General features: G+C 72.6%; 80 protein-coding genes (1 of these 80 running past the window's edge). 51 read left to right on the forward strand and 29 right to left on the reverse strand.

Translation table 11 applies throughout. From position 1 onward, the window contains the following. Positions 1-39: 39 nt before the first annotated feature. Positions 40-1,377 carry a jacalin-like lectin gene (locus ACFWPQ_RS19770; RefSeq protein ID WP_384035957.1) on the reverse strand — a complete coding sequence of 446 codons (1,338 nt, stop codon included), beginning with the start codon at positions 1,375-1,377 and terminating at the stop codon, positions 40-42. 495 nt (positions 1,378-1,872) lie between these two features. Between ACFWPQ_RS19770 and ACFWPQ_RS19775 the strand changes: the two genes are divergently transcribed. Continuing rightward, positions 1,873-2,553, forward strand: coding sequence for a lamin tail domain-containing protein (locus tag ACFWPQ_RS19775; RefSeq protein WP_384035960.1), 681 nt, complete (start codon positions 1,873-1,875; stop codon positions 2,551-2,553). A 363-nt stretch (positions 2,554-2,916) separates the two neighbouring features. Here the strand turns inward: ACFWPQ_RS19775 and ACFWPQ_RS19780 are convergent, their stop codons facing one another. After that, entirely contained in the window at positions 2,917-3,717 is an 801-nt protein-coding gene (locus ACFWPQ_RS19780) for a DUF6597 domain-containing transcriptional factor (protein ID WP_384035963.1), read from the reverse strand. 100 nt (positions 3,718-3,817) lie between these two features. Here ACFWPQ_RS19780 and ACFWPQ_RS19785 point away from each other — a divergent pair, with 100 nt between their 5' ends. After that, a complete protein-coding gene (locus tag ACFWPQ_RS19785; protein ID WP_384035966.1) occupies positions 3,818-4,384 on the forward strand; it encodes a TIGR03086 family metal-binding protein in 567 nt (188 codons plus the stop codon). A gap of 48 nt (positions 4,385-4,432) precedes the next feature. On the opposite strand, the gene ACFWPQ_RS19790 is transcribed toward ACFWPQ_RS19785, so the two are convergent. After that, a complete protein-coding gene (locus tag ACFWPQ_RS19790) occupies positions 4,433-5,389 on the reverse strand; it encodes a ScbA/BarX family gamma-butyrolactone biosynthesis protein (protein ID WP_384035968.1) in 957 nt (318 codons plus the stop codon). Between the two features lie 397 nt (positions 5,390-5,786). Between ACFWPQ_RS19790 and ACFWPQ_RS19795 the strand changes: the two genes are divergently transcribed. The 5 genes from ACFWPQ_RS19795 to ACFWPQ_RS19815 all read left to right on the forward strand — a co-directional run bounded on the left by ACFWPQ_RS19795 (position 5,787) and on the right by ACFWPQ_RS19815 (position 9,362). After that, a complete protein-coding gene (locus ACFWPQ_RS19795) occupies positions 5,787-6,518 on the forward strand; it encodes an HAD family phosphatase (RefSeq protein ID WP_384035971.1) in 732 nt (243 codons plus the stop codon). Then, positions 6,515-6,712, forward strand: coding sequence for a hypothetical protein (locus tag ACFWPQ_RS19800; protein ID WP_384035974.1), 198 nt, complete (start codon positions 6,515-6,517; stop codon positions 6,710-6,712). Before ACFWPQ_RS19795 ends, ACFWPQ_RS19800 begins: the two co-directional genes overlap by 4 nt. A gap of 174 nt (positions 6,713-6,886) precedes the next feature. Continuing rightward, entirely contained in the window at positions 6,887-7,552 is a 666-nt protein-coding gene (locus tag ACFWPQ_RS19805; protein ID WP_384035977.1) for a ScbR family autoregulator-binding transcription factor, read from the forward strand. A 215-nt stretch (positions 7,553-7,767) separates the two neighbouring features. Next, positions 7,768-8,448 (forward strand): ScbR family autoregulator-binding transcription factor, encoded by a 681-nt coding sequence (locus tag ACFWPQ_RS19810; RefSeq protein WP_384035980.1) that lies wholly within the window; start codon positions 7,768-7,770, stop codon positions 8,446-8,448. An 83-nt stretch (positions 8,449-8,531) separates the two neighbouring features. Next, complete coding sequence (locus ACFWPQ_RS19815) at positions 8,532-9,362, forward strand: BTAD domain-containing putative transcriptional regulator (RefSeq protein WP_384035983.1); 831 nt, start codon at positions 8,532-8,534, stop codon at positions 9,360-9,362. A gap of 27 nt (positions 9,363-9,389) precedes the next feature. Here ACFWPQ_RS19815 and ACFWPQ_RS19820 read toward each other — a convergent pair whose 3' ends face one another. Then, positions 9,390-10,667, reverse strand: coding sequence for an FAD-dependent oxidoreductase (locus tag ACFWPQ_RS19820; RefSeq protein ID WP_384035987.1), 1,278 nt, complete (start codon positions 10,665-10,667; stop codon positions 9,390-9,392). A 459-nt stretch (positions 10,668-11,126) separates the two neighbouring features. Here ACFWPQ_RS19820 and ACFWPQ_RS19825 point away from each other — a divergent pair, with 459 nt between their 5' ends. Both ACFWPQ_RS19825 and ACFWPQ_RS19830 read left to right on the forward strand, forming a co-directional pair. Next, the gene (locus tag ACFWPQ_RS19825) at positions 11,127-12,107 is read left to right on the forward strand and encodes a DMT family transporter (RefSeq protein ID WP_384035990.1); all 981 of its coding nucleotides are present in this window, start codon (positions 11,127-11,129) and stop codon (positions 12,105-12,107) included. Positions 12,108-12,392: 285 nt separating this feature from the next. Continuing rightward, the gene (locus ACFWPQ_RS19830; protein WP_384035993.1) at positions 12,393-13,223 is read left to right on the forward strand and encodes a BTAD domain-containing putative transcriptional regulator; all 831 of its coding nucleotides are present in this window, start codon (positions 12,393-12,395) and stop codon (positions 13,221-13,223) included. Between the two features lie 31 nt (positions 13,224-13,254). Here the strand turns inward: ACFWPQ_RS19830 and ACFWPQ_RS19835 are convergent, their stop codons facing one another. Next, a complete protein-coding gene (locus ACFWPQ_RS19835) occupies positions 13,255-15,168 on the reverse strand; it encodes a glycoside hydrolase family 5 protein (RefSeq protein ID WP_384035996.1) in 1,914 nt (637 codons plus the stop codon). 56 nt (positions 15,169-15,224) lie between these two features. Continuing rightward, positions 15,225-15,929: an alpha/beta fold hydrolase gene (locus ACFWPQ_RS19840; protein WP_384035998.1), complete on the reverse strand. Its 705-nt coding sequence runs from the start codon at positions 15,927-15,929 to the stop codon at positions 15,225-15,227. Positions 15,930-16,087: 158 nt separating this feature from the next. On the opposite strand from ACFWPQ_RS19840, the gene ACFWPQ_RS19845 reads away from it, so the two are divergent. Continuing rightward, positions 16,088-16,777 (forward strand): DUF6215 domain-containing protein, encoded by a 690-nt coding sequence (locus ACFWPQ_RS19845; protein ID WP_384036001.1) that lies wholly within the window; start codon positions 16,088-16,090, stop codon positions 16,775-16,777. A gap of 89 nt (positions 16,778-16,866) precedes the next feature. On the opposite strand, the gene ACFWPQ_RS19850 is transcribed toward ACFWPQ_RS19845, so the two are convergent. After that, a complete protein-coding gene (locus tag ACFWPQ_RS19850) occupies positions 16,867-17,478 on the reverse strand; it encodes a hypothetical protein (RefSeq protein ID WP_384036004.1) in 612 nt (203 codons plus the stop codon). A gap of 516 nt (positions 17,479-17,994) precedes the next feature. Between ACFWPQ_RS19850 and ACFWPQ_RS19855 the strand changes: the two genes are divergently transcribed. Beyond that, the gene (locus ACFWPQ_RS19855) at positions 17,995-18,579 is read left to right on the forward strand and encodes a TetR/AcrR family transcriptional regulator (protein WP_384036006.1); all 585 of its coding nucleotides are present in this window, start codon (positions 17,995-17,997) and stop codon (positions 18,577-18,579) included. A 71-nt stretch (positions 18,580-18,650) separates the two neighbouring features. Beyond that, the gene (locus ACFWPQ_RS19860) at positions 18,651-19,115 is read left to right on the forward strand and encodes a PaaI family thioesterase (protein ID WP_384036009.1); all 465 of its coding nucleotides are present in this window, start codon (positions 18,651-18,653) and stop codon (positions 19,113-19,115) included. Between the two features lie 423 nt (positions 19,116-19,538). On the opposite strand, the gene ACFWPQ_RS19865 is transcribed toward ACFWPQ_RS19860, so the two are convergent. The 4 genes from ACFWPQ_RS19865 to ACFWPQ_RS19880 all read right to left on the reverse strand — a co-directional run bounded on the left by ACFWPQ_RS19865 (position 19,539) and on the right by ACFWPQ_RS19880 (position 27,569). Next, positions 19,539-21,569, reverse strand: coding sequence for an NAD(+) synthase (locus tag ACFWPQ_RS19865; RefSeq protein ID WP_384036363.1), 2,031 nt, complete (start codon positions 21,567-21,569; stop codon positions 19,539-19,541). Positions 21,570-21,786: 217 nt separating this feature from the next. After that, the gene (locus tag ACFWPQ_RS19870) at positions 21,787-22,623 is read right to left on the reverse strand and encodes a PaaX family transcriptional regulator C-terminal domain-containing protein (RefSeq protein WP_384036012.1); all 837 of its coding nucleotides are present in this window, start codon (positions 22,621-22,623) and stop codon (positions 21,787-21,789) included. A gap of 211 nt (positions 22,624-22,834) precedes the next feature. Next, positions 22,835-23,827, reverse strand: a complete 993-nt coding sequence (locus tag ACFWPQ_RS19875; protein WP_384036015.1) for a phospholipase D-like domain-containing protein — start codon at positions 23,825-23,827, stop codon at positions 22,835-22,837. 574 nt (positions 23,828-24,401) lie between these two features. Next, entirely contained in the window at positions 24,402-27,569 is a 3,168-nt protein-coding gene (locus ACFWPQ_RS19880) for a hypothetical protein (protein ID WP_384036018.1), read from the reverse strand. Between the two features lie 566 nt (positions 27,570-28,135). Here ACFWPQ_RS19880 and ACFWPQ_RS19885 point away from each other — a divergent pair. The 4 genes from ACFWPQ_RS19885 to ACFWPQ_RS19900 all read left to right on the forward strand — a co-directional run bounded on the left by ACFWPQ_RS19885 (position 28,136) and on the right by ACFWPQ_RS19900 (position 32,359). Continuing rightward, entirely contained in the window at positions 28,136-28,693 is a 558-nt protein-coding gene (locus ACFWPQ_RS19885) for a hypothetical protein (RefSeq protein WP_384036021.1), read from the forward strand. Positions 28,694-28,702: 9 nt separating this feature from the next. After that, positions 28,703-29,086: a hypothetical protein gene (locus ACFWPQ_RS19890; protein WP_384036024.1), complete on the forward strand. Its 384-nt coding sequence runs from the start codon at positions 28,703-28,705 to the stop codon at positions 29,084-29,086. Positions 29,087-29,373: 287 nt separating this feature from the next. After that, positions 29,374-31,758, forward strand: a complete 2,385-nt coding sequence (locus ACFWPQ_RS19895; RefSeq protein WP_384036027.1) for an ATP-binding cassette domain-containing protein — start codon at positions 29,374-29,376, stop codon at positions 31,756-31,758. A 94-nt stretch (positions 31,759-31,852) separates the two neighbouring features. Then, a complete protein-coding gene (locus ACFWPQ_RS19900) occupies positions 31,853-32,359 on the forward strand; it encodes a MarR family winged helix-turn-helix transcriptional regulator (RefSeq protein WP_384036030.1) in 507 nt (168 codons plus the stop codon). A 105-nt stretch (positions 32,360-32,464) separates the two neighbouring features. On the opposite strand, the gene ACFWPQ_RS19905 is transcribed toward ACFWPQ_RS19900, so the two are convergent. The 7 genes from ACFWPQ_RS19905 to ACFWPQ_RS19935 form a co-directional block, all read right to left on the reverse strand. Further along, positions 32,465-32,896, reverse strand: a complete 432-nt coding sequence (locus ACFWPQ_RS19905; protein WP_384036367.1) for a universal stress protein — start codon at positions 32,894-32,896, stop codon at positions 32,465-32,467. Positions 32,897-33,122: 226 nt separating this feature from the next. Next, positions 33,123-33,977, reverse strand: coding sequence for a DMT family transporter (locus ACFWPQ_RS19910; RefSeq protein WP_384036033.1), 855 nt, complete (start codon positions 33,975-33,977; stop codon positions 33,123-33,125). 31 nt (positions 33,978-34,008) lie between these two features. Continuing rightward, positions 34,009-34,968 (reverse strand): NADP-dependent oxidoreductase, encoded by a 960-nt coding sequence (locus ACFWPQ_RS19915; protein WP_384036369.1) that lies wholly within the window; start codon positions 34,966-34,968, stop codon positions 34,009-34,011. A 157-nt stretch (positions 34,969-35,125) separates the two neighbouring features. Further along, positions 35,126-36,079, reverse strand: coding sequence for a PfkB family carbohydrate kinase (locus ACFWPQ_RS19920; protein ID WP_384036036.1), 954 nt, complete (start codon positions 36,077-36,079; stop codon positions 35,126-35,128). Next, positions 36,076-37,554 carry a purine-cytosine permease family protein gene (locus ACFWPQ_RS19925; RefSeq protein ID WP_384036039.1) on the reverse strand — a complete coding sequence of 493 codons (1,479 nt, stop codon included), beginning with the start codon at positions 37,552-37,554 and terminating at the stop codon, positions 36,076-36,078. The genes ACFWPQ_RS19920 and ACFWPQ_RS19925 overlap by 4 nt, the downstream gene beginning before the upstream one ends. Positions 37,555-37,754: 200 nt before the next feature. After that, positions 37,755-38,747, reverse strand: coding sequence for an ADP-ribosylglycohydrolase family protein (locus ACFWPQ_RS19930; RefSeq protein ID WP_384036042.1), 993 nt, complete (start codon positions 38,745-38,747; stop codon positions 37,755-37,757). Next, positions 38,744-39,463, reverse strand: a complete 720-nt coding sequence (locus tag ACFWPQ_RS19935; protein WP_384036045.1) for a GntR family transcriptional regulator — start codon at positions 39,461-39,463, stop codon at positions 38,744-38,746. The genes ACFWPQ_RS19930 and ACFWPQ_RS19935 overlap by 4 nt, the downstream gene beginning before the upstream one ends. Before the next feature lie 180 nt (positions 39,464-39,643). Between ACFWPQ_RS19935 and ACFWPQ_RS19940 the strand changes: the two genes are divergently transcribed. The 3 genes from ACFWPQ_RS19940 to ACFWPQ_RS19950 all read left to right on the forward strand — a co-directional run bounded on the left by ACFWPQ_RS19940 (position 39,644) and on the right by ACFWPQ_RS19950 (position 41,815). Further along, on the forward strand, positions 39,644-39,850 hold the full coding sequence (locus tag ACFWPQ_RS19940) for a DUF2180 family protein (RefSeq protein ID WP_384036048.1): 207 nt from the start codon (positions 39,644-39,646) through the stop codon (positions 39,848-39,850). Between the two features lie 73 nt (positions 39,851-39,923). Next, complete coding sequence (locus tag ACFWPQ_RS19945; protein WP_384036051.1) at positions 39,924-40,367, forward strand: Fur family transcriptional regulator; 444 nt, start codon at positions 39,924-39,926, stop codon at positions 40,365-40,367. Positions 40,368-40,579: 212 nt separating this feature from the next. Next, positions 40,580-41,815 carry an MFS transporter gene (locus ACFWPQ_RS19950; protein ID WP_384036054.1) on the forward strand — a complete coding sequence of 412 codons (1,236 nt, stop codon included), beginning with the start codon at positions 40,580-40,582 and terminating at the stop codon, positions 41,813-41,815. Between the two features lie 68 nt (positions 41,816-41,883). Here ACFWPQ_RS19950 and ACFWPQ_RS19955 read toward each other — a convergent pair whose 3' ends face one another. Further along, a complete protein-coding gene (locus tag ACFWPQ_RS19955; protein ID WP_384036371.1) occupies positions 41,884-43,239 on the reverse strand; it encodes an RICIN domain-containing protein in 1,356 nt (451 codons plus the stop codon). A gap of 388 nt (positions 43,240-43,627) precedes the next feature. Between ACFWPQ_RS19955 and ACFWPQ_RS19960 the strand changes: the two genes are divergently transcribed. Continuing rightward, complete coding sequence (locus tag ACFWPQ_RS19960) at positions 43,628-43,891, forward strand: DUF2630 family protein (RefSeq protein ID WP_384036057.1); 264 nt, start codon at positions 43,628-43,630, stop codon at positions 43,889-43,891. Between the two features lie 95 nt (positions 43,892-43,986). After that, on the forward strand, positions 43,987-44,931 hold the full coding sequence (locus ACFWPQ_RS19965; protein WP_384036059.1) for an amidohydrolase family protein: 945 nt from the start codon (positions 43,987-43,989) through the stop codon (positions 44,929-44,931). 55 nt (positions 44,932-44,986) lie between these two features. Here the strand turns inward: ACFWPQ_RS19965 and ACFWPQ_RS19970 are convergent, their stop codons facing one another. From ACFWPQ_RS19970 to ACFWPQ_RS19980, 3 genes are read right to left on the reverse strand one after another with little or no spacing between them, the layout of a single operon-like run. Further along, positions 44,987-45,511, reverse strand: coding sequence for a hypothetical protein (locus ACFWPQ_RS19970; RefSeq protein WP_384036062.1), 525 nt, complete (start codon positions 45,509-45,511; stop codon positions 44,987-44,989). Between the two features lie 45 nt (positions 45,512-45,556). Continuing rightward, on the reverse strand, positions 45,557-46,222 hold the full coding sequence (locus ACFWPQ_RS19975) for a nitroreductase (protein ID WP_384036065.1): 666 nt from the start codon (positions 46,220-46,222) through the stop codon (positions 45,557-45,559). Between the two features lie 42 nt (positions 46,223-46,264). Continuing rightward, the gene (locus ACFWPQ_RS19980) at positions 46,265-46,894 is read right to left on the reverse strand and encodes a TetR/AcrR family transcriptional regulator (RefSeq protein WP_384036068.1); all 630 of its coding nucleotides are present in this window, start codon (positions 46,892-46,894) and stop codon (positions 46,265-46,267) included. An 82-nt stretch (positions 46,895-46,976) separates the two neighbouring features. Between ACFWPQ_RS19980 and ACFWPQ_RS19985 the strand changes: the two genes are divergently transcribed. The 3 genes from ACFWPQ_RS19985 (at position 46,977) to ACFWPQ_RS19995 (ending at position 49,611) form a co-directional block, all read left to right on the forward strand. After that, positions 46,977-47,774 (forward strand): sugar phosphate isomerase/epimerase family protein, encoded by a 798-nt coding sequence (locus ACFWPQ_RS19985; protein WP_384036071.1) that lies wholly within the window; start codon positions 46,977-46,979, stop codon positions 47,772-47,774. Continuing rightward, the gene (locus ACFWPQ_RS19990; RefSeq protein WP_384036074.1) at positions 47,774-48,892 is read left to right on the forward strand and encodes a Gfo/Idh/MocA family protein; all 1,119 of its coding nucleotides are present in this window, start codon (positions 47,774-47,776) and stop codon (positions 48,890-48,892) included. Before ACFWPQ_RS19985 ends, ACFWPQ_RS19990 begins: the two co-directional genes overlap by 1 nt. Before the next feature lie 191 nt (positions 48,893-49,083). Continuing rightward, entirely contained in the window at positions 49,084-49,611 is a 528-nt protein-coding gene (locus ACFWPQ_RS19995; protein WP_384036076.1) for a hypothetical protein, read from the forward strand. Positions 49,612-49,663: 52 nt separating this feature from the next. Here ACFWPQ_RS19995 and ACFWPQ_RS20000 read toward each other — a convergent pair whose 3' ends face one another. Both ACFWPQ_RS20000 and ACFWPQ_RS20005 read right to left on the reverse strand, forming a co-directional pair. After that, the gene (locus tag ACFWPQ_RS20000; RefSeq protein ID WP_384036079.1) at positions 49,664-51,040 is read right to left on the reverse strand and encodes a glutamate decarboxylase; all 1,377 of its coding nucleotides are present in this window, start codon (positions 51,038-51,040) and stop codon (positions 49,664-49,666) included. A 231-nt stretch (positions 51,041-51,271) separates the two neighbouring features. After that, on the reverse strand, positions 51,272-52,060 hold the full coding sequence (locus ACFWPQ_RS20005) for a DUF5995 family protein (protein ID WP_384036082.1): 789 nt from the start codon (positions 52,058-52,060) through the stop codon (positions 51,272-51,274). A 223-nt stretch (positions 52,061-52,283) separates the two neighbouring features. On the opposite strand from ACFWPQ_RS20005, the gene ACFWPQ_RS20010 reads away from it, so the two are divergent. From ACFWPQ_RS20010 to ACFWPQ_RS20030, 5 genes are all read left to right on the forward strand, one after another. Continuing rightward, positions 52,284-53,522 carry a 4-hydroxybenzoate 3-monooxygenase gene (locus tag ACFWPQ_RS20010; RefSeq protein WP_384036084.1) on the forward strand — a complete coding sequence of 413 codons (1,239 nt, stop codon included), beginning with the start codon at positions 52,284-52,286 and terminating at the stop codon, positions 53,520-53,522. Positions 53,523-53,754: 232 nt separating this feature from the next. Continuing rightward, positions 53,755-54,348, forward strand: coding sequence for a hypothetical protein (locus ACFWPQ_RS20015; RefSeq protein ID WP_384036087.1), 594 nt, complete (start codon positions 53,755-53,757; stop codon positions 54,346-54,348). A 98-nt stretch (positions 54,349-54,446) separates the two neighbouring features. After that, complete coding sequence (locus ACFWPQ_RS20020) at positions 54,447-54,911, forward strand: DUF1153 domain-containing protein (protein WP_384036090.1); 465 nt, start codon at positions 54,447-54,449, stop codon at positions 54,909-54,911. A gap of 163 nt (positions 54,912-55,074) precedes the next feature. Then, complete coding sequence (locus ACFWPQ_RS20025; protein ID WP_384036093.1) at positions 55,075-55,638, forward strand: hypothetical protein; 564 nt, start codon at positions 55,075-55,077, stop codon at positions 55,636-55,638. Between the two features lie 278 nt (positions 55,639-55,916). Continuing rightward, positions 55,917-59,006, forward strand: coding sequence for a BTAD domain-containing putative transcriptional regulator (locus ACFWPQ_RS20030; RefSeq protein WP_384036097.1), 3,090 nt, complete (start codon positions 55,917-55,919; stop codon positions 59,004-59,006). Positions 59,007-59,129: 123 nt separating this feature from the next. On the opposite strand, the gene ACFWPQ_RS20035 is transcribed toward ACFWPQ_RS20030, so the two are convergent. Beyond that, positions 59,130-59,318 (reverse strand): hypothetical protein, encoded by a 189-nt coding sequence (locus tag ACFWPQ_RS20035; RefSeq protein WP_384036100.1) that lies wholly within the window; start codon positions 59,316-59,318, stop codon positions 59,130-59,132. A 264-nt stretch (positions 59,319-59,582) separates the two neighbouring features. On the opposite strand from ACFWPQ_RS20035, the gene ACFWPQ_RS20040 reads away from it, so the two are divergent. The 18 genes from ACFWPQ_RS20040 to ACFWPQ_RS20125 all read left to right on the forward strand — a co-directional run bounded on the left by ACFWPQ_RS20040 (position 59,583) and on the right by ACFWPQ_RS20125 (position 92,248). Continuing rightward, positions 59,583-60,878: a helix-turn-helix domain-containing protein gene (locus ACFWPQ_RS20040; protein ID WP_384036103.1), complete on the forward strand. Its 1,296-nt coding sequence runs from the start codon at positions 59,583-59,585 to the stop codon at positions 60,876-60,878. 86 nt (positions 60,879-60,964) lie between these two features. Further along, entirely contained in the window at positions 60,965-61,408 is a 444-nt protein-coding gene (locus tag ACFWPQ_RS20045; RefSeq protein WP_384036106.1) for a cobalamin B12-binding domain-containing protein, read from the forward strand. Next, positions 61,405-62,745, forward strand: coding sequence for a methylaspartate mutase (locus ACFWPQ_RS20050; protein ID WP_384036109.1), 1,341 nt, complete (start codon positions 61,405-61,407; stop codon positions 62,743-62,745). Before ACFWPQ_RS20045 ends, ACFWPQ_RS20050 begins: the two co-directional genes overlap by 4 nt. Then, the gene (locus tag ACFWPQ_RS20055) at positions 62,742-63,743 is read left to right on the forward strand and encodes an asparagine synthetase A (protein ID WP_384036112.1); all 1,002 of its coding nucleotides are present in this window, start codon (positions 62,742-62,744) and stop codon (positions 63,741-63,743) included. The genes ACFWPQ_RS20050 and ACFWPQ_RS20055 overlap by 4 nt, the downstream gene beginning before the upstream one ends. After that, positions 63,740-65,017: a glutamate synthase-related protein gene (locus tag ACFWPQ_RS20060; protein WP_384036115.1), complete on the forward strand. Its 1,278-nt coding sequence runs from the start codon at positions 63,740-63,742 to the stop codon at positions 65,015-65,017. The genes ACFWPQ_RS20055 and ACFWPQ_RS20060 overlap by 4 nt, the downstream gene beginning before the upstream one ends. 118 nt (positions 65,018-65,135) lie before the next feature. Beyond that, positions 65,136-69,857, forward strand: a complete 4,722-nt coding sequence (locus tag ACFWPQ_RS20065; protein ID WP_384036118.1) for an amino acid adenylation domain-containing protein — start codon at positions 65,136-65,138, stop codon at positions 69,855-69,857. Positions 69,858-69,946: 89 nt separating this feature from the next. Next, the gene (locus ACFWPQ_RS20070) at positions 69,947-74,464 is read left to right on the forward strand and encodes an amino acid adenylation domain-containing protein (RefSeq protein ID WP_384036121.1); all 4,518 of its coding nucleotides are present in this window, start codon (positions 69,947-69,949) and stop codon (positions 74,462-74,464) included. A gap of 38 nt (positions 74,465-74,502) precedes the next feature. Beyond that, positions 74,503-76,323, forward strand: coding sequence for a non-ribosomal peptide synthetase (locus ACFWPQ_RS20075; protein WP_384036125.1), 1,821 nt, complete (start codon positions 74,503-74,505; stop codon positions 76,321-76,323). A 38-nt stretch (positions 76,324-76,361) separates the two neighbouring features. Continuing rightward, a complete protein-coding gene (locus ACFWPQ_RS20080; protein ID WP_384036128.1) occupies positions 76,362-77,114 on the forward strand; it encodes a thioesterase II family protein in 753 nt (250 codons plus the stop codon). Further along, positions 77,084-78,325: a cytochrome P450 gene (locus ACFWPQ_RS20085; protein ID WP_384036131.1), complete on the forward strand. Its 1,242-nt coding sequence runs from the start codon at positions 77,084-77,086 to the stop codon at positions 78,323-78,325. The genes ACFWPQ_RS20080 and ACFWPQ_RS20085 overlap by 31 nt, the downstream gene beginning before the upstream one ends. A 134-nt stretch (positions 78,326-78,459) precedes the next feature. Beyond that, the gene (locus ACFWPQ_RS20090; protein ID WP_361300713.1) at positions 78,460-78,669 is read left to right on the forward strand and encodes an MbtH family protein; all 210 of its coding nucleotides are present in this window, start codon (positions 78,460-78,462) and stop codon (positions 78,667-78,669) included. An 11-nt stretch (positions 78,670-78,680) separates the two neighbouring features. Beyond that, on the forward strand, positions 78,681-79,712 hold the full coding sequence (locus tag ACFWPQ_RS20095; RefSeq protein ID WP_384036135.1) for a TauD/TfdA family dioxygenase: 1,032 nt from the start codon (positions 78,681-78,683) through the stop codon (positions 79,710-79,712). A 35-nt stretch (positions 79,713-79,747) separates the two neighbouring features. After that, the gene (locus ACFWPQ_RS20100) at positions 79,748-86,854 is read left to right on the forward strand and encodes an amino acid adenylation domain-containing protein (protein WP_384036138.1); all 7,107 of its coding nucleotides are present in this window, start codon (positions 79,748-79,750) and stop codon (positions 86,852-86,854) included. After that, the gene (locus tag ACFWPQ_RS20105; protein ID WP_384036141.1) at positions 86,851-88,140 is read left to right on the forward strand and encodes an MFS transporter; all 1,290 of its coding nucleotides are present in this window, start codon (positions 86,851-86,853) and stop codon (positions 88,138-88,140) included. The genes ACFWPQ_RS20100 and ACFWPQ_RS20105 overlap by 4 nt, the downstream gene beginning before the upstream one ends. 6 nt (positions 88,141-88,146) lie before the next feature. Next, positions 88,147-88,989: a dimethylargininase gene (gene ddaH / locus ACFWPQ_RS20110; RefSeq protein WP_384036143.1), complete on the forward strand. Its 843-nt coding sequence runs from the start codon at positions 88,147-88,149 to the stop codon at positions 88,987-88,989. Between the two features lie 126 nt (positions 88,990-89,115). After that, entirely contained in the window at positions 89,116-90,039 is a 924-nt protein-coding gene (locus tag ACFWPQ_RS20115; protein WP_384036146.1) for a hypothetical protein, read from the forward strand. A gap of 151 nt (positions 90,040-90,190) precedes the next feature. Continuing rightward, positions 90,191-90,919 (forward strand): FadR/GntR family transcriptional regulator, encoded by a 729-nt coding sequence (locus ACFWPQ_RS20120; RefSeq protein ID WP_384036149.1) that lies wholly within the window; start codon positions 90,191-90,193, stop codon positions 90,917-90,919. Between the two features lie 72 nt (positions 90,920-90,991). Further along, positions 90,992-92,248, forward strand: a complete 1,257-nt coding sequence (locus ACFWPQ_RS20125) for a DUF3103 family protein (RefSeq protein ID WP_384036152.1) — start codon at positions 90,992-90,994, stop codon at positions 92,246-92,248. A 115-nt stretch (positions 92,249-92,363) separates the two neighbouring features. Here the strand turns inward: ACFWPQ_RS20125 and ACFWPQ_RS20130 are convergent, their stop codons facing one another. Next, positions 92,364-93,851 carry an FGGY-family carbohydrate kinase gene (locus ACFWPQ_RS20130; protein ID WP_384036155.1) on the reverse strand — a complete coding sequence of 496 codons (1,488 nt, stop codon included), beginning with the start codon at positions 93,849-93,851 and terminating at the stop codon, positions 92,364-92,366. A 268-nt stretch (positions 93,852-94,119) separates the two neighbouring features. Between ACFWPQ_RS20130 and ACFWPQ_RS20135 the strand changes: the two genes are divergently transcribed. Beyond that, positions 94,120-96,906: a lectin gene (locus ACFWPQ_RS20135; RefSeq protein ID WP_384036158.1), complete on the forward strand. Its 2,787-nt coding sequence runs from the start codon at positions 94,120-94,122 to the stop codon at positions 96,904-96,906. Between the two features lie 97 nt (positions 96,907-97,003). On the opposite strand, the gene ACFWPQ_RS20140 is transcribed toward ACFWPQ_RS20135, so the two are convergent. Both ACFWPQ_RS20140 and ACFWPQ_RS20145 read right to left on the reverse strand, forming a co-directional pair. Continuing rightward, positions 97,004-98,131, reverse strand: a complete 1,128-nt coding sequence (locus ACFWPQ_RS20140; RefSeq protein ID WP_384036373.1) for a glycoside hydrolase family 19 protein — start codon at positions 98,129-98,131, stop codon at positions 97,004-97,006. A gap of 146 nt (positions 98,132-98,277) precedes the next feature. Continuing rightward, on the reverse strand, positions 98,278-99,096 hold the full coding sequence (locus tag ACFWPQ_RS20145; protein ID WP_384036161.1) for a ricin-type beta-trefoil lectin domain protein: 819 nt from the start codon (positions 99,094-99,096) through the stop codon (positions 98,278-98,280). A gap of 522 nt (positions 99,097-99,618) precedes the next feature. Here ACFWPQ_RS20145 and ACFWPQ_RS20150 point away from each other — a divergent pair. Continuing rightward, on the forward strand, positions 99,619-99,906 hold the full coding sequence (locus tag ACFWPQ_RS20150) for a hypothetical protein (RefSeq protein ID WP_384036164.1): 288 nt from the start codon (positions 99,619-99,621) through the stop codon (positions 99,904-99,906). Here ACFWPQ_RS20150 and ACFWPQ_RS20155 read toward each other — a convergent pair. After that, on the reverse strand, positions 99,872-100,579 hold the full coding sequence (locus ACFWPQ_RS20155; RefSeq protein WP_384036167.1) for a 4'-phosphopantetheinyl transferase: 708 nt from the start codon (positions 100,577-100,579) through the stop codon (positions 99,872-99,874). The two genes, ACFWPQ_RS20150 and ACFWPQ_RS20155, sit on opposite strands and share 35 nt — an antisense overlap. A gap of 366 nt (positions 100,580-100,945) precedes the next feature. Here ACFWPQ_RS20155 and ACFWPQ_RS20160 point away from each other — a divergent pair, with 366 nt between their 5' ends. Continuing rightward, complete coding sequence (locus ACFWPQ_RS20160) at positions 100,946-106,909, forward strand: beta-ketoacyl synthase N-terminal-like domain-containing protein (RefSeq protein WP_384036170.1); 5,964 nt, start codon at positions 100,946-100,948, stop codon at positions 106,907-106,909. Between the two features lie 24 nt (positions 106,910-106,933). After that, a protein-coding gene (locus ACFWPQ_RS20165; protein ID WP_384036173.1) for an SDR family NAD(P)-dependent oxidoreductase crosses the window boundary here: on the forward strand, positions 106,934-115,343 show its 5' portion. It continues 5,054 nt past the right edge of the window; the window shows 8,410 of its 13,464 coding nt (coding positions 1-8,410); the start codon lies at positions 106,934-106,936; its stop codon lies beyond the right edge, outside the window.

Consider the following 115,343-nt stretch of genomic DNA (forward strand, 5'->3'; position numbering starts at 1 on the left):
GGGGGGCGTTCGTGACGCCCGCCGGCCGGCCGGACGCGGTCAGCGCTTGGTGTAGATGAAGCCGACCTTGTCGAGCTCGTCACCGGAGCGGCCGTGGAAGCCGGCGATCTGCCAGCCCGACGGGGCGGTGCGGGTCACGCAGTCCGAGGTCGTCGTACCACCGGCGAGGGTGCGGCCCAGGTTGGTGGTGAACTTCGCGTAGAAGATGCGGGTCGTGTTGTTGTACTTGCTCTCGCACAGGTACGCCGTCGTCACGTACTCACTGCTGCCCAGCGTCAGCGAGGACGCCGTGCCGCCGGTGCCGCCGTGGGTGAGCGTCGTGCCGTCGGCGAGGGTGATGCCGACCTGGTCGACCCGGGATCCGGTGCGCAGCGAGATGGTGGTGGCGCGGGCGCCGGCGGCCACCTTGTCGATGTCCTGGTAGTAGTCGCCGTGCGGACCGCCGAACTGGTCGCTCAGCTGGAAGTTGGCGTTCTGCGACCAGGAGAAGCCGACCGTGATCGGGTCGTGGTCGGAGAGCATCAGCCCGTCGGACGTCAGGAACTTGGCGTGCTCGTTGTTGTACGAGGTCGCGCTCAGGTTCACCAGCTTGCTGCTGCGGTACAGGACCTTGTCCACGACCTCGCAGGTGTTGGGCACGGTCGCCCCGGACTGGTCGCAGACCAGCGCGTCGCTGCCCTTGGCCGGCGCGCTGCCGCCGCGGATCAGCTGCACCCAGGCGTCGGTGAGCCCGTTGTTCGAGGCGAACTCGGCGATGGTGTCGGCGGTGCGGGTGTAGCGGGTGTTGGTGTCACCCATCACCACCACCGCGTTGCCGGCCGAGTGGGTGCTGATGAACGAGGTCAGCTGGCTGAGGTTGTCGGCCCGGGAGGCCTCGTCGCCGTCGTTCGTGCCCGCGTTGGTGTGCAGGTTGTAGAAGTCGACGTAGACGCCCTCGGCGAGCCGCTCGCGCATGAAGGTGAAGCCCTTCGGCGTGAGGCAGTCGCCGGAGTCGATCTGGCAGGAGTTCCAGCCGACGCGCTCGAAGTCGTCCCCGTCCCACGCGTAGTTGGAGACGGTGTTGAGCCCGCTGCCGATGCCCGCGCCGCCGCTGGTCGCGGTGCGGTAGGGGTGGGTGTCGGTGGCGTACAGGTACGCGTGGTAGTTGAAGTCCTCCTGGACGTTGACGATGTCGTACGGCGCGATGCGCGTGCCGATCTCCGTGGTGCTGGTGTCGCGCGGGGTGGGGGCGCTCGACAGGCCTTCCGGAAGCCCGGCGACGTTGTACGTGAGCACGCTGAACGTGCCCGAGCCGGCCGCCGCGGCCGGGGTGGCCGTCGCCGTGAGCCCGCCGAGAGCGGCGACGGCGGCCGCCAGACAGGCAACGAGTCTGCGCATGGGGGTGTCTCCTACGGGGAGGTGTGCGCTGAGAGTTGTGGGCATGCCAATGAGGCACGGCAAAACGTAGCGGCAAACGCTTTCTTCGGACCCCCTCTTGTTACTAACCAGTTTGGAAATTCCACGTGACGGCCAGAAGATCGACTTCCGCCCGTGGGGCCGATCGGGCGCTGACTGTTACTCACTTTCGGGTGACCGGGGCGCTGTTCGCCCGGTGGTCCGGTGGCGGCCGAGGCCGCTGTCTGCGGGGCAGAAGGGGCTGAAGAGCCATCAAATCCACTCATTCAACTCATAAATGGACGCTACATGCGAGAGTCATAGGAAAGCGAAGGATCCGTAATAGGCGCCGTGTGCGTCCCGAGCGCCGCACGGCCGGGTTGCAAGGTGTGGATGCGCGGCCGCCCGGCCGCCATCCAGCCCCACACACCCCTCGCGGCCTGCGGCTTCGCGCCGCACGCGGCGGGGGTGTGCGCGAACCCCGTGAAGGGGGACCACGTGTCCGTTTCCGTTTCCGCGACCGCCCGCCGTCTGGGCTCCGCCGCCGCCGTGGCGGCCGCCCTGGTGGGCGTCACGGCCCTGCCGGCCGCGGCGGCCGCTCCGCACCCCGCCCTGGCGCACCGCGACGCGGTCGTCATCAGTGCCGTACAGCACGACGTGCAGGGCAGGGCGGTCTACTCCGGCCGCGCCCTGAACCGGGAGTGGGTGGACGTCACCAACACAGCCCGCCGGGACGTGAACCTCGGCGGCTGGACGCTGTCGGACGCCGACGGTCACAGCTACACCTTCCGCCACTACCGGCTGGAGGGCGGCGCCACGGTCCGCGTCCACACCGGGGAAGGCCGGGACACCAGGGCGGACCTGTACCAGGACCGCCGCTCCTCCGTGTGGAACCACGACGCCGACACCGCGACCCTGCGCAACGAGAACGGGCGCTACGTCGACTCCGCCTCCTGGAGCCTGCACCACCGCCGTGACATGGACGACCGGCGCGACTTCGGTCACCGTGACGGGGGCGACCGGCGCGACTTCGGTCACCGTGACGGGGGTGACCGGCGCGATTTCGGTCACCGTGACGGGGGTGACCGGCGCGACTTCGGTCACCGTGACGGGGGTGACCGGCGCGACTTCGGTCACCGTGACGGGGGCGACCGGCACACCTTCGACCGCCGCCACTGATAGTGGGACCTCCGCCGCCAGGCCCCTTCGGGGGCCCGGCGGCGGCCCCGCCGGCCCTGGTCCAGAGGGTTGAGGCACAACATCCGAGTTCAGATCGTGCGCTCAGGACCGGCCGGCCTCGGGAGGTCGTTGACCAGAGCTGAGCGTACGGCGGAATCCTCGCGGGTCGATGTCGTCGATCTTCGGAAGGCCGCCACACCGACATGTTCGGCCGCTGCTCGTCTCAACTCCCCGATCTGCCCGGGGACTCCGGGGGCTGCGCGACCCGTACGCCGACGATGACGAAACCTGACGCAGTCATGGCGGCAGGCACGGCCCGGGATCTCTTGCGTTGCTGCTGAGGCCGGCCACGTCGGGCAGGACTCACGGTTGGCCCGAGGCATAGCGAACCGGTGACGTACCGACCGTGGACGTGAAGTCGCGGGTGAAGTGGGCCTGATCGGCGTAGCCGAGGTCCGCGGCGAGCGCCGCCCAGTCGATGTCCGTGCCCTGGTCGGCGCGCTCGGCGGCCTCGTGCAGCCGGGCTCGGCGCAGAACCCACTTCGGGGCGGCGCCGACATACTCGGCGAACAGGCGTTGCAGTCGACGCACAGTGATGCCGAACTCCTCGGCCACTTGGTCGACCCTGCGCAGATCGGGCGAGCCGGTGATGCGCTCGACCATTGCAGCGACCTGCTCGGCCACCGGATCGGGCTCCGGCACGCGGGTGAGCAGAAAGGAGTTCACGCGGGAGGCGATGGCAGCGGGATCCCCGACGCTGCGGAGCACCTCGTCATTGAGCAGGTCCGTCCCGGAGCCGAAGACCTCGGCGGCCGGGACGGACCGGTCGGCGAGGTCGGCCACCGGGCGGTCGGTGAACGGGCGGAACCCTCCAGGGCGGAACTTGACTCCGAGCACGTGTCCGGTCCCTTCCAGCCTGCGTACGAAGAGTGACCGGCTGACCCCGTAGACGAGAGCGGAGGGCGCCTCGAAGGCGAGGTGGACGTTGGGGTGGGCGAGCACCTTCTGTTCGTAGGCCGGCAGGCCGTCACGGTGCCAGCGCACCAGCCAGTAGAACTCGACGAAGCGCGCCAGTTGCGGGTCGGGACCGTGCCGGGTCAGGGTGATCGCGGCTGCGGCCTGGCCGGGATGGAGCACCCCACGTCCGAGGTCTGGTGAGGTCATACCCGCCAGGCTAACTGTCGCGTTTGTTCAAGACACGGTTCGCCGATGGGGCAAGGATCGGCACATGAACGGTCACCCGATCCACCCACTTCACCCCCTCATGGCTCATGCCGCAGCGGAGGCCGCGCGCATTGCCCGCGGTGTCCGAACGGAGCAGCTGAGCGGGCCGACGCCCTGCGCCGATTTCGACACCAGGACCCTGGTCAACCACTGGGTGCTCTACACCTCCCACGGCCTCGAACGCCGGGCACGCCGGGAGTCTCTGCCGGAAGAGCTGGTGACACGCGACTTCACCACCGACCCCGGCTGGGCCGGTGCCTACGCGGACCGGCTCGACCGTGCGGTGGCGGCCTGGTCGGATCCGGCCGTCTGGGAGGGGGAGGTGGATCTGGGCGGGATGACCATGCCGGCAGCGTCGATCGCCCAGATGGTGATCAAGGAGATGGCGCTCCACGGCTGGGACGTCGCCAAGGCCACCGGTCAGCAGGTCGTGGTCGAGGACGATCTGGCCCGTCTGGTTCTCGGAGTGGTCGAGGAGCACGCCGAGACGTATCGCCGGTACGGTGGCTTCGCCACTCCGGTGCCGGTGCCTGCCACCGCCTCGTTCCTGGATCGCGCCCTTGCGGCCTCCGGCCGCAACCCGGGCTGGGACCGGTCCACGGGCTGATCCCCTCCTCCGGCGAATGCTCGGCGCACGATCGGACACGGGGTGTTCTCAGACCCCGGCCACCGGTCCGCTCACCGCGGACGTGAAGACGACCTCGCCGTCCTGCACGCCGACGACGTCGACGGTCGCCGTGCCGTCGCCCCTGGTCGTCACCCCCGTGATGTCGATCCAGCAGGGGCTGTCGAGTTCGACGTACCGGTTGAACGACGTGGACGTGCTCGCCGGGATCAGCACACGGGGCGCCAGCCGGGCGCAGGCGGCCTGGCGGGCGCCCTCCATCAGGACCATGCCGGGCAGGTGATCACCGCCGTGGTCGAACAGGATCGGGTGGTCCAGGTCCGGGGTGAGCAGCCAGCGGTCCGGCGCGCCCGTGGCCGTCAGCACCACGTCGGCGGGGGAGGTGCGGCCCACGGCCGCCGGTGGCATCGGGACGGGCGCGACGACGGGGCCGGCCGAAGCCGCCTGCCGCTCCGGCCGGTTGGCGCGCAGCCGGGCGTAGACGGGCGGTGTGACGATGGAGTAGCGCCCCTCCCCGTGGGCCACGGGCAGGCCGTCCCGGCGCAGGACGAACCCGATGCCCATCCGGCGCGCGGAAGCCCGGCCGCGCGGTGCGGAGTCCGGGCAGGTCACGTCGAGTTCGAAGTCGGTGGGCCGGGAGGCGATCCGCAGCCGCTCCAGATCGGTGTGGCAGCTGAGCGACCACAGCACGAAGTGATGGCCGAGCGGGACACCGTGTTCCGCGTGCGTCACGAACATACCGGCCTGACGAAACGTCTCTGCGGCCTGGAGCGGGTCATGGCTCGAACCGTCGGGGCTGTTGAAGAACGTGTGGGCGCGGGGCCACTGTCCGGTGAGGGAGAACCGCAGTCCGTCGTCCTGGGCGGTACAGCCGGTGAGGAACACCTCGGCGAGGGATGCGCGGTGCACGTACTCCTTGGGGACCGTGGTGGTCAGCCGGGGCAGTGCGGGCAGACCGATTCCGATCTCGCCTGCGGACAGACTCATCGGCAACCCCCCGTCGGATAGCTCTTCGTTGGCTTGAAGCTCTGTTCGACGCCTATAAGATACGGACCTACCGGTTTTCTCGGGCCGGCCACCAGGTAAAGGATTCACCAAGCGTGGTTCGACTCGATCCATGCATGACTCCGCTCAGTGGTGGTTTGGCCAAGTATTTTTGCGCTCAACCACGCTGAAGGCACGGCGAAAAACGGACTAAGTGGCAGATGTCGACGGCTTGTTGTCGATGGGGCCGGAGTCCGGGCCGCCCGCGCGAAAACCTGTCCGACGGTCTCTTTTGGCCAAGTCCCCCCGGCGTCGGCCCTCCTGACGTGGTGCCCGAACCGCACCCCGCCTCGACAGCCCCTGCATGATTGTCGAACGGCCTGCGAGAGGGAGACCCCCGATGGAACCACTGCGCACCCTGCGCCTCGCCGCCGTCAACATCGACGGCGTCCTGCTCAACGACAGCTTCAGCCCCGTTCTGCACCGTCTCGTCCTCAAGTACGGCGGCGCGTACACCCGGGAGCTCGAGCAGCGGCTCTTCTCGCAGTCCCGGCTCGCGGCCGCGAAGGTGCTGCTGGAGGAGACCGGCGCCGGGGTGAGCGAGCAGGAGGCCGTCGCCGACTACTTCGCCGAGCGCGAGCGCTACCTGCGCGACCACCCCGTCCACATCCTCGACGGCGCCGAGGAACTCCTGCACCGGCTGCGCGCCCTGGGCCTGGACGTCATCTGCTACGGCGGCCTCGACGAGGACCACTTCCGCCGTCATCTCGGCGCCTGGGAGCACCTGTTCACGGCGCCGCACTACATCTGCACCAACGACTTCCGCCCGGGCATCCGGGAGATCGCCCAGGACCGCTTCGGCCTCGAACACCACCAGGTCCTCTTCATCGACGACGTCGCCCGTTTCGCCGGCCATGCCAAGGAACTGGACGTGCCCTTCGTGGGCCACCCCAGCACCTTCGCACACGGCTTCCAGCGCGAGCTGATGCGCGAACTCGGCGTCCGGCACCTGGTCGGCGGCCTCACCGAGATCGACGAGGAGCGCCTGCGCACCCTCGACCGGGAGGCCGGGCTCGGCACCGTCTGGCAGGACGCCGACTCTCTCTCCGGCGTGCGTGAGACGACCGGATGACCGCCGGGGACGGTGCCGTACTGGCGGGCCGGGGCGCTCCCGTCACCGGCGTGAGCGGCCGCATCGCGGTCGCCGCGGCCCGCGCCGCCGGTCCGGAGGAGGGCACGGAGGCGGCCGCCCGGCTGTGCGGTGGCAGGGCGGGCCTCGTCGCGGCTGCCACACTTACCGTGGACGGCGGTCGCACCGCCTGGTGAACTGCCCGGCAGGTACCGCACCGAGGCTCCGGCTCCGGCGCGGGACCTGCGCGAAACCGGCGTGGGATCAGGGCGGGGCCGTCCGGGAATCGATATTGTGCGGCCGAAATACCGACCCCCGATTGGGGTAAGGTACGTCACGTCCGGTTTTGTTTTGACCGAGGAGGGGTCCCCATGGTGCGTCAGGAGCGTGCGATTCGGACCCGTCGCGCTGTTGTCGAGGCCGCCGCCGCGGTCTTCGCGGAGCGCGGATACACGGCGGCGACCATCTCCGAGATCCTCGAGCGGGCCGGAGTCACCAAGGGCGCCCTCTACTTCCACTTCGACTCCAAGGAAGCCCTCGCGCGGGGTGTGATCAACGCCCAGATCAGCGACGACTACTGGGTTCCGCGCGAGCTGAAGCTCCAGGAGTGGGTGGACATCGGCATGACGCTGGCCTACCGGATCCCCAAGGAGGTCATCCTCCTCGCCGGCATACGGCTGTCCGCCGACATCCAGGGGCGTTCCCTGTTCGGCAGTGCCTGGCCCGCCTGGACCCAGCTGGTGACGGACAAGCTCGTGGAGGCGAAGGAGCGCGGCGAGGTGCTGCCGCACGTCACACCGCGCGAGACCGCCGAGTGCTTCCTCGGGGCCTGGATCGGGACCCAGTTCATGTCCGAGGTCGTCTCCGACTGGACCGACCTCAACGACCGCATCTCCGTCCTCTACAACCACGTACTCCCGGCCATAGCCACTCCCGCGGCCCTGATCCGGCTGGACACCGCGCCCGACCGGGGCGCCCGGGTCGTCGAGGAAGTCGAGCGCAACCGGCAGGAACCGCCCGTACCCACCGAGGCCTGACCAGCCTCGAACCAAACCGCCTTCCTGGTTTGTTAGCCCGTGGAGTCACGCCTCGGGCGGGGTGCGAGGGCCGCCGGAACAGTCCGGCCGGACCCCGAGCACCGGCAAGCCTCCCAGCCATGCTGTTCGCCAAGGCTTTCGTATCGGAACGTTGCAGGCCCAAGGGGAATCTGACCACCCAATTCCGGGTTCGCCCGGATCAACAGGGGGACGCGATGGTGAAGCAGCTCCGGGCGGCCCGAACCCGCCAGGCCCTCGTCGTTGCCGCCGCGGAGATCTTCGCCGCCGACGGGTACGCGCTGTCCTCGCTGCCGGCGATCAGCCGGCGGGCGGGAGTGAGCACCGGAGCGCTGCACTTCCACTTCCCCAACAAGGACGCCCTCGCGATCGAGGTGGAGAGCGCGGCCCGGCGGTCCGTCGAGCAACTGGTCGCCGACCGGCGGCCGTCGGCCGCCTCCGCACTGCACCTGCTGGTCACGGTCACCCGCGAGGTCCTGGGTGCGGTCGCCGCCGACGTCGTCGTCCGCGCCGGTTTCAAGCTGAGCGTCGATCCCTCCCGCAAGAACGCCATGGGCTTCGGCTGCTGGTGGCGTGCCTGGGTGTGCGAGGAACTGCTGCGCGCGCAGCGTTCGGGGGAGCTGGCCGAAGGGGTGTCACCGGACCGGGTGGCCGCGGTGATAGTCGCCGCGACGGTCGGCTTCGAGGTGCTCGGCGCGGAGGACCGCGACCGGATCTCACCCCGGCACGTCGAGCAGTTCTGGTCCCTCGTGCTGCCCCAACTCGCAGCCCGGGGCGACCAGTTCGCAGGCGTCGCGCATCCCGACACCTGCTCCGACGCCTGCTCCGACCCCTGGTCGCGGGCCAAGAGCGCGCCGACCGGCCGGAGTTCGGTTTGACAAACCGCCCGTGCCGTTTTTGACTCGGGGGCCCAAGGAATCGCCCCGCACCACCCACGGTGGCGGACGAGCAGAGGTACGGCATGGACATCGGCATACTCGGCGCTCTCGACGTGCGTGAGAACGGCGTCCCCATCATCCCGACCGCACCCAAGCCGCGTCAGGTACTCGCCGTGCTCGCACTGCACGCCGACCGGGCGGTGACCGTCGGGACGCTGACCGAGGAACTCTGGGGGCGACAGCCACCGCGCAGCGCACGCCCCACCCTGCAGACGTACATCATGCACCTGCGCGACCTCATCGCCTCGGCACTGGCGGAGACCGGCGACGGAGCGGGCGCGCGCACCGCCAAACAGGTCCTGCGTACCGTGCCCGGCGGCTATCTCCTCGACAGCGGTGAAGGCGCCAGCGACGTCCGGGAGTTCGAGCGGATCGCCGGCAGCGGATACCGGACGAGGGAGGCCGGGGACCAGCGCGAGGCCGCCCGGCTGCTGCGCGCAGCGCTAGACCTGTGGCGGGGCCCGGCCCTGGCCGACATCTCCGCGGGGGAGTACCTGCACGCCCGGATCCGGGGACTGGAGGAGAGCCGGCTGTGTGCGCTGGACCAGCGCATCGAGGCCGACCTGCGGCTCGGCCGGCACCGCGAGCTGATCCCCGAACTCACCGTGCTGGCCGCCCGCCACCCCACCCACGAGAGCCTGTGCGCCCAGCTCATGCTCGCCCTGCACCGCTCGGGCCGCCGGAGCGACGCCCTCGACGCCTACCAGCGACTGCGCACCACCCTGGTGCGCGACCAGGGACTGGAGCCCTCCGCCGCACTGGGCAGAATCCGGCAGTCCGTGCTGACGGCCCCGGCCGACGACACCCCGGCCCCCGGTCCCGGTACGGCGGACCCGCTCGCCCGGATCGGCTGACGGGCCCGCCCGAACCGGCTGCCGGACTTACCGGACGGCCGCCGCGGCGTGCCGGGCGATGCGGACGGCGGCGAACTCCGTGCCCGCCACGAACCGCATCATCGGCCCGAACATCGGCGCCGCGAGCGAACCCGTGAAGTACAGGCCCGGCACCGACGACTCGAACGTCCCCCGCAACGCGGGCGCCCGCGACCCCGGCACGCACGCCACGGCGTCCCGCACCGCGGGAGACAGGAACGGCAGGGCGTCCAGATCCAGCCGGTAACCGGTGGCCGCCAGCACATGGTCGACGGCCAGGGACTCGCGCTCGCCCCCGGGACCGGCGACGTCCAGGCGCACCTCCGACCCGTGGACCGCGGCCCCCGTGACCCGGCGCTCGGTGCGCACCGGTACGACACCCGCCACCCGGTCCCGCAGCCACCAGCCGCCCGAGGGCCCGAGCGCCCGCCGGAACAGCAGCAGCCGGGCCGACGCCGGCAGCCACCGCACACCGCCGGGCGACGCGCACACCGCGGCCAGGATCCAGCCCGTGCCGAGCGGCGAGGCCGGCTTGGCCACCCGCTGCGTCCAGGGCCGGGCCAGGTCGGGCGTCATCCCCCACAGCACCGTCCGCTCGCGCACCAGGACCTGAGTCTCGGCGCCCGCCTCGTGCAGCAGCGCGGCACTCTCCAGCGCGGACTGGCCACCGCCGACGACGGCCACCCGCCGTCCCGCGTACACGGACAGATCCGTGTGGTGGCTGGTGTGCGACACGCGGGCCCGCGGGCCCGGCCCCTCAGGAGCGAGCTGCCGCAACTCGTCCGGGACATGGGCGAGACCGTTCAGTCCGGTCGCCACCACGACGGCCGAGGCCGCCATCTCCTTCCCGTCGTCCAGCCGGACGACGAAGCCGGGGCCGTCCGCCGGCGGCTCGACCGCCGTCACCCGGGCCGGCTCGACCTCACCGACGTACCGCTTCTGGAACCACTGCCCGTACCGCACGAAGACATCGCACGGGATCGGTGTCAGCTCGGTCAGCTCCGGCTCGCTCTGCGCGCGCCGGAAGTCCGCCAGCCGGCCACCGGGCTCCGGCGCCGACAGGTCGGTCGCGTCCGGCGTCGACTTGAGGTACATCCCGGTGGCCATGGCGTGCCGCCAGCTGCCCATCACATCACCGAAGACGCGGACCGGTGCCCCCGCCGCCCGCAGATGGGCGGCCACCGACAGTCCGTACGGCCCGGCACCGATCACGACGACGGGTGGCCGCCCGTGTCCGGCGAACGTCTGCTCCTGGGCAGGGCGCTGCCCCGGAAGCGACTGCGTCATGCAATCCTCCGCTTGTCTGCTCGCCGCCTTCCCCAAAGCGGCGCGACACTGCGGGATGGCACGTCCGGGCGTGAAACGGACGTGCTCGTCCCCCCTCCGCGGGTGAGTCTCTCCCACGGGCGGGTGTCCGGAAACGATATCGACGCACGTTGGCCAAAACTTGGTCGAACCATACGACAAGTGACGTCGAGCATGTCATTGACGTGCGGAGGACGGCTGCCGATGATCACGGAACCGTCAGTACCGGTCGGCGCCCGCGGTCGGCCCGTCCCGGTAGGATCGCCCCGTGAACACCTACTGGCACGTCGTTCTGCCGCCGCTCTGCGCCTGACCGGGCGCACCCGCTGACGGCTCGAACCCACGCTCCCGGCCCTGCCTCCGAGGCGGCCCGGGGCTCACGTCGTGCGCCCGCATCGAAACCAGTCCGCAGACGGTATTCGACGACGGAAGTTCACGACTGTGCCGAACGACACCTCATCCCATTCCTCCCGCGCGCTCGGCGGCGCCGCCTCCGCGCGCCCGCGTCCCCGCCATTCCGGCCCGTTCGCCGGGCCGCTCCCGATCCTCACGGCCGCCGTGCTGTGGGGCACCACCGGGACCGCGAGCTCCCTCGCCCCCGCCGGAGTGCCGGCCGCGGCCGTCGGCGCCGCCGGCCTGGTCCTCGGCGGTCTGCTGCTGTTCCTGACCGCACCAGGCAGCCGGTCCCTGTCAAGGGCCTGCACCGGCGGCGAGCGCCGGCTGCTCGCCCTCGGCACCCTCGCGGTGGCCGGGTACCCGCTCGCCTTCTATCCCGCCGTCGCCCGCACGGGCGTGGCCGTGGCCACCGTGATCGCGCTCGGCGGCGCCCCCGTCTTCGCCGGCCTCCTCGCCTGGTGCACCCGCCGCTCCCGCCCCTCGGCCCGCTGGGCCACCGCGACCGCGGCGGCCGTCCTCGGCTGCACGGTGCTCGTCCTCGGGCCGGGGCTCGCCGGTGACGGCGCCCCCGTGGACGTCCTCGGCGTCCTGTCGGCCGGGCTCGCGGGGCTGTCGTACGCCGTGTACGCCCTGGTCGGCGGGGAACTGATCGCCCGCGGGCATGCCTCCGGCGCCGTGATGGGCGTGATGTTCGGGGGAGCGGCGCTGCTCGTGCTGCCGGTGGTGCTGTGGGGTGCGGGTGGCGGGCTGCTGACGGTGCGGGGCGCGCTGGTCGTCCTGTACCTCGGGGCGGTCACCACCTTCCTCTGCTACCGCCTGTTCGGGCACGGCCTGCGCCACACCGCCCCCCAGACCGCGACGACCCTGACCTTGGCCGAGCCTGCCGTGGCCGCGGTCCTGGGAGTCGCGGTCCTGGGCGAGCGCCTGCCGGGCGTCTCCTGGTGCGGACTGGCGGTGCTTGCGCTGGGCATCGTGTTCCTCGCCGTACCCGTCGGCAGCCGTGGGCGAGGAGCACGCCCCGAGTGACCGCGAAGTAACCGACCGGATGGTCTCTTTGTAACGACCTCCGAGGGCGGGATCCAGCCTGATTCCGTGGCCGAGTCGAGTGGCCCGATCGGATCGAGACCGCACCCGCGGTCATCGGAACAGTGCGGTTACGCTGGCGCTACGGTGATCGGGAAGGGTGGGGTGGAGTGCTGCCGGCGTTCTCCGGCGGCTCGTCAGAAATGGTCCAGGCGCTGCTCTGTTGACAGACTGTCCATGCTGTTTTCTACTGGCGGAGTGTCAGATGAGAGGACCAGGGAGACGCGTGTGGACATCGGGCTGCTGGGCGCACTGAACGTGCGGGAGAACGGGGCCTCCATCGCCCCGACCGCGCCGAAGCCCCGCCAGGTGCTGGCCCTGCTGGCCCTGCGCGCCGACCAGGTGGTGCCCGTCCCGACCCTGATCGAGGAACTCTGGGCGGGCACTCCACCACGCAGTGCCCGCACCACCCTGCAGACCTATGTGCTCCAGCTCAGGGAGCTCATCGCGGCGGCACTGCGCCGGGGCGCGGATCCCGGCGGCGCACCCGCCCGCTCCGCCAAGGACGTGCTGGAGACCCTGCCGGGCGGCTATCTGCTCGCCGCCGGAGGCGGCGGCAGCGACATCCGGGAGTTCGACCGGCTGCGCGAACAGGGCGTTCGCGCCATGGACGACGGGAACCTCGCGGGCGCCTCCGGCACCCTGCGCCGGGCGCTCGACCTGTGGAGCGGCCCGCCCTTCGCCGACGTGCCCACCGGGGTCCACCTGGGCACCGAGGCGCGGCGGCTGGAGGAGAGCCGGCTGTACGCGCTGGACCAGCGCATCGAGGCCGACCTCAGGCTCGGCAGGCACCGCGAACTGCTCGCCGAACTCACCGTCCTGACCAGCCGCCACCCCTCCCACGAGAACCTGCACGCGCAGTTCATGCTCGCCCTCTACCGCTCGGGCCGGCGCGGCGAGGCCCTCCTCGTCTACCAGCGGCTGCGCACCCTCCTCGTCAGGGACCTGGGGCTGGAGCCGTCGGCACGCCTGCGCCGCCTCCAGCAGTCCATCCTCACGGCCACCGCCGAGGACCCCGGCCCACCGCCGCACCACGACGAACTGGCCCGCGTGCCCTGAACCTCCGCCGGGGAACGGGGTTCCCCGGCGGCTAGGCCGCCAACGGGACACACAGCACGGCGGCGGGACCCTGCGCGCTGCCCGCCCTGGTGGTGAAGGCGACTCCGGCGACGTACTCACCGGCGGCGCACTGGCCCTTGTAGGCGCCGTAGGCGAAGTCGTCGCCCGCCCCGTCGGCGGGCCGGTTGTCGGACCGGTCGAACCAGACCGTCCGGCCGCTCGTGCCCAGCGCGGCGCGCGCGGGTGCGCACAGCACCGCCGACACCCGCTCCCCGCGACGGCTGTAGCCGATGGCGAACTGGCCCGCCGGGCACTGGTACTTGGTGTACCCGGAGGCCCAGTCGCCGCCCGCCGGCACGTACCGCTCGTCGGTGACCACCGTCTGCGCGCTGCCCGTGGCGCGCAGGTCGCCGGCGGTCGCGTCGGTGCACAGCCCGCGACCGCCGGAGTGTGCGAGGCCGATCAGCCGCAGCCCGTCCGGGCAGACCGCCTTGTAGGCGCCCGAGTCCCAGTCGCCGCCCGCCCGCACGCGCAGGGACTCGACCTGGTCGCCGTGGTCCGTGGCCAGCATCCGCCAGGTCGTCCCCGGCTCGACGTACCCCGTGCGGCCGGCGGAGTTCATGAGGTGGTCCCAGGCCGTGGCCCGCCAGTCGCCGCCGTCGAGGATGCCGGACCGGTGTCCGGAGGTGTCGTAACGCAGCAGCGCCCAGTCGTCGTGGCCCTCCCAGCCGACCAGCGGCCAGTAGGCGAAGTCGGTGTCGTGGTCGGCGAAGTAGTCGGTGATGTTGCCGAACCAGGTGCGGGCGGCCGTGCCGGTCTCGTTCGCGCCGATGCCGAACTCGCTGACCCACACGGGCGCGGTGTAGTGCTTGCCCTCGGCGGTGACGAAGAAGGCCTCGTCGGCCAGGGCCTGGTACAGCTCGTCGCGGGTCAGGTCCTGGTAGCGGGGGTCGCTGGTCTCGCCGATGCCGGTGGCGCCGCTGTGGTGGGGGCCGGTGTAGCCGTAGAAGTGGGCCGAGTAGACCAGCTTGTGGGCGTCGACGAGGGTGTTGGAGAGGGTGCGCACGGGGGTGAGCACGGGGCGGCCGTGGGGGAATCCGTCGACCGGCAGGCCGGTCCAGTTGATGCCCTCGACGACGATGAGGAGGTTCGGGTTCGCCTCGGTGAGGATGCGGTCGGCGGCCAGTTGGGCCGCCGCGTACCAGTCGTGGTCGTCGCCGAGGCCCCAGTTGGGATCGTCGAGCACGTTCCGGCGCACCTCGTTGTAGAGGTCGGCGCCCACGACGCGGGAGTCGGCGGCGTAGCGGCGGGCCATGAAGACCCAGTCGTCGGCCCACTGCTGGGTGGACTGGCCGGTGTTCCAGCGCTCGTTTCCGTCGACGCCGCAGCACCAACGGCTCGTGTTGGTGTGGTTGTTGAGGATGACGGCGAAGCCCGCGCCGGTGAGGGCGGTCACGACGGCGTCGTACACCTGCAGCGGGGTCTTCCCGCGCAGCTGCGGGTTGGCGGTGACCGCGGCGTCCGGCACCGGGGTCGTCGTGTGGATCATCTCGTTGGAGAACGGCAGCCGGATGCTGTTGATGCCGAGTGCCTGGAAGTCCGCGAGGAGCTGGGACAGGGGCGCGCGGTCCAGGCCGAGGGGGATGCCGTAGGAGTCCTGGCCGGCGTGGTGGTCGGCGGGGTCGTCGATGCTGCCGCTGCCCGTCCAGGAGCCCTGCGCGCCGTCCCAGTTGGCGGCCTTGAGGCGGAAGCGGTTGCCGGCGGCGTCGACGATGTAGCGGCCTCGGGTGGAGAGTGGGGGCTGCCAGGTGCCGCCGGCCGACGCGGCCGGTGCCGGTGTGGCGGACCGCGGCCCGGCGGTGGCCGGGGCCGTGCCGAACAGGGCGAGAACCAGGAACAGGGATGTCAGGTACGTGACAATCCGGAACGATCGTGCGATCGGCATCGGCAGTCCTCTGCGTGGGGGTCCCGTGGGGGCGAGGCACCCTACCAGGGCCCGGGTCAGCGCAGAAGCGGCTCGTTCGACGCGCAGGCCTCGGCCGTCCACCCCTCGAGGTCGCGTTCGGGGCGCAGCAACCGCCTGATGGCGGCGGCGGAGGCGCGGTGCCAGTCCCGGCTGCGACGGAGCATCGCGTGGTCGCCGCCTCTGAGCAGCACCATCCCGGCCTGTGCGCCGGCCGTACGGGCCTTTCGTACATACGCCGCCGAGTCGGCGGGGTCGGTGGTCCGGTCGCGGTCCCCGTGCAGGACGAGGATCCGCGTCCCGGTGAGATCGTCGACCGGGTCGCCGGGCGGGCACCAGGGAGCGAGTGCCAGCACGCCGCTCACCGAGGGGTCGGACGCCGCGCGCAGGGCCGCCCGGCCGCCCATCGAGTGGCCGACCAGCACCACGGACGCGTCACCGGCCAGGCCGCGCAGCTCGTCCAGGGCGCGCAGGGTGTCCTGGAGCGGGTCGGCGGCGTCGTTCCAGCCCTGGTGGCGGTAGCGCACCTGGCCGATCAGCACGTCACGGGGCGAGGAGACCGAGGCGGCGGCGCTCAGGAAGGGGCGCATGCGCAGCGCGGCCGGCTGCCAGGGGCGCGCCGGACGGCGTCCGTTCTCCTGGCCGCCGTGCAGGACGAGCACCGCCGCGCGCGTCCGGTCCCGCGGGCTGCGCCGCACCACCAGGGCGCTCCCGCCCGCCTCGACGACCCGTCCTTCGGCCACCGCGTCCCCCTGTTTCCTCCGGCTTGAAGCGTGCTCCCGCCATCAAACACTCCCGGACGAACCCCCGGCCACCGAGAGGGATGTGCGGCGCGTGCCTTCCCCGTGAACATCCGTTAGGCTCCAGCCCGCACAGGGGATGCACAGCGGGGGTGGGGGACATGACCGAGGGTTTCGGCGAGCCCGAAAAGACCGGCAGACCGGGACTTCAGGCGCTTGCGGCGGTGGCCCTGTTCGCGGTCGTCGTGGGCGCGTTGTGGGCGCAGAAGCAGTTCGTCCACCAGCAGGACGCGTCCGCCGAACCGGCGACCTGTTCGGCCTCGGACGACCACCTGCCGGCCCGCTACGTCTCCGGTGCCCGGTTGTGCGCGGCGCTCAACCGCCCGGACCTGCCGGCCCTGTTGGGGACCTCGCGCGAGCGGATCGAGACCGCCGACGGCAGCGGGGAGTGGCTGACGCTCGCCGGCGGCACGAAGATCGCCGAACCCGAGGCGACGGTGACGCTGGAGACGTACTCCGTGAAACTGACGGCGTCGTACGACGACATGACCGTCGCCGAGGCGGGCGGTCTGCTGGGCGACGCCCGCACGACGACCGTCCTCGGGCACCCCGCCGTCCTCTACTCCAGCCCCACCTTCTCCATAGGCTTCGACCTCGGCGGCGGCAAGGCGAGCACGGGCCCCGGCGGCACCGCGCGCTGCGTCCTGGTCTCCAAGCACGGGAAGGACGACGGCGAGGGCACGTACGAGGTCTCGATCTGGCGGCAGGACGACGTACCGCCGGACGACACGGCCCTGGTGCGGGTCGCGGAGCAGGTGCTGCCGACCGTCCCGGGCTGGAACGGGCACTGACGGCCCCGGGCGGAACCGGGTGAGCCGCCGGACCGCCCGGGTCTCCGGGCGGTCCGGCGGCTACCGCGCCGACGCGGCCCGTCAGTTGCTCATGGGGCGACGGTCGTCGTGGAGACGAGGCTGTCCGCGGGGGGCAGCGCCGGAAGCGGGGGCACGGCGCCGAGGAGGCCGGTGACCGTGTCGAGGATCGGGGCGAGCAGGCCGGTGGCGGCACTCAGCACTCCGCCGAGGTCGAGCGAGGTCAGCGAGGTGAGCAGGCTGTCGACGGCGGACCGGATCGCGCTCAGCAGGTCCGAGACGGGATCGGCCGCGCGGGGTGCGAACCGGTGCGTGCGGTCGGCGGAGACCGTGTGCCGATGCCGCAGCCGCTCCTGGAGCCTGCTGCTCCACTCGCGGACCGCCTTGGCGTAGGCGGCGGCCCGGGTCGGGTCGATCCGGGTGCCCTGCGCCGTGGTGAGGCCGGGCAGCGCGTCCAGCAGAGGCGTCAGGGCGCGGTCGTACCGTGTCGTGTCCGTCGCGTCGATCCGGTCGAGGAACGTCGCGATGTCGGAGCCGGGCCGCGGAAGTGTCTGCGCGGCACCGGGTCCCGACGCTGCTCGGCCGGTGTCGGCGGCGGCAGCGGAGGCGGCCGCCGGGCCGAGGACCAGGGCGGCACAGACCAGGGGGGAGACGAGGAGGCCGCGGGAGGCTAGGGCGCGCATGGGTTTCCTTTCGAGAACTGCTTTCTTGCGCCCACCGTGGAAAGCGGGGGGAGGCCCCGCAACCGGTCACCGGTCGTGCACGGCTCCGACCGTGCTACGACGAGGGACCTGACCAGGTGGTTTGCCTCGCTTCGGGGCGCCGTCCGGGTGTCGGCCGGGTGTTCGCCCGTCAGGGTGCGCGAGGCGGCCGACGCGGACCGCACATGCGAAGAGCCCCGCCCCTGACGGATCAGGGGCGGGGCTCTGTGCGTGGAGCGCCGGGCAGGCCTTGCACCTGCATTTCCCCGCAGGAAGCGGAGCGTCTTTCCTTGGACCACCAACGCATCGCGTGTCACCCGGAGTCGGGCGCCTCGCTCAAGATCGAGCCTACCCCGAGCGGGGTGCCGGCCACAAACCGGATGGGGTGTTCGTCGATGGCTCTTGCATGTTCTATGGCATACACCATAAGTTACTGCCCCGTAAGGACATGATGTGTCTCGGGGGAGGACGTGTCTTTGAGGAGAGGGCGGTGGCCGCATGAGCCCGCGCAGGAGCGACAGCCGGGAGCGGATGCTCCGCGGTGCCTCGGAACTGCTCCGTGAGTACGGCGCCGGCGCCACCAGTATCGACCGGGTCCTGGCCCGCACCGGCGCCCCCCGCGGCTCCGTGTACCACCACTTTCCCGGCGGGCGGGCCCAGTTGGTCGAGGAGGCGGTGACCCGGGCCGGTGACCACATGCTGAGGCGGATCGACCTTGCCATGGCGGCCGAGGACCCCCTGGCGGCGGTCGACTCCTTCTTCGCGCTGTGGCGGGAACGGCTGGCGGAGAGTGACTACCGCGTGGGCTGTCCGGTCGTCGCCGTGGCCGCGGAGACCAACGACGAGGCACCCCAGCTCGCCCGCTCCGCCGCCGCCGTCTTCGCCCGCTGGCGGGAGGCGCTGGCCGCGCACTTCCACCGGCACGGCCTGCCGCGGCCGCGCAGCACCCGGCTGGCGGCCTTCGTCATCGCCGCCCTCGAAGGCGCCGTGATCATGTGCCGCGCCGAACGGACCACCGCACCGTTGGACGCGGCCGCCGCCGAACTGCGGGAACTGCTCACCCACGCCTTCCACGACCAGTGACGACCACAGCGGCCCGCTGCCCGGACGGCGGCCCGGTCCGCACCACCACCAGCACACCTGAGGAGCCACTCGTGACCACCGCCGAACTCGCCGCCCTGTCCGGCCTCGAACTGATGCGCCGGATACAGTCCGACCAGCCGGCCGGCAGCGTCACCCCTTCCATCGGCCGGCTGCTCGGCATGCGCTTCGACGAGGTGGAGCACGGCCGCATGGTCATCTCGCTCGACACCCGCCCCGACTTCGCCAACCCCCTCGGCATCGTCCACGGCGGCATCGCGGCCACCCTCCTCGACTCCGTGATGGGCTGTGCCGTGCACACCACGCTGCCCGCCGGCGTCGGCTACACCACCCTGGAACTCAAGGTCAACTACATCCGCGCCGCCCACATCGGAGGCCAGACCCTCACGGCCGAGGGCACCGTCATCCACGTCGGCCGCTCCACCGCCACGGCCGAGGGCAAGGTGCTTGACGAGCGCGGGAAACTGATCGCCCACGCGACCACCACCTGCCTCATCATGGGGCCGGGCGGTAACTGAGGGCCGGCTTCTCATGGCATGGGTGCGCATCCTCGCCGCCGACCCCAGCCCCGATGTCGGTGACGTTGCGGCCGAACGGCGGGAGCGTCCGCGTCATGCCTCCTGCAGGCTCGCCGTCAGGCGAACGGCTGCGTCGACCCGGGTGTTCAGCACCACAAGATCATCCGGCCGGCCCCAGTAGCTCGCGCACAGCTCCCGGCCGCTCATCGTCACCGACGGTATGCCGCGCGGCAGACCGAGTCGGCCCATCTCCCGGCGGGGCAGCCGTGCAGGCGACCGCTCCTCGGGGAGGCGGACCAGGACCGCCGTGTACCAACTCCCCGTGGTAGGGCGGGCATTGGCCGTGCTCAGGCTGCGAACCGTGGTGACGATCGTTTCTTGCGCGCGGCGCTGACGGCAGACCCGACCGGCGTCGGCGCGCGGCTACTCCGGGACGCGGGCCAGGTCGTTCAGCCAGGCCTTCGCCGAACTGTCCGACGGAGCACGCCAGTCGCCGCGCGGCGAGAGCGAACCGCCCGCCGAGACCTTCGGGCCGTTCGGCATCGCCGAGCGCTTGAACTGGGCGAAGGCGAAGAAGCGCCGGCAGAAGTAGTCCAGCCAGTGCCGGATCTCCGCCAGGTCGTACGCCTTGCGCTCGCCCTCGGGGAAACCGGGCGGCCAGGCGCCCGCCTCCCGGTCGTGCCAGGCGTGCCAGGCCAGGAACGCGATCTTCGACGGCCGGAACCCGTGCCGCAGCACCTGGTAGAGGGTGAAGTCGTGCAGCGCGTACGGGCCGATCTTCGACTCGGTGGACTGCAGTTCCTCACCCGGCACCAGTTCCGGGCTGATCTCCGTGTCCAGGATCGCGGCAAGGGTCCTGCCGGTCTCCGCGTCGAACTGCTCGCTGCTGATGACCCAGCGGATCAGGTGCTGGATCAGGGTCTTCGGCACCCCGGAGTTGACGTTGTAGTGGCTCATCTGGTCGCCGACCCCGTACGTCGACCAGCCCAGCGCCAGCTCCGACAGGTCACCGGTGCCGAGGACGATGCCGCCGCGCTGGTTGGCCAGCCGGAACAGGTAGTCGGTGCGCAGACCGGCCTGCACGTTCTCGAAGGTCACGTCGTAGACCGGCTCGCCGGCGGCGAACGGGTGGCCCATCTCCTGCAGCATCAGTCGCGCGGTCGGCGTGATGTCCAGCTCGGCCGCGGTCACACCGAGCGAGTTCATCAGGCGGTGGGCGTTGCCCTTGGTGTGCTCGCCGGTCGCGAAGCCCGGCAGGGTGAAGGCGAGGATGTCGCTGCGCGGGCGGCCCGCGCGGTCCATGGCACGGGCGGCGACGATCAGCGCGTGCGTGGAGTCGAGGCCGCCGGACACCCCGATGACCACCTTCGGGCCGCCGATCGCCGCCAGCCGCTGCTGGAGCGCGGCGACCTGGATGTTGTACGCCTCGTAGCAGTCCTGGGCCAGCCGCTGCGGGTCGGCCGGGACGAAGGGGAAGCGCTCGACGCGACGGCGCAGCCCGAGGTCGGCCGTCGGCGGGTCGAGGCGGAAGGGGACGGTCCGGAAGTCGCCCGTGCGTGCCGCGTGGGTACGGCGGTTGTCGTCGAACGACCCCGTCCGGGCCCGCTCCTGGCGCAGCAGGTCCAGGTCCACGTCCGCCACCGCGTACTGGTCGTCCAGCGGGAACCGGTCCGTCTCGGCCAGCAGTGCGCCGTTCTCGTAGATCATGGTCTGGCCGTCCCAGGACAGGTCCGTCGACGACTCGCCGAGTCCGGCCGCCGCGTAGACGTACGCGGCGAGACAGCGCTGCGACGCGGAGCGGCACAGCAGCTTGCGGTCCTCCGCACGGCCGACCGTGATCGGGCTGCCCGAGAGGTTGACCAGCACGGTCGCCCCGGCGAGCGCCGCCTCCGCGCTGGGCGGCACCGGCACCCACATGTCCTCGCAGACCTCGGCGTGCAGCACGAGTCCGGGGACGTCCTCCGCCTCGAACAGCAGGTCCACCCCGAACGGCACGCTCTCACCGCCGATCCGGATGCTGCCGCCCCGCTCGTCGTCGCCCGCGGCGATCTGGCGCCGCTCGTAGAACTCCCGGTAGTTCGGCGGGTACGACTTGGGCGCGACCCCGAGGATCCGGCCGCGGTGCACGAACACCGCGCAGTTGTAGACGCGGTTGCGGTGGCGCAGCGGGGCGCCGACGACGAGGACGGGCAGCAGGCCGGCCGTACCGGCCGCGACCGTCGCGAGGGCCCCCTCGACCTGGTCGAGCACCGCGTCCTGGAGCAGCAGGTCCTCGATCGAGTAACCGGTCAGGCCGAGCTCGGGGAAGACGGCCACCGCGACGCCCTCCTCGGCGCAGCGGCGGGCCTGGCGCAGGACCGCCTCGGCGTTGGCTCGGGGGTCGGCGATGACGGTGTGGCCCGTGCACGAGGCGACGCGCGCGAAGCCGTGCTCATAGATCGACCAGAAGTTCAACGGGGCTTCCTCGGGAGAGACGGACACGGTGTGGATGCCGGACAGAGAGCGTCGCCGTACACGGGCACCCTTTCCTTCGATCCTTCGATCCTTCGGCGGACTGGCGAACCTCCTGCCCCAAGCAGCATAGATCGCCTGATGATCTGGGCTGACCAGGCATTCTGCGCAGGCCGCGCGGCGGTCGCCGGTGCACGGCGCTCGGCCGTGCGCGGCCGGGTCACAGGGGCGTGGTCTCCAGCAGCGCCGCGGCCATGCGGCGGGCCGGGGCCTCGGTCTCCGCCGCGACACGGTGGAACGCCGTCTCCGCCTGGTGGGCCGGCCAGTCGGCGGGCAGGTGCCGCACGGGCAGCCGCGGATCGGTGCGGATGATGCCCAGCCACTCGCTGACCAGCCGCAGCCGGGTGACGACGGCGTCGTCGTCGGGGCCGGCCCGCCACGCGTCCCAGCGGGTGCGGAAGTCCTCGTACCGGGCCGCGATCGACCCGAGGTCCCAGGTGTCGCGGATCATGAGGTCGATGTCCGTCGCCTCGTCGGCCAGCGCGTGGAAGATCTTCACGTGGGCGGAGAGTCCGAGTTCGGCGACGACGGCGGAGACGTCCACCCGGCCGGGCGCGATCCACAGCCCGCTGTAGAGCGGCCCGAAGCCGGACCAGCCGAGCTGGGAGCGCAGGTCGTGCCGCTGGCGCTGCCAGGACTCCGGCAGCGAGAAGCCGAGCAGGGTCCAGGAGCCGTCCCAGTCGTCGTTGACGGCGCCCGTGTCCCAGATGCGGCGCCGGCCGTCGTGCAGGATCTGGGTGGCGAGGGGTGTCAGGCCGAAGTACATCCTGCGGCCCTGCCGTTGGCGTTGCAGCAGGTTCCGGTTGACCATGCGGGTGAGCGTGGAGCGCACGGCCTGCTCGCCGACGCCCGCCCGGCCCAGGACCGTGATGATGCTGCCCGAGTAGACGGCCAGCGGCCCCTGCTCCAGCACGTGGTTGCCGAAGAAGGCGAGCAGGAGCGACTGCGGTCGGGGCTGCGGGGCGTCCAGGGGTTCCGGGACCGTCTCGGCGTTCACCTGCGCAAGATTACGGCCACGTGGCCGACGCACACGGCGCGGGTGGCCGACGCACACGGCGCGGGTGGCCGACGCACACGGCGCGGGTGGCCGACGCACACGGCGCCGGTGGCACGCCGGGCGGCGCGCCCTGCGGCGGGGGGCGAGGCGGCGGGCGGTACCCGCCCCGGCCGGGCCGAAGCGCGGCCGGGGCGGGCCCGGGGACCCGGAACTACGCGGCGGTGCCGCCCGAGTAGTCGCTGTTGAACGTGGTCTCGACGGTCGTGGCCACCGACTGCGCCACCCCGGTACCCGTGAGGATGATGCCCAGCTCACGGTTGTTGGAGAGGGAGTTGCTGCTGATGTTCATGGAGCCGGCCTCCACCTCCTGGGTGGACAGGCCGTAGTCGGCGACCATGGCCTTGGCGTGGATGTAGAAGCCGTTGGGGTCGGAGTAGCCGACGACCGTGCCGCCGGCACTCTTGATCGAGGACACCTCGCTGGAGTAGTCACCCGGCGTCTCCAGGACGACCCGCACCTTCACGCCCGCCTTGGCTCTGGCGACGATGGCGTTGACCACCGTGCTGTCGCTGAACTCGAGCTCCTCGACGTCGAGTGTCTTGGTGGCGGCGTTGATCACGGTGAGCAGGCGGCTGCGCGAGTCGGTGGGGGACCAGAGCAGGTGGTCGCCGTCGGTGGGGGTGATCGAGGTGCCGGCGTAGTCGGCGTTGAAGACCTTCTCGATCGCCGCGACGTCACGGGTGTCGTCGGTGAAGACGCCGTAGTCCCGGCCGGTCGAGTAGTACTGGGAGGTCAGGTTGCCCGTCAGGACGAGCGACTTGGTGGCGTCGACCGTGATGGTCTTCTGGTGCGTGTAGACGAAGCTCGTCGGCGACCATGCCACGCCCACACCCGCGTTCGTGAGGGCGGTGTAGGCGGAGTTGTTGGCGCTCTTGTGCGCCTGGTCCAGGACGACCCGCACGGTGACGCCCTTGTTCTTGAGGGCGATGAGGTCGTTGACGGCCGTGGTGTCCTCCAGCTCGTACATCGTCATGTCGAGCGAGCTGGTGGCCGAGTTGATGAAGTCGTAGATCGTCGGCTCGCTGCTGCTGAGCGAGAAGGCGAACGCGGTGTAGCTCGCGGCGTTCGCGGGGACCGCGGTGGCGACCACGGCCGTGCCGGCCGCCAGGGCGACACCCGCGCGAACGAGAAGCTTCGACAGCATGTGCGTGACTCCTAGTCGAGTAGACGCTCACGTGGGGGGTGGGTGAGCGTGGGCATGACACCACGCGCGTAGACTGCCGAGGAAGGGAAGCCCGGTGAACTCACCGTTACCTGCGGGGCGGGCAGCCGGACATAGCGGACTCGCCGCAGGTGGGGGCCGGTTCATGGGCACACCGTGAGAACGCAAAATCTTTGTAGCCGCGGAGCCCCGGGCGGGCCGCCGCGCCCGGGGCCGACGGCGACCGAGGGCCCTGCAGGCCTCACGGGCCACGCCGATGCCCCGCGGTGCGAGACCCGGACGCGTCGCTCCTCCGGCTCGTTCCCCTCGTTGCGGACCGTCTGTCCGCAACGCGCCGCACGGTGTTTCCTCGGGGCTGTCGACGGTCCACCGGGTCACGGTCGCCGTCCACGCCGGCTCCGGCCCCCGGTCTCGTCGTCGGGGAGGGCTGTCGGCCGGGCTTGGCCGATGCCCGACGCACCGACCCACGTGAAGCTCAGGGCCCGACACATCCGGAGGAAGAGCCCGTTCGTCCGAGCGTGCGGCCACGTCCGTTCATCGCCGTCGACTCCGTCGGCTATGAACGGAGGTGTATGAGGTGAAGGGTGCGGGCGGCGGTGGTGACGGCGAGGAGTGCGCCGTCGGGGCTGAAGGCGACCCCGGTGGGGTCGGCCTCCTCGGCGAGGGCGGGCGTCTGGTCGCCGGTCGCGAGGTTCCACAGGACGACGACGTCGCCTGCGACGGCGAGATGGGTGCCGTCAGGATGGAAGGCCAGGCGATGTGCGCCTCTGTCGAGACGGTGCAGTTCCTCGCCGGTCGTGGCGTCGTGGACGTGGACGCGGTCGGAGGAGGCGGCGGCCAGGATCGTGCCGTCGGGGCTGTAGGCGATGTCGGTGATCTCGCCGTCCGCGGGGCCGGGGATGTGCAGGAGCGCGGCCTGCGTCTCCAGGTCCCAGACCTGGATCCGGTTCTCCTGAGACGCGAACAGGCTGCTGGCGGTGGCCAGACGCGTACCGCCTGGATGGAAGGCGAGGCGGTGGTGGGCTCCGGCAGGGTTGAGAACCAGAGGTTCGGTGTAGTCGGCTGGGTCCCACACCCGGGCGTAGAAGCCGTTGGAGGTGGCGAGGCGGGTGCCGTCGGGGCTGAAGGCCAGGCCGTGCTTGCCTGAGTACCTGATCCTGCGGCGGGCGCCGGTCGCGACGTCGATGATCCAGGTGTGGGTGCCGAGATCCGGGCCGATGGTGGCGAACGCCGTCCCGTCCGGGCTGAGAACGAGGCGCTCGCCCCCTGTCACGACGGCGATGCCGGCGAACCCGGTGATGTCCCGCCGGAAGAGGGTGTTGGGGCCGGTGTTCAGGACGAAGCTCGCGGCCTGCTCAAGGAGCGCCATGCGCCGGTCGAAGTTGTAGCGCCGCTGGATGCGGCCGTCGAGGTCGGTGAGCAGGGCCTTGCCCGGGCCGGTGACGACGAGCCGGGTGCCGTCGAGCGTGAACGCCACCGCGTTGGCGTCGATCGGGGTGCGGAGCCGGGCCTGCGGGGTCGGGGTGAGGGCCGTGACCGGGAGGGCGGTGGTCCGTACGGGGATCGGGTCGGAGCCGCGGGCGGACCGGTGTGCGGCGAGGTGGTCCTGGAACTCCGCGTGGCGGAACTGGTAGACGGGGCCGGCCTGGCGGAGCAGTCCGAGGCGGTGGGCGTCGGCGAGGAAGGGCATGAAGCGGCGGGGGAGCAGGTCGCGGCGCGCCAGGTCAGCGACGGTGATCATGTTGGTGAGCCAGGCATGGTGGCGGCCGGAGACCAGCCCGTAGACCGCGCCTGCGAGGGTGGTGAGGGCAGCGCCGACCGCGATCCTGCCGGGAGAGAGCCCGGCGAGGCCGGTGGCGAGGGCGCCGATGACGCCGCCGAGTACGGCCCCGAGGACCAGGCGTAGGAGGTTCAACGCCCGGTCGGCGCGCCAGCTGGTGACCGGGGTGGCGGCGCTGCCGTCAGCGATGGGGGTCTCGGCCCATCGGACGATCCCCTCGACCAGCCCGGTGAGCACGAATCCGGGCATGAGCACCAGGAGCTGCTCGGTGATGCCTGCCGTCGCACTCTTCCAGAACAGGCCGAGAGTCAGCGCCACTCCGCCGAGCACCACGGTCATGCCGACGGGCAACGCCAGACCGAGCGCGATCGCACGGACGAGCCGGGTGACCCTGCCGCGCAGCCGTAGATTGGCGTAGGCGGGCAGGTGGCGGATCCAGCTTTCGCTGTCGCCTTCCCGGTAGGCCAGTACGAGCGCCATCCCGCCGACGACCCACCACAGAGGCCTGTCGAGGCCGGTCATCCAGCCGACGGCCCACCCCCAGACGGCCGCGGCCGCGAGGACGGCGGCGGTCGCAAGACGGCCGGGCGGCTGCCAGTCGGTGGCGGTCGCGGTCAGCCGCCACCAGGCGAAGTCACGGACGCCCGTGCTGCGCCGGCCGACGCCCTGGACCGACGAAGGGGTCCGGTCGAGCAGACGGGCCAGATACCTAAGCCAGCGCGTCACCTTTTCAGGATCGCGGACCTCACCGGGCCGGAAGTCGGGCGCGTCGTCGGGACCGGCGGGCAGCCGGACGCTCAGCAGCTCCGGGACGAGCCGGTCGAACAGGTGCGTACGCAGCGCGGCGGCGGAAGGGAAGGCCGCCAGTGGTGCCGGGTCGGACCCCGGCACCAGGCAGGTGGTGCGGATCAGCCAGAGACCGAGTGGAGTGGAGGCGACCTCGGCGAGGGGCGCCGGGTCGCCCGTCCGCAGGGCGGCCAGGACGGCGTCCCAACCGGGGTGCGGGACGGTCCTGGCCAGGATGCCGGCGAGATGGTCGGCGACAACGGGCCCGGGCAGCGGCTCGGCCTGGGCGATCGCCGCGGCGGCGATCGACTGCCCGGCGGCGACGGCCCCCGCGTATTCGCGGGTCCGGCAGGTCAGCACGATCTGGTCGCCGGCGGCCAGGGAGCGGTTGACCTCGGTGAGGATCCCGGGAAGCAGCTCTGCGGGCACCTCGTCGAGCCCGTCGAGCACCGGGAGGATCATTCCCTCTCGGAACAGCGCCCGTGCGGTGTCGGTCCCGGAGGCGGCCAGGAACGGATAGCCCTCGGCGAGCCGGCCGGTCAGCCAGTCCTCGAACGACGACAGCCGGTCCGGATCCCATCCCTGCATGGTGAGCAGCACCGGCACCGGCTCACCTTCGCCGAGAGGGGCCAGAAGGGTGCGGACGAGCTGGATGGCCAGGGTCGTCTTTCCGGAGCCGGGACCGCCGAGGATCACCAGACGGCGGTGGTCCAGGGCCCGGAAGGCGGCAGCGAGTTCGTCGGTCCGGTCCGCCGGGAGGGACGTCGCGGTCGCGCCGCCGATCACGACGTCCTCGCCGTCCCGGGCGAACGTCGGTCGTGGGGTGAGCGCCCACCGTACCGGCATGGGGTCGGTGTCCAGCCCCAGCACCCGGACCGCTTCGTCACGCCACTGCCCGGCCACGGTGACCCGCAGCAGGGCGGCCGCCTCGGTGAGCTGGGTCTGCCTGTCCGCAGCAACCGTTCGTGACTGCGCCACCTGCGACACGACCATCACCACGGTGAGCAGACCCGTGACCGTCCAGCTGAGCGGTGCCCACCACCACGCATCCACCGCGACGGTGCTCGTCGCCAGATTCCCCACCAGGCCGAGGGCCACCGGTGCGAGGGCCACCGTCACCGGCGACAGCTCCCATCCTCCCTGCCCGTCAGCGTCCATGCCGTCCAGCATCACGATCCGCGCGACCCGGGACAACAAGGTTCCCCGAAGAAAGCGGGCGGATCACCGGCAAGACGTGACGGGGCGGGGGTTTCGATCTTCCAGTGGTCGAGGACGAGTTCGGCGAGCCGGGCCGCGGTGGGGTGATGAAGTGGGCGTCGGCCTGCTGTGGGGAATGCGATGGCCGAGCGTCGGGAGATGGTGTCGTAAAGGAAGTTGCATTTGCTCGCCGTCAAGTATTCGGCACGTCACATTCATTGAAAAGGGATTGCTCTTCCGGGCTCCGACACTATTCTTTGAGGACGTGGTAGGGGACGGGGGATGTCATGCCGGAGTTTCGGGCGAGGCAGACGCACACGGCACGTATCGAACAGCCGACGCCGCAGGGGACGACGCGCCCGGAATCGGTGTCCAGGGGCGGGCCGCGCAGGTCGGTTTCCGAGGACACCGGGTCATATGGGGCCAGGGGTGCGTATGTGGAATTGCGACGACGGGAGACCACCCCGCGCCGGGTCGAATCCCGTCTTGAGCGGTCTCGGGTCGAACGGTCCTCGACCGACGGGTCCGTGAACATCACGATCAACGGCCCCGTCAGCAACACGAACTGGGCCATCGACAACGAGGATGTCACGCAGTCGCTGATGCAGGTGGATTTCAAGAACGAAATCCAGGAAGCGGCGAGCAAGTTCCGCGAAGAACTCACGGCAGCACGCGACGCTTTCCTGTCTGAGAATTTTCCGGACTGGCAGCGCCGAACGAGGCCGTCCGTATCGGCGGCTACCGAATACGTGACCCGCGTTGCCGTGCCACCTACGGAAAAACAGATCGAGGCCGTCTACGAAGGCGTACGGTCCGCCCTGGCCACGCTGCGTAACGAACTCCCCGAGATGCGGCTGGGCAGCAGGGCGGACGGCGAGATCAGGCGTACCGTCGCGGAAATCAACGATGAACTGGGCCGTGCATCCCGGGACCGGGCCCGTGTCGGGGCGGGCCTGGAGAAGATCATCACGGTGCTTCAGGAATCCAGGTCTCCCGAGGACGCGTCGGCCGGTGAGAGGGCGTCGGCCGCGGCTGAACGACTCAAGACCGAGCGCCTCCGGTTGGACACCCTCGACGTCGCCTGAGGAGGCACGATGACCGGGACGGGCGGGCCGCAGTTCTTCGGGCCGGTCAGCGGAAGCCAGTTCGCCATCGGCAACCGCGATGTGGTGCAGCACCAGTACGTCGGAGGCGGCGACCCGGTGCCGCAACTCGTGACGACGATGCGTGCGCTGTTGACCGGGTTGGAGACCCTGGGGCTGTCTCCAGAGGGCGAGGCGACGGTTCGTCAGGACGCCCGGGCGGTTCTCGACGAGGTGGCGAACGAGCAGCCGGACGAGGGACGCCTGCGCCTCTTGGTGTCCCGCATCAGGACAGCCCTGTCTGCCATCGCCGCCGGAGCGGTCACCGGGGCCGCGACCGGCGCGGCCGAGCTGGTCCAGCGCACGCTGACCGATCTCCATCGGGCGCTGCTCTGAGGAAGCATCCCTGCCCTGCCGGCCGCCTGCGCGGGGTGGCCTCTGTCCACGTCTCGCACGCCGCGGCGGAAGCGTCGGGGCATTCCCGGAACACCGTGCTGTGGCCGGCCGCCCATGCCGTGAGTCGAGGGCAACCGGAGACAGACGGCTTGCTGACGTCCGCCCCACCGTCCGCGACCGTGCGGACGGTAGGCCGGTCAGGAATGGAGAAGCGTTACTCTTCCTCCCCGGCTAGCGTGGCGGCCGTCGACCGAGACCCCGCGCAGCAGACGGAGACGGGTTTGAGCATGGCCAGAGAGACCGAAACGACCACGTCCGCGCCGCACGTGGCCGACAGCCACGGCCTGATTCGCGTGCACGGCGCGCGGGAGAACAACCTCAAGGACGTCAGCATCGAGATCCCGAAGCGGCGGCTGACGGTCTTCACCGGAGTCTCCGGCTCGGGCAAGAGCTCGCTGGTGTTCGACACCATCGCCGCCGAGTCGCAGCGGCTGATCAACGAGACCTACCCCGCCTTCGTCCAGGGCTTCATGCCCAACATGGCCCGCCCCGAGGTCGACGTCCTCGAAGGCCTGACCACCGCGATCATCGTCGACCAGCAGCGGATGGGCGGCGACCCCCGCTCCACCGTCGGCACCGCCACCGACGCCAACGCCCTGCTGCGCATCCTTTTCAGCCGCCTCGGCAAGCCGCACATCGGCTCGCCCAAGGCGTTCTCCTTCAACATCGCCTCGATCAGCGGGGCGGGCGCCGTCACCGTCGAACGCGCCGGGCAGAAGGTGAAGGAGCGGCGCAGCTTCAGCATCACCGGCGGCATGTGCCCGCGCTGCGAGGGCCGGGGCGCCGTCACCGACCTCGATCTGGCCCAGCTCTACGACGAGACCCTGTCCCTCAACGAGGGCGCGATCACCGTCCCCGGCTACAAGGGCGGCGGCTGGAACTCCCGTCTCTACGCCGAGTCGGGTTTCTTCGACCCGGACAAGCCGGTCAGCAAGTTCACCAAGAAGGAGCTGCAGGACTTCCTGTACCGGGAGCCGACCCGGATGAAGATCGCCGGCATCAACATGACCTACGAGGGTCTGATCCCGCGCATCCAGAAGTCGATGCTCTCCAAGGACAAGGAGTCGATGCAGCCGCACATCCGCGAGTTCGTGGAGCGGGCGGTCACCTTCGCCACCTGTCCCGACTGCGACGGCACCCGGCTGAGCGAGGGCGCCCGCTCCTCCAAGATCGACGGCATCAGCATCGCCGACGCCTGTGCGATGCAGATCAGCGACCTGGCCGCATGGGTCAGAGGCATCGAGGAGCCTTCGGTCGCCCCCCTCCTCGACACGCTCCGGCACACCCTGGAGTCGTTCGTGGAGATCGGCCTCGGCTACCTCTCGCTCGACCGGCCGGCCGGCACCCTCTCCGGCGGCGAGGCGCAGCGCACCAAGATGATCCGCCACCTCGGCTCCTCGCTCACCGACGTCACCTATGTCTTCGACGAGCCCACCACCGGTCTGCACCCGCACGACATCCAGCGGATGAACGGCCTGCTGCTGCGGCTGCGCGACAAGGGCAACACGGTTCTCGTCGTGGAGCACAAACCGGAGGTCATCACGATCGCCGACCACGTCGTCGACCTCGGTCCCGGCGCCGGTGCGGGCGGCGGCACGGTCTGCTTCCAGGGCACCGTCGAGGCGCTGCGGACCGGGGGCACCATCACCGGCCGCCACTTCGACGACCGGGCCGCCCTCAAGGACACGGTCCGCAAGTCCACCGGCACGCTGGAGATCCGCGGCGCGTCCACCCACAACCTGCAGGGCGTCGACGTGGACATCCCGCTCGGCGTCCTGGCCGTCGTGACCGGTGTCGCGGGCTCCGGCAAGAGTTCCCTGGTGCACGGCTCGATCCCGGCCGGTGCCGGTGTCATCTCCGTCGACCAGGGCGCCATCCGCGGCTCCCGGCGCAGCAACCCGGCGACGTACACCGGACTGCTCGACCCGATCCGCAAGGCCTTCGCCAAGCAGAACGGCGTCAAGCCCACCCTGTTCAGCTCCAACTCCGAGGGCGCCTGCCCCACCTGCAACGGCGCCGGCGTGATCTACACCGACCTGGCGATGATGGCGGGCGTCGCCACCACCTGCGAGGAGTGCGACGGGAAGCGGTTCGAGGCATCGGTCCTCGACTACCACCTCGGCGGCCGGGACATCAGCGAGGTGCTGGCGATGCCGGTGACCGAGGCCGAGGAGTTCTTCGCCGCGGGCGAGGCGCACACCCCGGCCGCCCACCGCATCCTCCAGCGGCTCAAGGACGTCGGCCTCGGCTACCTCACCATCGGCCAGCCGCTCACCACCCTGTCCGGCGGTGAGCGCCAGCGCCTGAAGCTGGCCACGCACATGGCCGACAAGGGCGGCGTCTACGTCCTCGACGAGCCGACCGCGGGCCTGCACCTCGCCGACGTGGAGCAGCTCCTCGGCCTGCTGGACCGGCTGGTCGACTCCGGCAAGTCGGTCATCGTCGTCGAGCACCACCAGGCGGTGATGGCCCACGCCGACTGGATCATCGACCTCGGCCCCGGCGCGGGCCACGACGGCGGCCGGATCGTCTTCGAGGGCACCCCGGCCGACCTGGTGGCCGCCCGCTCGACCCTCACCGCCGAGCACCTCGCGCAGTACGTCGGCGTCTGAGCCGGGCCGACCGGTGGGCGGGGACCCGGTCCTGCCCACCGGCACACCCGCGCGGAAGTTTGAATATTCAAACGTAAATCGTTAAGCTGTGGTCATGACCACGACGCCACGCTGGCTGAACCCCGAGGAACGACGGGCGTGGCTCGCCTACGTCCAGTTCTCCACCCACCTGTCGGATCACCTGAACCGCCAGCTGCGCCGCGACGCGGGGATGACCCATGCCGACTACACCCTGCTCGCCAACCTCTCCTCGGTCAAGGATCACAGCCTGACCATGTCCGAGCTGGCCGAACGCCTGAAGATCACCCGAAGCCGTCTCACCCACGCGGTGACCCGTCTCCAGGAGGCCGGTTACGTCGACCGCCGCGAGGACCCCGTCAACCGCCGCAACCAGCACGCCGTCCTCACCCCGGCCGGCATGAGCCTTCTGGAGCGCGCGGCCCCCGGCCATGTCGAGGCGGTCCGCCGGGCCGTCTTCGACGTCCTCACCCCCGAGCAGGTGACCCGGTTCGCCGAGATCGGCGAGGCCGTGAACACCGCCCTCCAGCGCATGGACGCCGACAGCGACGAGCAGGAGGCGCTGCCCTGGCGGCGCCGTTAGCGCGGCGCCCACCGCGGCGGTACGGCCCGTAAGCCCCGGGGCCCGCCGCGGACGTCGCATCCGCCGCGGGCCCCGGGGCGCCGGCCGGGGTGGGCCGGGGAACGGTCAGGCCTCGTCCTTGCCCTCCGGGGCCAGCAGGATCGCCGTGTTGGTGTGGTGCGCCACGGCGTCGCTGACCCGCGGGTCGAACAGCGCCTCGACGGAGTTCCGGTGGTGCGGGCTCAGGACGATGAGATCGGCCGCGAACTCCTCGGCGGTCTCCGCGATGGCCGCGGCGACCTGCGTGGTCAGCCCCCTGACGAGGGTCCCCTCGGCCTTGACGCCCTGGTCGCGCAGCGCCGTCAGCGCCTCGTCCAGGACGGCCTGGGCCTCGGAGTCCTCCTCCAGGGGCACGACCGCGGCGACGGAGGCGGCGGAGGCGATGACGTGTATGACGCGGACCTCGGCGTTCGTCAGCTGCGCCAGCTCGCCGGTCAGCCGCACGGCGGAGCGGCGGGCGGGGCTGGGGTCGACGGCGACCAGGATGCGCTGGAACACGGACACGGTGTTTCCCCTTCCGGGGGCCTGGAAGGTCTACTCGGTGGTCAGGGACGCCGGATCACGGCGTGACGGGTCGGCGCTTCCGGCGCCGAACGAGTTCTTCCAGCCCCACCCTGTGATCATCTCACCGGCCTCCGGCGCGACGGACGGCGGCCCGTGTAACAGCCACTGAACTGCCGAGAGCCGGACGGTATCGGCGACGCGGCCGAACCCGCGGCCCCCTTCACCGCATGACGTCGACGAGGTGCGGCACGACGCGGGTCAGCCGGGTCACGCCCCACAGGATCAGCCCGGCCCCGGCCACCTCGGGCAGCAGCCACCACCCGGTGCGGACCGACTCGTCGAACAGGGCGACGCCCAGCAGCAGACTGACCGCCGCGTCGCCGATCGTCAGCGCGGGCTGGGAGGCGACGAGCGGACCGGCCTGCAGCGCGTTCTCCAGGAGCAGCAGCGCCGCGATCCCGGTGAGCGCGAAGCCGTAGGTCTGCCAGGTGGTGAGGAACGCGCCGAGGCCCCCGTCGGCGAGGCGACCGGTGGCCGACTTCATCAGGGCGGCGGTCAGCGCGTTGCCGATCGCCGCTCCCGAGGCCAGGGCCGCCGCGCGGAACAGCGGCGACGAGGACGACCGCACGAGCAGCACCGCGACGGCGATGGCGCCCAGGGTGAGGGCGAGAGCCGGGATCCAGCGCTGCATCGACGCCTGCTGGCGGCCGCCGGACGGGGCCGCCGCGGCGAGCAGCAGCGCCAGGCCCGCCACCACCACCGCGATCGTCCGCCAACCCTCCGGGCTGGGCCGGCGGTGCATCAGCGGTACGGCGATCAGCAGCGCGAACGGCAGTTCCAGCATGAACAGCGGCTGGACGAGCGCCATCGGCCCGTTGACCAGGGCGAGCGCCTGGAAGACCGCGGCGCCCGTCACCCCGGCGATACCGATGGCCCAGGCGGGGCGCCGTACCAGCACCAGCAGCAGGCGCAGTCCGCTGCGGCCGGGCACGGTGGACGCGGCCTTGCGCTGGAAGGCCGTGCCCGCCGCGTTGCTGACGGCACCCAGGACGGCGAAGAGCACGGCGAGCACCATGGTTCCAGCATGCCTGCTGCGCCCCGACCGCTCAGCCCCGGAACGCCCGGGCCGGTGGTTCGGAGCGGGGCCACGGCCGGAGCACGATCTTGCCCTGGGCGTGGCCCTGTTCCAGCTCACGGAACGCGTCCTGGACCTGTGCGAGCGGGTGGACGCGGGCGATCGGGACGTCCAGCCCGCCCCGTGCGGCGAGGCGCGCGAGTTCGCCGACCACGACCGCGCTCGCGGCCGCGCCCTCCCCGTAGGTCCGTGCGCCGACCCTGGCCGCGGCCCGCCAGTCGCGGATCGTGTTGATCCGTTCGGGTCGTACGCCCAGGTCCACGGCCAGGTCCACGTAGCCGTCGCCGAAGGTGTCGATGAACGCGTCGATGCCTTGGCCGCCTGCGGCCTTCCGGATCCCCTCGGCCGCGCCCTCCCCGTAGGCGACCGGGACGATGCCGTGGTCCGCGAGCCAGGCGTGGTTGCGTTCGCTCGCCAGCCCGATGACGTGGGCGCCGCGCCGTCGGGCGAGCTGTACGGCGAGCGACCCCACGCCGCCGGCCGCGCCGGACACCACGACGGTCTCGTCCGGCTGGGGGTCCACCGCGAACACCGTCGCGTACGCGGTGGTGCCGGCCACGTACAGCGATCCGGCCACCTCCCAGGGCAGTCCCTCGGGGCGGGACACCAGGTTCACGTCGTCGGCCACGACGTACTCCGCGTGGCTCGCCCTGCGATGGGTGAAGCCGAGGACCTCGTCGCCCACCGCGAAGCCGCGCACCTCGGGACCGGTCTCCACCACCACGCCCGCCAGATCGCTGCCCTGTCCGGAGGGAAACGTCGCGGGCCAGCGGCCGTGCCGGGCGCCCTCGCGGATCATCACCTCACCGGGCTGGATCCCGGCCGCGCGGACCTCGACCAGTACCTGACCGGGGCCGGGCACCGGCCGCTCGACCTCCTCGACCCGCAGTACATCGATCCCGCCGTACGCGTGGAACCGCACCGCCTTCATCGCGTGATCACCGCTCTTCCTCACTGGGACAAGCCTCGGCCGACGACCGCCGGCCGGTGACCCACCGACCGCGGCTTGGCGTTCAACGACCCGGTGCCGGCAGTCTCTTCCCGTTTCTCCCGGCCCGGCGATGCGGTTTTCGAGGCGTGTGCGTACGTCAGGCGAGCCGCTCGGCGAGGGGGTCGCCGGCCAGGAACGCGGCCAGTTCCGTCCGGTCGGGCGCCGTGGCCGGGCCGCGCCGGGTCACCGCGCAGGCCGCCGCCGCGTTGGCGCCGCGCGCGGCCGTCAGCGGATCGAACCCCTGGCCGAGCAGGGCGAGGAACGCCCCGACGTGCGCGTCGCCCGCCCCGTTGCTGTCCACGGCGGTGACCGGGAAACCCGGTACGTGCACGGGAGGCCCACCCGGGGCGGCCAGCCAGCAGCCGTCCTTGTCGGCCCGTACGAGCACGCCCGCCCCGGAGGGTAGCCGCCGCCCGAGCGCCGCCGCCGCGGTACCGGGATCCCCGTGCCCCGTCATGATGCGGGCCTCGCGGGCGTTGGTGCTGAGCCAGTCGGTTCGGGCCAGCACGGGCGCGAGGACGCTCTCGGGGATGTCGGCGACAAGAGGTCCCGGATCGAGACAGAGGACGCTGCCGGCGGGCAGCGCGGCGGTGAGGCCGGACAGCAGCGGGCCGTTGCCCGGCAGGGCCAGTCCGTAGCCGGAGAGCTGGACGAGGTCGTCGGGGCGCAACCGGGTCCGGACCGCGGCCAAGTCGGCCGCGGTCAGTGTGGCCTCGGCGCCGAAGCTGGTCACGAAGGTGCGTTCGCCGCCGGAGTCGACCAGGGCCACCGTGAAGCCGGTGTCGAGGTCCGCGCGGGCGGGCAGCAGCGTGCCGATGTCCTCCGCGGCCAGCGCCGCGCGCACCAGGTCGCCGTGCGGTCCCGTGCCGTGCAGGCCGGCGTAGACGGCCTCCGTGCCCAGGCGGCGGGCCGCCACCAGGGTGTTGAAGCCGCCGCCGGCGGTCGTCGCGGTGTGGGTGCCGGCGACGTCGCCGCCGCGTTCGGGCAGCGCGGGGATCTCGATCACCACGTCGGCGATCACGTTCCCGGCGAGGACGACCCTTCTGCTCATCGGCCCGCTCCCTGGAGACCGGCGGTGACGGGTTCGCCGCTGTCACCCCGGGCGGGGGTGGCACGTCGGCCGCACAGCGCGTACACGGCGGCCGCGACGGCCATCGAGACGGCCCAGCCGAGGCCGTTGACGCCGAACCAGGTGTCCGAGAGCGGGCCCGCGAACCAGACGTCGTCCGCGCTGGTCGACGCCTTGGTGAAGAGCAGGCCGGCGACGATGGCGAGCGCCCAGCCGAGGACCGCGGGCAGCCGGAAGCCGCCCGAGTACCAGTAGGCGCTGGACCGGGTGGTGTCCATCAGGGCCCGCGGGTCGTACTCGCGGCCGCGCAGGGAGTCCACCGCGATCACCCCGATCCAGGCCGAGATGGGCACGGCCAGCAGCGTCAGGAAGGTCGAGAACGGCCCGTAGAAGTCGTCGGCGACCAGCATGAAGTAGATGCCGCCCGCGAACATCAGCACCACGTCGAGAGCGACGGCGTACGCGCGCGGCACCCGCAGACCGAGGGTGATCATCGTGAGCCCCGCGGAGTACGTGGAGAGGTGGTTCGACATCAGCAGTCCGCCGAAGGCCGCGACGAGGTACGGGACCGCCATCCACGACGGAAGCATCGCGTTGACCGCCGCGACCGGGTCGGAGGCGGTGGCCAGTGTCCGGTCGCCGGCGGAGAGCAGCGAGCCGAGTGAGATCAGCAGCACCAGCGGGATGCCCGCGCCGAACGCCGAGGCCACCACGAGCCGGCGGCCCGGGATCGCGCGCGGCAGGTAACGGGCGTAGTCCGCACCGGCGTTGGCCCAGCCGATACCCGTGCCCGAGGCGATGAAGCCCACCCCGGCGACCACCGCGCTGGCCGGACCCGCCGGGGTGTCGAGGACCTTGGTCCAGTCGACGGTCGAGATCAGGAAGCCCATGACGACCAGGTTCAGGATCCCGAAGACGACCGTGGCCCACTTGTTGATCCACATGATGGTGGCGTGACCGAGGCCGCTGATGAGCAGCGTGCAGGCGATGAAGACCAGCAGGCAGACCAGCGTGAGCACGGTGTTCTTCCGGACGCCGAACGCCGTGTCGAGCAGCGCCAGCAGCGCGTAGGCGGCGGTGGTCGTGGAGATGGTCTCCCAGCCGACCCGGCTCAGCCAGGTGATCAGGGTCGGTCCCGCGTTGCCCCGCTGCCCGAAGACCGCCCGGGACAGCGTGAGGGCCGGCGCGCCGCCCTTCTTGCCGGCCAGACTCAGGGCGCCGACGAGGGCGAACGAGCCGAAGGAACCGAGGACGGCCACGAGGACCGCCTGCCAGATGTCGAGGCCGCGGAACGCCACCAGGGTGGCCCCGAGCGGCAGTCCGAGGATGCTGATGTTGGCGGCGAACCAGGTCCAGAACATCTGGCCGGCATGGCCGTGCCGTTCACTGTCGGGGACCGGTTCGATCCCCCGGGTCTCGACGGTACCGACGCGATCGTTCGTCTTCGAAACGGCCATGACGGAACCTCCTTGCGGGGTGCGGAAGGGCGGGTGGCGGGGTGGAGCGTCGGTCGGCCGACGGAGCGGAGCGCTGGTCGGCCGAACGGGGTGCCGGTCGGCTTGGAGGGGTGGCGCGCGGAGAAGCGGAGTGTCGGTCAGCGCGGCCGGGGTGTTCCTCAGTGCAGCGGGGTGGCGGGCGGCGGGGGAGCCGGGGCGGTTCAGCGGTAGGCGAGCAGGCGGGCCGTCAGGGGTTCCAGATCGAGGGAGTTGACGGTGCGCAGCGTGCGGACGGCCTCGGCGGGCAGCGCGGAGAGCCCGGCGACCGAGCCGGCGACGGCGCCGGCGATCGCCCCGATGGTGTCGCTGTCGCCGCCGAGGTTGGCGGCGAGCAGCGCGGTCCGCCACGGGTCGCCGTCCGCCAGCGCGAGCACCGCGAAGGCGGCGGGCACCGACTCCTGGCTCGCCACGCTGGTGCCGACGAGCGCCACGACCCGGTCCAGGGCCTCGGCCTCGGTGCGGCCCCGCACCAGCTCCCGGGCCCACTCGATCCGGGCGGCGATGTCCGCCCCGGCGATCCAGTGCCCGCGCCGCGCACCGGCACGGGCGGCGGACACGGCGGCGGTGACGGCCTCGTCGAGCGAGCCGCCGCCGACTCCGGTGCTGACGGCCGCGGCCACGGCGGCGGCGCCGGCGATGCCGATGGTCGTGTCGTGGGTGACCTGGCAGGACTCCACGACACGGTCGACGAAGGCGTCGAGCGGGTCGGCGGCGAAGGCGATCCCCACCGGGGTGACGCGCATCGCGGCGCCGTTCGTCGTACCGGTGCGGCCCGCCTCCCGCGGCGGGACGCCGCGGGCCACCGCGTCCAGCGCGGCCTTGGTGGACGGGCCGAGGAGGTCGAAGGACCCCTTGGCCTTCATCTCCTTCTCCCAGTCGAGCAGTTCGTGGGCCAGCCGCAGCGGATCGATCCGGCCGTCCCCCTCGACGAGGAGCCGGCCGACGACGGCGGCCTGGTCGGTGTCGTCGGTGACGGACCCGGCGGGCATGCCCGCGCTGACCGGGTTGTCGGGACGGGCGGCCTCGAAGCCGGTGACGGCGCCGTACACCCGTACGACGTCCGCCCTGGACATCACCTGCGTGGGCATCCCGAGGGCGTCACCGAGGGCGAGTCCGTAGAAGGCGCCCAGGGCGCGGTCGAGTCGGTCGGTCACGAGCGGCCTCCGTTGCCCGAGCGGACGTGCAGTTCGAAGCGGGCGGGGTCGAGGAGACTGTCGACCTGCTCGACCACCGAGCCGTCGGCGGCCCGGTACACCTGGTCGAGGCGGAGGAAGGACTCGCCGGGGGAGCGGTGCAGCACGGCGGCCTCGGCCTCCTCCAGCCCGCGTACCGAGACGACACCCTCACCGGAGTCGCTGACCCGGCCCGCCGCGATCAGCGCCCGGCTCAGCGAACCGCCGTCGAGGCCGCGCTCCGGCAGCCCGGCAAGCCCCTCGGTCACCGGCACCCGGCTGCGCTCCAGCGACACGCCCCGCCCGTCGGGCAGCCGCCGGACCCGGTCCAGGGCGAGGAACGCGTCGGAGGCGAGCGTGAGCCGGGCGGCCAGCTCCGGATCGGCGATCTCCTCGAAGCGGAGGATCTCCGTCGTCAGCTCGGAGCCCTGCGCGGCCAGCGCCCGGGTCCAGCCCAGGCGGTTGTCGAGCGGCGTCCCGTCGAAGGTGACGAACGAGCCGATGCCCGCGTGGGTGGCGATGAGGCCCTCCTCGCCGAGAACCTGCAGGGCCTGCCGAAGGGTGGTGCGGCTGACGCCGAACCGCTCTCTGAGCGCGTGCTCCCCGGGGAGCCTGCTGCCGTCGGCATGGACCCCGGCGCGGATCTCGTCGGCGAGAACTCGGGCGATGCGGTGGTGCTTGTGAACCTGTCCAGGCATGTCTAGACAGTAGGTGAACAAGTCTCGGCCGTCCAGAGGTGCCGGCTCGCTCTCTAAACTTGACTCTGTCAAAACTAGGTGGTTATGTTCGATGTGTGCCGCGGCGGCGAGACCCCGTCGGCGCACAGCTATCACGCACCCCACCGCACCAGCGGGTGGGCCGTCTCATCGGGAAGCGACATGCACTGTTACGACTGCGCCCAGGCGGGGCGTCACGATGCCAACGGGATCGGCGCCTGCACCCGCTGCGGCCTCTTCACCTGCGCCGACCACTCCCGGGTCGTGCAGGCCACCGTCCAGCGCCCCATCGGGGTGATCCCCATGACGAGCGTCCTGCCGTCCCGGCGCCTGGTCTGCGGCGCCTGCCGTACGGCGGAGGCTTCCTAGAACTGACCGGGTCAACTCTGGTTGTATCGTGCACTCACAGGGCGGAACGGTCGGTATGCCGTAGGAGAGCGAAATGACCATGGAGCAGCTTGCGGGCGACCTGCTCAAGCGCAAGGGTCTGCGCAGCACGGCCCAGCGCCGGGCCGTGCTGACCGCGCTGCAGGGCCGTCCGCACTCCACGGCGGCCGATCTCGAGACACGCATCGGCACGGACCGGGCCGCGGCCGGCGGGCTCTCCCGGCAGGGCCTCTACAACGTGCTGGAAGACCTGACGAAGGCGCAACTGGTCCGCTGCATCGAGCCCGCCGGTTCGCCCGCCCGGTACGAGCTGCGGGTCGGCGACAACCACCACCATCTCGTCTGCCGCCGGTGCGGTCTGATCGAGGACGTCGACTGCAGCGTCGGCGCGGCACCGTGCCTCACCCCCGACGAGGACAAGGGCTTCGCCGTCGACGAGGCCGAGATCACCTGGTGGGGACTGTGCGCGCAGTGCCGTCAGGCCACCACACAGCAGTAGCTCCCGCCGAACCGGCTTCGAGTGACGCAGCTCACCTCGCTGTGCCCACCGATCCAGGAATGCGCGCTCGCCGCCTCACGCTGCAACGTTCTAGGGGTGGACTGGGCAAGGGTGCTCGGTGCGGCCGGTCACGGAGGGTGGGGACACCATTCGGTCCCGTCCCGCTTTCCCCTCCCCGAACCCGCCGTCCCCGAAAGGTTCCCCCGCTCACCATGCCTCTGGCTCTGCTGGCCCTTGCCGTCGTCACGTTCGGCATCGGCACCACCGAGTTCGCCACCATGGGCCTGCTGCCCCAGATCGCCGACGGCGTCGGAGTGTCGGTGCCGCATGCCGGCAACCTCGTCTCCGCCTACGCCCTCGGCGTCGTCGTCGGCGCCCCCGTCCTGACCGGTATCGGCGCGCGCATACCCCACAAGCGCCTGCTGCTCCTGCTGACCGGGCTGTTCGTCGTGGGCAACACGGCGTCCGCGCTCGCCCCGAACTTCGGCCTGCTGTTCGCCGCCCGCTTCCTGGCCGGACTGCCGCACGGCGCCCTGTTCGGCGTGGGTGCCGTCGTCGCCTCCCGGCTGGTGCCCGCCGACCGCGCGGCCCGCGCGGTCTCCCGGATCTTCCTCGGCCTCACCATCGCGAACATCGTCGGCGTCCCCGCCGGCACCGCCCTCGGCCAGCATCTGGGCTGGCGCTACGCCTACTGCGCGGTCGCCGTCATCGGCCTCGTGGCGCTCCTCGCACTCGCCCTCCTCGTGCCCCACCAGCCGCGCGGCCCGCAGGCGGGCATCCGGCAGGAACTGCGGGCGATGGGCAACCGGCAGGTCTTCATCGGCCTGGCCACCGCCGTCGTCGGGTTCGGCGGCTTCTTCGCCGTCTACAGCTACCTCGTCCCCATGCTCACGCACCTGACGGGCCTCTCCGACGCCTCGACCACCTGGGTCCTCGCCCTCTACGGCGTCGGCATGACCCTCGGCACCCTGCTCGCCGGCCCCCTCACCGACCGCGCCCTGCGCCCGACGCTGTACGCCGGGATCATCCTGCTGGGGGCGGCACTGGTGACGTTCTACTTCACCGTCCACAGCGTGGTCCCGGCCCTGGTGACGGTCACCTTCATCGGCGCGATGGGCGCGCTCGTCACCACGCCCGTCCAGATGCTCCTGATGATCAACGCGAAGGACGCTCCGACGATGGCGGCGGCCTCCAACCACTCCGCCTTCAACATGGCCAACGCGGCCGGGGCCTGGCTCGGCGGTCTGGTCATCTCGGCCGGCTGGGGCTGGGCCGCGCCCAACCTGGTCGGCGCGGTCCTCGCGGCGGCCGGCCTGGGACTGGCGGTCATCGGCGGCCTCCTCGACCGCGGCGGCCGCCCCTCGAAGGTGGTCGCCGGCAAGGACACCGCGGAGCCGGTGCAGACCGCAGCACCCGCACCGGACCTGACCGAGCCGGACCTGACCTGACCTGACCGAACCGGGGCTGACCCGTCGGCCGGGGCGACGGTCCGCCCGCCGCCCCGGCCGGCGGCCGCTCACTGGCCCGGCGTGAGGATGTACGTGTTCAGGGTGCCCACCGCGGTCAGCGGGGTGGGCGACCCGGTGTCGTAGCGGTCCACGGCCACGTAGTTGGGCTTCTTCCGTGCGGCCGGGGTGCAGAAGTTCTGCGCCCGGTTGAGGACCTTGCCGTTGTCGGTGGCGGCGGTGCCGGCGATGGGATAGTCCCGGAAGTGGTTCATCACGAACAGCGGGTGGAAGGCCGACGAGTCCGTGGTGAGCGGTCTGTCGGTGCCCCACCGGCTGTAGCAGGACCAGTCGGAGGAACCGAGGCCGGCGCCCATGGACCAGTAGTTCTCCACGGTCCACTCGCGCTGGTACATCACGCCGAACGTGTCCCGGGTGGTCCAGCCGTTCGCGGTGTCGCTCGCCCGGGTCCGGTCGCTGAAGATCAGCAACTGCTTTCCGCGGGCCGCGAGATCGGCCATGGTGGGCCAGCCCTTGGTGGCCACGCCCTCCTGGTCGGGCCGGTACAGCACGTCGGACAGGCCGCTGACGGTGGCGAGGGACGACTTCAGCACGTCGGAGGAGGCGTAGTCCTCCAGGAAGACGGTGGCGAACTGACCGGGGTTGGCCTTCAGGAAGTCGACGATCCGCTGCAGGTCGGTGGCGAGCGGGACCGGGCTGCTGACCCCGTCGCAGCTGTTGTGGCAGAGCACGGCCTGGCCGGAGACCGTGTAGTCGTCGAGCATGAAACCGCGCACCCCGTCGGAGAGCTGCCGGCTGATGCCGTAGTTCTGGTTGGGGAACAGGCTGACCGGGAAGGACGCGAAGTTGCCGTCCGAGCTGTTGGCGAAGGCGTTGTGGGCGGTCAGGAAGGTCACCTGGTCCAGGGTGCGGGTGTCGGCGGAGGGCATCGCCGAGGTCGCGTACGAGACCGGGGTGAGGTACCAGCGGGCGAGGTCGCCGGAGGAGCCGACCTGTACGGCGGCCGAGTCGGACGACGAGCCGGTGAGGTACTGGGAGGTGCCGGGGACGGTGACGGAGTAGGTGCTGTCGGCGCCCGCGGTGATCGTCCAGGTGGTGCCGTCCGCGCCGCAGGCGGCGGTGACCGCGGCGGTGCCGTTGCGCCCCAGACAGGTGCCGGACTCGTCGGCGTTCTGGAGCTGGTAGCCACCGCTGACCGCGACGGCGGTCCACTGCTGGTGGTCCTCGTTGCCCTTGGGGTTGTGCGCGGCCACGGTGCCGCTGCTGTCGGCGGCGTTGAGGCCGGTCACGTAGTTCTGGAGGTAGACCGAGGCCGTCGGGACCGCGGCCGACGCGGTGCCCGGGAGGAACACGGGCGCCGACAGGGCGAGGACGGCGGAACAGCACAGGACGCGCAAGGGGCGCAGACGCACGGGGGGTATCCCTTCGCTGTGGCAGGAGTTGCCGATGGTGACAGAGCCATGACTTACCCGCCGGAAGGTGTTCCGCGCCAGTCGTCCCACCTGAATTCCGCATCACACAAAGGAACTTGACGCTCCGTCACCAGGACACTGCTACCGGCCCCCCGAACCGGTACCGGCCAGCCGAACCGATCCCGGCCCCCCGAACCGGTCCCGGACACCCGCGACGGGCACGGCCTGCGAGAAGCGCACGGGACAAGTCCGGTCGTCCGGCCGATGCGGTTGTGGGCAGGGTGGGAGAAGGTGGGAAGGTGGTGGACGGGGCGGGCGCGCAGGCACCGGCGAACGCCTCGTCGTCACCGTGATCCACGCCGTCGTCCGGAATGAGGCAGTCATGACAGGACCAGAGGCCGAGGCCGAGAAGGCGATCCTCGGCCGCATCGCCGAAATGATCAGCCAGGAGAAGGACCTGCGTGACCGCCTGGCACAGCGGGAGATCGACGGGACCACCGAGCACGCCCGTCTGGCGCGCCTGGAGACGGAACTCGACCAGTGCTGGGACCTGCTCCGCCAGCGCCGCGCCAAGGTCGAGGCGGGCCAGGACCCCGGTGAGGCGAACGTCCGCCCGGCGTCCCAGGTGGAGCGCTACCTGTCCTGAGGCCGCACCGGCCCGAACCGCCAGGGGGGCGGCACCCCGGTGCGGGGGCCGACAGGGACTGGACGTGCCGCTCCCCGGCGGCGATCGTGGCCGGTATGAACGATCACCACACGGCGCCCGGCGGTGCCACCGGAGCGGAGGAGGCCGTGCCCGACGCGGACTCGCACGAGGAGACCGGCGAGATCCGCCGTTTCCGGGAACGGCTCGGGCTCCCCGGACTGGTCGACGTGCACACCCACTTCATGCCCGAGCGGGTCCTGCACAAGGTCTGGAACTACTTCGACACGAGCGGACCGCTGATCGGCGACCTCGGGTGGCCCATCACCTACCGCAAGGAGGAGGCCGAACGCACCGCCCTCCTCCGGGAGTTCGGCGTCCGCTCCTTCACCGCGATGCTCTACCCGCACAAGCCCGGCATGGCGGCCTGGCTGAACACCTGGGCCGCCGACTTCGCCCGTCGCACCCCCGACTGCCTGCACACGGCGACCCTGTTCCCCGAGCCCGGCGTCGAGACGTACGTCCGCGCGGCCGTCGAGGCGGGCGCCCGGGTGTTCAAGGCGCATGTGCAGGTGGGCGGGTACGACCCGGCCGACGGACTCCTCGACGCGACCTGGGGACTGCTGGCCGACGCCGGGATCCCCGTGGTGATCCACTGCGGCTCCGGTCCCGCCCCCGGCAAGCACACCGGCCCCGGTCCGATCGCCCGGGTACTGGCACGGCATCCGAGGCTGCGGCTGATCGTCGCGCACATGGGGATGCCCGAGTACGAGGAGTTCCTCGGCCTCGCCGAGCGGTACGAGGAGGTGCGGCTGGACACCACGATGGCGTTCACCGACTTCACCGAGCGGTTCATGCCGTTCCCGCCCCGGGCCCTGCCCCGCGTCGCCGCCCTCGGCGACCGCGTCCTGCTCGGCTCCGACTTCCCCAACATCCCGTACCCCTACGTGCACCAACTCCACGCCCTGGAGCGGCTGGAGCTCGGCGACGCGTGGCTGCGGGCGGTGTGCCACGACAACGCGGCACGCCTGTTCGGGCTGTGACCGCGACACGCCCACCGCGTGGCGGAACACCGGGCCGCGGTCAGACCGGCCGCGGTCAGGCCGGCGGCGGTCCGGGCGCGGCGACGACGGCGATCCCCGCCTCGCCGCTCTCGAACAGGCTCACCAACTCGGCCAGGGCGACCGGCCCGTCACGGTGCTCGATGCTGTGGCCGATGAGCGCGACGGGCTGCTGGAAACCGTCCCGCTCCGGGGGTACGAAGTCGGTGACGGCCTCCCGGCGCACGAGCACGACCAGCTCTCCGCCGCCGGGGTCGCGGGGGAGCCGGTCGAGGTGCGCACGCAGCGCGGCCGGACGGGAGGTCAGATCCTGGGCGAGGACGTCCCGGCGGGCCAGCAGGGACACCGAGAGCCGCTCGCCGGTCCGTTCGTACCGGGCGGAGAGATCCTCCGGCAGCAGGTAGAACACTCCGGCCCCGCCCTCGTGCCCCCGGTTCAGCAGCATGCAGGCCATCTGCTCGGCCGGATCGGCGGACCTGTGATCGAGGTCGAGGATCACTTCCGGGGTGTCCGGGTCGAGTGAGGGGATCGCGCTGATCCACATGCGGTCGGAGCCGTCCATGCCGGGCATTCAAGCACACCGCTTGACCCGGGCTCACCGGCTCGCTCACGCCCCGATGAACCGCACCGTCTCGGCCACCTCGGCCCGGCCGGTGCGGACCGGTGGCGTACCCGCCCGCTCGAAACCCACCGCGAGACCGCACAGCAGGACCAGCCCGTCCTCGGCCCCGACCAGCCGGCCGACGGTCTCGCGGTACATCGTCCACATCACCTGGGGGCAGCTGTGCAGCCCTTCCGCCCTGAGCAGCAGCATGACCGTCTGCAGGTACATCCCGGCGTCCGCCCACTGTCCGGGGCCCATCGCCCGGTCCAGGTAGCAGAACAGCACGACCGGCGCCCCGAACGCCCCCGAGTTCAACGCGGCGATCTTCACGGGCCGTTGCGGATCCTGGCGCTCGATGCCCAGCGCCGCGTACCGCTGGTCGGCCGCGGCGGCGAAGCGGTCCAGATACGGCGGGCCCAGTTCGGCCGGGTACATCGGGTACTCGCGTTCGTCGCCCGGGTCCCCCGCCAGGGCCCTGGCCGTCGCCCGCCGCTTCAGCTCGGCCAACGGCTCGCCGGTCACGACGTACACCTGCCAGGGCTGGAGGTTCCCGCTCGACGGCGCCCGCCGTGCCGCGGCCAGCACCCGCTCGAGCACCTCCCGCGGCACCGGCTCGTCGCTGAACGCGCGCACCGCCCGCCGGCTGTCCACGGCCTCGTACACGTCCACGTCCACTCGTCCTTTCGGGACGGCCCCCGACGGGCCGCGGAACTACGGAAGTTCGACGCTGATGAGACTGCGCAGCAGGGTGCGCAGATGCCCCGGCATGTCGATCGCGTCCGGACTGAGCAGCCACTGGATCTGCAGGCCGTCGATGAACGCGATCAGATCCGCCGCCAGCCCCGGCGCCGCCACGTGCGGACGCAGCAGACCGCGACGCGCCAGGTCGTCGACGGCCGACTGCATTTCCCGGCGGGCACGTTCGTAGCGCGCCACGAAGTACGGACGCGCCGGGTGGTCGGCCGCGGTGGCCTCGCTCGACAGCACCGCGAACAGGCTCACGATCAGCGGGTTGGCCTGGTTGTGGGCGACGAGCCGGATCATGCTGGCGAAGTACTCCAGGCCGTCCTGGGTGACCGCACCCGACTGGAAGAAGTGCTCGTCGTCCTGGCGCTCGCGCTCCTCCAGGACCGCCTCCAGCAGCGACTCCTTGGTGGGGAAGTGATGCAGCAGGCCCGCGCGTGAGACACCGCAGGCGGCGGCCAGCTGCACCATGCTCGCGTTGCGGTAGCCGACCTGCCCGAACGCGGTGAACGCGGCCTCGATGATCTGGGCGCGCCGCCGCTCCCCCTTGGGGTAGTTCCGTGGGGCCGTCCCCTGCCGCGCCGCGTCCCGTGCCATGAACGAGATGCTAACGACCCCTAGAAACCATCAGCCCTGTCGGTATTCTGTTTCCCGGCCGCCCGCGCCGAGAGGAGTCCCCATGTCGACACCGCAGATGTCGGTTCAGCTCTACTCCGTACGCCATGCCCTACAGGCCGACCAGGACGCGGCCCTCGGCCGCCTGGCCGCCCTGGGCCTGACCAACGTCGAGGCCTTCGACTTCGTGCACCGCGCGGACGAACTCGCCGACGCACTCGCCCGGCACGGCCTGTCCGCGCCCACCGGGCACGCCGGCTTCCTGTCGCCCGACGGCGCGTCCGCACCCTCCCTGGACGAGACGTTCCGGGCCGCCCGCCGGCTGGGTGTGCAGATCCTCTTCGATCCGTTCGTCCCCGCCGCCCGCTGGGCCGACGAGGACGAGATCGCCCGCACCGCCGCCCTCCTCAACGACGCCGCCGAACGGGCGGCCGACCACGGACTCCGCGTCGGCTACCACAACCACTCGCAGGAGTTCGTCCACACGGTCGCCGGCGTCAACGCCTTCGACTTCTTCGCCGACCGGCTGAACCCGGAAGTCGTCCTGGAGATCGACCTGTTCTGGGCCTCGGCCGGCGGCAACGACGTCGTCGCCCTGCTGGACCGCCTCGGTTCCCGGGTGGGCGCCCTGCACGTGAAGGACGGCCCCGTCATCGACGACCCGTTCACCTCGGGCGCCCCCTTCGACCCGGCCGACACCGGTCAGGTCGCCCCCGGCCGCGGCCGGATCCGGCTGGACGACGCGCTGTCCGCGGCCCCGCACGCCGAGTACGCCGTCATCGAGTTCGACCACTACGACGGCGACATCTTCGAGGGCATCGCGGCGGGCGTCACCTACCTGAACGGGAAGGGCATCGCCTGATGGCGGCACGGAACCCGGTCGGCGTCGGCGTCGTCGGCGCCGGCAACATCAGCGACCAGTACCTGACCAACCTCACCAGGTTCCCCGACCTGCGGGTGGCCGTGGTGGGCGACCTCGACACCACGCGCGCCGAGACCCAGGCCCGCAAGTACGGCGTCGCGGAGTGGGGAACCGCCGCGGACGTCCTCGCCCACCCGGACGTCGAGATCGTCGTCAACCTGACCGTCCCCGCCGTCCACGCGGAGGTCAGCTCGGCGATCCTCGCCGCGGGCAGGCACGTCTGGTCCGAGAAGCCCATCGCGGTGGACCGCGCCGACGCACGGGCCCTGCTCGACCAGGCGGCCGCGGCCGGCCTCAGGATCGGGGTCGCCCCCGACACGATCCTCGGCCCCGGCCTGCAGACGGCCCTGCGGGCGGTCGCCCGCGGCGACATCGGCACCCCGCTGTCCGCGCAGACCGTCATGCAGTACGCGGGACCCGACCTGTGGCACCCCGCCCCCGAGTTCCTCTTCGCCGAGGGCGCCGGGCCTCTCTTCGACATGGGCCCCTACTACCTCACCGCCCTGGTCTGCCTGTTCGGCTCGGTGACCCGGGTCGCCGCGCTGGGCTCCACCGCCCGCGCGGTCCGCACGGTACGCAGCGGCGAGCGGGCGGGCACCGAGTTCGAGGTGGCCGTCCCCACCCACGTCTCCGCACTCGCCCGGTTCGAGGGAGGCGGCGTCGGCCAGAGCGTGTTCAGCTTCGACTCCCCGCTCACCCGCACCGGATACGTCGAGATCACCGGCACCGAGGGCACCCTGGTCCTGCCCGACCCCAACACCTTCGCGGGCGAGGTCAGGATCACCCGGGTCCCGCAGCGGGGCCGCGATCCCGAGTGGGAGACCGTCACCCCCGTGGGCATCGAGGCCGGCCGCGGTCTCGGCGTCCTGGACATGGCGCGGGCCCTCCGCGGCGGAGGCCCGCACATCGCCACCGGAGACCTCGGCTACCACGTCCTCGACACCATGACGTCCATCGACGAGGCCGTCGCCTCGGGCGAGACCGTCCGGGTCGCGAGTGCCGCCCCCGCGACACCCCTGGTCCCGGAGGACTGGGACCCCTTCGGGGCCACTGTCTGAGGCGCTCGCCGGCGACCGGAACGTCAGCCGGGTCGCCGACGGCTGCCCCTCGTCGTCACCGAGGGCCGTTCCGTGGATGGGTGGGGGCGCCGCGGACGCCTCCTATGCTCCTGCTGCCCCGTCCTCCCGCCGTGGGAGGACGGGGCAGCGGCAGGCCATCGGCCGCCGCCCGGGTAAGGGGGAGGGGAGCCGTGGGGGAACTGGCGGAGCTCGAGGAACGGGTCGCGGTGATCGACGCGTACATCGAGCCCATCGCGACGAGGCCGGTGGATCTCACCGACCCCGACTGGACGCGGAGGATGCAGGAGGGCCCGCGGCCGCTGGACGAGGCGGGGATCCGGCCGGAGGCCGAGACGGCGCTGCGGGACGTGCTCTCCCTCTATCAGGAGGGCGACGAGGGCGACCGGGTCGCCCTGCGCGCGCTCCTGCAGCGGTACCACTCGTTCACCTGGGCGACGACGCTGCCCTTCGAGCCCACGCCCCGGGGTTTCCGGCAGCGGCTGCTGGAGATCTCGGTCGAGGACCAGGGCCGCGACACCCGGGACATGATGGTCGACCTGCACGGCCTGTGCGGGGACGCCCACGACGCGGGTGTCGACATCCGGCCGCTCCTGCTGGAGGTGGCCGAACTCTCCAGCGAGGCCGACAAGTACGGGATGGGTTCCACGCGGGACATCCTGCTCCGAGCGGCCGGAAGGAAGCCCAGCGGGCTCTGGTGAGGAGAGCCCAGCGGGCTCTGGTGAGCTGACCGGAGGAGCCGGGTGCCGCCCCTCAGACGGTCACAGGGGTCTGGGAGGAGACCGCCGGTTGGCGGGGGCGGAGCTGCTCGGTGGCTTCGGTGAGGTCGGTGATGAATGTGTCGGCGAGCTGGGCGGTGAGTCCGGTGCGGACGACGAGGCGGAGGACGGAGATGTCCTGGCACGGGGTGGGCAGCGCGTAGGCGGGCAGGTGCCAGCCCCGTGTGCGCATGGCGTGCGAGACGTCGTGGACGGTGAAGCCGTGGGTGCCGGGTGCGAGGCGGAAGGCGAAGGCGGGGAGCTGGGATCCGTCGGTGACGAGTTCGTACGGCGGGATGGCGCGGACACGGGCGGCGAGGGCGTGCGCTGCCGTGCGGCTGCGGAGCGCGAGGTGGTGCAGGCCTTCGAAGCCGTAGCGCAGGAAGGTGTAGTACTGCGCGGCGACGTGGGCACCCGGGCGGGAGAAGTTGAGGGTGAAGCTGGGGGAGCGGCCGCCGAGGTAGTCGATGTCGAAGACGAGGTCGTCGGGGAGGGCATGGGTGTCGCGCCACAGGGCCCAGCCCAGACCGGGGTAGACGTGCCCGTACTTGTGGCCCGAGGTGTTGATGGAGGCGACGCGTTCGAGCTGGAAGTCCCACATGAGGCCGGGGTCGAGGAAGGGGGCCACCATGGCGCCGGAGGCACCGTCGACGTGGACGGGGATGTCGGTGCCCGTGGCGGCCTGGTAGCCGTCCAGGGCCATGCAGATGTCGGCGACGGGCTCGTAGGAGCCGTCGTAGGTCGAGCCGAGGACGGTGACGACACCGATCGTGTTGTCGTCGCAGTAGGCGGTGAGGGTGTCCGGGGTGAGGTGGTAGCGGCCCGGTTCCACGGGGACGTAGCGCGGTTCGACCTCGAAGTAGTTGGCGAACTTCTTCCAGCAGACCTGGACGTTGGCGCCCATCACCAGGTTGGGGCGGGCGGTGTCCTTTCCCTGTGCGCGCCGGCGCTGCTGCCAGCGGCGTTTGAGGGCGAGGCCGCCGAGCAGGGCGGCCTCGCTGGAGCCGGTGGTGGAGCAGCCGCGGACCTGTTCGGGGTGCGGTGCGTGCCACAGCCGGGCGAGCATCCGTACGCAGCGTTCTTCCATGGCGGTGATCTGGGGGTACTCGGCGCGGTCGGCGAGGTTCTTCTCGGCGGTGTCGGCCATCAGCCGGCGTGCCTGCGGCTCCATCCAGGTGGTCGCGAAGGTGGCGAGGTTGAGCTGTGGGTTGCCGTCGAGTGCGAGTTCGTCGCGGAGCCGCTGCAGTACCAGGTCGGGTGCGGACGCCGAGTGCGGCAGTTCGTCGACGGCCGGGTACGGGTCGGTGGCGGCGGGCGGGGTGAGGGTGTCGAACGCGGTCGCGGAGATGACGTCGGTATCCGGGATGGGCATGTGTGCCTCGGTGCTTTCTGGTCCGTGTGGCCCCCGTGCGCTTTCGACGCTAGATCGCCGCGCGGTCCGACATGTGTGCCGATTACACCGATCCAGCGATCGATTTGCGCACCGATGAACTGAATTTTCCCTTGCGTATACGGGCGGATGGGGTCGGCAGGGGATTACGGGCGGCGGGGCCGCGGCGAGGCGGGGCGCGGCCCCCTGCGGTGCCGGTGGGATGCCGGACGGTCAGTCCGCGGGGCCGCGCCGGGCGACGGTCTGCTGCATGGCGTTGTCGAGGTGGGTGATGACGGCCGGTACGTCGTTGTTCTCGGTGTGGCGGATGACCTCCAGGGCGGGGCGGAGGAGGCCGCCCGGTCGTGTGATGAGCCGTGCGAGCACGGTGGCGCGGACGTCGAGGCGTTCGATGGTGGCGGCGCGTCCGGTGTCGTCCTGGCCGGCGAGGAGGAGGGCGTTGTGCCAGGCCTCCTGGCGGGACTGGCGGATGCTGAAGTCGAGGATCTGTTCGTCGGTGCGTCCTCCGGCCCGGTCGAGGAGGGACATGAACGGGGACAGTGCGTCGACCGAGTCCTGCACGGCCAGGACCACGCGCGCGAGGATGTCGTTGATCAGCTGGAAGTCGTGGTGCAGTGCGTGGATGTCGCTGCCCGGGCTGGTCCGGGCGGCGGCGATGGCGAGGTCGAGGTTGATGTGCGCGTTCACGCCGAGGAGCAGGTGCTGGACGATGATGGTGTCGGCGTCGTCGAGGAGCCCGAAGGTCTCGCGCCAGCAGCGCGGTCCGCTGCGGTCGCGGCGCCAGGCGTCGTACGCGTCGAAGTAGCGGTTGCCGAAGAGCGTGTCGAAGCGGTCCATCCGGGCGCCGTCCTCGAACAGCCCGCTGTGGATGGCGGTGCGGATCTCGACGGTCACCTGCCGGTAGAGGGCCGCGAAGTATCCCGCCCGGTCGCCGGCGCGGCCGGCTTCCTGCACGATCCCGGCGAGCCCGTCCACGACATCGTCGATGTTCTGTGCCGTCATGTCCCTTTCCCCTCCCGTGGTGTGGATGTCCGGCCCGCACACGGTGTGCTGTGGGTGTGCGGGTGGCAGCCCTGTCCTACCACCGTGCACCGGGTGGAGATCCCGCCGTGCGGGAAACGGGACGCGGGCCCCGCGGACTTGCCGCCACAGCCGGGGCGCACCCGGTGCCGGGGGCCGGCGCGGGGCCGGCCGCACTCGGCTACGCTGACCCCGGAGGTGCCAAGTGGCCGAAGGCGCACCGCAGTTGGACGAGACGCAGGAATCCGCCACCGTCGTGGTGATCGGCGCGGGCCCGGCCGGGCTGACCGTCGCGAGTCTGCTGCGCAGGTGCGGTGTCGACTGCGTCGTCCTCGAACGCCGCAGCCGCGAGCACGTGGCGCAGCGCCAGCGGGCCGGCATCGTGGAGGCCCGCGCCGTGCGGATGTTCGAGTCCTGGGGGCTGGCCGACCTGGTGCTGGGCGGCCCGCCGCACGACGGCATCCTGGAGTTCCGGGTGGACGGCGAGAGCCATCTCGTCGACGACAGCGACGGCTCGGAAGGCCCCGGCGCGCGGCTGTGCCCCCAGCAGGTCCTCGTGCAGAAGCTCACCGCCGCCCACCTCGCCGACGGCGGCGACCTGCGCTACGAGGCGGCCGATGTCACCCTGCACGACCTGACCGGCGAGCGCGCGACGGTCCGCTACCGCGCCGCCGACGGCACCCCGCACGCGATCACCTGCGCCTTCGTCGCCGGCTGCGACGGCGAGCACGGCGTCACCCGCACCGCCGTCCCCGACGGCCACCTCACCGCCCACCCCCTCGACTACGGCATCAGCTGGCTCACCGTCCTCGCCGACGCGCCGCCCCCCGCCCACCCCCTGCTCGCCGTCAGCCCCCAGGGCTTCGCGGCGCACTTCCCCCGCGGACCGCACAGCAGCCGCTACTACCTCCAGTGCCCGCCCGACGACGACCTCGGCGCCTGGTCCGACGCCCGCATCTGGGACGCGCTGCGCACCAGGCTCGCCGACCCCGCCCTGACCGCGGGCCCCGTCACCGACCGCGAGACCTTCCGGCTGCGCGGCCTCGTGAACGACCCCATGCAGTACGGCCGGCTGTTCCTCGTCGGGGACGCCGCGCACATCGTGTCCCCCATGGGCGGCAAGGGCATGAACCTCGCGCTGTACGACGCCGACCTCTTCGCCCGCGCCGTCCGTGACCACGCCCGCGACGGCGACGACACCGCCCTGCGCACCTACTCCGAGCGCTGCCTGCGACGCGTGTGGAGCGACCAGGAGTTCTCCCACTGGCTGACCCGGACGGTCCACGACGCCGGCGACGCCACCCACTGCGGCCCGTTCCTGCACCGTCTGGCCCGCGCCCGCCTCGACCGGCTCTTCTCCTCCCCGGCGGCCGGGCGGGCCTTCGCGGAACTCATGACCGGCCTGGACCCGGCCCAGGACCGCCCCGCCTCCACCGCCCGCTGAACCACCGCCACGGGAACGCCCGGGCGCCGGCACAGCCGCCCTCTGGTGCCCGTTTTGCGTGCAATACCCGACTGATCCCTCCTGGTCAAGTCACGACCGCTCGGAACGTGACCCCGGGTCGCCCGCGGGGCCTACTTGAAGTGCGGGCCTCACCGGAACGGAAATCCCGAAGAGGAATTCCTCTTTCGCTGAAACCGCGACCCGTATATCGACAATCGACAGGAGAGAACTCATGACCCGTATTTCTCGTACCCGCAACGGTATTCGTGCCAAGCGCCGGGGCTGTGGCCTCGCGGCACTCGCCGCCTCGGCCGCGCTGATCACCGGGGGCATCATCCTTCCGGCGTCCGCCGCGGTGGCCGCCCCGATGCCGGCCCATGCCGTGAGCTTCGTCCAGGGCGGCGGCGCCGGCGGTGACGGAGGTGCCGGTGGCGGCGGCCTGATCGGCGGCGGCGGGGGCTCCGGCGGCTCCGGTGGCGGCAGCGTCCTGGGCGTCGGCGGCGACGGAGGCAAGGGCGGCAACGGAGGCGACGGCATCCTGTCCGGCGGTGGTGGCGGCGGCGGTGGTGGCGGCGGTGACGGTGTCATCGGCGGCAACGGCGGCTCCGGCGGGAACGGCGGCTCCGGCCTGTTCGGCGGCAGCGCCGGCAACGGCGGCTCCGGCGGCTCCGGCATCCTCAAGGGCGGCAACGGAGGCAAGGGCGGCAACGGCGGCTTCGGTGTCTTCCAGGGCGGCAACGGCGGCAAGGGCGGCGCGGGCGGGCTCGGCGTCCTCTTCGGCGGCCGGGGCGGGGCCGGCGGGGCCGGCGGCGGCAGCATCTTCTGACCGTCCCGCCCCGGTGGGGGCGAAGGCCCGAGCGGCCTCCGCCCCCACCCCCCACCCCCCAGAGTCACGATCTTGATCAAGGAAAACGGAGAACCCCCATGTCCAGAACTCGCTGGCAGCGTCCGTTCGTCCTGGCGGTGGCCTCGCTGGCCCTGGCCACCGGCACCGCGTGCGCCGCCCAGGCGGCACCGGGTGTCACCACGGGAACCAGCCTGACGGCCCCGGCCGCCGCGTCCCACTGCGGCCACGGCGGGGAAGGCGGGAAGGGCGGAGAAGGCGGGAAGGGCGGTGCCCCCGGTCAGCCGGGAGAACCCGGCAAGCCCGGCAAGCCCGGCAAGCCCGGCTGCTTCCGGTTCGACGACCTGCCCGACAAGCCCAGGTCGGAGCTCACGGGCCTGGACAAGGCGCGGATCGTGCTGACCGTCGAGTCCGGGCAGGCGAAGAAGTCCGAGGTCGTCAAGAAGTACAAGATCTCCGAGAAGGAGTTCGACACCTGGGACAAGCAGCTCCGCGACGGGGACTGGGCCGCGCTGCTGGGTCTGAATTCCCTCTTCGGCTCCTGAGGGAATTCCAGGGAAATTCCCAGGACGCCCCGGCCCGATGCGGGCCGGGGCGTTTCTGTCAAGCCCCGAGTTCCCGGACCGTGACGGCACGGCTCATGACCGGCTTTATTTGATACAGCGGAAACCACACTACGGAAATAAGTTCTTCGGAAAGAGGAATGCCATGCGTATGCGTTCTTGGAAGGTCCGTCTCGGTCTCACGGCCTCGGCCGCCCTGACCGCCGGTGTCACGGCCGGCGCGCTGGCACCGGCCGCGATGGCGGCGCCGGTGCCGCAGAGCCGTACGGCCACGGCGGCCGCCCGGCAGCTTCCCGCCGACAGTGCCCGGCCGGGCGGCGGCTTCGGCCAGTTCGGGCCCATCAAGGGGGGCGACGGCAGTGTGCGGATCGGCGACCGGGTGTGTGCGGGCAACTGCAGCGGAACCGTCAACGGGAGCAACGGCAGCCAGGGCGGGATCTGCGCCGGACTGTGCAACGGCAGTGCCAACGGCGGCACCGGCACGACCGGCACGCCCGGCCGCGAGGGCGGCACCGGCGGCGCGGGCGGGATCTGCGCCGGGATCTGCGGCGGCAGCGCCGACGGCGGCACCGGCGGCACGGGCGGGGTCGCGGTCGGTACCGGCGACGGCGGCCGTGGCGGCACGGGCGGCCGCGGCGGGATCTGCCTCGGGATCGGCTGCGAGAGCGGCGGGCGCGGCGGCACCGGAGGCACGGGCGGTGCCGGCTGACGGGCCGGGCCCTGACGGACCACGCGCTGAGGGGCCAGGACGAGACGAAGGGGAGCGGCGGCCTGAGCGCTGGCGAAGGAGCAGGTCGCAGCCAGGTGCCGGGATCCCGACCGCTCGCACTGCGCGGGCGGCGCCACCGGCTGTCACCGGCTGTCCGGAATCGGCTGCTATTTTCGGTCAAAAGATCTCGATAATCGGTCAGGCGGCTTGCAGGTGGGTGGGGGCTGGCAGAGCATCGGGATGCACCCGGCGGGGAGGCTGGGGGTCAGGGGAGGGGAATGGCCGAGGGCATTCGGTTCGTCGTGCTCGGGGCCGTGCAGGTATTACGGAACGAGACGGCGCTCCCCACGAGGTCTCCGCAGCAGCAGGCACTGCTGACCGCCCTGCTGCTCAGGTCGGGTCGGGCGGCCTCCGCCCACGAGCTGATCAGCGCGGTCTGGGGCGAGGAACCCCCGGACTCCGCCCTCTCCACCCTGCGCACCTACGCGTGGAGACTGCGGCAGGTCATGGAGGAGGACCGGGCCGCGCCCAAACTCCTGGTGTCGCTGCGTGACGGCTATCAACTGACGGTCCCGCCCGCGTCGGTGGACGCGGTCCGCGCCGAGGAACTCGCCGCCGAAGCCCTGCGGGCACGCGACGCCGGCCGGGAGGCGGAGTGCGGCAGCCTGCTGAACGAGGCGCTCGCGCTCTGGCAGGGCGAACCCCTGACCGGTGTGCCGGGACCGTTCGCCGAACAACAGCGCTCCCGGCTCGGCGCGCTGCGGCTCACCCTGATGGAACAGAGATTCGAGCACCGCCTCCGGGAGGGACAGCACGGGCTGGCCATACCGGATCTCATCGCCTTCACGCACGAGCACCCGATGCAGGAGAGACCCTACGGCTTCCTGATGCGAGCGCTCTACGCCGCCGGACGCCAGGCCGAGGCGCTGGCGGTCTTCGGCAGGGCACGCCAGGTGCTCGCCGAGGAACTGGGCATCGACCCCGGCCCGGAGCTGACCGGCCTGCACGCCCGGGTCCTCGCGGGCGATCCGCAGTTGATGGGGCCCGCGGGGGGCCGGGCCACGGACACCGCCAGGGCGTCGGCGACGGTCATGCGGGCCGCACCCGTGGCCGATGAATCCGCCGAGCGCCGCCAAGGCCGCGAACGCCCCGAACCCGCCGATCCCGTCGAACCGGCCGAGGCGCCCGCGCCCGCCCCATCCCTGCGGCCGGCCCAGTTACCCGCCGACGCGGCCGACTTCACCGGACGGACGACCGAGGTCGAGGCACTGTGCAGCGCCCTCACCGACCCCACCCGGGTGGCCCTGCCCGTCGTCTCCATCAGCGGCATGGGCGGCATCGGCAAGAGCACCCTCGCCCTCCGCGGCGCGCACCGGGCCAAACCCGACTTCCCCGGCGGGCAGCTCTACGCCGACCTGCACGGCAACGGCCTGGAACCCGCCGACCCGGCCACCGTCCTGGGCAGCTTCCTCACCGCGCTCGGGACCCCCGGACACAGTCTGCCCGCGGCCACCGAGGACCGCGCCCGCCTCTTCCGTACGACGCTCGACGGCCGTCGCATCCTGCTCATGCTGGACAACGCCCGCGACCCCGCCCAGGTGAGACCGCTGCTGCCCGGCTCGGCCGACTGCGGGGTGATCATCACCAGCCGGGGCCGGCTCAGCGGACTGCCCACCATCCTCCAGACCGATCTCGACGTCTTCGACACCGACGAGGCACTCGCCCTGCTCCGCTCGATCGCCGGCGCGGGGCGCGTCGCCGAGGAACCCGGAGCCGCCGCCGAGCTGGTGGCCCTCTGCGGACACCTGCCGCTCGCCGTGCGGATCGTGGCGTCACGGCTCGCCGCCCGCCCTCGGTGGCGGATCGAGGTCATGACCGCCCGGCTCACCGACGAGCGACTGCGCATCGGAGAACTGCGCGCGGGAGACCTGGGCGTGGCCGCGGCCTTCGAACTCGGCTACCGCCAGCTCACGGACGACCAGGCCCGGGCCTTCCGGCTGCTCGCGCCGCTCGCCCGGCCCGGCATCGGCATCGAGGCCGCCGCGGTGGTGCTCGAACTCGACGAGTACGAGGCCGAGGACCTGCTGGAATCGGTCGTCGACGCGGCCATGCTGGAGGCACCGCTGCCCGGCCGGTACCGCTATCACGACCTGCTCCGGTCCTTCGCGCTCCAGCTGACCGCCCCCGCCGTGGCACACCGCACCGGCGAGCCGTCCGACACGGCGGGGGCCGAGGGCACCGCCGCCCTGGGCCGGCTCCTCGACCATCTGCTCGGCGTGGCCTGTGCGGCGTTCCAGAGCATGGTGCCCGGCGATCCCGTCGGCGCCATCCTCGGCGGCGGCGCCACGCCCGGACACCGGTTCGGCACGCTGGCCGACGCCCGCGCCTGGGTGACCTCGGAGTTCGACTGCACCACGAACGCGGTGACCGCGGCCGCCCGGCTCGCGCTCGGCGGCGACACCCCCATGCTGCGCAAGGCCAGCGACCTACTGGTCGCGATCACCCCCTTCGGACGGGACATCCCGTACGCGCAACTGGCCACCGCGGCCCGGATGGTGGCCGAGGCCGCCGCACTGCGGGGCGACGACCAGGCCGAGGGCCGGGCCCGGTTCGTGTGCGGCAACGCCGCGCTGCAGAACACCCAGCTCGCCGAGGCCGAGTCGCAGACCCGGCTGGCCACCGAAGCCTGCCGGCGGGCCGGCGACACCGTCATCCTGCGGCAGATCCTCAACGACCGCGGTCTGATAGCCCAGTTCCAGCACCGGTACGCCGACGCCGTGGACTCCTACGACCGGGCCATCGAACTGGCCAGGGAACTCGGCCACCGCTCGGGGGAGTTGGTGACCCGGCTGAACGCCGCCCAGGCACGGCTGCGCAGCGGCCGCGCGCCGGAGGCCGTCAGCATGTGCGAGGAGGTCCTGGCCGAACTGCGGGACGTCGCGGACCCGCACGGCACCTCCTACGCGTGGTACGTCCACGGCATGGCACTGCACGAACTCGACCGCCACCCGGACGCCGTCACCAGCTACACCAGATGCCTGGAGACCTGCACGGCGTTCCGTATCCGGGGCCGCGAGGCACAGGCCAGGTCCCGGCTCGCGGCCACCTGGCGGGTCATGGGGAAACCGGACCTCGCCCTGTCCGAGGGAGAGGCGGCCCTGGCCCTGTGCGAGGAACTCGGCGCCGAGCGCGAGAAGGGCAACGCCCTGCTGGTCCTCGGCCGGGCGCTCGCCGACCTCGGCGACAACCCGGCGGCGCTGTCCCGGGCCCGCCAGGCGGTCGCCGTCTTCACCCGCCTGGGACTGCCCGACGCCGACGAGGCGGAGCAGCTGGCGGCAAAGCTGCCGGACGCGCCACCGGGCCGGTGAACCGGACCCGCCACCAGGCCCCTGAGAGCGTGAACCCCCTTACGCAGGAGGCCCGTTGAACGAATGAGCGGCCCAGCCGAAGGTCGGCTGAGCCTCTCACCCGTACGGGCGGGCCGTCCGGGGTCAGCCCGTGCTGTTCCACTCCTCCGGGGCTCCGCCGTCGGCCAGCACGGTCGTGGAGTGGGCCGGCTTCGGGGCGTCCGGGTGCGTGCCCACCGGCACCGCTGCGGTCAGCGCGGCGGCACAGCAGCCCACGGTGGCGATCAGGAGCGCGGCCTTACGCGGGACCAGGGACTTCGGGAGTGCCTTCATCAGGTGCCGTCCGCCTTCGGGATCGGGCCCAGGAGCTGGGTCTCGGGTACCGGGAGGAGCCCGGTGAGGCCGTGTGCCTCGTTCTGGTCCAAGACTGCCGATGGCCGATCTACACAGGATGGAGGCCCGATCACCACCGCGCCCCCGCGGCCGAGGACGGCTGATGATCCCCCGTATATCCGTTCCCACCACCATCCATTCCAGGCGGAGACCGGACCCGGCCTCGGCCCGATCGTCGGTGTGGTGATGTGAAGGGAAAACGGCATGGATGGTGGTCAGCCGGTGTCCGGCTTCGGCGAACTGCTCAGATCCCAGCGTGAACGCGCCGGAATGACCCAGCAGTGCCTGGCCGATCACGCCACGCTGAGCGTGCGTGCGGTACGGGACATGGAGGCCGGCCGGGTCAGGCGGCCCCGGCACGAGACCGTACGGCTGGTCGCCGACGCGCTGCGGCTGACCGGTCGCGCACGCTCCGCCTTCGAGGCGTCGGCACGCCGGCAGGCGCCCGCCGAGGAGCCCACGGCCCCGCCCGCCCCGCGCACCGCGATCGTCGGGCGCGAACGGGAGACCGCGACGCTCGCCCGCTGCCTCACCGGAGACGGCGACCGGCTGGTGTCCGTCGTCGGCCTGGGCGGGGTGGGCAAGACCCGGCTGGCCCTGGAGGCGGCCTGGCACACGCACCGCTCCGAGCGCTGGCCGGTGCACTGGGTCTCCCGCGGCGACCGGTCGTCCCTCGCCGCGCCGGCCGGCGGCACCGGCCTCCTCGAAGCCGTCGGTGACAGGCCCGCGCTGCTGGTGCTCGACGGGGCCGACGACGGGCTGGACCACACCCTGCTGGACCGCGTCCTCCACCGCCGCCCGGGCCTGCGGGTCCTGGTCACCACCCGGTCGCCGCTGTCCCTCGACGGCGAACAGGTCGTCCCGCTGGCCCCGTTGGACACCCCCGGCCCGGCCACGGCACCGAGCGAACTGGCGGACGTGCCCGCCGTCCGGCTCATGCTGGCCCACATGCGGCGGCTCCGCCCCGGCCTCACCCTGGACCCGTCCGACACCCTGGCCATCGCCGGACTCTGCGCCCACCTCGACGGACTGCCCCGCGCACTGGAGTACGCGGCCGGCTGGACGCTCCTCGAATCCCCGGGCCGGCTGACCGAACGGCTGTCCGCCGCCCCGTTCGGGCTGGCCGCTCCACCGGTGACGCACTGCGAACGCGGGGACGTGCGCGAGGCCCTGGACGAGGCCCTGCGCTCGCTGACCGCCGATCAGCTGGCCTTCGTACGACTGCTGTCGGACTCGGAGTCCGACTGGTCCCTGGAAGAGGCCGCGGCGGCCGACGGCCGCAGCGCACAGCGCTGTCACCAGTCCCTCCACGAACTCCTCTGCCGCGGCCTGCTCCGCCTGACCCCGGACCGCAACAGCGCCCGGTTCGCCGTACTCAACCTCGTCCGCACCGTCTGCCGCGAGCAGTACGGCACCCCGGGCCTGGCGCCGATGCCCGGCGAGCCCCTGCCCGGCGAGCCCCTGCCCCGCACCCCGTTCCCGGCGGCGCTGGTCTCCTGACCCGCCACGAGCCCCCTCACCCCGCCGCTCACCGCTCCGCCGTTCCCCCCACCTCCCCATCCCTACTGAACCAACGAGGAATCTCCGTGGAACTGGGAAAGGCCGAGCGCGTCGGCCTGGACGTCGTCGTCTCGACCATGGCGTCGGACGCACACACCTGGAATCTGGTCTTCCTGCAACTGCTGCTGGAGGAGCTCGGCCACCGCGTCACCAATCTGGGCGCCTGCGTCCCGGACGCCGAACTGATCGCCGAGTGCCGGCGACTGGCCCCCGACCTGATCGTCCTCAGCAGCGTCAACGGACACGGGTTCATCGACGCCCGGCGGGTCGTCCCCGGCCTGCGCGCCTGTCCCGAACTGCTGCGCACCCAGCTGGTGATCGGCGGCAAGCTCGGCATCACGGGCGCCGACGACGGGTCGGTCGCGCGGACCCTGCGGGCGGCCGGCTTCGACAAGGTCTTCGAGGAGAGCGCGTCCGCCGACGAGTTGCGCTCGTTCGTCCGCGCACTGTCCCGGGCGGTGCCGGTATGACTGCCGGGCCGGCCGCACCGCCGGTGCCGTTCGGGCGCTTCGTGACCCAGGCACAGGCCCGGGGCCGCCTGGTGGTGCAGCCGCGGATGGGAATGAGCCGGACCGACCGGATGCGGGACGGCCTGCGGGCCACCCGCGGCGCGGCGGCCACCACGGTCGGCACCATCACCGTGGACAGCTACACGAGGACCGGCGACGCCGTGGCCGCGCGGCGGGCCGTCGCCCAGGGCGTGGCGCTCAACGGCTACCCGATCACCACCTACGACCCGGCCGTGACCCGGCAGGTGCTGCGCGGTGTCGCGGACGCCGCGTTCCCGGTGCAGGTCCGGCACGGCTCGGCCCGCCCCGAGAAGATCGTGACCGCGCTGCTGGCCGCCGGACTGGACGCCACCGAAGGCGGGCCCGTCTCGTACTGCCTGCCCTACAGCCGGGTCCCGCTCAACGTGGCCGTGGCCGCCTGGGAACGAAGCTGCGCGCTGCTCGCCGAGGCCCAGCAGACCGGCGCGCGCCCCCATCTGGAGACGTTCGGCGGCTGCATGATGGGCCAGCTCTGCCCGCCCGGCCTGCTGATCGCGCTCAGCGTGCTGGAGGCCCTCTTCTTCCGGCAGCACGGACTGCGCAGCGTCTCCCTCAGCTACGCGCAGCAGGCCAACGCCCGCCAGGACGAGGAGTCGGTCACCGCGCTGTCCCGGCTCGCCGCCCGACTTCTGCCCGACGTCGAATGGCACATCGTCGTCTACGCGCACATGGGGATGTACCCGCTGACCCCCGAAGGGGCGCGGCTGCTGCTGCGGGAGGCGGCCCGGCTGGCGGTCCGCACCGGCGCGGCCCGGCTGATCGTGAAGACGACCGCCGAGGCGCACCGCATCCCCACCGTCGCGGAGAACGTGACGGCGTTGGAGACGGCCGCGGCGGCGGCCGCCGCGGAAGCCTGCGCGCCGACGCCGCCCGGCGTCCCGGACACCGGGATCCACGCGGAGGCGAGCACCCTGATCGACGCCGTCCTCGACCTCGACCGGGACATCGGCCGCGCCCTGGTGACCGCCTTCGCCCGGGGCTACCTGGACGTGCCGTTCTGCCTCCACCCCGACAACGCCGGACGCGCCCGCAGCGGCCTGGACGCCGACGGCCGCCTGTACTGGTCCGCCGCCGGAGCGATGCCGCTGCCCGGCAGGCCCGAACGGGGCCGGGCCCCGATCCTCGGCTCGGACGGCCTGATGGCCGCCCTGTCGTACGTACAGCGGACCTTCGACCGGCGCGCCCGGACCGAAACCGTCCGGTGCCCGTCCCACCCCGTCCACGCCCACACCACCGACAGATGGGATCAGCAGCCATGAGCCACGACACGCCCCAGTCACCGCCGGCCGCGCCCGACCCCCGGGCACACCTCTCGTCCCCGGCCACCCGCAGTACCCTGCGCATCCAGAACCAACTGATCGCGGCCGCCCGCGAGTACCTGACGTCGGCCGGGTTCACCGAGATGCTGCCGCCGGTCATCGGGCCGGTCACCGACCCGGGCAGCCGCGGCTCCAAACAGGTGGACATCGACTTCTACGGCCACCGCTACAAGCTCATGACCAGCGCCATCCTTTACAAGCAGGCCTCCCTGCTGGCCTTCGACAAGATCTTCTGCATCGCCCCCAACGTCCGTCTGGAGCCGCTGGAGACCACCGACACCGACCGGCACCTCGCGGAGTTCCACCAGCTGGACGTGGAGGTGGCCGGCGCGGACCGGGAGCGGATCACCGGACTCCTCGAGGACCTCGTCGTCCACATGGTCCGCGCCACCCGTGACGCGCTGCCCGCCGACTTCGAACTCCTCGGCCGGGACGTCGACGCCTTCACCGAGCTGCTGCGCGGGTCGTTCGGCCGGCGCACACACGCCGACGCGGTCGCCGAACTGCGGGCCGTCGGACACGACCAGAACCCGGACGCCGAGATCGACTGGACGGGCGAGGCACTGCTGTCGTCGAAGGCCGCGCGCCCGTTCTTCGTCACCGACTACCCGAAGGGATCCCGCGGCTTCTACGACCGCGAGTCGCGCACCGAGCCCGGTGTGCTGCGCAACTTCGACCTCATCGCCCCCGAAGGCTACGGCGAGCTGTGCAGCGGCAGCGAGCGGACCAACGACTACGCGCAGATCGTCACCCGGATGCGGGAGACCGGCGAGAACCCGCAGAAGTACCGCTGGTACCTCGACCTGGTGCGCGAGGGCGTCCCCGCCAGCGCGGGCTTCGGCATCGGCGTCGAGCGGCTGACCCGGTACGTCGCCGGACGCGACGCGGTGTGGCAGGCCAACGCCTTCCCCAAGCTGCCCGGGGTGGTCTCGCCGTGAGCCCGAGCCCCGTCGCCCCCGCCTTCCCCGAGGCCGAGGTCCGCCACCGGGCCCGGTCGGGAGCCGCGGCCGCGTTCCCGGCCGCCGAGGACTACGGGCACGTGCTCTTCGGCGCAGGCGCCGGCGCCCCCACCGGTCCCGAGGACGACCTGGACCGGACGCGGCTCGTCCCGCCCGTCTTCATGGCGGAGCGGCTGAAGAAACTGATCGAACTGGGCCGCGAGCCGATGTACGACGACGTCGAACTCACCACGCGCATCGGCGGCTTCACCGCCGCACTGCCCGTGTACGTGTCGGCGCTGGGCTCCACCCGGGCCGCCGGCGGCGACCCCGGCCTCGCGCTGAGCCGCCAGGCCGGCCGCCTCGGACTGCCCATGGTCATCGGCGAGAACGTCGTCCCGGTGCACGGCTACGGCCGCCTGAACGGACCGGCCGGACCCGGCGGCCCGGACGGCGGCGCCTCGACCACCCTGCTCGGCCGACTCCGCGCCTACACCGGTGAACTGCCCGACGGGCTCGGCGGAGTGGCCGTGCAGCAGAGCACCGAGGACGCCGACGCCGAGGTCTGGAACCTCGTCTACAGCGACCCCACCGCCAGGCCCCTGCTGGATTCCGGACGGCTCGCCTTCGAGCTCAAGACGGGGCAGGGCGCCAAGCCCGGGCTCGGCGGGATGACCGTCCTCGACACGGCTGCGGCAGCACGGTTCGGCGACCGCTACGGCCTGGACGCGGCGGCCCTCGGCGAGCGGCACGTGCTGCGCTCCAGCAGCCCCGGCACGTTCACGGCGGAGATCCTCCGCCAGCAGATCCGGCTGATGCGCAACAACTTCCCCCGGGCCCGGGTCTGGGTCAAACTCCACCCCGGCCGCGATGTCGCCGAGGCGGCGCGGGTGGCCGTGGACGCGGGCGCGGACGCGGTGACGGTGGACGGCGCCGAAGGCGGCACCGGCTGGGCGCCCGTCGCGTTCACCGGCCGGGTCGGGCTGCCGCTCGCCGCCTGCCTGCGGCGCCTGGCCGCCGACCCGCCGCCCTGCCTGCTGGTGTCCGGCCGGATGTGGGAGGGCTCCCGCGCCGTCAAGAGCCTGGCGCTCGGCGCACGGGCCGTCGGGCTGGGCCGGGCCGCGCTGCTGTCCGTCGCGGAGGACCCGGACCAGGGGCTGATCCGCTTCACGGAATGCCTCGCCATGGAAATGCGGCTGCTGATCAGCGCATTGGGAAAATACGCCCCGGACGCGCTCGACGAGCAGGACGTCTGGTCCCCGGACGGCAATTGACCGGGCCGTCGAAATTGCCGTTCTTCTTCCTCTCCATCTGCCCGTCCACCGAATGAGCGCGGCCTAGCGTTTCTCGCGTCGCCCATTCTGCGGGCTATTCCATCATCGGGGTGAACCCATGTCCTCACGCGGTATTCCCTTCGCATTCGCGGCGGCCGTACGCCGCCATTCCGACCGGCCCGCCGTGCGCGCCGCGGGCCGGACCCTCACCTACGCCGAACTCGACGGGCTGACCGGTGCCCTGGCGGCGGGCATCGCCCCGGGCCAGGTCGTCGCGGTTTCCGGCCGGGACCGTCTCGACCACGTGATCGGGCTGCTGGCCGTGCTGCGGGCCGGCGGGATCCACCTGCCGGTCGACGCCGACGCCCCGGCCGAGCGCACCGAGTTCATCGTCCGGGACGCCGGGGCGACGGCCTTCCTGACCGACGGCGAACTCACCGCCGGGGCCGCGCAGTCCGGCACGGCCGGCGGCTCCGGCTACCTCGTCCACACCTCGGGCACCACCGGCCGCCCGAAGGGTGTCCACGTCGCCGCGTCCGTGCTGGCGGAGCACATCGAGGCGGCCACCGCCCGGTTCGGCATCACCCACCGGGACGTCGTCCTGCACCTGGCGCGGCCGTCCGTGGACGTGGCGGTCGAACAGGTCCTGACGGCCCTGACGACCGGCGCCTGCCTGGTCGTACCGGACCGGGGACTCCTCGCTGCCGGTGAACTGCTCGCCCTGCTGACGGCCGAGGAGGTCACGGTCGCCAACCTGTCCGCCGGCTACTTCCAGGAGGTCGTCGCCGCCCTGCGGGCCGGCGCCCGCGTCCCCGGGTCGCTGCGGCTGATGATCTCCGGCAGCGACCGGCTGTACCCGGAGACCGCGGCCGCCTGGGCCGAACTCACCGGCGGCGTCCCGCTGCTGAACGCGTACGGACCGACCGAGACGACGATCACCGCGACCGTCCAGGACGTCCGCGAACCCGTGGATCCGGCCGACGGCGAGCGCCGCGTCCCCATCGGCGAGGCGCTCGGCGACCGCGCCCTGTACGTACTGGACGACGCCCTGCGCCCGGTCCCCGACGGCACCGCCGGCGAACTCCACGTCGGCGGCCCGCTGCTGGCGTCCGGCTACTGGCACCGACCCGCGGCGACGGCCGAGCGCTTCGTCGCCGACCCGTTCTCGGCCGTGCCGGGTGCCCGCATGTACCGCACGGGCGACCTGGTGCGGCGGGCCTCCGGCGCCCTGGAGTTCGTCGGGCGCACCGACCACCAGGTGAAGATCCGCGGCTTCCGCGTCGAGCCCGGCGAGGTCGAACAGGCCCTGGCCGCCCACCCGTCGGTCGCCGCCTGCGTGGTGACCGCCCACGAGGGCCGGCTGGCCGCCTACGCCACCACCACCGCGCCGGTGCCGCCGGAGTACCGCGAGATCCGCGCGTTCCTGGCGGACCGCCTGCCCGAGCACATGGTCCCCGGCAGCCTCACCGTCCTGGACGCCTTCCCGCTCACCGCGGGCGGCAAGATCGACCGCACGGCCCTGCCGGACCCGGACACCGGGAACACGTCGGTGCGGGAGGGGTACGTCGCCCCGCGCACCGAGGCCGAGCGGCTGCTCGCCGGGGTGTGGTCCGACGTCCTGGGCGTGCCCGACGTCGGCGTCCACGACAACTTCTTCCACCTCGGCGGCGACTCGCTCACCGCGGTGCGCGTCGTCGGGCGGGTCGCGGACGTCTTCGGCGTGGTCTCCCCGTACGCGATCTTCGAGGCCCCGACGCTCGCCGAGTTCGCCGCCGTCGCCACCGCCCCCGAGGGCGAACGGCTCCCGGCCCTGACCCGGTCGGGGCGCACCGAGGCACCGCTGTCGGCGTACCAGCGCGGCCTGTGGTTCCTCGACCAGTGGAACCCGGGCTCGGCCACCTACAACGTGCCCTGGGTGTTCCGCTTCGCCACGGACCCCGACCTCGGCCTGCTGCACCGGGCCCTGGAGACCGTGGTCGCCCGGCACGAGAGCCTGCGCACCTGCTTCGTCCTCGACGACAACGGCCCCCGCCAGGTCGTGCGTGAGCGCGTCACCGTCCCGTTCACCGTCACCGAGGCACCCCGCGAGCGGACCGGCGAGCTGATCGCGGCGGCCGCCGTCGAACCGTTCGACCTGGAGACCGGACCGCTGTTGCGCGCCCACGCCCTGCGCGTGCCGGACGACGGGACCGTGCTCCTCCTGGTCATGCACCACATCGTCTGGGACGAGGGCTCGCTGTCGGTCCTGGAGACCGAACTCAAGGAGGTCTACGAGGCGTTGCGGGCCGGGCGCCCGCACCGGCTGGCCGAACTCGACGCCCAGTACGCCGACTACAGCGCCTGGCAGTACGACGACGCCGTGGCCGCCGCCACCGAGGCCCAGCTCGCCTACTGGGACGGGCAGTTGGCGGACGCGCCGCAGACCACCGCGCTGCCCACCGACCGGCCCCGCCCCGAACTCCAGGCGTTCCGGGGCGCCCACCACGGCTTCAGGATGCCGGACGCGGTCGCGCGGGCGGTGCGCGAGCTGGCCCGCGAGGAGGACGCCACCCCGTTCATGGTGCTGCTCGCCGCCCTGGCGACCACGCTGCACCGGCGCTCGGGGGAGCGGGACATGGTCATCGGCTCCCCGGTGAACGTGCGCGGCCGGGCCGGAGCGGCCGGCCTGATCGGCTACTTCGTCAACCTGCTGCCGCTGCGGCTGCGGGTCGACCCCGACCTGCCGTTCCGCGACCTCGTACGCCACGTCCGGGACGTCTCGGTGGGCGCCTACCGCAACCAGGACGCCTCCTTCGACACGATCGTCGACCGCACCGTCACCGACCCGCCGCGGGACCGCAACCCGCTCTGCCAGGTCCTGCTCGAACTCCACCCGCTGGACACCCGGCCGCTGGAGGTCGACGGCATCCCCGTCACCCGTGAGCTCCACATGCAGGGGGTCTCCCGGTTCGACCTGTCGGTCTCCGTCGACGACCTGGGCACCGGTTTCACCGGCCGCTTCGAGTACGACAGCGACCTGTTCGACGCGGAGACCATGGCGGCCCTCTGCGACAGCTGGCTGGGCGCACTGGCCGCGGCCGTCGCCGCCCCCGCGCACACCCTGTTCGAGGCGGCCGCCGCCCGCACCCCGGACGCCACCGCCCTGATCGCCGGAGACGAGGAACTCACCTACGGACAGCTCAACGCACGGGCCAACCGGCTCGCCCACCACCTCGCCGCCCGGGGCGCCGGGAGCGGCACGGTCGTCGCGGTGCTCGTCGAGCGCGGCCCCGACCTCGTCGCGGCCCTGCTCGCGGCACTGAAGACCGGCGCCGGATACACCCTGCTGGACCCCGACTTCCCGGCCGAACGGCTCGCCGGGGCCGCCGCCGACAGCGGCGCCGGACACCTGATCACCCACCGCGGACAGGAGGTCCCCTTCGCCTGGCAGGGCACCCACATCGACCTGGACGCCGTCGCGGGGGAGCTGGCCCGCCATCCGGAGCACGATCCCGGGCTGCCCGTCACCGGCGACGACCTGGCCTGCGTGATGTTCACCTCCGGCTCGACCGGCCGGCCCAAGGGCGTCGCCGTGCCGCACCGCGCCCTGACCGGCACCTACGCGGGCCAGGACTACGCCCGGTTCGGACCGGACGAGGTCTGGCTCCAGTGCTCCCCGGTCTCCTGGGACGCCTTCGCCCTTGAGCTGTACGGCGCCCTGATGTTCGGCGGCACCTGTGTCCTGCAGCCCGGGCAGCGGCCCGACCCGCAGACCGTCGCCGAACTCACCCGCCGCCACGGGGTCACCCAACTCCAGCTCTCCGCCAGCCTGTTCAACTTCCTGCTGGAGGAGTTCCCGGACACGTTCGCCGGACTGAGCACCGCCTTCACCGCCGGTGAGCGGGCCTCGGTGACCCATGTCGCCAAGGCGCTGGAGATGTTCCCCGGACTCCGGGTCGCCAACGGCTACGGCCCCGTCGAGAGCCTCGGCCTCACCACCTGCCACACCGTCGTGCCCGAGGACGTCACGACCGCCTCCATCCCCATCGGCCGTCCCCTGCACGGCAAGGACGTCCTCGTCCTCGACGAAGCCCTGCGACCCGTCGAACCCGGCGGCACCGGCGAGCTCTACACCTCCGGCTGCGGCCTGGCCCTCGGCTACACGGGCCGGCCCGGCCTCACCGCCACCCGGTTCGTCGCCGATCCCGGCGGCTACGGGCAGCGGCTCTACCGGACCGGGGACCTCGGGCGCCGTACGGAGGACGGTTCGCTGGAGATCACGGGCCGGGCCGACGACCAGGTCAAGATCAGAGGCTTCCGGGTCGAACCGGGCGAGATCGAGGACCTCCTCACCCGTCACCCGGACGTCCGGGAAGCCGTCGTCACGGTGTACGAACCCGCCCCCGGGGACCGGCGGCTCGCCGCCTACGTCACGACCGTCACCGCCGTCACCGACGGCTCTGCGACCGCCGACCCCGACGCCCTCCTCCGGTACCTGTCCGGGCGGCTCCCGGAGTACATGGTCCCCGCCACCGTGGACGTCCTGGACGCGCTGCCCCTGAACGCCAACGGCAAGGCCGACCGCCGCGCCCTGCCGGCCCCGGCCACCGCCACCGCCACCGCTGGGGACGGAGCCGCCGCCCTGGTCGGCAGGGAACGCCTGGTGGCCGACGTGATGCGGGAGATCCTCGGCCTGGACGAGGTGGGCCGCCACGACAGCTTCTTCCGGATCGGCGGCAACTCCCTGTCGGCCGTACGCGTCGCGATGCGCCTGTCCCGGGAGACCGGCACCCGCGTCCCGCCGCACCTGGTGTTCCGGGCCAGGACCGTGAGCGCGATCGCCGAACTGCTGCCGGCCTGAGCACACGGCACACCGCGTGTCCGACACGCGCCCGTGCCGGTTCCACGACGGACCGGCACCCCGCTCCCGACAAGGAAGGCAGAAGGACAGTGAGTTCGCCCACGGACACGGCCCCGCCGCCCGTTCCCACCCCGCCGCCCGTTCCCACGCCGCCATCGGCCCCGGCACCCGCCAGGACCGCACCGCTCTCGGGCCTCCAGCGCGGCCTGTGGTTCCTGGACCGCTGGCACCCCGGGACCGCCACCTACAACACCCCCTGGGTCTTCGAGTTCACCGGCCCCCTCGACACCGCGCTCCTGGAGCGCTCCCTCAACACGGTCGTCGCCCGCCACGAGGCGCTGCGCACCACCTTCGCCCTGGGTCCGGAAGGCCCCCGCCAACTCGTCCACCCCGGCCTCACGATCCCGCTGACCGTCGTCGACCTGCGGGACCTGCCGGCGGACGAGCGGGAACGGCAGGCCGGGCAGCGGCTCGCCGCCGAGGCGTCGGCCCCCTTCGACCTGGCCGCCGGACCCCTACTGAGGGCGACGGCCCTGCTGCGGTCGGACACCGGGACCACGGTCGTCCTCGTCGTCCACCACATCGTCTGGGACGGCTGGTCGGCCGACGTCTTCGAGACGGAGCTGGCGGAGACCTACACCGCCCTGACGGAACGCCGCGAGTCCCGGTTGCCCCACCTGGCCGTCCAGTACGCCGACTACGCGACCGGGGAACAGAGCCGCTCCTTCGAGGACCACCTGTCCTACTGGAAGGACCGGCTGGACGGCGCCCCCGGCCTGCTGGAGCTGCCCGCCGACCGGCCCCGCCCGGCGGAGCGCGGCCACCTCGGTCGTACCGAGCCCTTCGACCTGCCGGCCGGCACCGCGGCGCGGGTCCGCGCACTGGCCGAGAGCGAGGGCGTGACGCCGTTCATCGTGCAACTGGCCGCCTTCGCACTCCTGGTGAACCGCCACACCGGCGCCCAGGACATGGTGATCGGCACCCCGGTCACCACCCGCGACCGGCCGGAACTGGAGAACCTGGTCGGCTACTTCGTCAACCTGCTGCCGCTGCGCATCCGGCTCGGCGCCCGCACCACCTTCCGCGAACTCCTCGCCCACGTCTCGGACGTCGCCTTCGAGGCGTACGGCTATCTGGACGTGCCCTTCGACACGATCGTCGACCAGCTCGCCCCGGACCGCTCCGCCGCCCACCCGCCGCTCGTCCAGGTCGTCTTCGGCTCCCACACCGAGAACCGGGCGCCGCTGGCCTTCGGACCCGCCTCGGCCGACCGGCGGGTGCACTCCAACGGCACCAGCAAGTTCGACCTGACCTGGTCCGTCTACGACGACGGCGAGCTGCGCGGCGAGGTCGAGTTCAGCTCCGGCCTCTTCGACACCGCGACGGTACGCCGGATGACCGACGACTGGCGGGCCCTGCTGACCGCCGCCCTCGACGACACCGGCCGTACCGTGCGTGAACTGACCCGGGCGGCCGACCTGCAACCACCCGCAGCCCCCGCCCGCATACCCGAAGGCCGCCTTCTGCACCGGCTGTTCGAGGAAGCGGCCGACGCGCACCCCACCCGCACGGCCCTCACCTTCGGCAACCGGTCCCTGACCTATCCGGAACTGGACGAGCGGGCCAACCGGCTGGCCCACGCGCTCATCGCCCGGGGCGTCCGTCCCGGCGACCGGGTCGGCCTGCTCCTCGACCGCACGCACGAGATCCCCGTCTCGGTGCTCGGCGTGCTCAAGACCGGTGCCGCCTACGTACCGGTGGACCTGACCGCCCCCGCCGACCGGGCCGCGATGGTCTTCGGGGACACCGGGGTCCGGGTCGTCGTCACCGACCGGCCCGACCGCGTCCCGGCCGGCCCCTGGCAAGTGTTCGAACCGGCCCTCCGGGAAGGCGAGTTGGCGGCCCTCCCGGCCACCCGCCCCGCCGTTGAGGCACGCCCCTCGGACATCGCGTACATCATCTTCACCTCGGGCTCCACCGGCCGTCCCAAGGGTGTCGCGGTCGCCCACGAACACGTCAGCCGCCTGATGGACGCCGGCGCCCGGCACTTCGCCTTCGGCCCCGACGAGGTGTGGACCCTCTTCCACAGCTACGCCTTCGACTGGACGGTCTGGGAGCTGTGGGGCGCCCTCCTGCACGGCGGACGGCTGGTCGTGGTGCCGTACCTGACCAGCCGCTCGCCCGAGGAGTTCACGGAACTGCTGGCCGCCGAGGGCGTCTCGTTCCTGTGCCTGACCCCGTCCGCGCTCCGCCAGCTCGAACTCGCCCTGCGGCAACGGCCGCGCGCCCTGCCCGCGCTGAAACAGATCATGCTCGGCGGGGAGGCGCTCGACCCCGCCGTGGTCCGGCGCTGGAACGCCCTCGACCCGCTGCCCCCGGCCCGGCTGTGCAACCTGTACGGGATCACCGAGACCACCGTCCACGTCACCACCCACGACCTCGGCCCCGCCGACGACTTCGACCGCAGCCTGATCGGCACACCGATGCCGCACCTCGGCGCGATGGTCCTCGACGACTGGCTGCGACCCTGCCCGGTGGGCGTCCCCGGCGAGCTCTACATCGGCGGCGGCAGCCTCGCCCACGGCTACTGGGACCGGCCCGGCCTCACCTCCGGGCGCTTCGTCGCCGACCCCCACGCCTCCGCTCCCGGCGCCCGGATGTACCGCACCGGGGACGTGGCCAGGCGGCTGCCCGACGGCGGCCTGGAGTACCTGGGGCGCGCCGACTTCCAGGTGAAGCTGCGCGGCTTCCGCATCGAACTCGGCGAGATCGAGAACGCCCTGGCCGCCCACCCCGACGTGGACACCTGTGTGGTCACCGTCCACCAGCAGCGGCTGGCGGCCTACGTCACCGGCCGGGAGCCGGCCGGGATGCGGGAGTTCCTGGCCCGTTCCCTGCCCGACTACATGATCCCGGCGACCGTCACCCTCCTCGACACCCTGCCGCTCACCGTCAACGGAAAGGTCGACCGCCGCGCCCTGCCCGACCCGAGCCCGCACGGCACCGCGCCCACCGGCTCCGCGGCCGGACACGTGGCCCCCCGCAACGACACCGAGCGGGACTTCGCCGCCGTCTGGTCGCGGGTCCTGGGCGTCTCCGGCATCGGCGCGCACGACGACTTCTTCCACCTCGGCGGCGACTCGATCCGCGCCGTGCAGCTCTCCGGAGAACTGCACGAGGCCGGCTGGACGGTCACCCTGCGGGACATCTTCAACGCGCCGACCATCGCCGCCCTGGCGCCGCTGGCCCGTCCGGTGACCGGTGCGGACACCGCCGACGGGCCCTTCTCGCTGATCGACGCCGAGACCCGGGCCGAGCTCCCGGCCGGCATCGTGGACGCGTACCCGATGGTGTCGATGCAGCTCAGCATGGTCTTCCACATGGAGATCGCCGGGTCGACCGACAGCTACCACAACGTCAACAGCTACCGGATCAGCGCACCGCTCGACGAGACGGCGTTCCGCCGGGCCGTGACCGAGGCGATGACCCGCCACCCCGTGCTGCGGACCGGCCTGGACATCTCCGGCTACGCCGAACCCCTCCAACTCGTGCACGGCGACCTGGCACCGCCCGTCACCTTCGACGACCTGCGGCGGCTGGCCGCCCACGAGCAGGACGCGGCGATCACGGCGGTCTTCGACCAGCACCGCAGTACCCCCTTCGACCTGTTGGAACCGCCGCTGTTCCGGATCACCGTGCAGCGGCTCACCGGCACCTCCTTCCAGCTCACCGTCTCCGAGCACCACGCCATCCTCGACGGCTGGAGCTTCACCTCGCTCCTCGCCGAACTCCTCGCACGTCACACCGAGTTGTCGGCCGACCCGGAGAGCGCCCCCGCAGCCCCGCCGGGCTCCCGCTACCGGGACTTCGTGGCCGTCGAACGGGAGGCCGCGGCCGATCCGGCGTCCCTCGCGTACTGGCGCGGCAAACTCGACGGCGTCAGCGGCGAGCTGTGGGACGGTGCCGGCGAGACCCACGAACTGGCCCGCATCGTGGAGCGGGTGCTGCCCGAGGCCCCCGGCCAGTTGCGCCGCGTCGCCGACGCCACCGGCGTGCCCGTCAAGTCCGTGGCGCTCGCCGCCCACGTGCACGCGCTGGGGGCGATCACCGGCCGCCGCCGGATCACCACGGGCCTTGCGATGAACGGCCGCCTCGAACGGCGCGGCGGCACCGAGGTGTACGGGCTCTTCCTCAACACCGTGCCCCTGGCCGCCGGAACCGGCGCGGACCGCGACGATCCGCTGGCGCTGGTGCGCGAGGTGCACCGCGAGGAACTGGACATGATGCCGCACCGCCGGGTCCCGATCGCCCGGCTGGCCCGGCTGATGACCGGCACCCGGCTGGACAGCCAGTTCGGCTTCCTGCGCTTCCACGCCCTCGGACACCTCGGCGACGCGCGGATCGAGGACGACCGGATCGGCTGCGAACCCACCATGCGCCACGAACCCAACAGCTTCGCCTTCGGCGCCTCACTGATCCAGGACCCCGTCTCCGACCGTGTCCTGCTGGCCGTGGACCACCAGCGGTCCGTGGTGCCCGACGCGCTCGCCGAGGCCTACCTCGACGCCTACGAGACCGCCCTCCGCGCGATGGACGCGGCCCGGTGACCACCCGCGCAGACCGAGAAGAGAGCGAGACAAGCCCCATGACCGACACCCACGGACCCCGTCCGGCGGACCCGCTGGCCCGGTTCCTGGCCGCCGCCGACGCCACACCCGGGCGCACCGCGGTCGTGGCCGCCGACGGCCGGCTCACCTACGCCGAACTCGACCGCCGCACCGCGGAGCTGGCGGGCGCACTGCGCGCCCACGGCATCCGCCGCGGCGACCGGGTGGGCATCCACCTGCGCCGCACCACCGACCTGCCGGTGGCGCTGCTCGCCGTGTGGCGGGCGGGAGCGGCCTACGTACCGCTCGACCCCGCCTACCCGCAAGAACGCCTCGCGTTCATGGCCGAGGACTCGGGCCTGGCCCTGCTGCTCACGGCCGAGCCGGGCGCCGTACCGCTGCCCGACGGCGTCCCGGCCCTCCACCCCGACGCGACCGGCGACCTCGGCCCCGACACCCCGGTCACCGCGCCGGACACGGCCTACGTCATCTACACCTCCGGCTCCACCGGCCGCCCCAAGGGCGTCGAGGCCACCCGCGGCGGCGTCGCCGCCCTCCTGGCCGGTCTGGAGGAACGCGGCATGTACCGGTCCGAGGCAGGCGTGGTCGGCTGGAGCGCGAGCGTGTCCTTCGACGCCTCCGTCCAGCAGTGGGCGCGGGTCTGCCGGGGCGACACCGTCGTCGTGGTCGACGAGACGACCCGCACCGACCCGGTCCGGCTGGCCGCCCTGCTCGACGAGCACGGCGTCACCGACCTGGACCTCACCCCCTCGCACTGGGAGTTGCTGCGCGAGCCGCTCGCCGCCCGCCCGGTCCGGCTGTTCATGGGCGGTGAGCCCGTACCGCAGGCGACCTGGGACGGGCTCACCGCCGGCGGAACCGACGCCCTCAACCTGTACGGCCCCACGGAGTGCACCGTCGACTCCACCGCCACCCGCATCGCCGGGCCCCGGCCGCACATCGGCGACGCCCTGCCCGCCGTGACGCTGCACCTGCTGGACGAGGAGCTGCGACCGGTGGGCCCCGGTGCCACCGCGGAGCTCTACATCTCCGGTCCCGCGGTCGCCCACGGATACGTCGGCCGCCCCGGCCTGACCGCCGAACGCTTCGTGGCCAGCCCCTTCGCGCCCGGAGCACGGATGTACCGCACGGGCGACCTGGTCCGCCGCGGCCCGGACGGCACTCTGGAGTTCGCCGGCCGCGCCGACCGCCAGCTCAAACTGCGCGGCTTCCGCATCGAACCGGGTGAGATCGAGGGCGCTCTGACCCGTCATCCGCGGATCCGCGAGGCCGCCGTCAAGGTCCACGAGGCCGCCCCCGGAGACCAGCGGCTCATCGCCTACGTCACCGCTTCCGGCACTCCCTACCTCGCCACCGACGACATCCTGGCCCACGCCCGTACCCTGCTGCCCGCCCACATGGTCCCGGCCGCGGCCCTCGTCCTCGACGCGCTGCCCCTCACCCCCAACGGGAAACTCGACCACGCAGCGCTGCCCGCCCCGGCGCCCGCCACCGCGTCCCGGCCGGAGCCGGCGGACCGGTCGGGGACCGGTACCGGTCCGGCGGGCACCGGTCCGGTCGGCATCGGCCTGGCGGAACAGGTCGCCGACGTCTGGCGGACGGTCCTCGGCCGCGACGACGTCCGCCCCGACGACGACTTCCTCACCCTCGGCGGCCACTCGCTCGCCGCACTGCGGGTCATCCACATCCTGCGCCGCACCCTGAGCATCGAACTCCAGCTGCGCCACCTGCTCGACGCCCGCGACCTCGCCGACTTCACCGAGGCGGTCCGCACGGCAGGCCAGGCCCCGGCGACCCGGCGGCCGGCCCTCGTCGGCGGCGCGGCGGCTGCCCGGTGACCCCGCCACGGCCACGGATCGAGGGGGACTGGCTGCTGGTGCCCGCACCCCAGGACCACCGCCCGTACCGGCTGTTCTGCTTCCCGCACGCCGGCGGTGACGCCACCGCCTTCGCCCCGCTGGCCCAGGCGCTCGCCCCGGCCGCCGAGGTGTGGGCCCTGCGCATGCCGGCCCGGGGCGGACGCAGCCGCCACCCGATGCCCGCCACCTTCGACCAGCTGGTACGGACGGTGACGGACGCCCTGCTCCCGCACCTGGACGGCCGCTTCGGCTTCTACGGACAGAGCTTCGGCTCCCTGCTCGCCTACGAGGTGGCACGCGCCCTGCCCGCCGGGCACCGCCCGGAGACGGTGATCGCCGCCTCGGCGTCCGCGCCCGGCACCTGGTCCGCCCCGACCCCGCCGCAGTACGGCGCCGAGGATCTGCTCCGGACCTGCGGAATGGGCGAACTCGTCGCCTCGGAGCCGGAGTTGCGGGAGCTGGCGCTGCGGGCCATCCGTAGCGACCTCACGGTGCGCGACACCTACCGGTACCGGCCCGGCCCGCTGCTCGACACCGCTCTGCACGCCGTCGCCGGCGACGCCGACCCGATGCTCGACGCCACCCTGCTCGCGGGCTGGGCGGAGCACACCTCGGGCGCCTTCGACCTCACGGTCGTTCCCGGCGGCCATCTGCTGGCGACCGTACAACGGCCCGGACCCGTGGGCCTGCTGACCTCGATCGTCGGGCACCGGCCCGATCCGACCCCCAGGGAGCCCCGATGGCCACGAGCACAGCCCCTCGTCCACTGACCTCCGGCCCGGCGCCGGCCGCCCCCGTCGACCTGAGCGACCCCGCCCTGTGGACCCGCCCCGACCTGCCCGCCGTCGTCGACCGGCTGCGGGCGGCGGGCCCCGTCCAGCGCACCGGGACCGCCGACGACGGGCCGGTCTGGTCGGTGCTCTCCTACGACCTGGCCGTCGAGGTCCTCAAGGACGCGGCCACCTACAGCTCGGAGGGCGGCTCGCTGCTCGGCGCAGGAGCCGGGAACACACCCGTCGGCGCGGGCCGCATGATGGCCTTGACCGACCCGCCCCGGCACCGTGAACTCCGGGCGCCCGCCACCCCGTTCCTCTCGCCCGGAGGGGCCCGCGGCGCCGCCCCCGGCATCACCGAGCTGTCCCACCGGATCGTCACGGCGGCCGTGGAGCGGGGCGAGGTCGACCTCGTCGACGTCGTCTCCCCGCTGCCCCTGACCGTGATGTGCGACCTGCTCGACGTCCCGGACCAGGACCGCGAGATGGTCGTACAGGTCTGCGACGACGCCTTCCTCGGCAGCACCGCGCAGGAGCGCAGAGCAGGTCATCAGCGGCTCATCCCGTATCTCATGCACCAGGTCATGAAGCGGCGGGCCGACCCCCGTGACGACCTCATCAGCATGATGGCCACGTACCGGATCGCCGGGCGGCTGCTGCCCGTCGAGGACGTGGTCCTCAACCTGGACAACATCGTCGTCGGCGGCGTCCAGACCGTCCGCCACACCGCCGTGATGGGGCTGCTCGCGCTCGTACGGCACCCCGAGCTGTGGCACCGGCTGCAGAGCGGCGAGGCCGCCATGGGGCCGGCCCTCGACGAACTGCTGCGCTGGACCTCGGTCGGACTGCACACCCTGCGCACCGCCACCAGGGACACCGTGCTGGGCGGCCACGACATCCGGCGCGGCGAACGCGTCGTCGTATGGACCTGGGCGGCCAACCACGACCCGGCCGCCTTCGACCGCCCGCACGACATCGTGCTCGACCGCAGCCCCAACCGCCACGTGGCCCTCGGCCTCGGCGCGCACTACTGCATCGGCGCCCCGCTGGCCAAGACGGAACTGAGCGCACTCTTCACGGCCCTGCTGGACCGCGTCGAGCGGATCGAGCCGACCGGACCGGTCCGGTACAACCGCTCGATCATCAACTTCGGCCTGGACCACTTCCCGGTGCGCCTGCTCGCCCGCCGATCCCGCCGATCCAGCTGAACTTCCGCTCTCCTGCCGGAATTCCTGCCTGTCGGCCGTATCGGGCGCCGATAACTTCGAAAAGCCCGGACGGCAGTTCCACATCGCGGATTTCCGCGATTTCCGCCCCGCTCACGACGGAGGAAAAAGCCATCATGACGAATCCCTTCGAGGACGAGAACGGCACCTACAAGGTGCTTGTCAACGACGAGAACCAGCACTCCCTGTGGCCCGCGTGGATCGACGTCCCGGCCGGCTGGACGGTCGCCTTCGGCGAGGCCGACCGGCAGGCCTGCCTCGCCTGGATCGAGGAGAACTGGACCGACATCCGCCCGGCGAGCCTGCTCGCCGCCCTCGGCCGCTAGGAGGCCCCGCCGTGTCGACCGCACCGACCACACCGCGCTGGGAGACCGCTCCCGGCCGCCCGGCCCTGACCCGCGTGACCGGCGTCCACGACATGGACGCGGCCGTCGCATGGCTCCAGAGCAACAGTCCGCAGCTGCGGGCGGCGCTCGCCGAGCACGGCGCGATCTTCCTCCGGGGCCTGCCGGTCACCGGCAGCGAGGACGTCGCCCGGGTCCGCGACGTGCTGCTGCCCGAGCCCACCCCCTACCGGGAGAAGGCCACTCCGCGCAGCGACTTCGGCCATGGGGTCTTCTCCTCGACCGACCTGCCGCCCCACCAGCCGATCCGCATGCACAACGAGAACAGCTACACGCTCACCTTCCCCGGCAAGCTGCTCTTCGCCTGCCTCACCGCCCCCGCCGAGGGCGGTGCCACCCCCGTCGTCGACTGCCGCAAGGTCCTGGCGGACCTGCCCGCCGCCCTCGTGGACCGGGTGCGTGCGGGCGGCTGGACGCTCACCCGGAACTACTCGGAGTACGTGTCCCTGGACTGGCGCAGGGCCTTCGCGACCGACGACCCGGCGAAGGTCGAGGAGTACTGCGCCGAGAACCTCGTCTCCTGGGAGTGGCGGGAGGACGGGCGGCTGCGGACCCGGCAGCTGCGCCCCGGCACGATCACCCACCCGGAGACCGGCGAGGAGGTCTGGTTCAACCACCTCGCGTTCTGGAACGAATGGTCGCTGGACCCGATGATCCGCGAGGCCCTGACCGACGAGTTCGGCCCCGACGGCCTGCCCTTCAACACCGGCGTCGGCGACGGAGCCCCCCTCACCCGGGACGACGTGGAGACCCTCAACGCCGTCTACGAGGCGGCCACCGTCCGCGAACCCTGGCAGCGGGGCGACGTGATGCTCGTCGACAACATCCTCGCCGCCCACGGCCGCGACCCGTTCCGCGGCGACCGCAAGATCGCCGTCGCCATGGGATCGCCGGTCGACGTCCTGGACTGCCGGCCCAGCGTGCCGCCCGCGGCCTTCCGCGCCGCACCCCTGCCCACCGCCTGACCAGCCCCCGTGGCCCGTGACGTAAGGACAGATCCGTGATCCCGGTTTCCTTCGCGCAGCAGCGTCTGTGGCTGACCGACCAGATCGAAGGGCCTGGCCCGCTCTACAACCTGCCGTTCGCGGTCCGCCTGCACGGCGCACCGGACCCGGCGGCCCTGCGCGCCGCGGTCGTGGACGTCATCACCCGGCACGAGGCGCTGCGCACGGTCTTCCCGGCCGTGGCCGGCGTCCCCGTGCAACAGGTGGTGCCCGCCGGGCAGGCGGCGGCGGATCTCTCCTTCACGGTCGTCGACTGCACGGCCGACCCCGACGGCTATCCCGCGCGGCGCGACGCGGCGGCGGCCGAACCCTTCGACCTGCGCGGCGAACTCCCCATCCGCATCTGGGTGTTCGTCCTCGCGCCCGACGAGTACGTGCTGCTGACCGTGCTGCACCACATCGCCGGCGACGGCTGGTCGAAGGGGCCGTTCCTGCGCGACCTGGCCACCGCCCACACGGCCAGGCGCGCGGGCCGGGCCCCCGACTGGGAGCCGCTGCCCGTCCAGTACGCCGACTACGCGCTCTGGCAGCGCGAGTTGCTCGGCAGCGACAGCGACCCGGACAGCCTGATGGCGCGTCAACTCGGCTACTGGCGGGACAAGCTGGCCGACCTCCCCGAGGAACTGACCCTGCCCACCGACCGGCCCCGCCCCCGCGCCCTGGGCGGCGGCGCCGACGCGCTGCCCCTGCGCCTCGACGCGGACCTGCACGCCGGACTGCTGGACCTGGCGCGCACCCACCGGGTGACCCTGTTCATGGTGCTCCAGGCGGCCCTGGCCGCATTGATCTCCCGGCTGGGCGGCGGCACCGACGTGCCGGTCGGCTCGGTCGTGGCGGGTCGCTCGGAGGAGGTCCTCGACGACCTGGTCGGCTTCTTCGTCAACACGCTGGTGCTGCGCACCGACGTCTCCGGCGACCCGTCCTTCACCGAACTCCTCGCCCGGGTCCGGGAGACCCACCTGGAGGCCCACGCCCACCAGGACGTCCCCTTCGAACGGCTGGTGGAGGAACTCAACCCGGTCCGCTCGACGGCCCGCCACCCCCTGTTCCAGGTGATGGCCGTCCTGCAGAGCAACGAGAACGCCCCCGTCGGCCAGGCAGGACCCGACGGCCTGGACTTCACGCCCGAACCACTGGGGATCAGGGTCGCGAAGTTCGACCTCAACATCGGAATGGAGGAGAACCACACCCCGGCCGGCAGCCCGGCCGGGATCACCGGCTCCATCGAGTTCGCGGCCGACCTGTTCGACCCCGGGACGGTCACGGCGTTCGCCGCCCGCTGGGAGCGGCTGCTCAGGGCGGCCACCGCCGACCCGGACGCACCGGTCGGCCGACACGACCTGCTGAGTGAGGAGGAACGGGTCCGGATCCTGGGGGAGTGGAACGACACCGCGCGCCCGGTGCCGGGCGACGGCACCCTGACGGAGGCGTTCACCCGGCAGGTCGCACGCACCCCGCACGCCGTCGCCGTGGTGTCGGACGAAGTCACCTACACCTACGCGCAGTTGCAGACCCGCGCACAGAGCCTCGCGGCCCGGCTCGCCGCGCTGGACGTAGGCCCCGAGACGCCCGTGGCGATGCTGCTGGAGCGCTCGGCCGAGGTCGTGGTCGCCACGCTGGCGATCGTGCTGGCGGGCGGGGCGTACGTGCCGTTGCACGCCTCCCTGCCGGCCGACCGGCTGGAGTGGGTGCTGGCCCAGGCCGGGGCCCCGGTGCTGCTGACGGACCGCGACGACCTCGGCTTCGTCCCCGACGCCCTGGTGATGCGGCCCGAGGGCGACCCCGTACCCGGATTCCAGGCACCGGCGGCCCACCCCGACCAACTCGCGTACGTGATGTACACCTCCGGCTCCACCGGGCAGCCCAAGGGCGTCGCGGTCCGCCATCGCGACGTCGTCGCCCTCGCCACCGACCACCGCTGGCACGGCGGGAACCACCGCCGCGTCCTGCTGCACTCGCCGCACGCCTTCGACGCCGCCACCTACGAACTGTGGGCGCCCCTGCTGTCCGGCGGCACCGTCGTCGTCGCCCCGCCCGGCCACCTCGACCCCGCCGTCCTGCGCGACACGATCGAACGCCACGCGGTGACGGCGGCCTGGCTCACCAAGGGCCTGTTCGACGTCGTCGCCGAGGAGAGCCCGCACTCCCTCGCCGGCCTGCGCGCGGTCACCACCGGCGGCGACGCGGCCGCCCCGGCCATGCTCCGACGGGTCCTCGACGCCTGCCCCGGCCTGGTCCTGGGCAACGGGTACGGCCCGACCGAGACCACCACCTTCGCCACGTTCCGCCGGATCACCGAGGACGACCTCGGCGGAACCCGGGTGCCGATCGGCACCCCTCTCGACAACATGCGCGCCTACGTCCTGGACGGCGGCCTGCGCGCGGTGCCGCCGGGCGTCCACGGCGAGCTGTACGTGGCCGGAGCCGGCCTCGCCCGCGGCTACGCGGCCCGGCCCGCCCTGACCGCCGAACGCTTCGTGGCCTGCCCCTTCGAGCCGGGCGAGCGGATGTACCGCACCGGCGACCTGGTACGCCACCGCGCGGACGGCAGCATCGAGTTCCTCGGCCGCACCGACCACCAGGTCAAGATCCGCGGCTTCCGCATCGAACCCGGCGAGATCGAGGCCGTACTCGCCCGGTACGAGGGCGTCGGGCAGGTCGCCGTGATCGTCCGCGAGGACGACGGCGGGAAGCGACTGGTCGCCTACTGCACCCCCGCGGGCGAACAACCGGACCTGGCAAGCGCGTTGCACCGGTATGCGGTCGACACCCTGCCGGGCTACATGGTGCCCCTCGTGATGGTCCTCGACCGGCTCCCGCAGACCGCCAACGACAAACTGGACCGCGCCGCCCTGCCCGCCCCCGACCTGGGCGGACCGGCCGGCGGACGCGCCCCTCGCACACCCCGCGAGGAGATCCTGTGCGGCCTGTTCGCCGAACTGCTCGGCCTGGCCTCGGTGGGCGTGGACGACGACTTCTTCGCCCTCGGCGGCCACTCCCTGACGGCCACCCGGCTGGTCAGCCGCATCCGCACGGTCCTGGGCGCCGAGCTCCCGCTGGCCGAACTGTTCCAGGCCCCGACGCCCGCGGGCCTCGCCGACCGGCTACCCGACGGCACCGCAGGCACCGCGGCCCGCCCCGCACCCCGGCCGGCCGTCCGGCCGGAGCGACTCCCGCTCTCCTTCGCCCAACAACGACTCTGGTTCATCGGCCAGGCCGAGGGCCCCAGCGCCACCTACAACGTCTCCCTCGCCCTGCGGCTGCGCGGCGCCCTGGACACCACGGCTCTGGAGGCCGCCCTCAGGGACGTCGTCGGCCGCCACGAGGCCCTGCGCACCGTCTACCGCACCCTCGGCGGCGTCCCCTACCAGCACGTCCTCGACGAGCCGCCCGCCGGGCTGCTGACCGTCGCGGACATACCCGTCACCGCCGCCGCGGGCCATGTCTTCGACCTCGCCACGGACGTCCCCGTGCACGCCCATCTGATCCCCGACGGACCCGACGAACAGATCCTCGTCCTGGTCGTCCACCACATCGCCGCCGACGGCGCCTCCCTGCGCCCGCTGTTCGACGACCTCATCACCGCCTACCGGTCCCGCCGCGCGGGCACCGCCCCGAACTGGCGGCCGCTGCCGGTGCAGTACGCGGACTACGCGCTCTGGCAGCGGGAACTGCTCGGCACCGACCAGGACCCCGACAGCCTCCTGACCCGGCAGCTCGCCCACTGGAAGGACGCCCTCGCCGGACTCCCCGACGAACTCGGCCTGCCCACCGACCGGCCCCGCCCGGCCGTACCCGGCCACCGCGGCGACACCGTCCGCTTCGAACTCGACCCCGCCCTCCACACCCGCCTCACCGCACTGGCCCGCACCCACGGTGCCACCCTGTTCATGGTCCTCCAGGCCGCGTTCGCCACCCTCCTGCACCGTTTCGGCGCCGGTGACGACATCCCCGTCGGCACCCCCGTGGCCGGCCGGGCGGACGGCGCCCTGGACGACCTGGTCGGCTTCTTCGTCAACACCCTCGTCCTCCGGACCGACCTGTCGGGCCGCCCGAGCTTCACCGACCTGCTGACGCGCGTCCGCACCGCCGACCTCGCCGCCTACGCCCACCAGGACGTGCCCTTCGAACGGCTGGTGGAGGAGCTCAACCCGGTCCGCTCCCCGGCCCGCAACCCCCTGTTCCAGGTGATGCTGGCCTACGACAACACCACCGAGGCGGACATCGCCTTCCCCGGGGTGCACGCCGAGCACGAGACCACCGACTTCACGACCTCCCCCTTCGACCTGTGCCTCAACGTCACCGAACGGCACGGCCCCGACGGCGCCACGACCGGACTGGGCGGCGCGCTCGAATACGCCACCGACCTGTTCGACCGCGAGACCGCCGAGCGGCTCACCACCGCTCTCACCAGCGTGCTGAGCCAGGTCGCCGAGGACCCCGGCCGCGCCGTCGGCAGCCTGGACGTCCTGACGGCGGACGACCGTACGGCGCTGGAGCGCTGGAACGACACCGCCGTCCCCGAGTGCCCCGCCCTGCTGCCCGAGGTCTTCGCGGCACAGGCCGCCCGGACCCCCGACGCCGTGGCCCTGGTCAGCGGTGACACCTCGCTGACCTACCGGGAACTGGACGCCCGGGCCGACGCCCTGGCCGGGCGGCTGGCCGCCGCCGGTGTCGGACCCGAGGAGGTCGTCGCCCTCGCCCTGGACCGCTCGGCCGACTCGATCGTGGCGCTCCTGGCCGTGCTCAAGGCGGGCGGCGCCTACCTCCCGCTGGACGCCGACCACCCGGCGGACCGCCTCACCCACATGCTCCGCGACACCGCCCCGCTGCTCGCCCTCACCCACGCCGCCTGGCCTCTTCCGGACATCCTGGACGGCCTGCCCCGGCTGTCGGTCGACGAGCAGGGCTCCCTGACCGGCCACCCGGGCCCAGCCACGCCCCGGGCCGGCGCCCGCAACGCCGCCTACCTCATCTACACCTCCGGCTCGACCGGCCGGCCCAAGGGCGTGGTGATCGAGCACCGGGGCGTCGCCAACCTGTACGCCTTCCACCGGGCAAACATCATCGCGGAGGCCGAACGCGCCCACCCGGGACGGCGGTTCAGGTTCGCGCTGACCGCCTCGCTGTCCTTCGACACCTCCTGGGAGGGAATCCTGTGGATGGTGGCCGGGCACGAACTGCACCTGCTCGACGACGACTGCCGCCGCGACGCCGCCGCCGTGGTGCGCCACGTGGCCGAGACCGGGATCGACGCCATGGACGTCACCCCCACCTACGCCGAGCAACTCATCGAGGAGGGGCTGCTGGAGCGGCGCCGGCTCCCGGTCCTGATGCTCGGCGGCGAGGCCGCAGGACCGGCCCTGTGGACCGCCGTGCGCGAGACCCCCGGCGTGACCGGCCACAACCTCTACGGCCCCACCGAGTACAGCGTCGACGCCCTCCACGCCCGGCTGGCCGAACACGAAACCCCGCTGATCGGGACGCCGTTGGCGAACACCCGGGCCCATGTGCTGGACGAGGGCCTGCGTCCGGTCCCGGTCGGTGTGGCGGGCGAGCTGTACCTCGCCGGCGCGGGCATCGCCCGCGGCTACCTGAACCGCCCCGGCCTCAGCGCCGAGCGGTTCGTGGCCGATCCGTTCGCGGCGGGGGAGCGGATGTACCGCACCGGCGACCTGGTGCGCCGCCGCCCGGACGGCGAGGTGGAGTACCTGGGACGCACGGACCACCAGGTCAAGATCCGCGGCTTCCGCATCGAACTCGGCGAGGTGGAGGCGGTACTGGTCCGCTGCCCCGGTGTGACGCAGGCCGTGGTCGTCGCCCACGAGGGGCGGCTGGCCGGCTATGTGACCGGCGAGGCCGACGGCACCGCCGTACGGGAGTTCGCGGCGGGTGTGCTGCCCGGGTACATGGTCCCGGCGTCGGTCACCGTGCTGGACGCGCTGCCCCTCAACGTCAACGGCAAACTGGACCGCGCGGCGCTGCCCGCACCGCGCTTCGCGGGAACGGCGGCCGGACGGGCGCCCGCGAGCCCCCGCGAGGAGACCCTGTGCGGTCTGTTCGCCGACGTGCTGGGCGTGGAGTCGGTCTCCGTGGACGACGACTTCTTCGCCCTGGGCGGCCACTCGCTGCTGGCGACCCGGCTGCTGAGCCGGATCCGCGCCGTACTGGGCGAGGACATCGGCATCCGCGCCCTGTTCGAACACCCCACCCCCGCCGGTCTCACCCGCCACCTCGACAGCGAGCGCGGACCGCAGGACTCCCTCGGGACCCTGCTGCCGCTGCGGACCGGCGGCACCGCGACCTCCTTGTTCTGCGTCCACCCGGGAGCCGGCATCAGCTGGGTCTACTCGGGCCTGCTGCGCCACATCGACACCGCCCACCCGGTCTACGGCCTCCAGGCCCCCGGTCTGCGGGGCGCCACCCCCGACAGCGTCGGCGCACTGGCCGCGACCTACCTGCGGCACATCCGGTCGGTCCAGCCCCGGGGCCCCTACCACCTGCTCGGCTGGTCCTTCGGCGCCGTCGTCGCCCACGAGATGGCCGTACGGCTCCAGGCGGACGGCGAGGAGGCCGGGTCCCTGATCCTGCTGGACGGCTACCCGCCGACCCCGGTCCCCGACCGCGGCGACATCGCGGTCCCAGAGGAACGGCCGGACCCGCTCGCGGCACTGCTGGCCTCACTGGGCTACGCCTCCGACGGCCAGGCGGCCGGCGGGGACCGCGAGGACGCTGGGGACGGCGCGGACAGCGGGGAAGGCGCGGACGGACATGGCGGCGAGGGGGGCGTACCGGAGGCCCTGCGGGCCATGCTCGGCGATACCGCCGACGTCCTGCCCCGGGTCTTCGCCGACCACGACAGGCTGCTGGCCGCACACGTGCCCGGTGTCTACCGGGGCGACGCCCTGTTCATCGGCGCCGCGCTCGACAAGCCCGCCGACTGGCCGTACGAGAGCGCCTGGCGGCCGTACGTCACCGGCCTGATCGAACACGACCTGCTCGCCTGCGAGCACGGCGCGATGACCCGGCCCGGTCCGATCGCCCTGATCGCGGAAGCGGTCGCCAAGAAACTCCGCACCGCACAGCCGGGAGAACTCCGATGAGCCGCGCGTACGCCGATCCCGCCGCCCCCGGGCGGGAGGACGGGCGGCCCGCCGGCGGCCGCCTGGGCCTGTGGTCCGAACGGAACTTCCGCAGGCTGTGGCTCGGCGAGACCACGAGCGGCCTGGGCACCGCGGTCGGCCATGTGTCCCTGTCCCTGGTGGCGGTGGTCACGCTGCACGCCTCCCCGTTCATGATGGGTGTGCTGACCGCGGCGGCCTGGACACCGTGGCTGCTCATCGGCCTCCCGGCGGGCGCCTGGGTGGACCGCTGGCCGCGCCGCCGCACCATGCTGGTCTGCGACCTGGCGCTGATGCTCCTGTTCGGCAGTGTTCCCGTGGCCGCCTGGCTGGGGGTGCTCACCCTCACCCAGGTCGTGCTCGTCGCCCTGCTCACCGGCGCGGCGAAGGTGTTCTTCAGCACCGCCTACACGGCGCTGCTGCCCGCGCTCGTGACCGACGACGACATGCTGGAGGCCAACGCCAAGCTGCACGGCGCCGAATCGGCCGCGGACGTCGCGGGACCCGGCGTGGCGGGCCTGGTCACCCAGGCCTTGGGCGCGGTCACCGGGGTCCTCCTCGACGCGGCGACCTACCTGGTCTCCGCGCTCTGCCTCGGCGGGATCGACGTACACGAGAATCCGCCGGAGCCGTCGGAACGCAGGGCGCTGCGACGGGAGATCGCCGAAGGCGTCCGGTTCGTGGCCCGCGACCCGTACCTGCGGACGCTGGCGGGCTTCGGTGCCCTCGCCAACCTGGCCCTCAACGGCATCCAGGCCGTACAGACCGTCTTCCTCGTGCGCGACGTCGGCCTCCAACCGGGCGCAGTCGGCACCGTGTTCGCGGTGGTGAGCGTCGGCGGCCTCGCCGGGGCGGCCGTCGCCGGCCGGATCGCCCGCTGGTTCGGCACCGCCCGCGGACTGCTGCTGTGCATGCTGGTCGTGGCGCCCTTCATCTTCCTGCTGCCCTTCGCGGGACGGCAGTTGCCGCTCATGGTGAGCGCCCTCGCCTGGGGCGTCGCGGTGTGCGGCGTGGTCGCGGGCAACGTCATCGTCGCCGGCTTCTACCAGACGTACTGTCCCTCCCACCTGCTCGGCCGGGTCCGGGCGAGCGCGTCGACCGTCAACTACGGGGCGATCCCCCTCGGCGCCCTGCTCGGCGGCTGGCTGGGCGGCGCCGTGGGCAGCAGACCCACCATCTGGATCATGTCCGCCGTGCTGCTGACCGCCGCCCTCGTCCTGCTCGCGAGCCCCCTCCGCACCCTCCGCAACCTTCCCCGGACGTCGTAAGGACTGATGACCGCCATGGCACTCCGCACCCAGCGTTCCGCCCGCCCCCGCCACTACCTGATGTGCCGCCCGACCCACTTCGAGGTCACGTACTCGATCAACCCCTGGATGGACCCCGCCAAGCCGGTGGACACCGGACTCGCCGTCACCCAGTGGGAACAGCTCGTCGCGCTGCACCGCGAACTCGGGCACCACGTCGAGTTCATCGACCCGCTGCCCGGCTGTCCCGACATGGTGTACGCGGCGAACGGCGCCACGGTGGTGGACGGCAGGGTCCTCGGGGCCAGGTTCCGCGACGCCGAGCGGGCGGCCGAGGGACCCGCCTACCTGGAGTGGTTCCGCGAGCGCGGCTACCGGGTGCACGACCCGGTCCACGTCAACGAGGGCGAGGGCGACTTCCTGCTCGTCGGGGACCGGCTGCTCTGCGGCACAGGTTTTCGCAGCACCCCCGAAAGCCACGCTGAGGCCGAGGGGTTCCTCGGCCGCCCGGTCGTCGGCCTGGAGCTGGTCGACCCGCGCTTCTACCACCTCGACACGGCCCTGACCGTCCTCGACCACGACGAGATCATGTACTACCCGGGCGCCTTCGCCCCGCACAGCCAGGCTGTTCTCCGGCACCTGTACCCCGACGCGATCGTCGTCGACGAGGCCGACGCCGAGCACTTCGGCCTCAACGCGGTCAGCGACGGCCGCCACGTCGTCCTGCCCGAGTCGGCCGCCGGGGTGGCACGGCGCCTGCGCGACCGCGGCTTCGAACCCGTCGGCCTCGACCTGTCCGAACTGCTCAAGGGCGGCGGCAGCGTGAAGTGCTGCACGCTCGAGATCCGCGACCGTCCCGCACTCGACTGACATGCGGCGGACACCCAGGTACCGGACAGATGGCGGGATCGAGCGTCCATCCGCTGTAGATCGCCTCCCGGTTTCATCGACCGACGAGGGTCTCCGACGGGGGAGCCCGGAGAGGAACGACCAGGCATGACGAGCGAGGAGTTCACCCACCCTCCGACCGAGGAGGAGGCCCGGGCGGCCTTCGTGTCCCGGGAGGCCGGGCCGGCGGTGGACGCCGGGGAACTGGCCGACCGGGCGGCGGCCCTGCTGTCGTCCGCCGCCACCGGGGACCGGGCGGCCCGGACCGGCGGCGACGAGGAGGACCTGAACACACTGCTGGCCGCGCTGGCGGGACACCTGGCCGGCCGGTCCCGCCTCGGCGCGATCGCCCCCCGGTCCGCGGTGTGGGGGCTGGACCTGGACACCGGCGTCCTGCGCCGGGTCCCCGCCGGGCGGCCGGCCGTCACGGCCGACCCACCGGGGCACCCCCCGGTGGGAGTGGCGGCGGGCCTCACCTGGGTGAGCGCCCTGGAAACCGGCATGACCGCGCACTGCGAGGCCCTGCTGGCCCGGCTCCTCGCCGAGCCCGGTACCCGCGTGCCGCGCCTGTGCCTCGCGGGCCTGTGCGACGGCCGCTGTTCCCCCGGCGACTGCGCCAAGAGCGCCACAGGTGCGGCACGGCGGCTCTACGCGGCGGGCGAACCCGTCGCGCACGACCTGTCCGGCCTGCTCTCCCTGCCAGGCTGCGCGATCCGGGTGGGCCCCCGCCCGGACACGGTCGTCGCCACCGGCGCCACCCGCGCCGAGGCCGTCCGCCGAGCCACCGCACGCGCGCTGCGGGCCCTCACCGCTGCCGACCCCGGCCCTCGGACCCTGCCGGCGATCGGCCCGGACCAGGAACTCCCGCCGCCCGGAGCCGGACCGTCCCACCCCGTGCACTGGTCCCGGCCCCTCGACGCCCTGCGCGCCCAGGGACTCACCCCGGTGGCGGTACTGCTGGACCAGGACCCCCGCGTCAACGAGGTACTCCCGTACCTGGTCCACGTCGTGCTGCTCGACGGCCCTCGATGACGACGGGAACGCTCCGGTCGCGGACCGTGCACAACTGCCGTGCGCGATCAGGCAATTGACGGCGCGGTCGGGGGCTGCTTCACTGGTCCGGTGGCTGAGCCACTGGACCAGTGAGCCGCCGAACCACCGACCGAAGCCTGGGAGATCCTCCGTGGCCGTCGAGAGCATTCCGCGCAACACCGTGGTCGACCTGCTGGAAGCACGGCTGCGTGACGACATCCTGAGCGGCACGCACCGCCCCGGAACCCTGCTGCCCCCCGAGCGGGAGCTGGCCGCCGGGTACGGGGTCACCCGTACGACTCTGAAGCACGCGCTGACCCGGTTGGAGCAGGCGGGACTGCTGAGCACCCGGCACGGCATCGGCACGCGCATCCTGGACTACCTGCGGATCGGCGGCGCCGACCTGCTCCCGATGCTGGCCGCACAGGACCCCACGTGGCTGCGGGAGGTCTTCGAGGTGCGGCGGCACATCGGCACCCTGATCGCCGGCCGCGCGGCCGACCGGCGCACGCAGCGGCAGGCCCTGCGGCTGGAGCACCTGCTGCGTCAGGTCGCCGACGGCCCGGACGCCGACGCCGTCCAGCTCGCCGACGTGGAAGTGCACCGCGAACTGGCGCGGGCCACCGGGAACCGGGTCTATCTCCTCCTCACGAACACGCTGTTCAACGCCTACCTTCCGGTACGGGCCGCGCTGCGGGCGCCGTTCGAGGACGCGGCGCGGGCGACGGACCGGCTCGCGCCGGTGGTACGGGCCGTGGTCGACCGGGACGCCGAGGAGGCGCGGCGCGCGGCGGCGGCGTATCTGGCCGACACGGAGGAGATCATGCTCGGTTCGCTGAGCGGTCCTCACGGGCGACCGACCACCGACAGCCCCCGGTAGCCGGGTTTCCCGGCCCCGGCGAGGCCCCTTTCAAGCGTGGACGCGTGTTCGTTCCACGTTTCTTGTCATGTCATGAACAGGACAACTTCGGCCTCGGTCCGGGCCCATCACCCCTATGACGGCCGCCCGTTCACCGTGGGCGCGGCGGTGACCGACAACACGAGGAGCATGGTGAGCAGATCAAGCAGGAGACGCGGCGTCCTCATCGGCGTCATGCTGTCCGCCGTCATCGGCGGCACCGTCCAGCCGGCGATCGCCGCGCCGGTGCGGGACGCGGGAGACCGGGCCACGCCGTTCCGGAAGTCTCCGGTGGCGTCGACCGAGCAGGAGATCGCGCGGGCGCTGTCCGCCTCGCTGCGCGACCCGCGGTGGCGCGAACAGGTCCGTGCGGCCGCGCTCGGCACCGAGGACGTGGACCTCCAGGCGCTGGCGGGCGGCAGCACCACTGCTCCGGCGGGCAGGAACCTGTTCGCCTCCGTCTCCGCCGCGGACCGGCGCATCGCAGGCCTGAAGGGCCTGCCCGCGTCGACGGGGTCGCTGCTGCGCGTCCGGCTGGGCGCGCCGTCCATGCGCTCGCGCCTGGACGCCGGCGCGACTCCCTGGATCGCCGTCGCCGCGGCCGCCGACGACGCGAAGAACATCACGGCGTACGACAGCCGGGGCAACGCCCACGCCGTCGACACCGCGCGCGTCCCCGACCGCCCGCTGTACATCGTCGACATCGACGTCACCAAGGCCCACCGGGCCGGCCTGAAGGTGCTGCAGAAGGCCTTCGCCGACAAGGGCCTGACCTCCCTCCCGGCGAAAGCGGCGAACAGCGCCGCCGCCGCGAGCACGGCCGGCTGGTGGGCGACCAAGGTCACGGCCGTCGAGGTGAACGACGACCAGGAACCCTGGTTCAAGGGCGCCGCCGAGATGTTCTCGCTCGTGACCGGCTTCGGCCAGGACGGCACGGCACGCGTCGACTCGGTGGACATGCCCTATCTGGACTACGACGGCACCGTCTACTACCCGCACCAGATCCTGGTCAACTGGTCGAACTACAAGTACAACCTGGCCGACGTCGTCATGATGGAGGACGACGACGGCACCAACTACCGTGCGCTGGCCCAGGCGATCACCACGGCGCTGCTCACCGTGACCGACCAGGGCACGTACATCCCGTTGGTGAACGCGGTCCTGAGCGCGATCCCCGACAGCTGGTTCACCGACGACCCCGACTACGTGGAGTCCTGGTACACCCTCGCGCAGAACTCCACGGGCCGGCTGAACGGCGCCTCCGGCAACGGCTGGATGGCCGTCGAGCCCTACTTCGTCGAGGAGTTCTAGACCCCGCAGGCGAGAGCGGACCGGCCGCCGCCGCACGTCGGCGAACGCGCCGGTCCGCGCCGGGGACGCGGCCGTCCGAGCGCACGCTCGGACGGCGCGCAGGGCGCGGGCGACGTCACGGAGTACCGTCGTCACCGCCGGTGCTCTGGTCGCGGGCCAGGGCGTGGGTGACCGCGGTGGTGCTCTCGTACAGGGCCCGGTACTGGCTGAACCGGCGGTCGTAGACACCCGCGGCGGCGGGATCGGGCCGGACCACCGATTCCGCCGGATTCCAGGCCGTGATCTCCGGCCGGCCGATCAGCCCGGCCGCGAGGAAGGCGGCACCGTAGCTGGCGCCGATGGTCGTGCGGGCGACGATCTGTTCGAGACCGGTGACATCGCTGACGATCCGAGGCCACAGTCCGCCGCGGGTGCCGCCGCCGACCGCGACGATCCGCCGGATGTCGGCGCCGGCCGCAAGCATCGTCTCGACGTTGTGCCGGACTCCGTAGGCGGTGGCCTCCAGCGCCGCCCGCATCAGGTCGCCGCGGGTGTGCCCCAGAGTCAGTCCCGCGATCACGCCCCGGGCGTCGGGGTCCATGACGGGTGTGCGTTCCCCGGCGAAGTACGGCAGCATCACCAGGCCGTTCGCACCCGGGGGCGAGGCGGCGGCCTCGTCGAACAGCACGCCGGGGCCGACGTCCCCGAAGAGGTGCCCCAGCCAGTCGGTGACGGCTCCGGAGGTGGCCATGCCGCCGGCCAGGCAACGGGTGCCGGGCAGGGCCCCGACCGTGGACCACATCGACGGGCTGGTCACGAGCCGGTCGACGGTGTTCACCAGGAACATCGTGGTGCCGTACATCAGCATCAGGTCGCCGACGCCGTGGCCGCCGACGCTGATGGCCTCGCTCCAGGCGTCGATCGTCCCCACGACGACCGGTGTCCCGGCCGGGATGCCCGGAACGGGCGTGTTCACCCGGCCGGCCTCCTCGCCCGGCCAGCGCAGCGGGGGGAGTTCGATGCCGGGCGCGATGTGCTCGGCCCATTCGGGGATCCAGTGCTGCTCGTGGATGTCGAACAGCGGGGTGCACTGGCTGGCGGAATGCAGGTCCAGCACATAGACGCCGGTCAGCCGGTGGGCGAGCCACGACGCGGGCATGAGGAGGCGGCGGGCGCGGGTCCACGCCTCGGGCTCCCGCTCGCGGATCCAGGCGAGTTTCGGCCCGACGGCCTGGGACGACAGCGCCGACCCGCACCTGCGGAAGATCGTGTCCGGACCCAACTCCCGGTTCAGCCGTGCGATCTGCTCCTCGGCGCGGGTGTCCACGCCGTACAGCACCGCCGGACGCACCGGCTCTCCCGCGTCGTCGACCAGGAGGGTGCACGGGCCCATGCCGCTGACTCCGACGGCCCGGACGGTGATGTCGTCGCGGTCGAGCAGCTCGGCCGCGAGCGAGACGAACTCGTCCCACCAGACGTGTGCGTCCATCTCGACGTGCCCCGGCCGGGGCCGGTCGACCACGTGACGGCGTACGGCCTCGCCCAGAATACGGCCGGCGGCATCGACCACCACGCCCTTGGTGCTGGAGGTGCCGACGTCAACTCCGAAGACGACGTCGATCATGTCCTGCCTCCCCGTCCGCTGCAGTCGTTGACATGTTCCTGCCTTGTGGCTAGCTTCACGAACAGTTCCCGCTCTGCTCCCTGGGCGCCCATGGCCCCAGGGTCCCATCGAAGCGTTCCCATCCCAGGCACCTCATCTCCACGGTTGGACAACGTTGTCAGCCTTTGGTGATCAAGACATCTCGGCACGCCGTTCATCACCGGGGCCGCGTTCTCGACGCGGAGACAACGTTGTCGGACCTCCACTTCCGAGTAGAGGAGCAAACCCCGTGATCACACGACTGTCGAGACCTCCCGGAACCATGGCGGTCGGCCTCCTCGCCGCCGCGGCGCTGGCCGCGGCCGGGCTGTGCACGCCTGCGTGGGCGGCAGGGAAGGCCGCGCTCGTCACCTCGCCGGCGACGCTCGTCAATCCGTTCATCGGAACGTCGAACCAGGCAGACGACTTCCCGGGTGCCGACGTCCCGTTCGGCATGGTGCAGTGGAGCCCGGACACGCCGTCGCGTCCCGACGGCGGCGGCTACGAGTACAACGACTCGTCGATCACCGGCTTCAGCCTGACCCACATCGCCGGACCCGGCTGTGGCGCGGCCGGTGACGTACCGGTGCTGCCCACGGTGGGAGCCGTGAGCACCGGTGCCACGGACACGTTCTCGCACGCCGACGAGTCGGCGTCCGCCGGGTCGTACAAGGTCACGCTCGACAACCAGGTGACCACCGAGCTGACCACCACGACACGCAGCGGCATGGCCCGCTTCACCTTCCCGTCCACCAGCCAGGCCAACCTGATCTTCAAGTTGACGGGCAGTCAGAACGGCGCCAGCTCGACCCAGTTCACCAAGGTGTCGAACACAGAGGTGAGCGGGCAGGTCACCAGCGGCCGCTTCTGCGGCGCGGGAAACACGTACACCGTGTACTTCGACATGGTCTTCGACCAGCCGTTCACCACGCAGGGCAGCTCGCTCGCCAAGGCGTCGACCACCACTCCCACCGCGCCGGCCACGGCGTCGAAGAACGCCGCCGAGCAGCCCAACCAGCCGGTACTGCACGGCAGGACCCCCAGCACCACGCACCCGAAGTCGACGCAGACCACCAAGGACGGCGTTTCCCCCGACGCCGCCGCCTCGAACGGCTACGTCACCTTCAACACCACGAGCAACCCGGTCGTGCAGGCCAAGGTCGGCGTCTCCTACGTGTCGATCGCGAACGCGGTCGCCAACCGGACCGCGGAGAACACCGGTTGGGACTTCAACGCGACCCGCACCGCCGCACAGAACGCGTGGAACAGCACGCTCGGCAAGATGCAGATCGCCGGCGGGACGGCCGCGCAGCAACAGAGCTTCTACACCGCGCTCTACCACTCGCTGCTGCACCCGAACGTGATCAGCGACGCCAACGGCCAGTACTACGGCTTCGACGGCAAGACGCACACCGTGGACGCGGGCCACAGCGCGGTGTACGCGAACTACTCCGGCTGGGACATCTACCGCTCACAGGCCCAGCTCGAAGCCCTCATCGCCCCCCAGGTCGCCTCGGACACCGCGCAGTCGATGGTCGACGACTACGCGCAGACCGGCATCTTCCCCAAGTGGTCGGAGAACAACGGCGAGTCGTACGTCATGGTCGGTGACCCGGCGGACGCCATCATCGCCGACTACTACGCCTTCGGCGCCCGCAACTTCGACACCACCACCGCCCTCGCCGACATGGTCAGACAGGCGAGCACCACCAACAACGACCGGCCCGGCCTCGCCTATCTGAACTCGCCGGGATACATGCCGCACGACGGCAGCTACGGCTGCTGCAACTTCTACGGCCCGGTGGCCACCACCCTGGAGTACGACACCGCCGACTTCGCGATCTCCGCGATGGCCGGAGCACTCGGCGACACCGCCGACCAGAAGACCTACGCCAACCGCGCCCAGGACTGGCGCAACGTCCTCAACCCCGCCTCCGGCTTCGTGGAACCCCGGAACGCCGGCGGCTCCTGGACCGGAGGCTTCGACCCCACCAGCGGCACCGACATGGTCGAGGCCGACTCCTGGATCTACACCGGAATGGTCCCCTTCGACATCGGCGGCCTGGCGCACGCCAAGGGCGGCAACACCGCGATGAACCACTACCTGGACACCGTGCTGCGCAGCTACACCGGCGCCAACGGTTACGCCTGGGTCGGCAACGAACCGAGCATCGAACTCCCGTGGGAGTACGACTACACCGGGCAGCCCTACAAGACACAGGGCACGGTACGGGCGATCCAGGACCAGATCTGGTCGAACACCCCGGGCGGCCTGGCCGACGGCAACGACGACCTCGGTGCGATGAGCGCCTGGTACGTGTGGTCGGCACTCGGCATGTTCCCCGAGACTCCCGGCACCGCCGACCTCGCCCTCGGCTCACCGCTGTTCACCCAGGCAGTGATCACCCTTCCCTCGGGCGGGACGCTGACGGTCAACGGCAACGGCGCGGCCGACAACGCACCCTACGTCCAGTCCGCGGCGTGGAACGGCACGGCGTGGAACAACGCCTACGCCCCCACCACGGCGATCACGTCCGGCGGCACGCTCGACTTCACCCTGGGCACCAGCGCCAACACCTCGTGGGCGACCGCGGCCACCGCGGCACCTCCCTCCTACGCGGGTGACACCACCGCACCGGCCTCGCCGCGCATCGGTCCGCTCACCTCGTCAGTGGCCTCGACCCTCTGCGTGGACGACGCGTCCTCCGGCACCGCCGACGGCACCCACGTCCAGATCTGGGGCTGCAACAGCACCTACGCCCAGGACTGGATCATCGCCGGCGACGGAACCGTCCGGGCCCTCGGCAAGTGCCTGGACGCCGACCACAGCGGGACCGCCAACGGCACGCTGATCCAGCTGTGGACCTGCAACGGCACCGGCGCACAGCAGTGGACGACCGGCGGCAACGGGTCGCTGGTCAACCCCGAGTCGGGGCTGTGCCTGGACGACCCCAACTCCTCCACGACGAACGGCACCCAGCTTCAGCTGTACACCTGCAACGGCACGGCGGCCCAGAACTGGAAACTGCCGAGCTGACCCGTCGGCGGGGAAGCCAACCGCCCTGACGCCCTGACGCCCCGGAGCCGGCCGGGCATCTGCCCGCCCGGCCGGCTCCACGAACACACGGGGGAGGTCAGCAGTACAGGTTGGCACCGGGGGCGACGCCCAGGACGGAGGTGAAGCGCTGGTAGGCGTCGACGCGGCTCTGGACCTGGGCCGGGTTGCGGCCGTCGCACTCCAGGGAGCCGTTGATGGAGCGGATGGTCTGGCCGAATCCGGCGCCGTTGACCATGGCGTTGTGGGGAGTCATCGTGCCGGGGCCGCTCTGGGTGTTCCAGTACCACAGGCCGGTCTTCCAGGCCACGGCAGAGTCGTTCTGCACCAGCCAGGGGTTGTTGAGCAGGTCGATGCCGAGCGCGTCACCGGCCGCCTTGTAGTTGAAGTTCCAGCTGAGCTGGATGGGGCCGCGCCCGTAGTAGGCGGCCTGGCCGGCCGGGCAGCCGTAGGACTGGCTCCAGTCGCAGTACGTCGGGTAGTTGGCGGTGTTCTGCTCGACGACGTACACCAGTCCGCCGGTCTCGTGGCTGACGTTGGCGAGGAAGGCGGCGGCCTCCTGCTTCTTGACGGTGTCGCTGCCGGTGGTGGCGAAGCCGGGGTAGGCGCTGAGCGCGGCGGTGAGGCCCTGGTAGGTGTAGAAGGAATTCCGGCTCGGGAACATCTGGTTGAACTGCGCCTCGCTGACCACGAACCCGGACGGGTTGCCGCCTCCGCCGCCACCGGCCGGGGCGTTCCACTTCTGGTTGGCGGCGCCGGTGCAGGTCCAGATCTGCAGGCGCGTGGCGTTGGCGCTGCTGTTGCCCCGGACATCGAGGCACTTGTTCGCGGCGGGGTTGACGATGTCGTGGGCGGCGGTGACGACCCACTGCTGGTTCGCCCCGCCGGAACAGTCCCAGAGCTGCACGGCGGCCCCGTCGGCGGTGCCGCGGTCGACCACGTCGAGACACTTGCCGAGGGCGCGCAGGGTTCCGTCGCCGCTGTTGGACCAGCTCTGGGCACCGGTGCCGTTGCAGTCGTAGAGCTGCACGGCGGTGCCGTTGGCGCTGCTCGCGCCGGCCACGTCGACGCACTTGCCGGCCAGCCCGGTGATCTGGCCGGTCGCCGCCTGGGCCGGGGCGACGGTGAAGAGGGCGGACAGGACGGCGGCGAGGACGACGCCCAGCGTCAGTCTGCCGAGGACGGTTCGCCCGCGGAGGCGGGGCATGCGGAGCGTGAGGCGCATGGAGAACTCCTCCTGAAGTGGAACGCGGGGGGGTGGGAGTGCTGGGCGACCGGCCTGCGGCCTGCGTCCTGCGGTGTGGGTCCTGCGGTGTGCGTCCTACGACTTGCGGTCTGTGGGGGCCGGACGTCTCAGCCGACGACCTGCTGGGTCACGACGATGTGCCCGGCATCGGGGTCGAGGACGCCGCCGAGCCGGCTGAACGCGCCGTCGGTCAGATCGAGGCACTTGGGTTCCTGCGGGGTCTGGACGAACGTGCCACGGTCGTTGACCCGGACGGTCAGGGACCGGCCGTTGGCGACGTTGGTGACCAGGACACGCGTGCCGAAGGGCAGTTGGGGCTGGCGGGAGAGGGAGGTGGCGACCGTGTCGGCGTTGTTGTCGAAGACCTCGCCGCTGGCGGTCAGGGCGCCGGGCGGCTGGGGACCGTAGTGCGTGGCCCAGCACTGTTCGCCGCTCTGCTGCGAGGGAGCGTTCCACTTCTGGTTGGCTGCGCCGGTGCAGGTCCAGATCTGGATCCGCGCACCGTTCGCCGAGGAGCGGTCGGTCACGTCGAGGCACTTGTCGGCCGCGGGGTTGACGATGTCGTGGGCGGCGGTGACGGTCCATTGCTGGTTGGCTGCGCCGGTGCAGGTCCACAGCTGGACCTTGGCGCCGTCGGCGGTGGAGTTGGCAGTGACGTCAAGGCATTTGCCGAGGGCGCGCAGGGTGTTGTCGGCGCCCGGGGTCCACTGCTGGGCGCCGGTGCCGTTGCAGTCGTAGAGCTGCACCGGGGTGCCGTCGGCCGTGCCGGCGCCGGCGACGTCGAGACACTTGCCGGCGAGGCCCGCGACCGTACCGGTCGCCGCGGCCGCCGGCGCCGTGGCCAACGGGCTGAGCAGCAGGGCCAGCAGGGCTATGACAGGACTGCCGCGTAACGCGGTGGTGAGGAGGGAGGAACGATCGGCCATGGGGGAAAGCCCTTCTTCGGTGGCATGCAGGCGTGGCGGACACCGGGAAGGTAAAAGGTCTATACCAAGTCCGTCAAGATGTGAACATGACAGATACCTTCCGAGCCCCCCACGGCTGATCTTTGAACGCCGAGGGCGCCGAGGACGCCATGGTCTGACTCGAAGGGCCGCCCTCGCGCTGGCGGTCGCTCCCCGGCCTTCGCGAGTGCGAGGTGGGGCCGGGCCGCCGGCGTCGATGTCCTTGAGTGCGGTGCGGTAGTTCCCGATCAGGGCCTAGGTGAATTTCCGCGCGGCGACGCCGCCCATCCACACCACGCCGTCGTCGGGGCCGGGGCCGTCCGGCCATTCCATGCGCTTGGTCAGGTTCTTGAGATGCGACCGACTCGGCCCGTTGACGGGCTTCTTCAGCTGATCGAGATGTCCGACATCTCAACCATGCTGCTCGGGGGCCGCGCCGGTCGTCTGCCTGGCTCGCCGCAGCACTGCCAGGGCGTCACCTCATGAACAGAGAGGCTGGGCACGTTGGTTGCCGCGGCCGGCGACCGGGTGCAGCGAACGGTGCCGGCCGACTGGTTCGACCGCTCCCACCTCGACGCCCTCGCCACCCGGCGTCTCCTCACCCGCATCGGCTCGACCGAACTCCTGGCGTCGTACTCCTCGATCGCCCTGGTCTCCCTGGTCCCCGACGATCTCGCACGCGCAAGCCGCTACCTCCGCGACACCCTCGGCGACCTCGAAGCGGCAGATCTCCGGACCCGGGACGTGGTCCTCGCCTTCAACGTGCCACAGCCCAGGGCCACGGCACGGTGACGGCGGTGATGACGTGTCGAGTGTGACCCCCGGCGTGCCAGCGTCCGGTGAACCGGCTGATCCGGTCTCCGGCGACGACCGGTCCGGGCACAGTCAGGTCGGCCGTGAAGGTGTGGTGTTCCGGATCGGGCGTGATGATGCATTCCGTGAAGTCCAGCCAGTGGCCGGTCAAGGGAAACCACGCCTTGTAAACGCTCTCTTTCGCGCTGAACAGCAGCCGGTCCCAGTGGATGTGAGGGTGGGTTGCGGCCAGCCTGGTCAGGGTCATCCGCTCCTCGGGCAGCGCGGTCAGTTTTTCCACGCCGTCAGGCAGAGCGGCGTGCGGCTCGGCGTCGATCCCGATCGAGGCCAACGTGCCGCGATGAGCTACCGCCGCCGCTCGGTAGCCGTCACAGTGCGTCATGCTGCCGATCACTCCGTCCGGCCACTGCGGTGCGCCCTTGGGGCCTGGCAGGATCGGTCCGGGGGGCACTCCGATCCGTCTCAGGGCGGTGCGTGCGCAGAGACGGACGGTGGCGAACTCGCGGCGGCGCTTGTCGACTGCGCGGGCCACGACGGCCGCCTCCTGCGGGTGCAGGTCGATGTGCGGTGGGTCGGTGAACAGCTCGGACACGGCGACACCGGATGGCAGGAGGGCGTTCAGCGATCCGGTGCCGTCGGCTTCGGTGATCATGAATGACCATCCGCTTGATCGGTGTGGCGAATGTCGCACATCTCGTCCACTGCATCCTCCGAGTTCGAGTCACGAGGCGGGCGGTGGGGGCCCGGCGCCCTCCGGTGTGTGCTGCAGGAATGACCCGTCCCGTCCGTTTCCTGGGCGGTAGTCGATCACGCTCGGTAAGGCCAGAAGTGATCGCGAGGCGCTGTAGACGGGAGTGATCCACTGGGCTACGTTCTGCATTCGACGGATGACACGGGGGAGTGTTCTGATGCAGATGAGTGTGAGTTCTGGGCTGTTATATCACCGAATATGGAGGCAAGGCAGGCGGCAGCGCGGCTACGCGCAGCTCCTTGCTCTCCACCCCTCCGGTTCTGCCTCGTGACCGCCCGGCACGTCGTTCTGGGCCTGCCCACACTCGCCACCGGTGGTCTCTCGGAGAACTGGCTCTTACGCGAGTCCGGCGACCTCCACTGGTCGTTGATCGGTGAGTACTTCGGTACCTCGGTCAACAAACTCGCCGACGCCGACGGCACCCGGCTGCTCCCGGCCTTCGTCCGGGTCCGGCACACCGCGAGCGCCTCGCTCGCCTCCTTCGCCGAGCTCGACGAAGGCGAGATGAGCGGTCGACTGACCAGACTGGACGACCGGCGGTTCCTCTCCGACATCCGGTTCGCCACCGGTACGGCACACGTCGACGTCCGGCTGCTCACCGTCTTCGTCCGCCGCTCGGACCGCAACTGGCTGGTTCCCGGCGTCCCACAGCTTCCCGGCCGCCTGCCGGCCCGTGAACCGGACCCCGACCAACTGGCCTTCCTGCACGACTTCCAGGCGCAGAGCGGGCGCCACCTGGAAGGCCCCGGGCTGCACACCGAGCGTTACGAACTCAACCCGGTCGTCGACGTCAACGCCCTAGGCCTGCTCTACTTCGCCTCCTACCCGCACATCAACGACCACGGCGAGCGCCGGTACCTGCACTCGCTGGCGCCAGGCGGCGAGTGGGCCACCGCGGCCACCACCGTCAGCCGCGACATCGTGTATCTGGCGAACTGCGGCGCCGAGGACACCGTGCGATACCGGCTCGACTGCCTGCGCCTGGAGGACCGTCACCGGGCGGTGCTGACCTCGACGCTGCTGCGCGAGGACGACAACAGGCCGCTGGCGAGGATCGAGACGGTCAAGACACTGCGCGGACCCGGTGTGTTCGGCGGACTCTGGGGTGACGCCGTCACCCCCCGCGCCGCGACGGCCCCGCCGGACCCGGCACCCACGCCCGACGACCTGGACGCGGTCCTGCTCCAGCTGCTGGAACGGGCGCTGAGCCGGCCCACCGGCTCTCTGACCGCCGACGACGACCTGCGGCGGTACGGCCTGGACAGCGTCGCGCTGGCCGAGGTCGTGGCGCTGGCCCACGACGAGCACGGCCTGCAGATCGATCCCAGCGCCATGTTCCAGGCCTTCACCGCCGCTGCCATGGCGCGTGTCATACGCGGCGAGGACCGCGAGCCCGAACCGGTCGCGGTCACGGCGGCACCGAAGCCGGACGCCTCGGCGCCGATCGCGGTGATCGGCATGGCCGGACGTTTCCCCGGGGCGGACAGCGTGGGTGAGCTGTGGGACCTGCTCGGCCGCGACGAGGACGCGATCCGCGACATCCCGACCGACCGCTGGGACACCGGCGCGCACCCGGATCTGGTGGGACGGGCGGGGCTGCTCGACGACATCCGCCGCTTCGACCACGAATTCTTCGCCGTCAGCCCCCGCGAGGCCGCGCTGATGGATCCTCAGCAGCGACTCATGCTCGAGGTGGCCTGGGCGACGGCCGAGGACGCCGGAAAGGATCCCACCACGCTGGCGGGCACTGCGACCGGCGTCTTCACCGGGGTGTGCCACTCCGACTACGCCGCCGTGCTGGCCGAGCACGCCGGTCGCGACGAACCGCACCTGAGCGTCGCGGTCTCCCCGTCGCTGGTGGCCAACCGGGTCTCGTACGCCCTGGGCCTGCGCGGCCCGAGCGTCACCGTGGACACACTCTGCTCGTCGTCGCTGGTCGCGGTTGCCCAGGCCGTCGCGGCGCTGCGGGCCGGAGAATGCGACCAGGCCTTCGTGGGCGGCGTGAACGTGCTGTGCGACCCGGGCCGCCATGCCGCGTACCAGCGGGCCGGCGTGCTGAGCCCACGCGGTCGCTGCCACACGTTCGACGACGGCGCCGACGGCTACGTCCGCGGTGAGGGGGCGTGCGCGTTGCTGCTCAAACCCCTCGACCGGGCGCTCGCCGACGGCGACCGGGTGCACGCGGTGATCCGCGAGGTGGCGGTCAACCACGGCGGGCAGGCGCAGTCGTTCACCGCGCCCAACCCCGCGGCCCAGGCCGACCTGCTGGTCAGCGCGTACACCACGGCGGGCGTCGACCCCACCACCGTCGGCTACATCGAGGCGCACGGCACCGGTACCCGGCTGGGCGATCCGATCGAGGTGTCGGCCATGGTGGCGGCGTTCCGCCGGCTGTACGCCCGGACGCGGCAGCCGATGCCGGACGTACCGCACTGCGGCATCGGGTCCATCAAGACCAACATCGGTCATCTGGAGGCCGCCGCCGGTATCGCCGGAATGATCAAAGTCGTTCTCGCGATGCGCCACCGGACCCTGCCGGCCACCCGCAACGTGCGCCGGACGAACCGCATGATCAACCTGTCCGGGTCGCCGCTACGGCTCCAGCTGGAACGGGCCGCATGGGAGCCGCCGCCCGGCGGCGGCCCCCGCCGGGCCGGGGTCAGCTCGTTCGGCATGGGCGGCACGAACGCGCACGTGGTCCTGGAGGAGGCACCGCCCGCCGTCGCGGCGCCGGCGGCCGGCCGTGTGGCGGTGCCCGTGTCGGCCCGCACCCCGCAGGCGCTGCGGGACGCGCTCGTCGCGCTGCTGGACGTGGTGCGGTCACCGCAGGCGCCCCCGCTCGCCTCGATCGCCCGGACGCTGAGCACCGGCCGGGCCACGCTGGCCCGCCGCGTCATCGTCACGGCGGCCGACCTGGGCGAACTTGCGGACGCGCTGGCCGCCGCCGTCGTCGACGCCGAGTCGCCGACCGGCGAGGCCGGGATCGGGGGCCGCGTCGACGCCGGGACCGAGGGCCCGGTGCCGGACGCCCCCGTCGTGTCGCTGCCGACCTACCCGTTCCGCCGGGATCAGCACTGGGCGGCGCCCACCGCCGCCCCGCAGTTCCTCACCGCGGCCTGGCGGGACGCGCCGCCACCCGCGCCCGCCCGGCGCGGCCGCTTCCTGGTCCTCACGACGGACCCGGACCTGGCGTCGACGCTGTTCGGCGACGACGCCGTGGCGCATCGCCCCGGCGATCCGCTGCCCGACGTGCAGGACCTGGCCGGCGTCGCCGATCTGGTCGACTGGAGGGAACCCGGCGCGCTGGTCACCGAGCGGATCGCGGCGCTGCGCGAGGTGCTCAGCCGGTATCCGCGTACCGGCCTGCGCTGTCTGTACGTCAGCGGCGCCGGCCGCTCGGTGCTGGCCGGCTTCTACCGCGCCCTCTCCGGAGAGCTGCCCACGGTGGTCTCCCGCACCGTCCGGGTCGACGGCGACCTCGCCGACCTGGCCGCCGCGGTCGCGGCCGAGAGCACGGCCAACGACCAGGAGACCGAGATCCGGTACGCCGGCTCCCGGCGGCGGCGCCGCGTGGCCGGGTTCGCCCAGCCCGGCGACGTCGACCCGCTGACCGGCCTGGACCGGGGTGCCGTCCTGATCACCGGCGGCACCGGCGCGATCGGCCTGCGCCTCGCCGAGCACCTGGCCGACCGGGGTGCCCGGCACCTCGTCCTGATCGGCCGCTCCGAGCTGCCCGCCCGCAACCGCTGGGCAGCCCTGGTCGCCGACCCGTCGACCGACCCGCTGCTGCGCACCCGCCTCACCGCCCTGCTGGCCCTCGCCGACCGGGACGTGAGGCTCTCCGTCCACACCCATGCGCTGGACGACGTGGTCACGCTGCGCAGACTGATCAACCGGCATCGAAGCCGCGCCGACGGGATCGCGGCGGCCTTCCACTGCGCGGGGGTCATGCACCCGTCCCGGTCGTTCCTGGCCAGGACGGCCGAAGAGATCGACGACGTGCTACGGCCCAAGCTTGCCGTCGAGACGCTGTGGGCGGCGTTCGGCAGCCGGTTGCCGCGGCTCACGGTGCTGTTCTCCTCCATCGCGGCCGGGTCGCCCCGGCTGGCCGGGGGCTGTCTGGACTACGCGGCGGCCAACAACGTCCTCGACGACTTCGCCGAGGCGCACGCCGACGTGCCCGGGTGCGTGGTCCGGTCGCTGCGGTGGCCGCTCTGGCGGGACGTCGGGATGGGTGAGCGGTGTACCAGCGCCGGGAGCGAGCTGGGCATCCCCGACCTGGCGGAGGCCGACGCGCTGCGGCTGCTCGACCTGGCGCTGCGGGTGTCGAGTGAATCGATTCTGCTTCCCTGTCTGACGGGCCGGACCGCAGTGTCGGCCGACGAGCTGTTCCGGGCGCCCCGGCGGGCCCCCGGGACGCCCCCCGCGCCGGTCGCCGTCCCGGAGCCGGTTGCCGTCCCGGCGCCGGTTGCCGTCCCGGTGGACGAGGCCGAGCCGGCCGGCGTCGACTGGCTGGCCGACGTGGTCGCCCGGACCACCCGCACCGAACGGTCCCTGCTGCGACCCGACACCCATCTCGTCGACCTCGGCGTGGACTCGTTGCTGATGGCCGAGCTGGTCCGCGATCTCGAGGCGGCGCTCGGGCACGTCGTGGACCCCAGCCTGCTCCAGGAGCATCCGACCCTGGCCGGGCTCGCCGCCGCGCTCACCGCCGCGGGAGTGCGTGCCCCGGCCGCCCCCGGCCCGGTGCCGTCCGCGGCGCCGGTACGGATGCCCGCCGTGGACGGCGCGCCGACGCGGATCGCGGTCATCGGGATGGGCTGCCGGCTGCCCGGCGCCGCAGACCCGGAACAGCTGTGGCAGGCACTGCTCGCCGGGCGGGACCTGGTCGGCGACGTGCCGGCGGACCGCTGGGACACCACGGCGCTCTACCGGCCGGACGGCGGCCCCGGATTCAGCCAGAGCCGGTGGGGCGGCTTCCTCGACGACGCCGCCCTGTTCGACCCGGGCTACTTCGGCTTCGACGACGAGACGGCACGGCAGCTCGACCCCCTGGTGCGCAAGACGCTGGAGGTCGCCGTCGAGTGCGTACGCGACGCCGGGTACACCGGCGAGGAGTTACGCGGCCGCCGGGTCGGCGTCTTCGTCGGCGGCCGGACCGGCAACCACCGCGAACACCTGCGGCCGCTGACCCGCGAGGCCATCGTCGGGATCAACCAGAACTACATCGCGGCGCACGTGTCGCACTTCCTCGACCTCGCCGGGCCGAACCTCGTGGTCGACAGCGCGTGCTCGTCGGCGCTGGTCAGCGTGCACCTGGCAGCGCAGAGCCTGATGCTGGGCGAGTCCGAGATGGCGCTGGCCGGCGGCGTGGACCTGCTGCTGGACGAGGAACCGTACCTGATGCTCAGCGCCGGCAAGGCGCTGTCACCCACCGGACGCTGCCGCGCCTTCGACGAGTCCGCCGACGGCTTCGTCCCGGGAGAGGGCGCCGGGCTCGTGCTGCTGAAGCGTCTCGACGACGCCGAACGCGACGGCGACCGGATCCTCGCGGTCATCGAGGCGTCCGGTGTCAACAACGACGGCCGCACGATGGGCCACACCACCCCGAACGGGCACGCCCAACGGGCGCTGATCACCGATGTGCTCGCCCGCGGCGGCATCGACGCGCGCACCATCGGATACGTCGAGGCCCACGGCACCGGCACGATGATCGGCGACCCGATCGAGCTGCAGGCGCTGACCACCGTCTACCGGCAGCACACCGGCGACCGGGAGTACTGCGGGATCGGCAGCGTCAAGAGCTCGATGGGCCACCTGCTCAGCGCGGCCGGGATCGCCGGATTCATCAAGGCCGTGCAGACGCTCCGGCACGGGCTGATCGTCCCGACCCTGCACTGCGACCGGCCCAACCCGCGGTTCGCGTTCGCCGAGTCGCCGTTCTTCCCCGCGCGGACCACGACCGAGCTGCCCGCCGGCAGCCGCGTGGCGGTCAGCGCCTTCGGATTCGGCGGCACCAACGCCCATGTCGTACTCGGCGCGGGCGCGCCCGAGGGGACCGGCCGGGATCCGCTCCCGGCACCGGAGTACCGGCGCCGCCGGTTCTGGCCCCGCCCTGCCGGGATCCGTACGACTCCGGCCCGCCCCGCCGCGACACCGGTCCGGTCGGCGCGCCTCGATCTCTCCTTCACGCCGGTCGCGGCCCCCGCGCTCGACCGTTCCCACCGCTGAGCCGGGACCACCGGGAGACAACACGTGAACCGTCTGGCTGCTCGCTGCCTTCTCCGGCTGACCGGGGACAACCCCATCGTCGACGACCACCGCGTGCACGGGGTGCGCACGCTGCCCGGCGTGACCTTCCTCGACATCGTGTACCGCCTGCTCCGCGAGCGCGGTGTCGAGCCGGGCGACGCCGGGCTCAGCGACGTTCTCTTCGTCGAACCGCTCACCACCACCGAGGACTTCGACCGGGAGATCACGGTCCTGCTGGAGCCGGACGGCGACATCACCCGGGTCACCGCGACCAGCCGGCGCGTGCGCGACGGCGCCCCGGCCGACGACGGGCGGACCACGCACCTGCGGGCCATCCTCCGCGTCGGCCTGCCGGCCCTGACCGGATCGCCGCTCCCGGCGGGAGCCGGGCCGTCGCGCGACATCGGCGAGGTCTACACGACCGGCAGGTCGGTCGGGATCGAGCACCGCGACTTCATGCGCTGTCACGGCACCATGCGGGTCACGGCCGACACGGTACGGGCGCAGCTCGCGCTCGGTGCCGAGGCGCGGGCCACGGCGGACGACTTCATGCTGCACCCGGCCCTGCTCGACGGGTCGACCATGCAGGCGTACGCGCTGGCGTTCGCCGGGGCCGGAGCCGACGAGCGGCCGCTGATCCCCCTGCACATCGGGGAGTTCCGCGCGCTGCGGCCGCTCGGCGACACCTGCACGGTGGAGATGCGGCTCGCCCCGGCGGGCCCGGCCGCCGACATCGTCAAGGCCGACATCGACCTGTACGACGCCTCGGGCGCGCCGGCCGCCCGATTCACCGGCCTGGTCCTCAAGCGGGTCCGCTCCACCGAGGCGATCACCCGGCTCACCGCCTCGGCCACCGCGGCACCCGCGCCCATGGCCACACCCACCCCCACGCCGGGCGCCTCGCTGCGCGCCGAGATCGTCGAACTGGTCCGGCAGGTCGCGGCCGACCCGGACCTGCTGGAGGTGGAGGGCGACCGCGGCTTCTACGACCTCGGTCTGGAGTCGACGGACCTGCTCGCCCTGGTCCGCTCCTTCGAGGAGCGGTGGAACATCACGCTCTACCCGACGCTGCTGTTCGAGTACCCCACCGTCGACGCGGTCACGGAACACCTGGCCGGCCTCGTCCCGGACCGGCCGCACACCGAGGCGCCGACGCCGTACGACGACACCCCGGCGACCACCGCCTGCCTGACCGGAGCGTGGCAGCCGGCGGCCTGGCCGGACCCGCCGTCGACCGGGTCCCTGCTGGTCATCGGCGACGCCCGGCTGCGGCCGGATCAGATCACCGCCCGGCGCGGCCCGGCTTTCCGGCGGCTGGGGGAGCGGGAGTACGAGCTGCGCCCCGACGCGCCGGAGGACCTGCGCGCCCTGCTGGCCGACCTGCCCGGCGCCCCGGACGGGGTCGTGCAGGTGGGCCCGCCGGCCGGCGATGACCTGCCCGCGCGGGTGGAGACCGCGTGCCGGGAGATGCTGGCGCTCGCCCAGGTGCTGTTGGACGCGCCGGTGCCGGTGGTGCACGTCGCCCGGCCGCTGGTCGCCGCGGCGGTGGCCGGAATGGCCCGCACCATCCGCCTCGAACAGCCGCGCCTGGCCGTGACCGTGGTGGAGTGCGACGGCGACCCCGATCCGCGGGCCGTGCTCGCGGAACTGTCCGGCTCCGGCGAGACCTGGGTGCGGCACGACGGCGGCCGGCTCGTCCGTCGCTACCGCGAGACGGTGCCCGGCGGAACCCGGCCGCTCCGGCCTGGCGGTGTCTACCTGATCACCGGTGGCGCGGGCGGCCTGGGCCGGGCGCTCGCCGCGTTCTTCACCGCACAGGGCGCCACGGTGGTCCTCGCCGGGCGCACCCCGCCGAGCCGGGAGCCGGACGCCGAGTTCGTGCGCGCCGACGTCACCGTGGCCGCCGACGTGCGGGCCCTGGTCGACGGGATCGTCGCCCGGCACGGCCGCCTCGACGGGGTGGTGCACACCGCCGGGGTCCTCAGGGACGGCCTGCTGCCCGGGAAGTCACCGGCCGACCTGTCGGCGGTCCTGGCGCCCAAGGTGCTTGGCACGCTGCTGCTGCACGACGCCACCCGGCGGCTCGGCCTGGACTTCTTCGTCGCCTTCTCGTCGGTGACCGGCGTCGCGGGCAACATCGGGCAGGCGGACTACGCCGCGGCGAACGCCTTCGTCGACGCCTACGCTCGTGAGCACGGGTTCACCTCGGTCGCCTGGCCGCTGTGGGCGGACGGGGGCATGCGGACCGACGCGGCCACCGAGGCGGCGTTCCGGCGGCAGGGCCAGGTACCGCTGCCGACCGGCACGGGCCTCGAGATCCTCGACGCGATCCGGGACCACCGGGGCGGCGAGGTCGTCGTGCTGCACGGACGACCCGAGCACGCCCGCCGGGCCCTGGAACTGCGCGAGCCGCAGACCGACCCCGTGGCCACGAGCGCGGAACCGTCCGCGGCCGCGGTCCGCGACTCCGCCGCGGCGACCGTTCTCGAACCCCTCCCGGCACCCGCGGGCGACCCGCGGCCGTCCGGCCGGGACATCGCCGTGATCGGTGTGGCCGGCCGCTATCCGATGGCCGCGGACCTGGACCGGTTCTGGGTGAACCTGCTCGACGGCCGCGACTGCGTCACCGAGATCCCGGAACGGCGCTGGCGGCTGGCCGGCTTCTTCGCACCCGAGCGGGCCGCCGGGCGCTCGTACAGCAAGTGGGGCGGCTTCCTGGACGGGATCGACGAGTTCGACCCCGCGTTCTTCCGGATCACCCCGCGTGAGGCCGAGGGCATGGACCCGCAGGAACGGCTGTTCCTCCAGACCGCGTGGCACGCGTTGGAGGACGCGGGCATCACCCGCGCGGCGGTCGCCGGCCGGCCCGTGGGCGTGTTCGCCGGGGTCATGTTCACCCAGTACCAGATGCTCGGCCTCGGCGCCGAGGAGCGGCTGCCGGTGCTGCCGACCTCGTTCACCTCGGCGGTCGCCAACCGGGTCTCCTACTTCCTCGACGCGCGCGGCCCCAGCCTCGCGCTGGACACCATGTGCTCGTCGTCGCTGACAGCGCTGCACCTGGCCTGCGAGAGCCTGCGCTCCGGAGAGAGCGAGCTGGCGCTGGCCGGCGGCGTGAACCTGATCGTCCACCCGTACAAGTATCTGCACCTCAGCCAGGTCGGGTTCGTCTCGACGGACGGGCGGTGCCGGGCCTTCGGCGCCGGCGGCGACGGGTACGTCCCCGGCGAGGGCGTCGGCGTCGTCGTCCTCAAACCCCTGGCAGCCGCCGTGGCGGACGGCGATCGCGTGCTCGCGGTGATCAAAGGCAGCGCCGTCAACCACGGCGGGCGCGCCGGCGGCTTCTATGTCCCGAACCCGACGGCGCAGGCGGACGTGGTCCGGCAGGCGCTGCACCGCTCCGGCGTGGACCCGGCCACGGTGAGCTACCTGGAGGCACACGGCACCGGCACCGCCCTCGGCGATCCGGTGGAGATCTCCGCGCTCGGCCGGGTCTTCGCAACCGGCGGCACCCGGCTCGGCTCGGTCAAGTCCGGCATCGGGCACCTGGAGTCCGCGGCGGGCATCGCCGGGCTGACCAAGGTGCTGCTGCAACTGCGGCACCGCACCCTGGTGCCCTCGCTGCACGCCCGACCGGCGAACGAGGCGATCGACTGGGAGCACCTGCCGCTCAGCGTCCAGCAGGACGCCGGCCCGTGGCACACCACCGGGGACCTGCCCCGGCGCGCCGGCGTCAGCGCGTTCGGCGCCGGAGGCAGCAACGCCCACGTCGTCGTCGAGGAGTACCCGCAGCCGGCCCCGGCACCGGGCACCGGAGACGGCCCCCAGGTGGTGCTGCTGTCCGCGCGCACCCCGCGAGCCCTGCGCCTGCTCGCCGAGCGCTACGCCGAACTGCCCGTGGGGGACCAGCTGGCGGACCTGGCCGACGCGGCCGGGCTCGCCGGTGCCGACCGGGACGCCTCCTTCGAGGAGCTGGGCCTGGACGCGGACGATCTGCACCGGCTGATGCAGGCCGTGGCCGCCCGAAGCCACGGCCGGCCGCCCCGGGTGGACGCCCAGTCGAGCCTGTCCGCCCTGGCCGCAGCACTGGGCGGCGCCGTCTCGCTGGCGGACATCGCCCACACCACGCAGGTCGGGCGCGACGCCATGACCGAGCGGCTGGCCGTGGTGGCCACCGACGCCGAGGAACTCCGCGCGGCGCTGAGGGCCTTCCTCGACGGCGACGCGTCACGCGTGCACCGGGGACGCGCCACGGAGCCGGTCGACGCACCCGCGTCGACCGACCCGGACACACTGGCCGCGGCCTGGGTGAACGGCGCCGCCCCGGACTGGGGCGTGCTGCACCGCGAACGGCGGCCCCGCAAGACCTCCCTGCCCGGCTACCCCTTCGAGCGGGTGCGCTGCTGGGTCGGAACCGCCACCGACGCCACCGACGACACCGGTGCCACCGTCCCGGACACCGCTGACGCGCCCGCCGTGGCGGCGCCGCGCGCGGTGCCGGTGTCCCTGGGCGCCGACGTACCGCGGTGGGAGCCCTGCCCCGCCCCCGGACGGGTGACGCCGGACGGACCGGTCGTGGTGCTCCACGCACCGGAACGGAGGGCGCTGGCCGCCGAACTGGCCGTCCGGCATCCCGGCGCGCAGCTCGTCGAGATCGGCGACCCGGTGGCCGCGGACCCGCGGGTGGTGTACCTGCTCACCGGCCCGGCGCCCACGACCGGATCCGAAGCCGCGCGGGTCGCCGCCGGGGAAGCGGCCGGGGTCCGGGCGCTGGCCGCGTACGCCCGCCGCTGGGCCCGGCTGCGCGAGATCGACTGGATCGTGGTCACCGCGGGGGCGGCCGCCCCACCCGGACGACGCCTCACCGACCCGTACGCGGCCGGGGTCCACGGCTTCGCCCGGGTCCTGGAGAACGAACACCGCAAGTGGTCGGTCGCCGTCGTCGACCTCGACCCGGCCCACCTGAGCGCGGACCTGCCGGCCCCGGCGCCGCGCGGAACCCGGATCGCCTGCGCCGGGACGACCGTGCACCGGCAGGTGCTGCGCCCGGCCCCCGCCCCGCACGGCCCCGAGCTGCTGCGCCGGGGCGGCCGCTACCTGATCGTCGGGGGCGGCGGCGGTATCGGCCTGGCCATGGCCCGCAAGCTGGTCGTGGAGTGGGACGCGGAGGTCGTGCTGGTGGGCCGTCGGGAGCGTCCCGACCTGGCGGCCGAGCACCGGATCCGCTACCTCCGCGCCGACGCCGGAGACCCCCGGCAGCTCGCCGCGGTGCTGGAACAGGCCGGCCAGGTGCACGGCATCATGCACGCGGCGATGGTGCAGCGCTCCCGTCTGGTCCGTGACCTCTCCGACGACGATCTCACCGAGAGCCTGGCGGCCAAGTCCGGTGCCGCCGCCACCCTGGTGGACGCGATCGGCGCGTCCCCACTCGACTTCCTGCTCTTCTTCTCCTCCGCCCAGTCCTTCCTCGGCGAGCCCGGCCTCGGCAACTACGCCGCCGGATCGACCTTCCTGGACGCCTACGCGCACACCCTCGACGCACGCCTGCCCTATCCGGTCCGGGCCGTCGACTGGGGTTTCTGGGGCACGGTCGGCTCCGTCGCCACCGACAAGCACCGCGCCGCACTGACCGCGGCCGGATTCCACTCCATCACCCCGGACACCGGCTTCACCGCGCTGACCGAGGCGCTGCGCCGGCCTGCTCCGCAGCTCCTGGTGGTGCCCGGCACCGCGGCACTGCGGGAGCGGATGACCCCCAGCGAAGGGACGACACCGGCCGTGACACCTGCCGACGCGCTGCTGACCAGCGCCGACCTGCGGGTCGTCGACGATTTCCACAATGTGGACCAGGAGATGACCACCATCGCCCGTGGTGCGCTGCTGGCCGTGCTGCACGAGGCGGGCGCCTGGCACGGACCCGACCCGGACGCGGCCGAGGTCGCCCGGCGCGTGGGCGTCGCCCCCCGTTACGACCGCCTGCTGCACACCCTGCTGACCATGCTCGCCGACGGGGGAGCGCTCACCGTCCACCAGAACCGGTTCCGGCCGGACCGGGCCGCGCTGGGCGAGGCCCTCGCCGGAGGACACGCCGCACGCCTCGCCGCACTGGCCGCGGCCCACCCCGAGTCCGCGGTCTTCGTCGAACTGCTGCGCCGCTGCCTCGACCGCTACCCGATGCTGCTGCGCGGCGAACTGCTCGCCACCGACCTGCTGTTCCCCGCCTCGGGCACCTCCGCGATGGAGCGGATCTACCGGGGCAACCCGATCAGCGACCTGTACAACGACGTGCTCACCGCGCGGCTGCTGGCGCACGTCGGCCGTCGCCGGGAGCAGCTGCGAGCCGGCGAGCGGATCCGGATCGTCGAGGTCGGCTCCGGCACCGGCGGCACCACCGCCGGTCTGCTGCGTGCCCTGGCTCCCCACGGCGACCACCTGGAGTACTGGTACACCGACCTGTCGGTGGCGTTCCTGGCCCACGGCCGCCGGGAGTTCGGCACGCGGTACCCGTTCGTGCGGTTCAAGCGCCTGGACCTCGACACCGACCCCGTCACCCAGGGCTTCCCCGCGGACGGCTTCGACCTCGCCGTCGGCGCGAACGTCCTGCACGCCACCTCGGACGTGAGCCGCGCCGTGCGGCACCTGCGCACCCTGCTGCGCACCGGCGGGCAACTGCTGCTCAACGAGCTCACCACGGTCACCCTGGCCGCCACCGTCACGTACGGGCTGTTCGACGGCTGGTGGGCGCACACCGACACGCACCTGCGGCTGCCCGGATCGCCGCTGCTGGACGTGGCCGGCTGGAACGCGGTGCTGACCGGTGCCGGGTACGACCGGTTCCAGGCCCTGCCCACGGACGGTGCGACCAGCCGCAACTTCCAGCACGTCGTGGTGGCCACCGCCGCGGCACGCGTCCCGGAACCGGCACCGGCACCGGCACCGACACCCGTGCCGGTCACGGCGCAGGCCCCGGCTGACGACGCCGCCTCGTTCACCGCCGAGCTGCTGGCACTGACCTCCGCCGCCTCCGGCATCCCCGCCGCGGATCTCGACCTGGACACCGAGATCGGTGACTACGGGTTCGACTCGGTCAGCTACGCCCTGCTCGCCGGGCGGCTCAACGACACCTTCGGTTTCGACGTGACGCCCGCCCTGTTCTACGAGACCGCCACCCTGCGCGCGCTGGCCGCCCGGCTCCAGCGGGACTACGACGCCACCCTGCGGGAACGGTACGCGCGGGCCGTAGCGGAGACGACGGAGGCCGAGGCGCCGCGGGCCCCGGCGGCGCGGACCGTGAGCGACGACGCGGAGACGACGGAGGCCGAGGCGCCGATTCCCGCCCCCGCGCCGCAGACCGGAACCGACGACGCGATCGCGGTGATCGGCATGGCCGCGCGCCTGCCCGGCAGCCGCGACCTGGACGAATTCTGGAACCACCTGGTCGCCGGGGAGGACCTGGTCACCGATGTGCCCGCGGACCGCTGGGACTGGCGATCGCTGCCCGCCGACGTACCCGCCCGGCGCGGCGGCTTCATCAGCGACGTCGACATGTTCGATCCGCTGTTCTTCGGCATCTCGCCGCAGGAAGCCGCCGGGATGGACCCCCAGCAGCGGCTGCTGCTGGAGGGTGTGTGGACCGCGCTGGAGGACGCCGGTCTGCCGCCCGGCACGCTCGCCGGCCGGCCGGTCGGGCTGTTCGTCGGCGCGGGATCCAGCGACTACGACGAGATCCGGCGCCGCTCGGACCTGCCCGTCGACGCGCACGCGGCCACCGCGACCGCACACTCCATCCTGGTCAACCGGGTCTCCTACCTGCTGGATCTGCGCGGGCCGAGCGAACCGGTCAACACCGGCTGCTCCAGCTCCCTGGTCGCCGTCCACCGCGCCGCCGCGGCGATCCGCTCCGGGGAGTGCGACATCGCTGTCGCCGGCGGCATCAACCTGATCCTGTCGCCGCACAACCACCTGCTGCTCAGCCGCACCGGCATGCTCAGCCCGTCCGGGCGGTGCCAGGCGTTCGACGCCCGCGCGGACGGGTTCGTCCGAGGGGAAGGGCTGGGCCTGGTCGTGCTGACCCGGGCCGGTGCGGCGGGCCGGCACCGGATCCGGGGGCTGCTGCGCGGCTCCGCGGTCAACCACGGCGGCCGGGCCCGTTCGCTGACCGCGCCCAACCCCGCCGGACAGGCCGCGATGATCGTGCGCGCCCACACGGAAGCCGGCGTCGACCCGGCCACCGTGGGCTACCTGGAGACCCACGGCACCGGCACCGAGCTGGGCGACCCCGTCGAGATCAACGGACTGCGGCTGGCCTTCGACGAGCTGGCCCGCCGCCACGGTGGGCCGCTGCCCGGGGAACCGTTCTGCGGGCTGGGCGCGGTCAAGGCAAACATCGGGCACCTGGAGTCCGCCGCCGGTGTCG

It is taken from the genome of Streptomyces sp. NPDC058464 (assembly GCF_042721035.1).
Taxonomy (GTDB): Bacteria; Actinomycetota; Actinomycetes; order Streptomycetales; family Streptomycetaceae; genus Streptomyces.

What these genes read in the sequence shown, in the direction of transcription:
- ACFWPQ_RS19770 (WP_384035957.1), bottom strand. Translation starts at nt 1,377, where the DNA reads ATGCGCAGACTCGTTGCCTGTCTGGCGGCCGCCGTCGCCGCTCTCGGC.
- ACFWPQ_RS19780 (WP_384035963.1), bottom strand. Translation starts at nt 3,717, where the DNA reads ATGACCTCACCAGACCTCGGACGTGGGGTGCTCCATCCCGGCCAGGCC.
- ACFWPQ_RS19785 (WP_384035966.1), top strand. Translation starts at nt 3,818, where the DNA reads ATGGCTCATGCCGCAGCGGAGGCCGCGCGCATTGCCCGCGGTGTCCGA.
- ACFWPQ_RS19790 (WP_384035968.1), bottom strand. Translation starts at nt 5,389, where the DNA reads ATGAGTCTGTCCGCAGGCGAGATCGGAATCGGTCTGCCCGCACTGCCC.
- ACFWPQ_RS19795 (WP_384035971.1), top strand. Translation starts at nt 5,787, where the DNA reads ATGGAACCACTGCGCACCCTGCGCCTCGCCGCCGTCAACATCGACGGC.
- ACFWPQ_RS19800 (WP_384035974.1), top strand. Translation starts at nt 6,515, where the DNA reads ATGACCGCCGGGGACGGTGCCGTACTGGCGGGCCGGGGCGCTCCCGTC.
- ACFWPQ_RS19805 (WP_384035977.1), top strand. Translation starts at nt 6,887, where the DNA reads ATGGTGCGTCAGGAGCGTGCGATTCGGACCCGTCGCGCTGTTGTCGAG.
- ACFWPQ_RS19810 (WP_384035980.1), top strand. Translation starts at nt 7,768, where the DNA reads ATGGTGAAGCAGCTCCGGGCGGCCCGAACCCGCCAGGCCCTCGTCGTT.
- ACFWPQ_RS19815 (WP_384035983.1), top strand. Translation starts at nt 8,532, where the DNA reads ATGGACATCGGCATACTCGGCGCTCTCGACGTGCGTGAGAACGGCGTC.
- ACFWPQ_RS19820 (WP_384035987.1), bottom strand. Translation starts at nt 10,667, where the DNA reads ATGACGCAGTCGCTTCCGGGGCAGCGCCCTGCCCAGGAGCAGACGTTC.
- ACFWPQ_RS19835 (WP_384035996.1), bottom strand. Translation starts at nt 15,168, where the DNA reads ATGCCGATCGCACGATCGTTCCGGATTGTCACGTACCTGACATCCCTG.
- ACFWPQ_RS19845 (WP_384036001.1), top strand. Translation starts at nt 16,088, where the DNA reads ATGACCGAGGGTTTCGGCGAGCCCGAAAAGACCGGCAGACCGGGACTT.
- ACFWPQ_RS19850 (WP_384036004.1), bottom strand. Translation starts at nt 17,478, where the DNA reads ATGCGCGCCCTAGCCTCCCGCGGCCTCCTCGTCTCCCCCCTGGTCTGT.
- ACFWPQ_RS19855 (WP_384036006.1), top strand. Translation starts at nt 17,995, where the DNA reads ATGAGCCCGCGCAGGAGCGACAGCCGGGAGCGGATGCTCCGCGGTGCC.
- ACFWPQ_RS19875 (WP_384036015.1), bottom strand. Translation starts at nt 23,827, where the DNA reads ATGCTGTCGAAGCTTCTCGTTCGCGCGGGTGTCGCCCTGGCGGCCGGC.
- ACFWPQ_RS19880 (WP_384036018.1), bottom strand. Translation starts at nt 27,569, where the DNA reads ATGGACGCTGACGGGCAGGGAGGATGGGAGCTGTCGCCGGTGACGGTG.
- ACFWPQ_RS19890 (WP_384036024.1), top strand. Translation starts at nt 28,703, where the DNA reads ATGACCGGGACGGGCGGGCCGCAGTTCTTCGGGCCGGTCAGCGGAAGC.
- ACFWPQ_RS19895 (WP_384036027.1), top strand. Translation starts at nt 29,374, where the DNA reads ATGGCCAGAGAGACCGAAACGACCACGTCCGCGCCGCACGTGGCCGAC.
- ACFWPQ_RS19900 (WP_384036030.1), top strand. Translation starts at nt 31,853, where the DNA reads ATGACCACGACGCCACGCTGGCTGAACCCCGAGGAACGACGGGCGTGG.
- ACFWPQ_RS19910 (WP_384036033.1), bottom strand. Translation starts at nt 33,977, where the DNA reads ATGGTGCTCGCCGTGCTCTTCGCCGTCCTGGGTGCCGTCAGCAACGCG.
- ACFWPQ_RS19915 (WP_384036369.1), bottom strand. Translation starts at nt 34,968, where the DNA reads ATGAAGGCGGTGCGGTTCCACGCGTACGGCGGGATCGATGTACTGCGG.
- ACFWPQ_RS19920 (WP_384036036.1), bottom strand. Translation starts at nt 36,079, where the DNA reads ATGAGCAGAAGGGTCGTCCTCGCCGGGAACGTGATCGCCGACGTGGTG.
- ACFWPQ_RS19925 (WP_384036039.1), bottom strand. Translation starts at nt 37,554, where the DNA reads ATGGCCGTTTCGAAGACGAACGATCGCGTCGGTACCGTCGAGACCCGG.
- ACFWPQ_RS19935 (WP_384036045.1), bottom strand. Translation starts at nt 39,463, where the DNA reads ATGCCTGGACAGGTTCACAAGCACCACCGCATCGCCCGAGTTCTCGCC.
- ACFWPQ_RS19940 (WP_384036048.1), top strand. Translation starts at nt 39,644, where the DNA reads ATGCACTGTTACGACTGCGCCCAGGCGGGGCGTCACGATGCCAACGGG.
- ACFWPQ_RS19945 (WP_384036051.1), top strand. Translation starts at nt 39,924, where the DNA reads ATGACCATGGAGCAGCTTGCGGGCGACCTGCTCAAGCGCAAGGGTCTG.
- ACFWPQ_RS19950 (WP_384036054.1), top strand. Translation starts at nt 40,580, where the DNA reads ATGCCTCTGGCTCTGCTGGCCCTTGCCGTCGTCACGTTCGGCATCGGC.
- ACFWPQ_RS19960 (WP_384036057.1), top strand. Translation starts at nt 43,628, where the DNA reads ATGACAGGACCAGAGGCCGAGGCCGAGAAGGCGATCCTCGGCCGCATC.
- ACFWPQ_RS19965 (WP_384036059.1), top strand. Translation starts at nt 43,987, where the DNA reads ATGAACGATCACCACACGGCGCCCGGCGGTGCCACCGGAGCGGAGGAG.
- ACFWPQ_RS19970 (WP_384036062.1), bottom strand. Translation starts at nt 45,511, where the DNA reads ATGGACGGCTCCGACCGCATGTGGATCAGCGCGATCCCCTCACTCGAC.
- ACFWPQ_RS19980 (WP_384036068.1), bottom strand. Translation starts at nt 46,894, where the DNA reads ATGGCACGGGACGCGGCGCGGCAGGGGACGGCCCCACGGAACTACCCC.
- ACFWPQ_RS19985 (WP_384036071.1), top strand. Translation starts at nt 46,977, where the DNA reads ATGTCGACACCGCAGATGTCGGTTCAGCTCTACTCCGTACGCCATGCC.
- ACFWPQ_RS19990 (WP_384036074.1), top strand. Translation starts at nt 47,774, where the DNA reads ATGGCGGCACGGAACCCGGTCGGCGTCGGCGTCGTCGGCGCCGGCAAC.
- ACFWPQ_RS20000 (WP_384036079.1), bottom strand. Translation starts at nt 51,040, where the DNA reads ATGCCCATCCCGGATACCGACGTCATCTCCGCGACCGCGTTCGACACC.
- ACFWPQ_RS20005 (WP_384036082.1), bottom strand. Translation starts at nt 52,060, where the DNA reads ATGACGGCACAGAACATCGACGATGTCGTGGACGGGCTCGCCGGGATC.
- ACFWPQ_RS20015 (WP_384036087.1), top strand. Translation starts at nt 53,755, where the DNA reads ATGACCCGTATTTCTCGTACCCGCAACGGTATTCGTGCCAAGCGCCGG.
- ACFWPQ_RS20020 (WP_384036090.1), top strand. Translation starts at nt 54,447, where the DNA reads ATGTCCAGAACTCGCTGGCAGCGTCCGTTCGTCCTGGCGGTGGCCTCG.
- ACFWPQ_RS20025 (WP_384036093.1), top strand. Translation starts at nt 55,075, where the DNA reads ATGCGTATGCGTTCTTGGAAGGTCCGTCTCGGTCTCACGGCCTCGGCC.
- ACFWPQ_RS20030 (WP_384036097.1), top strand. Translation starts at nt 55,917, where the DNA reads ATGGCCGAGGGCATTCGGTTCGTCGTGCTCGGGGCCGTGCAGGTATTA.
- ACFWPQ_RS20035 (WP_384036100.1), bottom strand. Translation starts at nt 59,318, where the DNA reads ATGAAGGCACTCCCGAAGTCCCTGGTCCCGCGTAAGGCCGCGCTCCTG.
- ACFWPQ_RS20040 (WP_384036103.1), top strand. Translation starts at nt 59,583, where the DNA reads ATGGATGGTGGTCAGCCGGTGTCCGGCTTCGGCGAACTGCTCAGATCC.
- ACFWPQ_RS20050 (WP_384036109.1), top strand. Translation starts at nt 61,405, where the DNA reads ATGACTGCCGGGCCGGCCGCACCGCCGGTGCCGTTCGGGCGCTTCGTG.
- ACFWPQ_RS20055 (WP_384036112.1), top strand. Translation starts at nt 62,742, where the DNA reads ATGAGCCACGACACGCCCCAGTCACCGCCGGCCGCGCCCGACCCCCGG.
- ACFWPQ_RS20065 (WP_384036118.1), top strand. Translation starts at nt 65,136, where the DNA reads ATGTCCTCACGCGGTATTCCCTTCGCATTCGCGGCGGCCGTACGCCGC.
- ACFWPQ_RS20075 (WP_384036125.1), top strand. Translation starts at nt 74,503, where the DNA reads ATGACCGACACCCACGGACCCCGTCCGGCGGACCCGCTGGCCCGGTTC.
- ACFWPQ_RS20085 (WP_384036131.1), top strand. Translation starts at nt 77,084, where the DNA reads ATGGCCACGAGCACAGCCCCTCGTCCACTGACCTCCGGCCCGGCGCCG.
- ACFWPQ_RS20090 (WP_361300713.1), top strand. Translation starts at nt 78,460, where the DNA reads ATGACGAATCCCTTCGAGGACGAGAACGGCACCTACAAGGTGCTTGTC.
- ACFWPQ_RS20105 (WP_384036141.1), top strand. Translation starts at nt 86,851, where the DNA reads ATGAGCCGCGCGTACGCCGATCCCGCCGCCCCCGGGCGGGAGGACGGG.
- ddaH (WP_384036143.1), top strand. Translation starts at nt 88,147, where the DNA reads ATGACCGCCATGGCACTCCGCACCCAGCGTTCCGCCCGCCCCCGCCAC.
- ACFWPQ_RS20115 (WP_384036146.1), top strand. Translation starts at nt 89,116, where the DNA reads ATGACGAGCGAGGAGTTCACCCACCCTCCGACCGAGGAGGAGGCCCGG.
- ACFWPQ_RS20125 (WP_384036152.1), top strand. Translation starts at nt 90,992, where the DNA reads ATGAACAGGACAACTTCGGCCTCGGTCCGGGCCCATCACCCCTATGAC.
- ACFWPQ_RS20130 (WP_384036155.1), bottom strand. Translation starts at nt 93,851, where the DNA reads ATGATCGACGTCGTCTTCGGAGTTGACGTCGGCACCTCCAGCACCAAG.
- ACFWPQ_RS20140 (WP_384036373.1), bottom strand. Translation starts at nt 98,131, where the DNA reads ATGCCCCGCCTCCGCGGGCGAACCGTCCTCGGCAGACTGACGCTGGGC.
- ACFWPQ_RS20145 (WP_384036161.1), bottom strand. Translation starts at nt 99,096, where the DNA reads ATGGCCGATCGTTCCTCCCTCCTCACCACCGCGTTACGCGGCAGTCCT.
- ACFWPQ_RS20155 (WP_384036167.1), bottom strand. Translation starts at nt 100,579, where the DNA reads ATGATCACCGAAGCCGACGGCACCGGATCGCTGAACGCCCTCCTGCCA.